95 protein-coding genes, 2 tRNA genes, 1 pseudogene and 1 riboswitch (1 of these 99 cut by a window edge) are annotated in these 112519 nt (G+C 70.8%); of the genes and pseudogenes, 38 read left to right on the top strand and 60 right to left on the bottom strand.

All coding sequences use genetic code 11. The features are described 5' to 3' along the window. The first annotated feature begins 175 nt into the window (after positions 1-175). Both ACFWPA_RS03835 and ACFWPA_RS03830 read left to right on the top strand, forming a co-directional pair. Positions 176-1219 carry an alpha/beta hydrolase gene (locus tag ACFWPA_RS03835; RefSeq protein ID WP_378505722.1) on the top strand — a complete coding sequence of 348 codons (1044 nt, stop codon included), beginning with the start codon at positions 176-178 and terminating at the stop codon, positions 1217-1219. Continuing rightward, on the top strand, positions 1216-2235 hold the full coding sequence (locus ACFWPA_RS03830; protein WP_378505721.1) for an alpha/beta hydrolase: 1020 nt from the start codon (positions 1216-1218) through the stop codon (positions 2233-2235). The genes ACFWPA_RS03835 and ACFWPA_RS03830 overlap by 4 nt, the downstream gene beginning before the upstream one ends. Here ACFWPA_RS03830 and ACFWPA_RS03825 read toward each other — a convergent pair. Genes ACFWPA_RS03825 through mca form a run of 3 tightly spaced genes read right to left on the bottom strand, consistent with a single transcriptional unit; the run spans position 2232 to position 5525 of the window. Then, positions 2232-4292 carry a thioredoxin domain-containing protein gene (locus ACFWPA_RS03825; RefSeq protein WP_378505720.1) on the bottom strand — a complete coding sequence of 687 codons (2061 nt, stop codon included), beginning with the start codon at positions 4290-4292 and terminating at the stop codon, positions 2232-2234. The genes ACFWPA_RS03830 and ACFWPA_RS03825 overlap by 4 nt on opposite strands. A gap of 10 nt (positions 4293-4302) precedes the next feature. After that, positions 4303-4617 carry a hypothetical protein gene (locus tag ACFWPA_RS03820; RefSeq protein WP_378505719.1) on the bottom strand — a complete coding sequence of 105 codons (315 nt, stop codon included), beginning with the start codon at positions 4615-4617 and terminating at the stop codon, positions 4303-4305. After that, entirely contained in the window at positions 4614-5525 is a 912-nt protein-coding gene (gene mca / locus ACFWPA_RS03815; protein WP_378505718.1) for a mycothiol conjugate amidase Mca, read from the bottom strand. The genes ACFWPA_RS03820 and mca overlap by 4 nt, the downstream gene beginning before the upstream one ends. Before the next feature lie 215 nt (positions 5526-5740). Here mca and ACFWPA_RS03810 point away from each other — a divergent pair, with 215 nt between their 5' ends. Further along, a complete protein-coding gene (locus ACFWPA_RS03810; RefSeq protein ID WP_378505717.1) occupies positions 5741-6166 on the top strand; it encodes a DUF4307 domain-containing protein in 426 nt (141 codons plus the stop codon). Between the two features lie 245 nt (positions 6167-6411). Beyond that, positions 6412-6906: a transcription elongation factor GreA gene (greA, locus tag ACFWPA_RS03805; RefSeq protein ID WP_378505716.1), complete on the top strand. Its 495-nt coding sequence runs from the start codon at positions 6412-6414 to the stop codon at positions 6904-6906. A 249-nt stretch (positions 6907-7155) separates the two neighbouring features. Here greA and ACFWPA_RS03800 read toward each other — a convergent pair whose 3' ends face one another. Further along, positions 7156-9210 (bottom strand): SEC-C metal-binding domain-containing protein, encoded by a 2055-nt coding sequence (locus tag ACFWPA_RS03800; protein ID WP_378505715.1) that lies wholly within the window; start codon positions 9208-9210, stop codon positions 7156-7158. A 130-nt stretch (positions 9211-9340) separates the two neighbouring features. Further along, positions 9341-9436: riboswitch (TPP riboswitch) on the top strand. Here ACFWPA_RS03800 and ACFWPA_RS03795 point away from each other — a divergent pair. The 4 genes from ACFWPA_RS03795 to ACFWPA_RS03780 all read left to right on the top strand — a co-directional run bounded on the left by ACFWPA_RS03795 (position 9424) and on the right by ACFWPA_RS03780 (position 12721). Continuing rightward, positions 9424-10128, top strand: coding sequence for a TenA family protein (locus ACFWPA_RS03795; RefSeq protein WP_378505714.1), 705 nt, complete (start codon positions 9424-9426; stop codon positions 10126-10128). (Overlaps the previous riboswitch by 13 nt.) A gap of 8 nt (positions 10129-10136) precedes the next feature. Beyond that, on the top strand, positions 10137-11147 hold the full coding sequence (locus ACFWPA_RS03790; RefSeq protein ID WP_378506034.1) for an ABC transporter substrate-binding protein: 1011 nt from the start codon (positions 10137-10139) through the stop codon (positions 11145-11147). Continuing rightward, positions 11125-11925, top strand: coding sequence for an ABC transporter permease (locus tag ACFWPA_RS03785; RefSeq protein WP_378569671.1), 801 nt, complete (start codon positions 11125-11127; stop codon positions 11923-11925). Before ACFWPA_RS03790 ends, ACFWPA_RS03785 begins: the two co-directional genes overlap by 23 nt. Then, complete coding sequence (locus ACFWPA_RS03780) at positions 11918-12721, top strand: ABC transporter ATP-binding protein (protein WP_378569670.1); 804 nt, start codon at positions 11918-11920, stop codon at positions 12719-12721. Before ACFWPA_RS03785 ends, ACFWPA_RS03780 begins: the two co-directional genes overlap by 8 nt. A gap of 7 nt (positions 12722-12728) precedes the next feature. On the opposite strand, the gene ACFWPA_RS03775 is transcribed toward ACFWPA_RS03780, so the two are convergent. The 9 genes from ACFWPA_RS03775 to ACFWPA_RS03735 all read right to left on the bottom strand — a co-directional run bounded on the left by ACFWPA_RS03775 (position 12729) and on the right by ACFWPA_RS03735 (position 24177). Next, positions 12729-13106, bottom strand: a complete 378-nt coding sequence (locus ACFWPA_RS03775; protein ID WP_378505711.1) for a type II toxin-antitoxin system death-on-curing family toxin — start codon at positions 13104-13106, stop codon at positions 12729-12731. Next, complete coding sequence (locus ACFWPA_RS03770) at positions 13103-13306, bottom strand: ribbon-helix-helix protein, CopG family (RefSeq protein WP_378569669.1); 204 nt, start codon at positions 13304-13306, stop codon at positions 13103-13105. The genes ACFWPA_RS03775 and ACFWPA_RS03770 overlap by 4 nt, the downstream gene beginning before the upstream one ends. A 37-nt stretch (positions 13307-13343) precedes the next feature. Beyond that, on the bottom strand, positions 13344-15845 hold the full coding sequence (locus ACFWPA_RS03765) for an SEC-C domain-containing protein (RefSeq protein WP_378569668.1): 2502 nt from the start codon (positions 15843-15845) through the stop codon (positions 13344-13346). Positions 15846-15882: 37 nt separating this feature from the next. Then, on the bottom strand, positions 15883-17760 hold the full coding sequence (locus tag ACFWPA_RS03760; RefSeq protein ID WP_378569667.1) for an SEC-C metal-binding domain-containing protein: 1878 nt from the start codon (positions 17758-17760) through the stop codon (positions 15883-15885). After that, positions 17757-18749, bottom strand: coding sequence for a histone-like nucleoid-structuring protein Lsr2 (locus ACFWPA_RS03755; RefSeq protein ID WP_378569666.1), 993 nt, complete (start codon positions 18747-18749; stop codon positions 17757-17759). Before ACFWPA_RS03755 ends, ACFWPA_RS03760 begins: the two co-directional genes overlap by 4 nt. A 74-nt stretch (positions 18750-18823) precedes the next feature. Beyond that, the gene (locus tag ACFWPA_RS03750; RefSeq protein WP_378569665.1) at positions 18824-20140 is read right to left on the bottom strand and encodes an NlpC/P60 family protein; all 1317 of its coding nucleotides are present in this window, start codon (positions 20138-20140) and stop codon (positions 18824-18826) included. A gap of 186 nt (positions 20141-20326) precedes the next feature. Continuing rightward, a complete protein-coding gene (gene ilvA, locus ACFWPA_RS03745) occupies positions 20327-21529 on the bottom strand; it encodes a threonine ammonia-lyase (RefSeq protein WP_378506033.1) in 1203 nt (400 codons plus the stop codon). A gap of 89 nt (positions 21530-21618) precedes the next feature. After that, on the bottom strand, positions 21619-22767 hold the full coding sequence (locus tag ACFWPA_RS03740; RefSeq protein ID WP_378505705.1) for a cystathionine gamma-synthase: 1149 nt from the start codon (positions 22765-22767) through the stop codon (positions 21619-21621). Between the two features lie 24 nt (positions 22768-22791). Next, complete coding sequence (locus ACFWPA_RS03735; protein ID WP_378505704.1) at positions 22792-24177, bottom strand: cystathionine beta-synthase; 1386 nt, start codon at positions 24175-24177, stop codon at positions 22792-22794. A 167-nt stretch (positions 24178-24344) separates the two neighbouring features. On the opposite strand from ACFWPA_RS03735, the gene ACFWPA_RS03730 reads away from it, so the two are divergent. Then, positions 24345-25562, top strand: coding sequence for an acetyl-CoA C-acetyltransferase (locus tag ACFWPA_RS03730; protein WP_378569664.1), 1218 nt, complete (start codon positions 24345-24347; stop codon positions 25560-25562). Positions 25563-25713: 151 nt separating this feature from the next. After that, positions 25714-26583 carry a hypothetical protein gene (locus tag ACFWPA_RS03725; RefSeq protein WP_378569663.1) on the top strand — a complete coding sequence of 290 codons (870 nt, stop codon included), beginning with the start codon at positions 25714-25716 and terminating at the stop codon, positions 26581-26583. Between the two features lie 57 nt (positions 26584-26640). On the opposite strand, the gene ACFWPA_RS03720 is transcribed toward ACFWPA_RS03725, so the two are convergent. The 6 genes from ACFWPA_RS03720 to ACFWPA_RS03695 form a co-directional block, all read right to left on the bottom strand. Continuing rightward, positions 26641-27003 (bottom strand): hypothetical protein, encoded by a 363-nt coding sequence (locus ACFWPA_RS03720; protein WP_378569662.1) that lies wholly within the window; start codon positions 27001-27003, stop codon positions 26641-26643. A gap of 93 nt (positions 27004-27096) precedes the next feature. Then, positions 27097-27942, bottom strand: a complete 846-nt coding sequence (locus tag ACFWPA_RS03715) for a Bax inhibitor-1/YccA family protein (RefSeq protein ID WP_378505700.1) — start codon at positions 27940-27942, stop codon at positions 27097-27099. Positions 27943-28083: 141 nt separating this feature from the next. Further along, on the bottom strand, positions 28084-29211 hold the full coding sequence (locus ACFWPA_RS03710; RefSeq protein ID WP_378505699.1) for a class I SAM-dependent methyltransferase: 1128 nt from the start codon (positions 29209-29211) through the stop codon (positions 28084-28086). A gap of 19 nt (positions 29212-29230) precedes the next feature. Next, positions 29231-29911, bottom strand: coding sequence for a nitroreductase (locus tag ACFWPA_RS03705; RefSeq protein ID WP_378505698.1), 681 nt, complete (start codon positions 29909-29911; stop codon positions 29231-29233). A gap of 45 nt (positions 29912-29956) precedes the next feature. After that, on the bottom strand, positions 29957-30736 hold the full coding sequence (locus tag ACFWPA_RS03700) for a M23 family metallopeptidase (protein WP_378505697.1): 780 nt from the start codon (positions 30734-30736) through the stop codon (positions 29957-29959). Positions 30737-30851: 115 nt separating this feature from the next. Continuing rightward, positions 30852-31526 (bottom strand): M23 family metallopeptidase, encoded by a 675-nt coding sequence (locus ACFWPA_RS03695; RefSeq protein ID WP_378505696.1) that lies wholly within the window; start codon positions 31524-31526, stop codon positions 30852-30854. 704 nt (positions 31527-32230) lie between these two features. Here ACFWPA_RS03695 and ACFWPA_RS03690 point away from each other — a divergent pair. Further along, positions 32231-33124 carry a tyrosine-type recombinase/integrase gene (locus tag ACFWPA_RS03690; protein WP_378569661.1) on the top strand — a complete coding sequence of 298 codons (894 nt, stop codon included), beginning with the start codon at positions 32231-32233 and terminating at the stop codon, positions 33122-33124. Here the strand turns inward: ACFWPA_RS03690 and ACFWPA_RS03685 are convergent, their stop codons facing one another. From ACFWPA_RS03685 to ACFWPA_RS03630, 12 genes are all read right to left on the bottom strand, one after another. Next, on the bottom strand, positions 33125-34318 hold the full coding sequence (locus ACFWPA_RS03685; RefSeq protein WP_378569660.1) for a hypothetical protein: 1194 nt from the start codon (positions 34316-34318) through the stop codon (positions 33125-33127). 118 nt (positions 34319-34436) lie between these two features. Then, positions 34437-34513, bottom strand: a tRNA-Leu gene (locus ACFWPA_RS03680). 26 nt (positions 34514-34539) lie between these two features. Continuing rightward, on the bottom strand, positions 34540-35484 hold the full coding sequence (locus ACFWPA_RS03675; protein WP_378505695.1) for an exopolyphosphatase: 945 nt from the start codon (positions 35482-35484) through the stop codon (positions 34540-34542). Next, entirely contained in the window at positions 35481-36062 is a 582-nt protein-coding gene (locus tag ACFWPA_RS03670; RefSeq protein WP_378505694.1) for a DUF501 domain-containing protein, read from the bottom strand. The genes ACFWPA_RS03675 and ACFWPA_RS03670 overlap by 4 nt, the downstream gene beginning before the upstream one ends. Then, positions 36059-36766: a septum formation initiator family protein gene (locus ACFWPA_RS03665; RefSeq protein WP_378505693.1), complete on the bottom strand. Its 708-nt coding sequence runs from the start codon at positions 36764-36766 to the stop codon at positions 36059-36061. The genes ACFWPA_RS03670 and ACFWPA_RS03665 overlap by 4 nt, the downstream gene beginning before the upstream one ends. 14 nt (positions 36767-36780) lie before the next feature. Further along, on the bottom strand, positions 36781-38067 hold the full coding sequence (gene eno, locus ACFWPA_RS03660) for a phosphopyruvate hydratase (RefSeq protein ID WP_378505692.1): 1287 nt from the start codon (positions 38065-38067) through the stop codon (positions 36781-36783). Positions 38068-38134: 67 nt separating this feature from the next. After that, complete coding sequence (locus ACFWPA_RS03655) at positions 38135-38854, bottom strand: lytic transglycosylase domain-containing protein (RefSeq protein WP_378569659.1); 720 nt, start codon at positions 38852-38854, stop codon at positions 38135-38137. Between the two features lie 11 nt (positions 38855-38865). Continuing rightward, positions 38866-39531 carry a MazG family protein gene (locus ACFWPA_RS03650; protein WP_378505690.1) on the bottom strand — a complete coding sequence of 222 codons (666 nt, stop codon included), beginning with the start codon at positions 39529-39531 and terminating at the stop codon, positions 38866-38868. Further along, positions 39528-43211, bottom strand: coding sequence for a transcription-repair coupling factor (gene mfd, locus ACFWPA_RS03645; RefSeq protein WP_378569658.1), 3684 nt, complete (start codon positions 43209-43211; stop codon positions 39528-39530). The genes ACFWPA_RS03650 and mfd overlap by 4 nt, the downstream gene beginning before the upstream one ends. 93 nt (positions 43212-43304) lie before the next feature. Beyond that, on the bottom strand, positions 43305-44540 hold the full coding sequence (locus tag ACFWPA_RS03640) for a Tat pathway signal protein (RefSeq protein WP_378505688.1): 1236 nt from the start codon (positions 44538-44540) through the stop codon (positions 43305-43307). Then, on the bottom strand, positions 44537-45844 hold the full coding sequence (locus tag ACFWPA_RS03635; RefSeq protein WP_378505687.1) for a lipase family protein: 1308 nt from the start codon (positions 45842-45844) through the stop codon (positions 44537-44539). Before ACFWPA_RS03635 ends, ACFWPA_RS03640 begins: the two co-directional genes overlap by 4 nt. Positions 45845-45897: 53 nt before the next feature. Beyond that, positions 45898-46488: a TetR/AcrR family transcriptional regulator gene (locus tag ACFWPA_RS03630; protein ID WP_378506032.1), complete on the bottom strand. Its 591-nt coding sequence runs from the start codon at positions 46486-46488 to the stop codon at positions 45898-45900. 208 nt (positions 46489-46696) lie between these two features. On the opposite strand from ACFWPA_RS03630, the gene ACFWPA_RS03625 reads away from it, so the two are divergent. The 6 genes from ACFWPA_RS03625 to ACFWPA_RS03600 all read left to right on the top strand — a co-directional run bounded on the left by ACFWPA_RS03625 (position 46697) and on the right by ACFWPA_RS03600 (position 51361). After that, a tRNA-Gln gene (locus tag ACFWPA_RS03625) sits at positions 46697-46767 on the top strand. Positions 46768-46838: 71 nt separating this feature from the next. After that, entirely contained in the window at positions 46839-48314 is a 1476-nt protein-coding gene (gene glmU, locus ACFWPA_RS03620) for a bifunctional UDP-N-acetylglucosamine diphosphorylase/glucosamine-1-phosphate N-acetyltransferase GlmU (RefSeq protein WP_378505686.1), read from the top strand. Next, positions 48311-49291 (top strand): ribose-phosphate diphosphokinase, encoded by a 981-nt coding sequence (locus ACFWPA_RS03615; RefSeq protein ID WP_378569657.1) that lies wholly within the window; start codon positions 48311-48313, stop codon positions 49289-49291. Before glmU ends, ACFWPA_RS03615 begins: the two co-directional genes overlap by 4 nt. A 69-nt stretch (positions 49292-49360) precedes the next feature. Further along, on the top strand, positions 49361-49987 hold the full coding sequence (locus ACFWPA_RS03610; protein WP_378569656.1) for a DUF2461 domain-containing protein: 627 nt from the start codon (positions 49361-49363) through the stop codon (positions 49985-49987). 173 nt (positions 49988-50160) lie between these two features. Then, positions 50161-50847, top strand: coding sequence for a hypothetical protein (locus ACFWPA_RS03605; protein WP_378505683.1), 687 nt, complete (start codon positions 50161-50163; stop codon positions 50845-50847). Positions 50848-50872: 25 nt separating this feature from the next. Then, positions 50873-51361, top strand: a complete 489-nt coding sequence (locus tag ACFWPA_RS03600; RefSeq protein ID WP_378506031.1) for a GNAT family N-acetyltransferase — start codon at positions 50873-50875, stop codon at positions 51359-51361. Between the two features lie 34 nt (positions 51362-51395). On the opposite strand, the gene ACFWPA_RS03595 is transcribed toward ACFWPA_RS03600, so the two are convergent. Then, on the bottom strand, positions 51396-51722 hold the full coding sequence (locus tag ACFWPA_RS03595) for a hypothetical protein (RefSeq protein ID WP_378569655.1): 327 nt from the start codon (positions 51720-51722) through the stop codon (positions 51396-51398). Positions 51723-52212: 490 nt separating this feature from the next. Here ACFWPA_RS03595 and ACFWPA_RS03590 point away from each other — a divergent pair, with 490 nt between their 5' ends. Further along, complete coding sequence (locus ACFWPA_RS03590; protein WP_378505681.1) at positions 52213-52347, top strand: hypothetical protein; 135 nt, start codon at positions 52213-52215, stop codon at positions 52345-52347. Between the two features lie 72 nt (positions 52348-52419). On the opposite strand, the gene egtD is transcribed toward ACFWPA_RS03590, so the two are convergent. Genes egtD through egtA form a run of 4 tightly spaced genes read right to left on the bottom strand, consistent with a single transcriptional unit; the run spans position 52420 to position 56689 of the window. Next, positions 52420-53397: an L-histidine N(alpha)-methyltransferase gene (gene egtD / locus ACFWPA_RS03585; RefSeq protein ID WP_378505680.1), complete on the bottom strand. Its 978-nt coding sequence runs from the start codon at positions 53395-53397 to the stop codon at positions 52420-52422. After that, positions 53394-54164, bottom strand: a complete 771-nt coding sequence (gene egtC, locus ACFWPA_RS03580; protein WP_378505679.1) for an ergothioneine biosynthesis protein EgtC — start codon at positions 54162-54164, stop codon at positions 53394-53396. The genes egtD and egtC overlap by 4 nt, the downstream gene beginning before the upstream one ends. After that, entirely contained in the window at positions 54157-55467 is a 1311-nt protein-coding gene (gene egtB, locus ACFWPA_RS03575) for an ergothioneine biosynthesis protein EgtB (protein ID WP_378569654.1), read from the bottom strand. Before egtB ends, egtC begins: the two co-directional genes overlap by 8 nt. Continuing rightward, a complete protein-coding gene (egtA, locus tag ACFWPA_RS03570) occupies positions 55460-56689 on the bottom strand; it encodes an ergothioneine biosynthesis glutamate--cysteine ligase EgtA (protein ID WP_378506030.1) in 1230 nt (409 codons plus the stop codon). The genes egtB and egtA overlap by 8 nt, the downstream gene beginning before the upstream one ends. Positions 56690-56847: 158 nt before the next feature. On the opposite strand from egtA, the gene ACFWPA_RS03565 reads away from it, so the two are divergent. Next, entirely contained in the window at positions 56848-58017 is a 1170-nt protein-coding gene (locus ACFWPA_RS03565) for an aminotransferase class V-fold PLP-dependent enzyme (protein ID WP_378505677.1), read from the top strand. Positions 58018-58042: 25 nt separating this feature from the next. Here the strand turns inward: ACFWPA_RS03565 and ACFWPA_RS03560 are convergent, their stop codons facing one another. Then, positions 58043-59866 (bottom strand): flavin-containing monooxygenase, encoded by a 1824-nt coding sequence (locus ACFWPA_RS03560; protein ID WP_378505676.1) that lies wholly within the window; start codon positions 59864-59866, stop codon positions 58043-58045. Positions 59867-60026: 160 nt separating this feature from the next. On the opposite strand from ACFWPA_RS03560, the gene ACFWPA_RS03555 reads away from it, so the two are divergent. The 5 genes from ACFWPA_RS03555 (at position 60027) to ACFWPA_RS03535 (ending at position 65692) form a co-directional block, all read left to right on the top strand. After that, on the top strand, positions 60027-61322 hold the full coding sequence (locus ACFWPA_RS03555; protein ID WP_378569653.1) for a GAF domain-containing protein: 1296 nt from the start codon (positions 60027-60029) through the stop codon (positions 61320-61322). Positions 61323-61498: 176 nt separating this feature from the next. Further along, on the top strand, positions 61499-62119 hold the full coding sequence (locus ACFWPA_RS03550; RefSeq protein WP_378505674.1) for a 50S ribosomal protein L25/general stress protein Ctc: 621 nt from the start codon (positions 61499-61501) through the stop codon (positions 62117-62119). A gap of 94 nt (positions 62120-62213) precedes the next feature. Further along, positions 62214-62792 (top strand): aminoacyl-tRNA hydrolase, encoded by a 579-nt coding sequence (gene pth / locus ACFWPA_RS03545; RefSeq protein ID WP_378505673.1) that lies wholly within the window; start codon positions 62214-62216, stop codon positions 62790-62792. A gap of 143 nt (positions 62793-62935) precedes the next feature. Then, positions 62936-64045: a flavin-containing monooxygenase gene (locus ACFWPA_RS03540; protein ID WP_378569652.1), complete on the top strand. Its 1110-nt coding sequence runs from the start codon at positions 62936-62938 to the stop codon at positions 64043-64045. Between the two features lie 18 nt (positions 64046-64063). Next, a complete protein-coding gene (locus tag ACFWPA_RS03535; protein ID WP_378505671.1) occupies positions 64064-65692 on the top strand; it encodes a LuxR C-terminal-related transcriptional regulator in 1629 nt (542 codons plus the stop codon). 4 nt (positions 65693-65696) lie between these two features. Here ACFWPA_RS03535 and ACFWPA_RS03530 read toward each other — a convergent pair whose 3' ends face one another. Further along, positions 65697-67331, bottom strand: a complete 1635-nt coding sequence (locus ACFWPA_RS03530; protein ID WP_378505670.1) for a fatty acyl-AMP ligase — start codon at positions 67329-67331, stop codon at positions 65697-65699. A 218-nt stretch (positions 67332-67549) separates the two neighbouring features. Between ACFWPA_RS03530 and ACFWPA_RS03525 the strand changes: the two genes are divergently transcribed. Together ACFWPA_RS03525 and pnuC are read left to right on the top strand one after the other, a co-directional pair. Continuing rightward, entirely contained in the window at positions 67550-69208 is a 1659-nt protein-coding gene (locus tag ACFWPA_RS03525) for a peptide chain release factor 3 (protein ID WP_378505669.1), read from the top strand. After that, positions 69208-69870: a nicotinamide riboside transporter PnuC gene (pnuC, locus tag ACFWPA_RS03520; protein WP_378505668.1), complete on the top strand. Its 663-nt coding sequence runs from the start codon at positions 69208-69210 to the stop codon at positions 69868-69870. The genes ACFWPA_RS03525 and pnuC overlap by 1 nt, the downstream gene beginning before the upstream one ends. A gap of 27 nt (positions 69871-69897) precedes the next feature. Here the strand turns inward: pnuC and ACFWPA_RS03515 are convergent, their stop codons facing one another. The 7 genes and pseudogenes from ACFWPA_RS03515 to ACFWPA_RS03485 all read right to left on the bottom strand — a co-directional run bounded on the left by ACFWPA_RS03515 (position 69898) and on the right by ACFWPA_RS03485 (position 76954). Then, positions 69898-70689: a hypothetical protein gene (locus ACFWPA_RS03515; protein ID WP_378505667.1), complete on the bottom strand. Its 792-nt coding sequence runs from the start codon at positions 70687-70689 to the stop codon at positions 69898-69900. Between the two features lie 275 nt (positions 70690-70964). Next, on the bottom strand, positions 70965-71819 hold the full coding sequence (locus ACFWPA_RS03510) for an SDR family oxidoreductase (protein WP_378569651.1): 855 nt from the start codon (positions 71817-71819) through the stop codon (positions 70965-70967). A 31-nt stretch (positions 71820-71850) separates the two neighbouring features. Then, positions 71851-72342 (bottom strand): nuclear transport factor 2 family protein, encoded by a 492-nt coding sequence (locus ACFWPA_RS03505; protein ID WP_378505665.1) that lies wholly within the window; start codon positions 72340-72342, stop codon positions 71851-71853. Positions 72343-72460: 118 nt separating this feature from the next. Beyond that, a complete protein-coding gene (locus ACFWPA_RS03500; RefSeq protein WP_378569650.1) occupies positions 72461-74239 on the bottom strand; it encodes an ABC-F family ATP-binding cassette domain-containing protein in 1779 nt (592 codons plus the stop codon). After that, positions 74239-75174 (bottom strand): 4-(cytidine 5'-diphospho)-2-C-methyl-D-erythritol kinase, encoded by a 936-nt coding sequence (locus ACFWPA_RS03495; protein WP_378505663.1) that lies wholly within the window; start codon positions 75172-75174, stop codon positions 74239-74241. Before ACFWPA_RS03495 ends, ACFWPA_RS03500 begins: the two co-directional genes overlap by 1 nt. Before the next feature lie 142 nt (positions 75175-75316). Further along, the gene (locus ACFWPA_RS03490; RefSeq protein ID WP_378505662.1) at positions 75317-75511 is read right to left on the bottom strand and encodes a hypothetical protein; all 195 of its coding nucleotides are present in this window, start codon (positions 75509-75511) and stop codon (positions 75317-75319) included. Positions 75512-75564: 53 nt separating this feature from the next. Then, positions 75565-76954: pseudogene (locus ACFWPA_RS03485) on the bottom strand (wax ester/triacylglycerol synthase family O-acyltransferase). Positions 76955-77665: 711 nt separating this feature from the next. On the opposite strand from ACFWPA_RS03485, the gene ACFWPA_RS03480 reads away from it, so the two are divergent. Beyond that, positions 77666-83152 carry a carboxyl transferase domain-containing protein gene (locus ACFWPA_RS03480; RefSeq protein ID WP_378505660.1) on the top strand — a complete coding sequence of 1829 codons (5487 nt, stop codon included), beginning with the start codon at positions 77666-77668 and terminating at the stop codon, positions 83150-83152. Positions 83153-83223: 71 nt separating this feature from the next. Here the strand turns inward: ACFWPA_RS03480 and ACFWPA_RS03475 are convergent, their stop codons facing one another. Both ACFWPA_RS03475 and ACFWPA_RS03470 read right to left on the bottom strand, forming a co-directional pair. Continuing rightward, entirely contained in the window at positions 83224-83367 is a 144-nt protein-coding gene (locus ACFWPA_RS03475; protein WP_378505659.1) for a hypothetical protein, read from the bottom strand. Then, positions 83364-84791, bottom strand: coding sequence for an MFS transporter (locus tag ACFWPA_RS03470; protein ID WP_378569649.1), 1428 nt, complete (start codon positions 84789-84791; stop codon positions 83364-83366). Before ACFWPA_RS03470 ends, ACFWPA_RS03475 begins: the two co-directional genes overlap by 4 nt. 181 nt (positions 84792-84972) lie before the next feature. On the opposite strand from ACFWPA_RS03470, the gene ACFWPA_RS03465 reads away from it, so the two are divergent. Genes ACFWPA_RS03465 through ACFWPA_RS03455 form a run of 3 tightly spaced genes read left to right on the top strand, consistent with a single transcriptional unit; the run spans position 84973 to position 88340 of the window. Further along, positions 84973-85179 carry a heavy-metal-associated domain-containing protein gene (locus ACFWPA_RS03465; protein WP_378569648.1) on the top strand — a complete coding sequence of 69 codons (207 nt, stop codon included), beginning with the start codon at positions 84973-84975 and terminating at the stop codon, positions 85177-85179. Next, positions 85176-86087 carry a hypothetical protein gene (locus ACFWPA_RS03460; protein WP_378569647.1) on the top strand — a complete coding sequence of 304 codons (912 nt, stop codon included), beginning with the start codon at positions 85176-85178 and terminating at the stop codon, positions 86085-86087. Before ACFWPA_RS03465 ends, ACFWPA_RS03460 begins: the two co-directional genes overlap by 4 nt. 24 nt (positions 86088-86111) lie before the next feature. Further along, on the top strand, positions 86112-88340 hold the full coding sequence (locus ACFWPA_RS03455) for a heavy metal translocating P-type ATPase (RefSeq protein ID WP_378569683.1): 2229 nt from the start codon (positions 86112-86114) through the stop codon (positions 88338-88340). Between the two features lie 79 nt (positions 88341-88419). Here the strand turns inward: ACFWPA_RS03455 and rsmA are convergent, their stop codons facing one another. Continuing rightward, a complete protein-coding gene (rsmA, locus tag ACFWPA_RS03450; protein WP_378569646.1) occupies positions 88420-89322 on the bottom strand; it encodes a 16S rRNA (adenine(1518)-N(6)/adenine(1519)-N(6))-dimethyltransferase RsmA in 903 nt (300 codons plus the stop codon). Positions 89323-89345: 23 nt separating this feature from the next. Then, a complete protein-coding gene (locus tag ACFWPA_RS03445; RefSeq protein ID WP_378569645.1) occupies positions 89346-90473 on the bottom strand; it encodes a transglycosylase family protein in 1128 nt (375 codons plus the stop codon). A 190-nt stretch (positions 90474-90663) separates the two neighbouring features. Here ACFWPA_RS03445 and ACFWPA_RS03440 point away from each other — a divergent pair, with 190 nt between their 5' ends. Next, entirely contained in the window at positions 90664-92115 is a 1452-nt protein-coding gene (locus ACFWPA_RS03440) for an amino acid ABC transporter substrate-binding protein/permease (protein WP_378569644.1), read from the top strand. Continuing rightward, positions 92112-92861, top strand: a complete 750-nt coding sequence (locus ACFWPA_RS03435) for an amino acid ABC transporter ATP-binding protein (RefSeq protein WP_378505652.1) — start codon at positions 92112-92114, stop codon at positions 92859-92861. The genes ACFWPA_RS03440 and ACFWPA_RS03435 overlap by 4 nt, the downstream gene beginning before the upstream one ends. A gap of 47 nt (positions 92862-92908) precedes the next feature. Here ACFWPA_RS03435 and ACFWPA_RS03430 read toward each other — a convergent pair whose 3' ends face one another. Further along, entirely contained in the window at positions 92909-93748 is an 840-nt protein-coding gene (locus ACFWPA_RS03430; protein WP_378505651.1) for a TatD family hydrolase, read from the bottom strand. 20 nt (positions 93749-93768) lie between these two features. Here ACFWPA_RS03430 and metG point away from each other — a divergent pair, with 20 nt between their 5' ends. The 3 genes from metG (at position 93769) to ACFWPA_RS03415 (ending at position 97843) form a co-directional block, all read left to right on the top strand. Continuing rightward, complete coding sequence (gene metG / locus ACFWPA_RS03425) at positions 93769-95325, top strand: methionine--tRNA ligase (protein ID WP_378505650.1); 1557 nt, start codon at positions 93769-93771, stop codon at positions 95323-95325. A 65-nt stretch (positions 95326-95390) separates the two neighbouring features. Then, positions 95391-96470, top strand: a complete 1080-nt coding sequence (locus ACFWPA_RS03420) for a DUF2786 domain-containing protein (protein WP_378505649.1) — start codon at positions 95391-95393, stop codon at positions 96468-96470. A gap of 59 nt (positions 96471-96529) precedes the next feature. Next, on the top strand, positions 96530-97843 hold the full coding sequence (locus tag ACFWPA_RS03415; RefSeq protein WP_378505648.1) for an aminodeoxychorismate synthase component I: 1314 nt from the start codon (positions 96530-96532) through the stop codon (positions 97841-97843). On the opposite strand, the gene ACFWPA_RS03410 is transcribed toward ACFWPA_RS03415, so the two are convergent. Continuing rightward, positions 97801-101853 (bottom strand): NACHT and WD repeat domain-containing protein, encoded by a 4053-nt coding sequence (locus ACFWPA_RS03410; protein ID WP_378505647.1) that lies wholly within the window; start codon positions 101851-101853, stop codon positions 97801-97803. The two genes, ACFWPA_RS03415 and ACFWPA_RS03410, sit on opposite strands and share 43 nt — an antisense overlap. A 399-nt stretch (positions 101854-102252) precedes the next feature. Next, positions 102253-103083 carry a 16S rRNA (cytidine(1402)-2'-O)-methyltransferase gene (gene rsmI, locus ACFWPA_RS03405; protein WP_378505646.1) on the bottom strand — a complete coding sequence of 277 codons (831 nt, stop codon included), beginning with the start codon at positions 103081-103083 and terminating at the stop codon, positions 102253-102255. A 23-nt stretch (positions 103084-103106) separates the two neighbouring features. Between rsmI and ACFWPA_RS03400 the strand changes: the two genes are divergently transcribed. Continuing rightward, positions 103107-104666, top strand: a complete 1560-nt coding sequence (locus ACFWPA_RS03400) for a dolichyl-phosphate-mannose--protein mannosyltransferase (protein ID WP_378505645.1) — start codon at positions 103107-103109, stop codon at positions 104664-104666. Positions 104667-104670: 4 nt separating this feature from the next. Here the strand turns inward: ACFWPA_RS03400 and ACFWPA_RS03395 are convergent, their stop codons facing one another. From ACFWPA_RS03395 to ACFWPA_RS03375, 5 genes are all read right to left on the bottom strand, one after another. Beyond that, positions 104671-106335 carry a BCCT family transporter gene (locus ACFWPA_RS03395; protein ID WP_378505644.1) on the bottom strand — a complete coding sequence of 555 codons (1665 nt, stop codon included), beginning with the start codon at positions 106333-106335 and terminating at the stop codon, positions 104671-104673. 67 nt (positions 106336-106402) lie between these two features. Continuing rightward, the gene (locus ACFWPA_RS03390) at positions 106403-106834 is read right to left on the bottom strand and encodes a DoxX family protein (RefSeq protein WP_378505643.1); all 432 of its coding nucleotides are present in this window, start codon (positions 106832-106834) and stop codon (positions 106403-106405) included. A 64-nt stretch (positions 106835-106898) separates the two neighbouring features. Continuing rightward, on the bottom strand, positions 106899-107291 hold the full coding sequence (locus ACFWPA_RS03385) for a DUF2784 domain-containing protein (protein WP_378505642.1): 393 nt from the start codon (positions 107289-107291) through the stop codon (positions 106899-106901). 40 nt (positions 107292-107331) lie between these two features. Further along, a complete protein-coding gene (locus tag ACFWPA_RS03380) occupies positions 107332-107691 on the bottom strand; it encodes a GntR family transcriptional regulator (protein WP_378505641.1) in 360 nt (119 codons plus the stop codon). Between the two features lie 36 nt (positions 107692-107727). Beyond that, the gene (locus ACFWPA_RS03375; RefSeq protein WP_378505640.1) at positions 107728-108165 is read right to left on the bottom strand and encodes a nuclear transport factor 2 family protein; all 438 of its coding nucleotides are present in this window, start codon (positions 108163-108165) and stop codon (positions 107728-107730) included. A 67-nt stretch (positions 108166-108232) separates the two neighbouring features. Between ACFWPA_RS03375 and arsC the strand changes: the two genes are divergently transcribed. Continuing rightward, positions 108233-108607, top strand: a complete 375-nt coding sequence (gene arsC, locus ACFWPA_RS03370) for an arsenate reductase (glutaredoxin) (protein ID WP_378505639.1) — start codon at positions 108233-108235, stop codon at positions 108605-108607. Here arsC and arcA read toward each other — a convergent pair. The 3 genes from arcA to ACFWPA_RS03355 form a co-directional block, all read right to left on the bottom strand. Then, on the bottom strand, positions 108604-109809 hold the full coding sequence (gene arcA, locus ACFWPA_RS03365; protein WP_378505638.1) for an arginine deiminase: 1206 nt from the start codon (positions 109807-109809) through the stop codon (positions 108604-108606). The genes arsC and arcA overlap by 4 nt on opposite strands. Positions 109810-109889: 80 nt before the next feature. After that, positions 109890-110513: a response regulator gene (locus ACFWPA_RS03360; RefSeq protein ID WP_378505637.1), complete on the bottom strand. Its 624-nt coding sequence runs from the start codon at positions 110511-110513 to the stop codon at positions 109890-109892. Continuing rightward, positions 110510-111703 carry a sensor histidine kinase gene (locus ACFWPA_RS03355; RefSeq protein ID WP_378505636.1) on the bottom strand — a complete coding sequence of 398 codons (1194 nt, stop codon included), beginning with the start codon at positions 111701-111703 and terminating at the stop codon, positions 110510-110512. Before ACFWPA_RS03355 ends, ACFWPA_RS03360 begins: the two co-directional genes overlap by 4 nt. Before the next feature lie 128 nt (positions 111704-111831). Between ACFWPA_RS03355 and ACFWPA_RS03350 the strand changes: the two genes are divergently transcribed. After that, on the top strand, positions 111832-112519 hold the 5' portion of the coding sequence (locus ACFWPA_RS03350; RefSeq protein WP_378505635.1) for an FtsX-like permease family protein. Its footprint extends 380 nt past the window's final position; the window shows 688 of its 1068 coding nt (coding positions 1-688); its start codon is at positions 111832-111834; the stop codon falls past the right edge of the window.

The raw sequence follows: 112519 nt of genomic DNA, 5'->3' as shown, positions 1-112519 counted from the left end.
TTATTTTTTTTTGTTGTTTTTTTTTTTTTTTTTGGGGGGTGGGGGGTGGGGGGGGGGGGGGCCCCCCCCGGGGGGGGGGGGGGGGCGGGGGGGGGGGGGGGGGGGGGGGGCGGGGGGGGCCCCCCCCACCCGCCTCACCCCCCATCCACGAACCGTGCCGCTGCAAGGATCGCCGTTGAGCCCCTCACCCCACCTGCGTCGCGCCTGCGGGCTCGCCCTCACCGTCGGCCTGCTCACCCTCGGCCCGCCGGTCGCCGCGGCCCAGACTCCTGATTCCCCTGCGGCCCGGCAGGATTCGCCGGACACCGCGCCCCGCAGCGACCGCTGGGAAGCGATCGACGTGTACTCGCCGTCGATGCAGCGCAACATTCCGCTCGAGATCCTGCGGCCCGCGGACACCGGCACCCCGGCACCGACGCTGTACCTGCTCAACGGGGCGGGTGGCGGCGAGGACGGCGCCACCTGGGAGGCCCAGACCGACGTCGCGGAGTTCTTCGCCGGCAGGCACGTCAACGTCGTCGTTCCGATGGAGGGCGCGTTCAGCTATTACACCGACTGGCGCCACCCCGACCCCGGGCTCGCGAAGAACAGCGGCAACAACGGCATCAACATGTGGACCACCTTCCTCACCGAGGAACTGCCGCCGGTGATCGACGAGCGGCTCGACACCACCGGCGCCAACGCGCTTGCCGGGCTGTCGATGGCGGGCACCTCGGTCCTCGACCTGGCGATCCAGGCCCCGGACCTGTATCGCGCCGTCGCCTCCTACAGCGGGTGCGCGATGACCAGCGAGGCGCCGGGCAGGCAGTTCGTCACGATGGTCGTCGGTGCGGGCACCGGGGACGCCGATAACATGTGGGGCCCGCCCGGCGACCCGGAGTGGGCCGAGCACGACCCGTACCTCAACGCGGACAAGCTGCCCGACATCCCGATCTACGTCGCCAGCGGCAACGGCCTTCCCGGGGCGCATGATTCGCTCGCGAACCCCCGGCTGAACGGGAATCCGATCACGCTCGGCAGCCAGCTCGTGGTCGGCGGCGTCATCGAGGCCGCGACCAACTACTGCACCTACCGGCTCGCCGAGCGCACCCGCGATCTGGGCCGGACGAACGTGCAGTACGACTTCCGCCCGAACGGCACGCACTCGTGGGGCTACTGGCAGGACGACCTGCATCGCTCGTGGCCGATGCTCGCGGACGCGCTCGGGGCGCCCCGGTGACCCGGCGGCCCGCCCGCCGCGCCCTGCTGGCGGCGTTGGCGGCGACCGTGGTCGGTGCGCCGATCGCGACCACCCAGACCGCGACCGCCCAGACCGTGGTCCCCGACTACGTTCCGGTCGCCGCCGACGCCTCGCCAGCGATCGCGTCCGTCACCGACCTCGGCGACCGGCTGCTGCTGCTGCAGGTCGACTCCCCCGCGATGGGCCGTCAGGTGCCGGTGAAGGTGCTGCTGCCCGCCGACGACAGCCGCCCGCGCGGCAGCTACCTGCTGCTCGACGGCAACTCCGGTCAGGTGACCGAGAACAACTGGCTCGACCCCGAGCGCGGCAACGCGCGGGAGTTCTTCGCGGACAAGAACATCAATGTGGTGCTCCCGGTCGGCGGGACCGGAACCAACTACACCGACTGGGAGCGCGAGCATCCCACGTTCGGCCGCACCCGATGGGCCACCTTCCTCGGCGAGGAACTGCCGCCGCTGCTCGACGCCCGGCTCGGCACCAACGGCAGGACGATGGTCGGCGGTATCTCGTCCGGCGCCACCGGCGCGGTGCTGCTCGCCGAGCAGTACCCGGACGTCTTCGACGGCGCGGTCGGCTACAGCGGCTGCTACCTGACCGAGGGTCCGGTCGGCAAGGCCGTCACCGATCTCGTGGTCATCAACGGCGGCGCCGACTCCGAGCTGATGTGGGGACCGCAGGGCGGGGCGACCTGGCGGGCGCACGACCCGATCGCGGGCGCCCCGGCGCTGGCGGGCAAGCCGGTGTACCTCTCGTCCGGGACCGGACTGCCCGGCCCGCACGACGATCCGGCCGACCCCGGCTTCGCCAGGACCGTGGTCGTCGGTGGGGCGCTCGAGGTGGGCGCGAACCTGTGCACCGATCAGCTGGCGCAGGCGTTGCGCACTGCGGGGGCGGACGTCACCCGCAGCGCCGCCCCGGTCGGCAACCACGCCTGGCCGTACTGGCGCGACGAGCTGGCCCGCTCCTGGCCGGTGATCGAGGCCGCAACCCGCTAGCGGGCCAGCGACTCCAGCAGGGTCTCGACCTCGACGACGGGCCGCTCGCACACGGCGCCGCGGCACACGTAGGCGGCGGCCCGCCCATCGACGAGGGGCCGATCGGCCAGCAGTGGAACGGAATCCGGCGCCGCCCCGACGACGACCGCACCGCCCGGCGCGTGCCTGCGCGCGACGCCGAGCAGCCCAGAGTCGCCGAGCAGCCCCGCGTCCGAGTTCGCGGCATCGTTCGGGCCGGCCCCGCCCGTGGTGGCGACGGCCACCTGCAGCGGCCCGCGCACCGCGGCCTCCGCGACCGCGAGCCAGTGCCCGGCCGAACGCGGGACGCGGTGGAGCAGCAGCGCGCCCCGGTCGAGGGTGGCCGCGGCCGCCGCGGCATACCGGTGCGCGTCCGCGGGCCCGGTCAGCACCGACGCGGTCAGCAGCGCCTCCGCCATCGACGACGCCCCGGACGGGGTCGCGCCGTCGACCGGGTCCCGGGGCCGGGCGATCAGGGTCTCGGCGTCGTCGGCGGTGTCGAACCAGCAGCCCGGCGCGTCCGGGTCCGCGAAGTGCCGCTGCGCCAGGTCGAGCAGGCGCATGGCGTTGGTGAGCCACACCGGGTCCCCGGTCGCCTGGTGCAGGGACAGCAGACCGGTCGCCAGCGCGGCGTGGTCGTCGAGCACCGCGGCCGCCGCCCCGACCACCCCGCCGAGGGACGCGCGGCGCAGCCTGCCCTCGACCAGGTGCGTGGCGAGCAGATCCCGGGCGCAGTCCGTTGCCGCGTCCACCCACTCCGGCCTGCCCAGCCCGGCCCCCGCCTCCGCGAGGGCGGTGATCGCGAGCCCATTCCACGCGGTGACCACCTTGTCGTCCCGGTGCGGCTGCGGCCGCGCGGACCTCGCCTCGAACAGGCTGCGGCGCACCGCATCCCAGCGATCCGGATCGTCGGGATCGGCGGGCAGCTGCAGCACCGAGGTGCCCGCCTCGAAGGTGCCCGCGGTGCCCACCGCGAGCAGGCCGGCCGCCCACACCCCGTCCTCGAACCCGAGGATGTCGATCAGCTGCTGCGGCGTCCACACATAGGTCGACCCCTCGACGCCATCGGTGTCGGCGTCCAGCGCGGACGCGAAGCTGCCGGAGTCGGTTCGCAGGTCGCGGAGCAGGAACTCCGCGGTCTGCTCGGCGACCCGCAGCGCCAGCGGCGACCCGGTGCGCCGCGCCAGGTGCGCGTACACCCGCAGCAGCTGGGCGTTGTCATAGAGCATCTTCTCGAAGTGCGGCACCACCCAGTCGGCGTCGACGGCGTAGCGGGCGAAGCCGCCGCCGAGCTGGTCGAAGATGCCGCCGCGGGCCATCGCCTCCGCGGTCCGGGTCACCGAGTCGAGCACCAGCGCCGAGCCGGTGCGTTCGTGGCCGCGGAGCAGGCCCTCCAGCAGCGCGGACGGGGGGAACTTCGGGGCCCCGCCGAAGCCGCCCCGCGCGACGTCCTCGTCGGCGCGGACCGCGGCCGCCGCCCGGTCGAGCAGCACCGCGTCCAGCACCGCGGCGCCCGCGGGCAGGGCGCCGCCCGCGCCGCGCAGCTCCGCGGTGATCGACGCGGACGCCCGCTGCACGTCGTCGCGGCGGGTGCGCCAGGTGTCGGCGATCGCCTCGAGCAGTTGGGTGAAGGACGGCATCCCGCCGCGCGGCGCGGGCGGGTAGTAGGTGCCGCAGTAGAACGGCTCCGCGTCCGGGGTGAGGAAGCAGGTCATCGGCCAGCCGCCCTGCCCGGTCATCGCGACGGTCGCGTTCATGTAGAGCGCGTCGAGGTCGGGGCGTTCCTCCCGGTCCACCTTGATGCACACGAAGTGCTCGTTCATCAGCTCCGCGGTCGCGGCGTCCTCGAACGATTCGTGCGCCATCACGTGGCACCAGTGGCAGGCCGCATACCCGATCGACAGCAGCACCGGGACGTCCCGCTCGCGGGCCCAGGCCAGCGCGTCGGGACCCCACTGCTGCCAGTGCACCGGGTTGTCGGCGTGCTGGCGCAGGTATGGGCTGGTCGCGTCGCCGAGGGCGTTTCGGGACCTCGTCACCCCGTGCGCCCTACTTCGGGGACGACGCGGGCGGTTCGGGCTCGTCCCCGGTGCGCGCGGCGCCGGGTGCGCCCGCCGCTGGCGCCGCAGCCGCCCCGCGGTCGGTGCCCTCGTCGGCCTCCTGGTCCGCCTCCGGATGCTCCGGCTCGAACGTCTCCGGCAGCTTCTTGAGCTGCTTGTTCATCGACCGGATCAGCAGCACGGTGCCGATCAGCAGCAGCACGATCAGCACCAGCCCGACCGGGGATGCCTTGCCGAACTCGGGGCCGGTCGGCGTCCCCTGGGTCTGCGCCAGCCACACGACCGACGCGCTTGCCAGATTCACTTCTTCTCCTCCTGGTCCGGCTGCCCCGACGACGCGACCCCGACGTGGTCGACGCCGGTGAACAGGTCGGTTTCCGGGATCGCGGTGGTCACCCGGGTCTTGGCGAGCTCGAACTCCTCGGTCGGCCAGATCTTCTGCTGGATGTCGAGCGGCACCGCGAAGAACGACCCGTTGGGGTCGATCTGGGTGGCGTGCGCGCGCAGCGCGTCGTCCCGCTGCGGGAAGTACTCGCCGCAGGTGATCTGCGTCGTCACCCGGGCCATCAGGTCACCCTGCTCGGTCTTCCACTTCTTCAGCCACTCCGCCATCGGGAACTCCTCGCCGCGGGCGTCGTACTCGTCCTGGAACAGCTGCAGACGCTTGCGGATGAATCCGTGCGAGTAGTACACCTTCTGCACCTCCCACGGCGCGCCAGCGTCCGGGAACCGGTCCGGGTCGGCGGCCGCCTCGTACGCGGCCATCGACACCTCGTGGCAGCGGATGTGGTCCGGGTGCGGATAGCCACCGTTCTCGTCGTAGGTGGTCATCACGTGCGGACGGAACTCGCGGACCACCCGGACCAGCGCCTCGGTCGACTCCTCCAACGGAACCAGCGCGAAGCAGCCGTCCGGCAGCGGCGGCTTCGGGTCGCCCTCCGGCAACCCGGAGTCGACGAACCCGAGCCAGGTCTGCCGGACGCCGAGGATCCGCGCGGCCTCCGCCATCTCCTCCTTGCGGACCTCACTGATCCGGTCCCGGACGCCGGGGACGTCCATCGCCGGGTTGAGAATGTCGCCGCGTTCGCCGCCGGTCAGCGTCACCACCAGCACTTCGTTGCCCTCGGCGGCGTAGCGGGCCATCGTCGCAGCACCCTTGCTCGACTCGTCGTCGGGGTGGGCGTGCACGGCCATGAGACGTAATCCGCTCACAGTCTTCCTTCACCTCAGCTTCGCCTGGAACTCGATCGGGCCTTCCGGACACCGTCCACCCGTCGCGTCGACCGCGCGGGCGGGGGCCCGGTGTCCTTCCCCTATAGTTCCACCCGACACCTCCAGCGTCACCGTGACCCTGTCCGGATCGGCCGACGGAGGGCGCCCCGCCGGGCACGCGCGCCTGCCCGGACCGATGCACGAGAGTCGAGCAGATGACCGAGACGATCCCCTCCGACCGCTATCCGATGCCGCAGGGCAGCGTCCGCGGATCCCGGATCACCGCGATCGTGCTGACCATCGGCGTCGTCCTGCTCGGCCTCGCCGTCGCCTGGCTCGGGTACAACAAGTTCGCCGCGAAGGACATCGCGTCCGAGATGGTGCAGTATTCGATCGTCGACGACTCGACGATGGCGATGAGCTTCACCGTCACCCGCGAGGAGCCGTCCGAGGCGGCGCTGTGCATCGTCCGCGTCCGGTCACGGGACGGTTCCGAGACCGGTCGGCGTGAGATCGTCGTGCAACCGTCCGAGCATGGCACCGTCCAGATTGACACCCAGGTCACGACCTCCCAGCCCCCCGGCGTCGCCGACATCTACGGCTGCGGATCGACCGTTCCGTCCTACCTGACCGCGGGCTGAGTCCCGCCGGGTCCGTCCCGGTCGTGCGGGTGGCGCTGCCTCGACCTTCGCCGGGAAAATCCCAGCTCGTGCTAAAATACGGTGATACACGGTTCCGGGCAGGAACCGTGTATTGCTGCATTTGCAGTGGTGCTGTATTTGCATCCGGATGCGCGTGCGACGCGGACTCCGATGCACGACCACCGGTATCGGTGGTCCGTCCAGGGGACCCGTCCCCGGGTTCCGACTACGAGGAGTGATCGAGCATGACCGAGACCCAGGTGACCTGGCTGACCCAGGAGTCCCACGACCGGCTCAAGAGCGAACTCGACCAGCTCATTGCCAACCGTCCGGTCATCGCGGCCGAGATCAACGAGCGACGCGAAGAGGGCGACCTCAAGGAGAACGGTGGCTACCACGCTGCGCGCGAGGAGCAGGGCCAGCAGGAGGCCCGCATCCGCCAGCTGCAGGAACTGCTGAACAGCGCGAAGGTCGGCGAGGCCCCCACCCAGTCCGGTGTCGCCCTGCCCGGCTCGGTCGTGAAGGTGTACTACGACGGTGACGAGTCCGACACCGAGACCTTCCTGATCGCGACCCGCGAAGAGGGTGCCCGCAACGACAAGCTCGAGGTCTACTCCCCCAGCTCCCCGCTCGGCGGCGCCCTGCTCGACGCGAAGGTCGGCGAGACCCGCGAGTACATCCTGCCCAACGGCAAGACGATGAAGGTCACCCTGGTCAGCGCCGAGCCGTACCACGGCTGAGCCCGACCGCACCCAAGTGAACCCCGGACCCGGCAGCGTGCCGGACCGGGGTTCACTTGTCTCGGCGCGAAGATGGGGCGAATGCGCGGTGGGGCAGTCACCCCCTGCTCGACTGCCCCACCGGCCACCGGAACCGCCGGGCGCCGGTCCCCTTCCCCCAGGGGCCGTGCTCATCGGCTCACAACGATTCAGACGCGGCAATGCCCGGATCGGTTCCACCCGGGGACAGACCGATCTGTCGCGCGACGATCAGCGCGCCATGAACGCCAGGCTGAGGACGTCGACCAGCTCGTCCGGCTCGGTCTCCGCGGACCCGCACATCTCCACCAGTTCGCCCCGGTACCGCGGGTCGATCGGTTCGATCCCCCCGAACGCGCGGACGGACTCCCCGGTCGGTAGCAGCCGCGCACAGACCAGCCCGCCGACCGCGAAGTGGTGGCCCGCCACCGCGTCCACCACCTCGATTGGCTCGCCGCCCGCCACGTCGCACAGGGTCAGCGACCGTCCCGGTGACACCGCGGTCACCTCGTACACGCCGCGGCTGCCGCCCAGCCACTGCCGGGCCAGCTCGAGTTCCTGCGCGGGCAGCACCTGCGCGCGCCGGGCAACGAACTGCTCGAGGACCCCGCCCTCGAACAGCGCGGCGTCGATGACCAGGCCACCCTCGAGGGCGGTGATGGTTGCGTCCTCGTCGTCGGTGTGCGCGGCCCGGATCTCGGCGAGCTCGTGCACCAGGTCGAACAGTTCCGGGGTCCGGGCGAACATCAGCGCCTTGGTGTACAGCCAGGAGGCGCGGGCGTCGGCGGTCAGGTCGGACCGGCCGAGGTGGCAGGCCTTGTACTTGCGGCCGGACCCGCACCAGCAGCGGTCGTTGCGCCCCAGCTCGCGGCGGTCGGCGGGCTGATACCGCGCCAACACCTCCTGCAGGGTGTCCGCGTCGCCGCCCTCGATGCGGGCCAGCAGCGACTGCGCGCGCGGCACGTCGCCCGCGTCGGCGGCGAGCAGGGCCAGATCGAACGCGGCCAGTGTCCAGTCCGGGTCGCGGTCCAGCGCCAGCTCGAACTGGGTGACCGCGACGAGGACGTCGCCGCACTGGTCGGCGGCCTTGCCCGCCAACCAGTGCGCGGCGGGGCGCACCCGGCGGGACGCGTGCTCGATCAGCGCCGACGCCACCGCGTGCAGCGCCTCGGCGCGGTCGTCCCCGAGGGTGGCGAGGTCGAACGCGACCGCCGCCGCCGACGGATCCGCGAGGCCACGGAAGACCCGCGGGTCCACGGTCACCCGGGCAGCGGCGACCTCGGACGGATCCTCGCCCCGCTCGACCGCGTCGGCGACCTCGTGGACGAGGTCGGTGAGGTCGACGACGGACCCCGCCTCGGCGACGTTCAGCCGATTCTCCCGAGCGATCGACTCGACGAGCGCGGTCCGGTGATGGGCGTCGAAGTCGAAACCGTTCGGCGCCAGATAGTTCCGTTCGCAGACGTGGCCCGCGGCGGCGAGCAGTTCGGTCAGCGGCGCCGTCGGCGCGGTAAACAGGTCGGGATGCTCGGCGACCAACTGCCAGACGACGGGGTCGGTGTGCACGGCGCCGTCGGCGATCACCTCCCGCAGGGCGTCGATGAGGTCGGGGGCGGGTGCGGTCCGGTCCACGCGGACCAGCCGCAGCCGACCGCCAGCCAGCCCGAGGCCGATCAGGTCGCCCGCGGTCGCCGCGTGCAGCAGGTCCGGGTCGAGCAGCAGCCGCTCGATCTCCGGGGCAGCGAACTCGGTGCGGCCGCGGGCAGCGAGAGCGGCGGCGTCCGCGGTCGGGGAGACCACGGCGACCTCGCATTCGCCTCCGCGGGAACGGGATCCGGCGAGCACGGAAAGCGCGGACAGGTCCGGGTCGATGTCGAGAACCCCGGACGCGACCTCCTCCGCGGACAGCCGATGCGTGAACACCCGGCCCTCGAGCAGCCCGTCGAGCGCGGCAACCCGGCCGTCGGCGAGCACCCCGACGGGCGAGTCGTCGAGGGCGCGGACCACCGCGGCCATTTCCGCGGTCGTGCCGAGCCCCCGCTCGACGAGCGCGGCAACCCAGTCGTCGGTGCTGAGCGGGCCGCGGCGGCGCAGTTCCGCGATCGCGTGCCCGGCGGCATCGAGTTCGGGCACATCAAGTTCGGGCGCATCGGGTTCCGGTACATCGAGTTCGCGAGGGTCGGGTTCGGGTGCGGGATCCGGACGCGCTTCGGTGCGGGGGTCGGCGGCGCGGCGACCCACGATCTCGAGGTGCCGGTCACCACGGGATTCGGTCGAGGCGATCACCCGGTGATCGTAGGCGACGCACCCCGCGGCGTCGCCGACCGGACGCGAACGGGCGGTTGTCGGGTGCGGCTCTCGGCCGACGGTCCGGCAACCGCCGGGCCGGCGCAGACCGACCTGCTACCGTCGACGGTGTTCTGACACGGGGTGCTCCGCGACTGCGGGGCTGAGATGAGACCCGAGAACCTGTCCAGGTAATGCTGACGAAGGGATGTCATGGCTGTGTTGACGCATGCCACCACCACGGACCGCTTCACCGACCACCTGTGGGACGAGACGAAGGCGCTGCGGGTCGCGATCGACGACCTCGAGTTCCTGCACCGACTCGGCGACGGCACGCTGCCGCTGGCGGTGTTCCGCACCTACATCGAGCAGGATTCGCTGTACCTGATCGGCTACGCGAAGGCGCTGGCGATCCTCGCGTCCAAGGCGCCGGACCCGCAGACCGCCGCGTTCTGGGCGAACTCGGCCGCCAGCGCGGCCGCCGTCGAGTCCGCGCTGCACGAGGACCTGCTGCACGTCCTTCCGCCGCGGGACGACGAGCCGGAACACTCGTCCGCCTGCCTGGGGTACGTGTCGTACCTGATCGCGGCCGCCGCGACCGAACCGTACGCGGTCGGCGCCGCCGCGGTGCTGCCGTGCTTCTGGATCTACGCCGAGGTCGGCCGGGACCTCGCGGCCCGCGCGGCGAAGGTGCTCGCCGCCGACCCCGGACACCCCTACGCGCAGTGGGTGTCCACCTACGACGCCCCCGAGTTCCAGGAGTCCGCCGCCGCGGCCCGCGCCCTCGTCGACGCCGCGGCCGCCGCCGCGACCGACGCCGACCGGGCCGCGATGGTCACCGCCTTCACCGTCGCGACCCGGTACGAGCTGATGTTCTGGGACACCGCGCTGCACCCGCAGTCCTGGCCGCTGTCGTGACGGGCCGCATGATCCGCGCGCTGACCGGGATCGTCGCCGCCGCACTGACGTCGACGCTCCTCGCGGCCTGCGGCAGCGATTCGGGGTCGGACGGGACGATCCGGTTCGCGCTGGACTGGACCCCGAACACCAACCACACCGGGCTGTACGTCGCGCAGCAGCGCGGCTACTTCGCGGACGCCGGCCTGGACGTCGAGATCCTGCCGTACACCAACACCGCCGTCGACACCGTGATCGACGCCGGGAACGCCGAATTCGGGATCAGCACCCATGATTCGTCGACGTTCTCCCGGGCGTCCGGCGCGCACACGGTGTCGGTGCTCGCCCCGCTGCAGCACTGGGCGACCGGGATCGGCGTCAAGGCCGACCGCGCGGACATCACCAGCCCGAAGGACCTGGACGGCACCACCTACGCCGGGTTCGGCGAGCCGGGCGAGAAGGAAACCCTGCAGCAGGTGATCCGAAACGATGGCGGCACCGGCGAGTTCACGTCCGTCACCCTCGGCACCTCCGCCTACGAGGCGGTCTACTCCGGCCAGGCCGACTTCACCGTCTCCTACCTCGCCTGGGAGGGCATCGAGGCCGAGCGCCGCGGGACCCCGATGAAGTACTTCCGCTACACCGACTTCGGGTTCCCGGACGCGTACGCGATCGTCGTCGACGGGAACGAGGACTGGCTCAGCGCCAACCCGGACGAGGCAGCGAGGTTCGTGCAGGCGCTGCAGCGCGGCTACCAGTTCGCCGCGGACCACCCGGACGAGGCGGCCCGGGACCTGATCGACGCCAACCCGGGTGCCTTCAACGACCCGCAGCTGGTGGTCGAGAGCCAGCGGATGCTGGCCGGGCAGTACATGAAGGACGCCGACGGGCGGGTCGGCACCCAGACGTTGGAGCAGTGGGCGGGGAACTCGAGTTTCCTGTACCGCAACGGCCTGCTCACCGGGCCGGACGGCGCGCCGCTGACCACCGAACCGGACTGGTCGACGTACTTCACCAATGACTACCTCGGCGCCCCGTAGCCCCACCGCACGCAGAAGCCCGTTGGCGTTGCCTGCGGTCGTGACGGTGGCCGTGCTCGTCGCCGTCTGGCAACTGTACGTCCAGGTCAGTGGGATCCGTCCGCAGCTGCTGCCGTCCCCGCTGCGGGTGGTCCGGCAGGGCTGGGCGCATCGGGATGAGATCGGGGTGCACGCCGCGGCGACCCTGCAGGTGACGCTGATCGGGTTCGCGGTGTCCCTGGTGCTGGCCTGGGCGCTGGCGATCGTGGTGGACTTCTCGCCGTGGCTGCGGCGCGCGTTCGTGCCGCTGTTCGTTGCCTCCCAGACCCTGCCGATCATCGCGATCGCCCCGCTGATGATCATCTGGTTCGGCTTCGGGCTGCTGCCGAAGGTGCTCGTCATCGCGCTGGTCACGTTCTTCCCGATGGCGATCGGCCTGATCGAGGGGTTCGCCGCGGCCGACCGGGAGGCGGGTGCGCTGCTGCGCAGCATGGGTGCGTCCCGGCGGCAGGTGTTCCGGTACGTGCGGCTGCCGTCGGCGCTGCCCTGGTTCTTCACCGCGCTGCGGATCGGGATCACCTACGCCGTCGTCGGTGCGGTGTTCGCCGAATACGTCGGCGCCAGCGAGGGACTCGGCATCTACATGAGCCTGCAGAAGAACTCCTTCCGCACCGACCTGGTGCTGGCGGCGGTGCTGGTGACCGCGCTGATCAGCATCACGCTGTACCTGCTGACGTTCGCCGCCGAACGCGTCGTCGCGCCGTGGGTCCGCGCCGAGGGTCGGGCGCGCCATGGGTGAGCGGCGCGGTGGCCGCCTGGTCGTCGACGGCCTCACCCGGTCGTTCCCGCAGCCCGGACGACGGCCCGACCGACAGGTCCTCGGCGGGGTGTCGTTCACCGCGGAGCCGGGCGAATTCGTCTCCGTGATCGGCCCGAGCGGCTGCGGCAAGAGCACCGTGTTCGCGATGCTGGCCGGGCTGGACTCCCCCGATGCGGGCAGCATCGACTTCGGCCCCGGCACCGCGCACTGCGCGTACATGCCGCAGCAGGACCTGCTGTTCCCGTGGCGCACCGTCCTCGACAACACGATCGTCGGCCTGCAGGTGCAGGGTGTGCCGACCGCGGAGGCGCGGCGCCGCGCCAGGGAGCTGTTCCCCACCTTCGGGCTCGCTGGCTTCGAGGACGCCCGGCCTGCGCAGCTGTCCGGCGGCATGCGGCAGCGGGCGGCGCTGCTGCGGACCGTCGTCCAGGATCGGGAACTGCTGCTGCTCGACGAGCCGTTCGGTGCGCTGGACTCGCTGACCCGCACCGAGATGCAGGCATGGCTGCAGCAGGTGTGGCAGCGGTACCGGTGGATGGTCCTGATGATCACCCACGACATCCGCGAGGCCGTCTACCTCTCCGACCGGGTGGTCGTGCTGTCCGCCCGGCCGGCGACGGTGCGGCGCGAGGTGCGCGTCGACCTGCCGCGGCCCCGCGACCTGTCGATCGTCACCGCACCCGAATTCGTCGCGCTGGAACAGGAACTGCTGGAGGTGCTGCACGAGGAGTCGCGGCGCGCGCTCGCCGAGCAGGAGTCCGCGCCGGGACGGTGACCCGGTGTCATCCGTCGAGGGCCGTGGTCCACCCGGTCAATGTGGCCGCAATCGTGTCGAGGTCAACGGCCCCGGTAGATGCGTCGATGACGAGGTCATAGGCGGAATCCTCGGGGGCGTCGAGATGCAGACCGTTCAGTGCGTAGAAGACGTAGGCGGCGACCCAGCACAGGCGCTTGTTGCCGTCGACGAGTGCGTGATTGCGCACGATCGACTGCACCAGCGCGGCGGCCTTGGTGTGCACGTCGGGATAGGCGTCGTCACCGAACACCGTCGAGGCCGGGCGGTGCGCGGCGGCGTCGAGGAGCCCGACGTCACGCACCAGGAGTCCGCCGAGTTCCTCGCAGATCGCCAGGAGGTCCTCGGTCGACAGGTATCGGGTCACTTCGACAGCCGGTCGAGCAGCGGGCCGTACTCGGCGACCGCGCCTCGCGCGGCCGTGCGCACCTCACTGTCCTGGGTGAGTCGAGCCGCCCGCTCGGCGATGGCGCGAATCACGGCTTCCTGTTTGCTGACGCCCTCTGACCGCGCCAGTTCGCTGAGCAGCTCGTCCTGCTCGGCCGTGAGTCGCAGCGTCATGCTCATGGAGCGATGATACCGCTCTGATACCACTCGACGGTCGTCACAACCCCAACGCCTCCCGCAGCCGCCGCACGCTCATCGCCCCGGGACGCTCCTCCTGCGGGAACGAGGCGAGCAAGCGGATTAGGTCGTCGCGGCGGGTCGGGTCGGTGGCCGCCTGCCGGGGTGTGACGCCGTCCAGCGCGGGAATCGCGTCGTCGAGCCACCGGGTCTCGTAGCCGCGGACAAACTCGTCGAGCATCGCCGCGGTCTCCGGATCGTCGGGGGCGGGCGGCAGCGCGGGCCGAGGACCGGCGACGAGATCGGCGGCCGGTGTCCGGGTGTCGTCGACGACGGTCATGCCCGGGTCGACGTCCTGCACCCGGTCGAGCAACTCCTCGAACCGTTCCTCGCTCATCGTCTCCACCGTCAACCGCCACGGCTCGACGGTGGTGTCGAGGGACAGGGTGCCGAGCACCCGGGTGCCATCCAGCCACGTCCAGCTGTCGCCGTCGGCGGCGCCGAACCGGCGGCTGAGCTTGCGACGCACCAACGTCGTGTCCGCGAGTTCGACCGTGGCACTGCAGGCCACCATCGCCGTGCCTTCCCCGGTCACGACCCGCACCGGCTCGAAGCGTTCGGACAGTAGCATCATCAGCTCGTCCGGATCGGTGTCCTCGCGCCCGACCAGGTCGATCGCGCGTCCGCGCTGCGCGAGGGTGATTGGCTCGATTCCCCCGAAAATCTGCATCCCGATTCCGGTCGACACCGCCCGGGCGACGATCAGGTGCCCGGTCTTCACCTGGGTGCTGCAGAGACGCTCCTCGACGTCGACACGGTCACCGGTGCGCAGGTCGCGCAGCGTCATTCCCTTCCCGACCCGCACCTCGTCGACCTCGTACACGGACCGGGGAGTAGCCAGCCACTGCTGCGCGAGGAGCAGCTCGTCGGCGGGGAGCAGTGCACCGCGGCGCCGCAGGAACTGTTCCAGCAGACCACCTTCGACGAGTCCGACGTCGACGACGAGGGGGTCGTGCATGGCCTCGAACAGTGCCGCTGGCTCGGCGGACCGTGTCCGACTCGACGCCAATCCGATCAGCAGCGCACCCCACTCCATCCCGAACGCGAACGCGACGGCCTTCTCGTACAACCAACGGGCCCGCAGGTCGAGCGGGAAGTCGGTCCTTCCGAGGTGACACACCTTGTACTTTCGTCCGGACCCGCACCAGCACTTGTCGTTTCGACCGAGCCCGGGATGCTCGACCGGCTCGAAGTCGTGGAGGAGGTCGTGCAGCGGATCGTCCAGCATCGCGTCCGTCCGGTGGATCATGGCGAGGGCTCGGACCGCGTCGCCACGGTCGGACGCCAGCTCGATCAGGTCCTCCAGCGCCGGACCCCACTCCGGATCAATCATGGTCGCGCGCTCGTAGTGCCGTTCGGCTTCAACGGAATCACCGCCGAATTCCGCTGCGCGACCGATGATCCAGTGCGCAGCGACCGCAGCCCGGCGGGGCCCCCGGTCCCGCAGGGCGATTCCCGCGCGGCGCAACGCCTCCGGCGACAAGCCCAGGTCGTGGATCGCGTCGTAGACCGCACTCGTCGCGACGGCCGGATCGACCAGTTCGGCGAGGGAATCCGCGAGGTCGGCAAGCACGCCCGCCGCATAATCGCCGCCGCTCGTCGCGTCCCGCTCACCCGCCCGGGCCAGGTCGAGGAACGCCGACACCCCCGGCGACGGATCGGTCGTGTTGGCGTCCCCGTCGATCCGGTCACCGTCCTCGCCGGACCCATCCAGACCAAACGCGCGCGCCAGGAGCCCCTCCGACGTCTGTCGGCGAGCGGCGGCGAAGTCGAAGCCCGCGACCGCGATGTAGTCGCCGTCCACGTCGTATCCCGTGGTGGCCAGTAGTTCCCCCAACGGTAGCGTCGGAGACCTGAACAGCGTCGGATGCGCGGATAGCAGCTGCCAGATAACGCTACCCAACTGGTCCATCCTCCCGTCCGGAACCACCGCGGCGAGCAGGGCGTCCAGGTCCGGTGGCGGAGCCGGATCCCCGTCCACAGATTGCAGTCGCGGCGCGCCGTCCACGATGGTGAGCGCGACGAGATCGCCGGGCTGGCACCCCGACAGCGCCTCCACCGGGACCAGCAGTCCCTCCTGGTCCCCGAACAGGTCCACATCGACACCCCGTGCGGCGAACAACGTGCGGTCGAACGGCGCAATCACGGTGCGGAAGTCGCTGTCCGCAGGGCCCCCGTCGAGGATCAACGTCATCGACGTCAGGTCCGGATTTGCGGCGAGGATCCCGGACGCGATCTCCGACTCGCTGAGCCGGTGCGTCAGGACCCGCCCCGCGAACAACGAATCGATCGCCACGTACCGCTCTCCCGGCAGGTATCCCACCGCCGCGTGATCGAGGTTGTAGATGTCGTCCCACAACTCATCCCAGTCACCGAGCCCCTCCTCTTCGAGAAGGTCGGCAAGCTCATCGACGGTCAACGGCCCGCTGGCGCGGAGCAGGTCGAGTACGGCGTCGGCAATGGGATCGGCCTGATCTGTCACCGGTCGATCGTAGCCAGGATCCAGACGGCCACACCGCTCAGATGTCCGCCAACCGGACGATCACATCCTCCGGTTCGACGGTGTCGGCGGACAGCACCGCGAGCAGGTCGTCGCGGCGGGACGCGGGCACCGGAACGGCGCCGCCGAGGATCTGGGTTCGCTCGCCCGTCGGCACCACCCGGGCGCACACGACGTCACCGACCGCCAGCGGCTGCGCGCACGTCACGTCGACCGATTCGCCGGTGCGCAGGTCCCGCAGGGTCGCCGCCGCACCGTCCGCGGCGACCACCTCGTGCACCGATCGCCGCGCCAGCAGCCAGCGGCCCGCGAGGTCGAGTTCGTCGGCGGGCAGCAGCATCCCGCGCCGCGCAACGAACAGCGCGAACAGGCCGCCCTCGAACAACGCGGCGTCGAGCACCAGCGGATCCTCGAACGCCCGCGCGGCCGCGTCCTCCCCATCCAGGCCGTCGGCGCGCAGGTCCGCGAGCGCGAACACCAGGTCGAACAGCGACGTCGACTGGGCGTAGAGGGCGGCCTTCTCGTACAGCCAGTGCGCGCGGTCGTCGAGGGTGGCGTCCGTCTTCCCGAGGTGGCACACCTTGTACTTGCGGCCCGATCCGCACCAGCACCGGTCGTTCCGGCCGAGTTCGGGATGGTCGGCGGGGGCGAAGCGCTGCAGCACCGCGTGTAGCCGCTCAGTGTCGCCGCCGTCGATGCGGCTGAGCAGCGACAGCCCCCGCTGCGCGTCCCCGCGGTCGGACGCGATCTGCGCGAGCTCGAACAGCGCGGGCGTCCACTCCTCGTTCATCGCGGCGGCGTCCTCGAAGTGGCGTTCCGCCTCACGGACGTCGCCGAGCGAGTCCGCGGCCATGCCCGCGAGCCAGTGCCCGGACGCCTTCACCCGCCGCGGCGCCCGGTCCGCGATCGCCAACGCCGCCGTGTACAGCGCGGGCATCTGGTCCTCCTCGAACCCGCCGACCACGTCCAGCGCTGCGCCGGCCGCCGCCGGGTCCTCCAGTCCGGCAAATGCTTCCGGATCAGACGCGACCCGCAGCGTGGCTGCGTCGAGGTCGAGGCCGTCGACGGTGACCTCGGCAACCAGGTCGACGAACGAGATCACCGCGTTCACCTCGTCGGGATGAAGGTCGTTCTCGCGGGCCACCATCGCGATATGCGACGCGAAATGGTGTGCGGCGAAATCGAATCCGTGCGCCGCAAGGTAGCTGCCCTCACGGTCGTAGCCCGCGGCATCGATCAGCTCGCCGAGCGGCACCGTCGGCCGAACGAAGAGGTCGGCGTCGTCGGCGAGCAGCTGCCAGACGACGGTCTCGAGGTTGTCCGCGTTGTCCTCCCCGATGACGCGGTCGAATGCCGCGCGCAGGTCGGCGGGCTCGAGGGCGCCGTCGACGGCCGACAGGTCGAGCGCGCCGCCGCGCACCCGCACCGCGAGCACGTCGCCGTCGGAGAACCCGCGCAGGGCATCGGTGCCGACGTGCAGGACCGCGCCGTCGGGCAGGTCCGCGTCCGCGACGCCGAGCGCGTCGAGTTCGTCGGCGTCGTAGTCGGGGAACAGCGCCCGCACCGGGCCGCCCTCGGCCGCGACCACCGACAGGACCAGCGGCGCAAGGTCGGGTTCGGCGTGCAGCAGGCCCGAGGCGATCTCCCGGTCGCCGACCCGATGCGTGAACACCCGACCCTCGAGCAGGGTGTCGATCAGGGCGCGGCGGCCGTCGACGAGGACCACGAGGCTGGGGTCGTCGAGCAGTTCGACCGTCTCCAGCAGCTCCGGCGCGGGTCCGTGCCCGGCGTCGGCCAACATCTCCGCCCAGTCCTCGGACGTCAACGGTCCGTGCGCGCGCAGCACCGCGAGGGCGGCGTCGACGGCGGGGGAACTCGGCTCTGGTTTCGCGATCACCCCTCGATCGTAGGCGCCCGCGACGGCCGGGACCGCGCGGCGAGGAAGTCGCGGGTGACGGCGGCGGGGATGCGTCCCTTGTCCGACACCGCGATCCCCTGTTCGCGCGCCCACCGCCGGATCTCGGCCGGGGTCGGCTCGGCGACGGGGACCGGCGCGCCGGGCGCGAACGTCTGCTCGACCCGGCTGGTGGCCGCCGACACCTCCAGCTCGGCGAGGCAGGCGCCGAGCCACCGGTACGTCCACTCCTGCGCCAACTTTCGGGTCTCGCAGAACGCGACCGGGACGGTCGGGAACCGCGCCTGCAGTTCGGCGAGTGCCTCCGCGGCCGCCGCACCCGGCGCGTGCTCGAGCGTGAACAGCCTGCTGTACCTGTCCTCGACGACGATCGCCGCCCGCGGCAGCGCCGACAGTTCCGCCGCCGCGTAGGTCAGCTTCCCGGACAGCAGGCTGGACGCCAGGTCCGCCAACGACTTCCGCTCCACCGCGGCGACCACCTCCCCGTCGAGCTCGACGGCGTAGTCACCGGCGGCGAGGCGGCGCCGCGTGGTCGCGGCCTGCTGGTGGCCGAACGAGTAGGCGTACTTCTCGCCGGTGTCGACGACGATGTCGAGGACCCTGCCGTGGGCGCGCGCGGTCGGGACCGTCACTGCGGGCCGGGCCTGCTTGGTGGTGCGCGGCGACTGCCAGAAGATCATCTCCCGCCCGCGGGCCCGGGTGAGCACCAGCTGCGACCGGTTCTCCCTTGCGCGGGTGAGCACCAGGTCGATCGCGGGTCCGCGGCGGGTGCAGGACCGCACCTGGTGCCGTTCGAGGATCTCGGCGTCCACCGGCCAGGCGTCGGCGCGGTGACAGTACACCTTCGACTCGCGCGGCCACGTCGACCGCGCCTTCACCACGATCCCGTTCGGACCAAGCGGAATTCGAACCAGGTACGGCAGCGTCGAGTCCGGGTCGGGATTCCGCGCGATCAGCAGGTCCTCGGGCACCCGCCCAGCATATGGAACTGTGCGCGAATTTCACCCCGGTCGGGGTGAAATTCGCGCACAGGCGCGCAGCGCAGCTAGACGATGCGGCGGGCCTTCATGCCGTCGAAGACCGGGCCGACCTTGACCACGTCGCCGGTCTGCGGGGCGTGCACCATCTGCCCGTTACCCATGTAGATGCCGACGTGGCCGGGGCCGCCGGACTGCCAGTTCCCGAACACCAGGTCGCCGGGGCGGGCGGCGTCCATCGGGATCTCGGTGCCGATGTTCCATTGCGTCTCCGAGGTCCGCGGCAGGGTGAGGGTGTCGCCGGTGGCCGAGTACATCGCGTACGACGTCAGGCCGGAGCAGTCGAAGCCGCCGCCGGAGGGGCCGTTGATGTTGCCGCCGCCCCACACGTACGGCAGGCCGAGGTACCGCAGCGCCGCCTCGACAACCCGGCCACCGATGGTGCCGTCGGACCCGCTGAGCGGGGCCAGGATCGCCGCGAACACCGGCTCCGATTCCCGGATCTTCTTCACGTACGGCTTGGTCTGATGCTCGTAGTCGTATGCGCCGCTGGGCATTCCACCCGCACGTCGGACCGCCCCGATGCCCGCGTTGTATCCGGCGAGGGTCAGGTCCAGGGTGTCCCCCTCGACGAGGCCCTGCCGCTTCCACTCGTCGATCTGCCCGTACATGCTGCACAGCATGTTTCCGGACGCCATCACCGGGTCCGCGACGCCGAGGATGTCGACGGTGCCGTCTCCATCGGCGTCCTTGCCCCACGTCTCCCAGGTGCCCGGCATGAACTGGCCGGGGCCGCGGGCGCCGGTGCGGGACACCGGGGCGGTCGGGCCGTACCGGAACCCGTTCTCCGCGTTGTACAGCGCGGCGAGGATCGGCGCGCTGATGCCGTCGCAGATCTCGCCCGCCTTGGTGAACCAGGGCACGAACACGGCGATCGACCCGATCGGTGCGATGTTGCCGCCGGGGAACGCCGCGTCGAGCGAGGACACCGCGCGGGACAGGTCGCCGCCGAACGGGACACTCGAGACGTCGGCGCCGCGCGCGTCCGCACGGGGCGCCTGCGGGGCGATAACGGGCGGCGGGGGCGGCGCGGGAGCCGGCTCGGGTTCCGGGGCGGGGGGCGGCGGCGGGAGGTACGGGTCGAGGGCGTCGACGGCCGCGGTGGACGCGTCCTCGACGGCCTGCCGCGCCTGCCCCTGCATCGGTGCGGGCAGCAACCCGATCACGTCGTCGACCTGTTGACTCGCCGTTGGCGAGGTGGCCTGGAACGACTCGATGGCGGCCGTCGCCTGCTCCTTGACCGGGGCGGGCAGGTCGGCACCCTGCACCAATCCGCCCAGTGCCGTGGCAACGGCCACAATGACCGCCGATGGATCAACCGGCATTCGCATCCTCCCTACGTCGACCGAGGTGCATCGGCACCGCGGCCGCCCCCTGATCTGTGACTCGCATCACCGTATGGTGCACGGTGTGAGATCCGGCGCATTTCGAGCGAACTCTTAGACAGCCTTCAGATTGTCCGGAACGTGCGGTACCGGATACCCGGAATCGGCCGTCCGCGCGCGCCACGCCTACTCCTGGACCCTCGCGGTGAAGCCGGCGGACCGGATGGCGGCGAGGACGCCGTCGCGGTGCTCGCGACCCCGGGTCTCCACGGTCAGCAGGACCTCCACCTCATCGAGGCCGAGGTCGCGGCCGGTCCGCGCGTGCACGACGTCGACCACGCTCGCCCCGGTGCCGCCGACCACCGACAGCAGGCCCGCGAGACCACCGGGCCGGTCCGGGATCCGCACCCGCATCGCCAGGTAGCGGCCCGCGGCGCGCAGTCCGTGAGTGATGACGTGGGTGAGCAGCAGCGGGTCGATGTTGCCGCCGGACAGGATCGCGCACACCGGCCCGTCCAGGCGCGGACCATCGCCGCCGAGCGCCGCGACCGCGGCCGCCCCCGCGGGTTCGACGATCAGTTTCGCGCGCTCCATGCACAGCAGCAGCGCGTGGGAGAGCGCGTCCTCGCTGACGGTGGCGACCTCGTCGACGTACTCCGTCACGTGCGCGAACGGGACCTGCCCCGGCAACCCGACCGCAATCCCGTCCGCCATTGTCGACATCGACTGCGCGGCAACGGGTTCGCCTGCAGCGATGGATGCGGGCCAGGCCGCCGCCTGGTCGGCCTGCACCCCGACGATGCGGACGTCGGGGCGGGCCGAGCGGATCGCGGCCGCGACCCCGGCGAGCAACCCACCGCCGCCGGTGGGAACCAGCACCGTTCCGACGTCGGGGAAGTCGTCGAGGATCTCGAGGCCGACGGTCGCCTGCCCGGCGACGACGTCGGGGTGGTCGAACGGGTGGATCGGCACCGCACCCGTCTCCGCGGCGAAGTCGAACGCGGCCGACAGCGCCTCGTCGACGGTGTCTCCGCGCAGGTGCACGGTGGCACCGTAGGCACGGGTGGCTGCGAGTTTCGGGAGCGACGCGCCGACGGGCATGAAAACGGTCGCGGCGACGCCCAGTTGCCGCGCCGCCCACGCCACCCCCTGCGCATGATTACCCGCGCTCGCCGCGACCACCCCGGCCGCGCGGTCCTCGTCGGTGAGGTTCACCATCCGGTTGTAGGCGCCGCGGGGTTTGAACGACCCGGTGTGCTGGAGGTTCTCGCACTTGAGCCGCACCGGCCTGCCGGTCCGCTCGGTCAGCACCCGAGAGTCCAGCAGCGGGGTCCGGCGGATCACCGGGGAGAGGGCACGCTCCGCCGCCGCGATCCGGGCCGGCGTCACGAGCTGCACGCCGTCAGCCTAAGGCGGCGGCGCCGCTCGTGCGCGGCGTGCGGATCCGGCGGACCCGCGCGCCGCGCGGACGGGAGGCGTCAGCCGAGCGCCTGCTCGATGTCGGCGAGCAGGTCGGAGGCGTCCTCGATACCGACGGACAGCCGCACCAGGTCGCCGGGAACCTCCAGTTCGGAGCCGGCGGTGGACGCGTGCGTCATCGCGCCGGGGTGTTCGATCAGCGACTCGACGCCGCCGAGCGACTCGGCGAGGGTGAAGATCGTCGTGCGGGAGCAGAAGTCGAGCGCGGCCTGCTGACCGCCCTTGAGCCGCACCGACACCATGCCGCCGAACCGGCGCATCTGCCGTGCCGCGACCGCGTGCCCCGGATGCGACGCCAGGCCCGGGTAGATCACCTTCTCCACCGCGGCATGCCCGGTGAGCAGGTCCACGATCTTCTCGGCGTTGTCGCTGTGCCGTTCCATTCGCAGCGCGAGGGTCTTGATGCCGCGCATCGTCAGGTAGGCGTCGAACGGTCCGGGCACCGCGCCAGCACCGTTCTGCAGGAACGCGAACTTGGTGTCGAGTTCCTCGTCGCTGGTCACCAACGCGCCGCCGACGACATCGGAATGCCCGCCCAGGTACTTCGTGGTCGAGTGCAGCACGACGTCCGCGCCGAGCGCGAGCGGCTGCTGCAGGTAGGGCGAGGCGAAGGTGTTGTCCACCACGATCTTCGCGCCCGCCTCGTGCGCGAGCGCGGACAGCGCCTCGATGTCGCCGATGTTCAGCAGCGGATTCGTCGGGGTCTCCACCCACACCAGCTTGGTGGTGGGGCGGATCGCCGCCCGGACGGCGTCGAGGTCGCCCATCGGCGCCGGGGTGTGCTCGATCCCCCACTCGGTGAACACCTTGTCGATCAGCCGGAACGTGCCGCCGTAGGCGTCGTTCGGGATCACCAGGTGGTCGCCGGGCCGCAGCACCGACCGCAGCAGGCAGTCGGTGGCGGCCATGCCGGACGAGAACGCCCGCCCGTGGCGTCCGCCCTCGATCGCGGCGAGGTTCGCCTCGAGCGGACGCCGGGTCGGGTTGCCGGTCCGCGCGTACTCGAAGCCGCCGCGCATGCCGCCGACGCCGTCCTGCGCGAACGTGGAGCTGGCGTAGATCGGCACGTTCACCGCACCGGTCTGCGGGTCCGGATCGAAGCCCGCGTGAATGGCCCTGGTGGAGAATCCCTGCTGCTGCTCGCTCATGGCGACAGCCTAGCGAGCCGGGCGTCAGGCGCCCGCGCTGAGGAAGCCGAGCAGGTCCTGCCGGGTGATGACGCCGACCGGCTTGCCGTCGTCGACGACCATCAGCGCGTCGGTGTCGCCGAGCGCCTTCGTCGCGGCGCTGACCGGCTCGCCGGAGCCGATCAGCGGGAACGCCGCGCTCATGTGCTTGGACACCGGGTCCGCGAGCTGCGCGCGGCCCTCGAACACCGCGGAGAGCAGTTCCCGCTCGGTGACGCTGCCCGCGACCTCGCCCGCCATCACCGGCGGCTCGGCCCCGACCACCGGCATCTGCGAGACGCCGTACTCGCGCAGGATCTCGATGGCGTCGCGCAGCGTCTCGGTCGGGTGGGTGTGCACCAGGTCGGGCAGCTCGCCCGACTTTCCGCGCAGCACATCCCCGACGGTCGGCTCCGCGGCCGTGCTGCCGTCGAGCGGGGTGCGGAGGAAGCCGTACGACGCCATCCACTTGTCGTTGAAGATCTTCGACAGGTACCCGCGGCCGCCGTCGGGCAGCAGCACCACGACCACCGCGTCCGGGTCCCGCTCGGCGACGCGCAGCGCCGCGACGACCGCCATGCCGCAGGATCCGCCGACCAGCAGGCCCTCCTCGCGGGCGAGGCGACGGGTCATGTCGAACGAGTCGGCGTCGGAGACGGCGATGATCTCGTCGGGGATGGACGGGTCGTAGGCGGTGGGCCAGAAGTCCTCGCCGACGCCCTCGACGAGGTAGGGCCTGCCGGTGCCGCCGGAGTACACCGAGCCCTCGGGGTCGGCGCCGATGACCTGCACCTTCCCGCCGGAGACCTCCTTGAGGTAGCGGCCGGTGCCGGTGATGGTGCCGCCCGTGCCGACGCCGGCGACGAAGTGGGTGATCTTGCCGTCGGTGTCGCGCCAGATCTCGGGGCCGGTGGTCTCGTAGTGGCTGTCCGGGCCGCCCGGGTTGGCGTACTGGTTCGGCTTCCAGGCGCCGGGGATCTCCTGCACCAGGCGGTCGGAGACGTTGTAGTAGCTGTCCGGGTGTTCCGGGGCGACCGCGGTCGGGCAGACCACGACCTCGGCGCCGTACGCCTTGAGCACGTTGCGCTTGTCCTCGCTGACCTTGTCCGGGCAGACGAACACGCACTTGTAGCCGCGCTGCTGCGCGACGAGCGCCAGGCCGATCCCGGTGTTGCCGGAGGTCGGTTCGACGATTGTGCCGCCCGGCTTCAGCTCCCCGGACGCCTCGGCCGCGTCGACCATCTTGACCGCGATCCGGTCCTTGGAGCTGCCGCCCGGGTTGAGGTACTCAATCTTCGCCGCCACCAGGCCGGAGCCGGGTGAGACCACCGAATTCAGCTTCACCAGGGGGGTGTTTCCGATGAGGTCAACGACGTGATCCGCGATGCGCATGACCCCATCGTCCCAGAGTGCGCGGTGTCGGCAACAGCTGGTCCTCGGCCCGCTGACCGGACTGTGTGACATGCGCCCGATCGGGGCAACGTAACGTCATTCCCACACACCCGAGTTCGGATTCACCTGTTCGGATTCACCGCTGCACAGAAACGCAAGGAGTACTCATGCCCGAGGCTGTCATTGTCTCCGCCGTGCGCTCGCCGATCGGCCGCGCCGGTAAGGGATCGCTGAAGGACGTCCGTCCCGACGATCTGGCCGCGCAGATGGTCGCCGCCGCGCTGGCGAAGGTCCCCGAGCTCGACCCCGCCGAGATCGACGACCTGCTCATGGGCTGCGGTCAGCCGGGCGGCCAGTCCGGCTTCAACATCGGCCGCGTCACCGCCGTGAACCTGGGCTACGACTTCCTGCCCGGTGTGACCGTCAACCGCTACTGCTCCTCGTCGCTGCAGACCACCCGGATGGCGATGCACGCGATCCGCGCCGGTGAGGGCGACGTGTTCATCTCCGCCGGCGTCGAGTCGGTGTCCAGCTTCACCACCGGCAACGCCGACGGCTGGCCGAACACCAAGAACCCGAAGTACGCCGAGGCGATGGAGCGCTCCGCCAAGGAGGCCGAGGGCGGCATCGCGTGGTCCGACCCGCGCGAGAAGGGTCTGCTGCCCGACGTCTACCTGGGCATGGGCCAGACCGCCGAGAACGTCGCGTCGCTGACCGGCATCTCCCGCGAGGACCAGGACCGCTGGGGCGTCCGCAGCCAGAACCGCGCGGAGGAGGCGATCAACCGCGGCTTCTTCGCCAATGAGATCACCCCGGTCACCCTCGCGGACGGCACCGTCGTCTCCACCGACGACGGCCCGCGCGCCGGCACCAGCTACGAGAAGATCAGCCAGCTCAAGCCGGTCTTTCGCCCCGATGGCACCGTCACCGCCGGCAACGCCTGCCCGCTCAACGACGGCGCGGCCGCGCTGGTCATCATGTCCGACACCAAGGCGAAGGCCCTTGGCCTGACCCCGCTCGCGCGCATCGTCTCCACCGCCGCGACCGGCCTGTCCCCCGAGATCATGGGCCTGGGCCCGATCGAGGCGGTCAAGAAGGCCCTCGGCTACGCCAAGATGGGTGTCTCCGACATCGACCTGTTCGAGATCAACGAGGCGTTCGCGGTCCAGGTGCTCGGCTCGGCCCGCGCCCTCGACCTGGACGAGGACAAGATCAACGTCTCCGGTGGCGCGATCGCCCTCGGCCACCCGTTCGGCATGACCGGTGCCCGGATCACCAACACCCTGCTCAACAACCTGCGTGAGCAGGACAAGACCTTCGGCGTCGAGACCATGTGCGTCGGCGGCGGCCAGGGCATGGCGATGGTGCTCGAGCGCCTGAGCTGATTTTCGTTCCGCCGAACGGGCGGTTACCGGGCGGGCCTCTCGGCCGATGCCCCGGTAACCGCCCGTTCGGTGTCTGTGGACAGGTTCTCGAGTTGTCCACAGCCGCGGCGCAGGGCTGTATGGCGGGTGCGGCGGACGGCACGGTGGGGCGATGGGGGTGTACGACTCACCGTTTCGCGGTTCGCGCGCGGTCGCGGCGCGGCAGCTGACCCAGCATCAGCTGCGCCACGACTGCACCCGCATCTACCGCGACGTCTACGTCGGCAACCGGGTGCCGGTCACCGCGGCGGTCCGCGCCCGCGCCGCCTGGCTGTTCGCCGGACCCAACTGCGTGCTGGCAGGGTTTTCGGCCGCCGCACTGCACGGCACCAAGTGGATCGACGACTGCACGCCAGCGGAGGTCGTCCGGCACGGGCACTGGAGAGCCCCTGCCGGGATGCGCTGCCACGACTACCGCCTGGACCCAGACGAGGTCACAGTGGTCGAGGGCGTGCCGGTCACCACCGCGGCTCGCACCGGGTTCGACCTCGGTCGGAGATTGCCTCGCATCGCCGCGACCACCGCGCTCGACGCGCTCTGCAACGCCACCGGCCTCGAACCCAAGCAGATCGCCGACGTCGCGGACCGGCACCCGGGTGCGCGGGGAGTGCGCAATCTTCGTCGACACCTCATCGACGTGGACGGGGGCGCTCAGTCGCCGCCGGAAACCCACACCCGGCTGGCCATGGTCGACGCGGGGCTGCCGCGGCCAGCAACGCAGATCCCCATCGCGGAGGACGACGGTTTCGTCTTCGCGCACTCCGATATCGGGTGGCCGCAGTGGCGCGTGCTGGTCGAGTACGACGGCGAGCACCACTGGACGGACCGCAGGCAGAGGGCCTGGGACATCGAGCGTCTGGCGCGGATCGAGGCGCTCGGCTGGACGGTGGTCCGCGTCGGCGCGGAACTGCTCTACAGGCGCCGCGCCGTGTTGGTGGAGCGGGTCACCGACGCCCTCCGCGGCGCCGGTGCGCCGGTGTAGCGCCGAACGGGCGGTTACCGGGACGGCCACTCGGCCGATACCCCAGCAACCGCCCGTTCAGTGCGGGCGCGCGTGTGCGTCGACGAGATTCTTGGCGTCGAGCAGGCCGAGGCCCGGATGCAGTTCACGTAGGGCCTTGACCGCGCGCACCGCCGACGGTGCCGAGGCCACCGCGTCCCGCACATCCTCGACGGGGACGGTGGCGGGGTCCACCCGCTCGGGTGCCGGTCCATTGCTACGCCCGCGCCAGATGACGACGGCAAAGGTCACCGATCCGACCAACGCGAACGCCCAAACCGCGAACGTGACCCAGTCCCACACCGACGCGTCGGACCGCACCCCCTGAACCGTGTCGGGCGCGGACAGGATCAGCCAGACGAACAGCAGCACCCAGTACCAGCGCTCCGCCTTCCGAGTCATGCCTCGATGATGCCTCCTGAGACACCGAACGGGCGGTTACCGGGACGGCCACTCGGCCGATGCCCCAGCAACCGCCCGTTCGGCGGGGTGCTGCTAGTCGTTGTTGAAGTAGCTCAGCAGTCGCAGGATCTCGACGTACAGCCACACCAGGGTGACGGTGAGGCCGAGGGCGACGCCCCACGCCGCCTTCTCCGGCGCCTGCGCGCGGATCAGCTGGTCGGCGGCGTCGAAGTCCAGCAGGAAGCTGAACGCGGCGATGCCGATGCAGACGAGGCTGAAGATGATCGCCATCGCGCCGCCGTCGCGCAGGCCCAGGCCGCCGTCCATGAAGAAGCTGGCGATCAGGTTGCCGAGCGAGAGCACCACGACACCGATCAGGGCGCCGACGATCATCCGGGTCAGCCGCGGGGTGACGCGGATGGCGCCGGTCTTGTAGACGACGAGCATGCCGAAGAACACGCCGAAGGTGCCGAGCACGGCCTGCGCGATCATCGTCGACGCGCTGACACCGGAGATCTGGAACGTCATCAGGAACGACAGTGCGCCGAGGAAGACGCCCTCGGCCGCCGCGTAGGCCAGCACGATCGCCGGGTTGTCCATCTTGTTGCCGAAGCTGGCGATCAGCACCAGTACCAGGCCGACGAGGCCGCCGACGATGACGAACGGCGCCGCCAGGTTGATGTTCTGGTTGACCAGCACGTAGGAGACGATCGCCGTGATGGTCAGCACGCCGAGCGTGATGCCGGTCTTGGTGACGACGTCGTCGATGGTCATGGCCCGCTGGGCGGGTCCGGTGGTGTAGGGCTCGGCCTGCGTGTACTGCGGCTGGCCGAACTGCTGGGTCATCTGCCCGGCGCCTGCCGCGGCAGAACCGAACGAGGCGTATCCGCCCTCCTGCTTCGGGAGGTTGCGGAACACCGGGTTGCTGGTGGTGCGCACCGTGCGTGTCCCTTCTTTCGATGGCCCGGATGGGCCGGTCGGGCCGGAATGACCCGACCTCACTACCTGGGTAACGACTAACGCCCGTCTGCGAGTTCCCCTCGGACGGACAATTCGGACTCTACCGTCCCGGACGCCGACTCATCGTGCCACCGACCGGGTAACGGTGAACTTGGGATTGCGTCCGATCTGTTCGGTTGGACCGACGGCGGACGCCAGCGCCGGGCGGTAGCCGAGGTGCGAGTTGAACACCGTCCACAGTTCCCCGCCGGGACGCAGGACCCGGGCGGCGGCCCGGAACATCGCCTGCGCGGCGCCGGTGTGCACGGCGGCACCGATATGGAACGGCGGATTGCACACGATCAGGTCGGCGGAGCGGGCGTCGAGGGTCGACATCGCGTCGTCACGCAGGCAGGTCACTCGCTCCCCCACCCCGTTGGCTGCGGCGGTCGCGGCGGCCGAGTCGACGGCCGCCGCGGACTGGTCGGTGGCGATGACCGCGAGCTCGGGCCGCAGCCGGGCGAGGCTGACCGCGAGGATCCCGGTGCCGCAGCCCAGATCGACGGCGGTCCGGGCAGTCGGGTCGGTGCGCGGCAGGACGTCGAGCAGGAACCGGGTGCCGAGGTCGAGCGTCGGCCCGGCGAAGGCGGCGCCGTGCGCGACGACGTCGAGACCCAACTCGGGAAGGTGTTCGCGCCGAGGGTAGCTCGCGGGGCCCGGGGTCGGTCCGGCGGCGACGAGGACACGAGACTTCTGCCGTCCGCGGGTCGCGTGCACCTCGGCGAAGGAGCCGGCCAGCACGTCGTTGAAGGTCCGGCCCATGTGCTTGTCGCGTCCGCCGCCGTAGACAACGACGGACGGATCCGCATACCGCGCAATGGTTTCGGCGATCTCGGCGAGCGCGGCCAGGCCACGCGGCAGTTGCAGAAGCACGACGGTCGCCCCCGCGAGCAGGTCCTCCCCCAGCCCGCACTGCCGGTAGCTGCCCGCCAGCCCGGCGCGCTCGGCGTTGCCCGCGAGGGCGAGCTCCCCGGTGAGCGGATCCTGATGCACCCGAACCTCGCTCGCACCGTAGCCGGCGACGGCGCCGAGGGTCAGCGCACCGTAGTGGTCCCCGATCACCGCAACCGTGCCCGACGCGGCCGCCGCGAGCGCGGCCGCGGCCTCGTCGAGGATCAGCCGGTCGGCGCCGTCAACGGCGTACAGGTTGGGCGCCTCGACGTCGGGGTGGCGACGCAGGGCGGCGAAGAGTTCCTCGGGGACCGGCACCCGACCAGTGTCTCAGGTGCTACGACACCCAGGTGACGACGGCGTCGAGGTCGGCGCGGCCGGTGCGGAACGCGTTCGCCGGATGCGTCAGGTCCGGATAGCCGAACGAGATGGCGCACAGCACGTTCCGGTCGTCGGGGATCTCGAAGAAGTCCCGCACGTAGGGTGCGCAGCCGGCGAGCGCCGCCTGCGGCACCGTCGCGACACCGAGGCTCTGCGCGGCGAGCAGGAAGGTGTTGACGTAGAGCCCGCAGTCGACGGCGGCGTAGGTGCCGAGGGCCGCGTCGGTGGTGACGATCGCGACGTGCGGGGCGCCGAAGAGGTCGAAGTTCCGCATCGTCTGGTCCGCGGAGGCCTGCCGGTCACCCGCGATACCCAGGCTCGAGTACAGCTGCAGCGCGCATTCCTTGCGGCGGTCCCGATACACGCCGTGGTAGCCGCTGGGGAACTCGATGTCGGGCGCCTGGCCCGCGACCCGCACCGCCTCGGCGAGCCCGCGGCGGAACCGGTCCGTCGCCTCACCGTCGGTGACGGCGACCTGCCACGGCTGGGTGTTGCACCACGACGGGGTGCGCTGGGCCATCGTGAGGATCTCGACGATCACGTCCTCGGGGACGGGATCGGGGAGGAACGCGCGGCAACTGTAGCGGGACGTGAGCAGTGCCGCGAGGGTGGCGGGCGCCACGGTGGTGTCGGTCACGAAATCGAATCCTCGACAGTCGAATTCCGGGCCTCGACGGCCCGGTCAGACGTTGCGGCCGTTGTTTCCCCAGGTCACCGAGACGCCGTTGTCGCGCAGCCAGCCCCCGGGGTCGACCTTATTGCCCTGCGGATCCCACACCTCGAAGTGCAGGTGCGGTCCGGTGGACTGGCCGCGGTTGCCGACGGTGGCGATCTGCTGGCCCGCGGCCACCTGCTGCCCGACCGCGACCTGGTAGTCGTTGATGTGTCCGTAGACGGTGATCGTGCGGTCGGCGTGCATCACCCGCACCCATAGCCCGAACCCGGATGCCTCGCCCGCGGAGATGACGGTGCCCGCCTCGGCGGCGAGGACCGGGGTTCCGATCGGGGCCGCGATGTCGAGGCCGCCGTGGTGCGCGCCCCAGCGGGATCCGAAGTCGGAGGTCAGCACCCCGTTGACCGGCTGAACGGCCCGCTTGGGCAGCGGGTTGGCCGAGCCGAAGTTCTGGTCCTGCGCCCACTGCTTCGCGGTCGCGAAGCCGGGGATGGCGTCCGCGGCGAAGTCGGGCACCTCGACGGTGGCGGGCACCTCGACGCCGACCGAGCGCAGGCCCGCGGTGACGTCGGCAGGGAGGGCGGGCATCTCGACCGTCGCGGCCGCCGCGGTCGCGCCGCCGAGCTGGGCACCGCCGACGAGGATCGCACCGGTCGCGGCGGCCACCGTCGCGGCCTTGACACCCGTTCCGTGACCTTGCGCGGGAACGCGGTGGCGACCCCGCACTGCATCGGGATCGACGGCGGCGAACGCCATCGTTCCCGGTCCTGAACTGCGATGATCTGCCACGGTCGGTACCCCATCCGTTTCTTTGGTCGGCGGCGAGCAGGTTCCTGCGCACCGTTTGTCCGCGTCCGAAGATAACAAGATGATCTCGGCCCCGTCCACCTTTACCGAAGCTTGATCAGGAACCCCAGGTGGGCACCACGCCGCGGTCTCCGAGCCACGCGTTCGGGTTCAGCCGGTTGCCCGCCGCGTCCCACGCCTCGAAGTGCAGGTGCGGCCCGGTGGACTGGCCACGGTTGCCGACGGTGGCGATCTGCTGGCCCGCGGACACCCGCTGGCCGACGTGCACAAGGTAGGTGTCGACGTGGCCGTACACGGTGACGGTGCCGTCGTCGTGCCGGACCCGCACCCACTGCCCGAAACCGGCCGCCGGGCCAGCGGAGATCACCTCACCGTCGGCGGCGGACTGCACCGGGGTGCCGATCGGGGCTGCGATGTCGAGGCCGCCGTGGTGGGTGCCCCAGCGGGCGCCGTACCCGGAGCTCAGCGATCCCGACACCGGCTGCACCGTGCGCGCCTTGAACGGGGCGGCGCTGCCCGGGTCGACCGATGCGAGCAGTCCGGCCGCCCAGTCCGCGGCCGGGCCTGCGGGGAGGTCGAGCACGGGAGCCTGCACGCCGGCGGGCAGCAGCCCGGCCGGGACCTCGAGCGGCTGCGCTGCCGCGGTGCCCGCCCCGAACTGGATGCCTGCGACGGCGATGGCGCCGGTCACGGCGGTGGCCGCTGCGAGAGTCAGGCGGCGGGTGAGCGGGTGAGAACGAGTAACCGTCCTGTGGGTGTTGGCCACAGTCATTTCCTTCACTGTCGTCGTGCCGCGGCGCGCGCATCCCCAAGCGCAACCGCGATCCCCCGGAACGCAGATGAAGGTAACGAAGTCATCTCGACACGTCGATCGTGATCAAATGTTTATCAAACTTTGATCTTGATGAGCCCTCGAGCCGAAACGCCCTGCTCAGCAGGTTTGCGAGTTTCTTACGCCGTAGCGTGACGTCACCCACACGTGGGCCGTTTCGCTGCGGATTCTGGCATGTACAGGGCACGAAAATGCCCCCGGTTCGCACCCGAAGATCGGGGCGCTGCCGGGGGCCGACGGTCGCCGAAACGACCGATGCCCGCCCCACCGACGGGTGGGACGGACATCGCGAGCGTGTACTAGGAGCCGAGGGCGTCCTTGACCAGGTTGGTCAGAACCTGCGAGAGAACGCCGACGAGGATGGTTTCCGCACTGCCCATGATTGCTCCTTTGATGCATGTTCGTACTGTCGGCGCCGACGCTACGGGACGGAAGCGTCGGAGATGCCGGTTTCAACTGAACAATCGTCCAACCAGTCGACGCCGACGCGGTGCCCCCGGCCGGGCTAGTCGATTGCCAGCATCACCCCGAGGGACTGCGAGGAGTTCCTGACGGGCCTGGTCGGGCAGAAGTCGCGGCAGAACGGCGGCCAACCGATCACCCCTGCCACGGTGAAGCACGCGTGGGGGACATTCGGTCGGGTGATGCGGTACGCGATGCAGCACGACGCGCTGACCTCCAACCCGTGCGACCGCGTGGACTTCGACGGCAAGTGCGCCACCGGCGACCGCGAGAAGTTCCAGCACCACCCGCTGACCGCGCACCAGGTGGCCCAGCTGAGCACGGCCATCACAGGGAGCGTCGGCGAGCTACCCGCCTATCCGGTGTACGCGCTGATGGTCGAGTTCCTGGCGTACAGCGGACTCCGGGCGAGCGAGAACGCCGGACTGGAAGTGCAGGACCTGGACTTCACCACCCGCCCCGGCCAGCCCACGCGGTGCGTCGTGAACGTCCGCCGCACAAAGGACCGCAAGGGCGGCGAGTGGCTCGTCAGCACGCCGAAGTCGCGGAAGTCGCGCCGGGCCGTGCCGGTGCAGCCGTGGCTGGCCGAGCGGATGCACGCCTACCTTGCCGACCACCCCCGCGCCGACGAGCCCACCGCTCCCCTGTGGCCGACGAGGAAGAACGGCGGCGACTACCGCGCGCACGGCCAGCGATACGCGGTGCCGCTGGAATGGTCGCGGCCGCTGACGATGGGCACCTTCTACGACACCATCATGAAGCCTGCGTTGAAGGCGATCGGCCTTCCTGCAAGCCGCCCAGCGACCACCACCGCCCCGGCCCAGCAAGGCGTGCGCCTGCACGATCTGCGCCATACCTTCGCGGTGATGCAACTCATGGCGGGCGTCCACTTCATGCAGGTGTCGCGCTGGCTCGGGCACTCCACCTTCGTGCTCACCCTGGACACCTACGGCGACTGGATCCCCGAGGAAGAAGGCGGGGCTGGCAACAACCTCCCCCAGCCCGAGGCCGTCGCAGCGCCCACGCCCACCCCAGAACCCGAGCAGTCGAACGTCATCCAGCTATTCGGTCGGTGATCACAATGGGTCAGCGAAGTACGAAACGCTGTACCCGTATTTATCGATCCGGGACCACTTGGCATGAGCATCCGCAACCCGCTGGCGTGCATCTATGGAAACGCATGGTTCGCTCTGAATCCATTTGGAATCCAACGCATCTGCCGTACTTACGATGTGGCCCCAGGAGTCTCGCAGATGCCCAATCAAGTCGCCGAGAACACTTGCCTCAGCAACGGCACTGCGTTCACCGGACGCAATGAGAGTCCCGAGCGGCGTCGGATGCCCGCCCATTTCGCAGTGCCCCGAATAGTCCTTCTGCCGATAGTCGTTGTCGGCGTTCCGATAGATCTTGGAGGGCTTCCACGTCCGTTCACGCTCGTCCCGATCCGAATTAAGCCAACCCGGAATCGTGCTGGGGTCGTGACCAAACTTCCACAGAACGAACTCCGTCTCCACCAACTGGCGCAACAGGGCGTATGCAGGGTAGTGGTTGTTGACGCCGACTAGCTGGACGACACCGTAGCCAAGCGCCGCAGCCGTGACCGCGATTCTACTTAGCCCCTCGTAGCAGTCACGTCCAACGATTTCGTTCCGCTCGTGCAAGTCGACGCCTCGGTTGTGGATCGGGACCGCAGCGCCATTGTTGATCTCCTTGACGAGAGCAAGCGCGGTGTCAAGCCGCGACTGGCGCATCTCGGAGTCCTCCGCGTACTTGGCCGACTGCAACTCGACACCGTCCTTGTCTGATAGCTGAACGCCTTCACCCTGTTCCTGCAGTTGCCTACGGAGCCGAGCAACTACCGCATTCGGATGCTCACCGAGGTGGTCTGCGAGAGCCTTCGCAGCTCCAGCCGCGATCTCTTGTGCACCGACGGCAACAACGCGAGGACCCACCTCGATCGGCTCGGGATGCTCACCAGAAATTACGGTTGCGATAAGGGCGCTAGCAAGGCGCGAATACTCGCTGAGTTCAGGTTTAGTCAATGCCCTGGCACGTTGGAGCGCGACTCCGATTTCTACGTCCAGTGCCGCCCTGAGCTGTCTAGCCAGAATGATCGCGACGTTCACGAGCGGATCTGCCATCGCCTCGGCCTCGGCCTCGGAGTATCTGCCCGCTGAGATCGCCGAATCGAGGGATTCCCCCTCGCCCCGCAGATGCCCAGTGAGCAGGCGAACCCCTCGATGAGCATCGGCCAGTTGCTGCCTGTTCACGGCAGCGATCTTGTCACGAGGCCCCGACATGAAATGCCCGTTGGGTAGCACGGGGGTGGTGCGGCGAGCTGGTCAACCACCCTCGAACTACCCGACACCGCTTCTACCTGCGGTGTCCTGGTGCCCCCAGTCGGACTCGAACCGACACTTTGCGGATTTTAAGTCCGCTGCCTCTGCCAATTGGGCTACGGGGGCGGGCGCCGGTGACGACTGTAGTGCGGTCAGAGGATCGAGAGCGCGATCCCGTCCAGGATGTCGTGCTCGCTGACGATCAGTTCGGTGATGCCCGCGCGGCGGGCGAGTTCCTCGCCGAGAACGTCCGCGACGATCGCGCCGCCGCCGATCACGTCGACGCGGCCGGGGTGGATGGTGGCGATCGCGGCCCGCTGCTCGTGGGTCCGGTGCAGCAGTGCCGCGTTCACCTCATGCAACCGGTCCAGCGACATCCGCGACAGGTGCACCCGCTCGGCGTCGTAGTGCGGCAGGTCCAGCGACACCGCGGCCAGCGTGGTCATGGTGCCCGCGACCCCCACCCAGGTGCGCGCCCGCTCGACGGGCACACGGGCGAAGGCCTCGCCGATCTTCACGGCGGCGAACTCCCGGGCCGCGGCGATCTGGTCGGCGGTCGGCGGGTCGTCGTGCAGGCAGCGTTCGGTCAGGCGGACGCACCCGATATCGGTGGAGTGCGCCGCGTGCACCCCGTCCGCGTCGCCGAGCACGACCTCGGTGGATCCGCCCCCCAGGTCGACGACGACGAACGGCCCCGCGGCCGCGTCGAGTTCGCCGACCGCACCGGCGAACGACAGCCGGGCCTCCTCGTCGCCGGTGATCACCTCGGCCTCGGATCCGGGGAGGACGGCGCCGAGCACCTCCCGCGTCAGCGCGAAGAAGTCCTCGCGGTTCGCGGCGTCGCGGGTAGCGGACGTCGCGACCATCCGGACCCTCGACGCCCCGGTCTCGCCGATCATGCCCGCGTACTCCTCGAGCGCGGCGCGGGTGCGCTCGAGCGCCTCGGGGGTGAACCGGCCGGTGGCGTCGACGCCCTGGCCGAGCCGATTGACGCGCATCTCCCGGACGACGTCGGTGAGCCGGCCGTGCTCGTCGGCGTCCGCGACGAGCAGGCGGATCGAGTTGGTTCCGCAATCGATCGCGGCGACCCGCGTCATTCGGTATCCCCGGTGTTATCCCCTGTCGCCTCCGGCGTGATGTTCCCTGCCGCCTCCGGTGCGACGTACCGCGGCCAGTCCGCGGGAATGGCGGTGCCCCGCAACCCGGCGTCGGCGGCGAGGGCAACGGACTCGTCGCCGAACGGGTTCAGGCCAGGGCCCTTCGCCAGCGCATGCGCCATCAGCACGTGCAGGCACTTCACCCGATCCGGCATGCCTCCGCCGGTGAAATCCGTTCCGAGCGAATCGATCTGGTTTCGCTCCGCGAGGTACGAGTCGTGCGCACGCCGGTAGCCTGCCGCCAATTCCGGGTCGCGGGCGAGCCGCTCGGTCATCTCCCTCATCACCCCGGCCGATTCCTGGCGGCTGGCCTCCGCGGTCAGCCGCGGGTCGGTGAGGTAGTAGAGGGTGGGGAACGGGGTTCCGTCGGGCAGTCGCGGCGCGGTCTTGACGACGCCGGGGGTGCCGTCGGGTGCGCGGTACGCGATCGCGAGCACGCCGCGCGGCTCGCGACCGAGCTGCGCGGCGACGACATCCAGATCCGCCTTGGGCACGTTGTTCTCGGCAGGCTCGGTCACCCGGTGGGCCCTCCTTGATCCTGGGGAATGGTCATCGACCCGGCGCCGTCCTGGCTCGACGCGGGCGGTGCCGGCGGCGGCGCAGGAGGCGGCGTCGGGGTGGGTTGCGGTTCGACGATCGGACGCCACAGGTCGGTGTACCAGGGGTCGCCGTCGTGCTTGGGTTTGGTGAGATCCTCGACCGGCGGGGCGGTCGCGCCGGGCAGCTGCACCTGATACGGGGTCTCCCCCGGCATCACGTACTGCAACCGCTCACGGGCCTGCGCCCGCACATACGCCGGATCGTCGGCCTGCGCGCTGTCCCGGGTCAACTGGTCGACGTCCGCCTCAAGCTGTCTGCGTTGCTCGGCGACCTGCTCGGCCTCGCTGCGCTGCCCGAGGTAGGTGCGCAGCGGCACCGCGACGGTCAGCGCCACCACGCAGATCACCATCGCGAGGATCACCGCGCGGGCGGTGGACAGCCCCAGCACGGTCCGCTCGGGCTGCGGTGCGGTCGGGCGGCGGCGGGAACGCGCTCCGCCGACCGGCTTCTCGGTCGGCGACGGCGGCGTCGACTGGCCCGCCGCTCCGGTGGAGCCGGGCGCGGCAGGTCCGCTCGGCCGGGTCCGCGACGTCGAGCGTCGCGTCCCGTCCCCGTCGCGTTGACGACGGGGCTCACGGCCACCCGGGCTGCCGCCCGGTCGGGACCTGCCGCGCTGGCTCATGGTCGGTCAGCCGGTCAGGAGCCGAACGAGAACCGCGGGAACGCGAGCTCGCCTGCGTACCGGGCGGCGTCGCCGAGCGACTCCTCGATGCGCAGCAGCTGGTTGTACTTGGCGACCCGCTCGGAACGGGCCGGGGCACCGGTCTTGATCTGGCCGCTGCCGACGGCGACGGCGAGGTCGGCGATGGTGGTGTCCTCGGTCTCGCCGGACCGGTGGCTCATCATCGTCTTGTAGCCGTTGCGGTGCGCGAGGTCCACGGCGTCGAGGGTCTCGGTCAGCGTGCCGATCTGGTTGACCTTGACCAGCAGCGCGTTGGCCGCACCCTTCACGATGCCGTCCTCGAGACGCTCCGGGTTGGTGACGAACAGGTCGTCGCCGACGAGCTGGACCTTGTCCCCGATGGCCTCGGTGAGGGCGACCCAGCCCTCCCAGTCGTCCTCGCTGAGCGGGTCCTCGATCGAGACGAGGGGGTACTGGCCGAGCAGCTCGGCGTAGAAGGCGCCCATCTCGGCGGCCGTCCGGTTCTGGCCCTCGAACTTGTACCCGGTGCCGTCGGTGTAGAACTCGGTGGCTGCGACATCGAGCGCGAGCGCCACGTCGGTGCCCAGCTTGAGTCCGGTCTTGTCGACGGCCTCGCTGATCAGGTCGAGGGCGGCCTTGGTGCCCGCGACGTCGGGCGCGAAGCCGCCCTCGTCGCCGAGGCCGGTGGACAGGCCCTTGGCCTTGAGAACCGACTTGAGCGAGTGGTACACCTCGGTGCCCCAACGCAGCGACTCCTTGAAGGTGGCCGCCCCGACCGGCGCGACCATGAACTCCTGGACGTCGACGCCGGTGTCGGCGTGCGCGCCGCCGTTGAGGATGTTCATCATCGGCACCGGCAGGATGTGGGCGTTCGGGCCGCCGACGTAGCGGTACAGCTCGAGTCCCGAGGACTCGGCCGCGGCCCGCGCCACCGCGAGGGACGCACCGAGCAGGGCGTTGGCGCCGAGCCGCGACTTGTCGGGGGTGCCGTCCTCGTCGAGGAGGGCCTGGTCGACGGCGCGCTGCTCGCTGGCGTCGATGCCGATGATCGCGGGTGCGATGTCGCCGAGAACGGCCTCGACGGCCTTCTGGACACCCTTGCCGTTGTAGCGGTCGCCACCGTCGCGCAGTTCGACGGCCTCGTGCTCACCGGTCGACGCGCCGGACGGCACGGCGGCGCGGGCGAAGGTGCCGTCGTCGAGCAGCACCTCGACCTCGACCGTGGGGTTGCCTCGGGAATCGAGGATCTCGCGGGCTCCGACCTGCTCGATGATGGCCACGAATGGTTCTCCTAATAACGGCGTAGACGATGTCGGTACATAGTGCCAGGTCTGAGCCTAGGGCATGTCACGGCGCACTCCTGACCGCGTAAGTGTTGGCCCGGTCCCGCACATCGAGCAGGTACTGGCCGGACAGGTTGTACGCCATCAGCGCCTGCCGCCAGCCCGCCTCGCCGGTGAGGTCTCCGCCGCGGGCACACAGGTAGCGGCCCGCGGTGAGGGCCGCGTCGTCGATGTTGTCGGGGTCGACGACGCCGTCACCGTTCGCGTCGACACCCCAACGCACCCAGGTCTCCGGGATGAACTGCAACGGACCCATCGCCCGGTCGTGGACCGGGTCGCCGTCCATGACGCCGCCGTCGGTGTCGGGGATCTCGGCGACCCCGGGCCCACCGTCCAGGGGGATCCCGCGGATCGCGGGCGCGACGGTCCCGTCGGCGGCGACCCGCGCGCCACGGTGGGTGCCGTGCCTGCTCTCCACGCCCGCAATACCCGCGATCGTGGTCCAGGCGATGCCGCAGTCGGGGCGGGACCGGGCCATCACCGCTGCCGCGTACCCGTACGCCTCGAGGGCGGTGGCGGACACCCCGGTCTCCTCGGACAGTGCGGCCGCCCAGCCGGCGAGCTGGTCCGCGGTGCGCCCCGGCCCGTCGACGTCGATCGGCGGCAACGCCGCGCCGGGCAGCGGCGGGATGTTCTGCGGGATCGGCGGATCCTGTGCGCAGCCGCCGAGCAGGACGGCGACCGCGAGCGCGACACCGCCGACGGCAGCCGCTCGGGGCGGCACCGGTCGGCGCGTCACCACAGCGCGGACCAGGTGTCCGGCGTGAGCGCCCCCGGCACCGACCCCGACTCCCTGGCCGCCCGTTCCGTCGCCCGGACCCGCTCGGCGAACCCGAGCACCGCCCTGCGCAGGGCGTCCTCGGCGTTCTCCCCGGCGACGATCCGCACCACCCGAATGTCCTCGGGTATCAGGTCGGCGGGCAGCCCGGCCCGGGTGGCCCGGTCGATCACCTTCTCCGCCAACGCGAGTGCGGGCTGGGCCATCGCGATGCCGTCCAGGCAGGACGCCCGCGCCTTCTCCGCGGCCTTCGCGACCTCCCACGCGCGTTCCTGCTCGGCGACGTCGACGGGGCCGGTGTGCCCGTTGGTCAGGTGCGGGCTACGCCCCGACAGCTTCGCGACCAGGCCGCGGGCAACGTCGTCGACGGTGAACGGATCGGTGGCCGATTCCTGCGCGATCCGCGCGTGGAAGAGCACCTGCAGCAACAGGTCTCCGAGTTCCTCCCGCAATCCGACCGGGTCGCCCGCGTCGATCGCGTCGAGCAGCTCGTAGGTTTCCTCCAGCAGGTACCGGCGCAGCGAATCGTGCGTCTGGGTGACCTCCCAGCCGCCGAAGGACCAGAGCCGGTCCATCACCTCGGCGGCCTCGACCAGGCCGTCGCCCGGCCTGCCACCGGTCACGCCGACGCCCCGACCGGGACCGACACGTCGACGGCGCCGGCGGCCCGCCCGTCCATCGCGAGCAGGAAGTCGGCGATGTACTGCAGCAGCTGCACGTCCCGCACCCGATCCGACCCGACACCGCCGGTGCGCGGCAGCGGCATCTGCACCAGGCCGGTGGTGGCCCGGTATTGGGCGGCGGAGTACAGCCGCTTGAGCCGCAGCTGCTTGGAATCGGGCAGCTGCATCGGCGAGATCTTGAGCTGGGTTCCGGTGACGGCGACCTCCTCGATCCCGTACTCGCGGCACAGCAGGCGCAGCTTCGCGACCGACACCAGCCTGCCGACCTCCTCGGGCAGCGGCCCGTAGCGGTCGACGAGCTCGTCGATGACGGCGGTGATCTCGTCGTCGTTGCCGGCAGCGGCGAGCTTGCGGTACGCCTCGAGCCGCAGCCGGTCGCTGGTCACGTAGTCGGGTGGGATGTGCGCGTCGACCGGCAGGTCGATCCGCACCTCCTTCGGCGCCTCGTCGGTGGTGATCGGCTTGCCGTCCGCGACGGCGCGGTAGGCCTCGACCGCCTCCCCGACCAGGCGCACATACAGGTCGAAGCCGACCCCGGCGACGTGCCCGGACTGCTCGGCGCCCAACACGTTTCCGGCGCCGCGGATCTCGAGGTCCTTCATCGCGACGGCCATGCCCGCACCGAGGTCGGAGTTCTGCGAGATGGTGGCGAGCCGGTCGTAGGCGGTCTCGGTGAGCGGCTTCTCCGGCGGGTACAGGAAATAGGCGTAGCCGCGCTCCCTGCTGCGCCCGACGCGGCCGCGCAGCTGGTGCAGCTGGGACAGCCCGAGCGAGTCGGCGCGTTCCACGATGAGGGTGTTGGCGTTGGAAATGTCGAGCCCGGTCTCGATGATCGTGGTGCACACCAGGACATCGAACTCGCGCTCCCAGAAGCCCTGCACGGTCTTCTCCAGGGTCTCCTCGTTCATCTGGCCGTGCGCGACCACCACCCGCGCCTCCGGCACCAGCTCGCGGATCCGCTTGGCGGCCTTGTCGATCGAACTCACCCGGTTGTGCACGTAGAACACCTGGCCGTCGCGGAGCAGCTCGCGGCGGATCGCGGCGGCGACCTGCTTGTCGGCATACGCGCCGACGTAGGTGAGGATCGGGTGCCGCTCCTCGGGCGGGGTGAGGATCGTCGACATCTCCCGGATCCCGGCCATGCTCATCTCCAGGGTGCGCGGGATCGGCGTCGCCGACATGGTGAGCACGTCGACGTGGGTGCGCAGCGCCTTGATGTGTTCCTTGTGTTCGACGCCGAACCGCTGTTCCTCGTCGACGATCACCAGCCCCAGGTCCTTCCAGCGCACCCCGGTCTGCAGCAGCCGGTGGGTGCCGACGACGACGTCGACCTCGCCGTCGGCGAGCTGCGCGATGATCTCCTTGGACTCCCCCGCGTCGGTGAACCGGGACAGGCCGCGCACCTTCACCGGGAAGTTCGCCATCCGTTCGGCGAAGGTCTGCAGATGCTGCTGCGCGAGCAGGGTCGTCGGTACCAGCACCGCGACCTGCTTGCCGTCCTGCACGGCCTTGAACGCGGCGCGCACGGCGACCTCGGTCTTGCCGTAGCCGACGTCACCGATGACCACCCGGTCCATCGGGACCGGCTTCTCCATGTCGGCCTTGACCTCGTCGATGACGGTCAACTGGTCGTGGGTTTCGGTGAACGCGAACGCGTCCTCCATCTCCTTCTGCCACGGGGTGTCCGGGCCGAACGCGTGCCCCGGCGCCGCCTGCCGCGCCGCGTACAGCTGCACCAGCTCGCCCGCGATCTCCCGGACCGCCTTGCGGGCCTTGCGTTTCGTGTTCTGCCAGTCGGATCCGCCGAGCTTGGACAGCGCGGGCAGCTCGCCGCCGACGTACCGCGAGAGCTGGTCGAGCGACTCCATCGGGACGAACAGCCGGTCGCCGGGGTGGCCGCGTTTGCTCGCCGCGTACTCGATCACCAGGTACTCGCGGCGGGCGCCGCCGACGGTGCGTTCGACCATCTCCACGAACCTGCCGATGCCGTGCTGGTCGTGGACGACCATGTCGCCCGCGGTCAGCGCCAGCGGGTCGACCTGGTTGCGGCGCTTGGGCGGCAGCTTCCTTCCGTCGCCGGCCGCGGCGACCCGGTTGCCGGTCAGGTCCGATTCGGAGACCAACACCAGACCGGCAGGCTCCGCTCCGGCGGGAAGGATCAGGCCGTTCTGCAGGGTGGCGCACAGCACCGACACCTGGCCGCGGGGCGGTTCGCCGCCGGGCGCGAGGTGAGCGGCGGGCACCTCCGCGTCCCCGAGTCGTTCCAGCGCGCGCTGCGCGGTGCCTGCCCCGGCGACCACGATCGCGGCCCGGCCACCGGTGCTGACGTGCGCCCGGAGCATCACGAACAGCTCGGCAAGCAGATCGTCGGAGCCGCGCACCTCCGGCGCCGCCTGCACGTCGAGGACCAGTTCGTCGGCACTGCCGGAGGCGAGCGGGCTGACCGTCCACCACGGTCTCCCCTGCGCGGTCGCGCTCGCATGCACCTGCCGCAGCGTCCGGTACGCCGACGCAGCAAGGGCGGCCCCTGACACCCCGACCCCGGAGGTGTCGAGCGTGGAGGTGTCCAGCGGTGCGGCCGCCCCGATCGACGCCGCGGTCCAGGACGCCTCGAGGAACTCCTGCCCGGTGCGGACCAGATCTGTTGCGCGGGTACGGATTTTCTCCGGATCGCAGAGCAGGACGTGGGTGCCCTCGGGCAATGCCTCGGTCAGCAGCACCAGCTCCCCGTTTTGCAGCACCGGCAGCAGCGCCTCCATGCCGTCGACGGGGATACCCGCGGACAGCTTGTCGAGCATCTCGACCAGTGCCGCGTCGGCCTGGTTGTCGCGTGCCAGGGCGGCCGCGCGGTCGCGGACCGTCTCGGTGAGCAGCAACTCGCGGCACGGCGGCGCGATCAGGGCGGCGACCTCGAGGTCCGGCAGGGACCGCTGGTCGGCCACCGAGAACGGCCGAAGCTCGGTCACCTCATCCCCCCAGAACTCCACCCGCACAGGATGATCCGCGGTCGGAGAGAAAATATCGAGGATGCCGCCACGGACCGCGAACTCGCCGCGCTTGCCGACCATGTCGACGCGGGTGTACGCCATCTCGACGAGCCGCGCGATCAGCTCGTCGAACGGGCTCTCGCTGCCGACCCGCAGGGTGACCGGTGCGATCTCGCCGAGGCCGGGTGCCATCGGCTGCACCAGCGAGCGGACGGTGGTGACGACCACCTTCAGCGGCGGCCCGTAGTCGGCGTTGTCCGGGTGCGCGAGCCTGCGCAGCACCTCGAGTCGACGTCCGACGGTGTCGGCACCCGGGGACAGCCGCTCGTGCGGCAGGGTCTCCCAGGACGGGAACTGCGCGACCGCGTCCCCGAGGATCTCCCGCAGCTCCGTGGTGAGATCGTCGGCTTCGCGTCCGGTGGCGGTGACGAGCAGCAGCTGACCGTGCTCGGCGATCGCGGACGCGAGGAAGGGCCGAACCGGGTTCGGCGCGACCAGCGCGAGCTCGGCGCGCCCGAGGGCATCCCGAACCGGGCCGAACGCGGCCCCGGCGAGCGCGACCCGGGCGATGCCCGCGAGCGGAAGATGCGGCTGCCCGGATTCCGGGCCCGCGGTGGACAGCGTCGATGGCATGTGGATGTGACCGCCCCTGGATCGCCGAACGAGGACCGGCCGCCGTGCCCGACGGCCCCGACCGATTCTAGGCCGGGCGCCCTGGCCCGGAGATCAGCGGTAGTGGACCTGCGTCGTCCGTGCCATCGAGGTGAGCATCTGCGGGAGCCGCATCAGCGCCCGCTGCTGCAGGATCTGCTGCTCCATCGGCGCGCTGAGGGTGTCGCGCCACAGCTGCGGCCGGTCCTCCTTGAGCGCCCGGTACTTCGGCAGCATCTGCTCGGTGATGTACGCCCAGCGGGCGTCCCGCTCGGACCAGTTGAATGCGGGCAGCGGGGTCTGCAGCCGCCACTGCGGTCCGGTGACCGGGCGGCCGGTGACGTCGCCCGCGGTCAGGGTCAGCGGGGCTGCCTCCCGCGGCGGGACCACCCCGGGGATCGCGGGATCGGCCGCGACGGTGGACAGGTAGGTCAGTGCCCGCCCGACCGGGCCGCGGTACGCGCGGGCGCGGTCCCACTGATCGCCGATCGACTGGTACTGCTCCCGGTACAGCAGCCGCTTGTTGCCCTCGACCACCAGGTCCGGGTCGCCGGTGGCGATGTCCCGCCACGCGCCGTACGCGTTCTCGTCGATCAGGCCGGCGTCGCGGTACTCGTCGATCGCGGTCATGCCTGCCGCGAGGTACGCCTCGTGCTGCGGGATCAGGTCCATGAAGATGTGCTTGCTCATCGCGATGACCTGCACCTGGAAGTGCGCGATGTCGTCGGCGGTGATGGTGCGGCCCACCTCGAACAGGGCCTGCAGGTCCTCGGGGAGGGTCGCCTTCGCGGGCGCGGCAGCGTCGTCGAGCGGCCGGACGATCGCGGCGACCGCGTCGGTGACGCCCCGCACACCGAGGACCACCCGGCCGAGGTCGACGTCCATGATCCCGGCCGCGAACGACGGCCCGGCCATGCCGCCCTGCCCGGTCCACAGGAAGTCCGCGTTCTCGAGTTGGAGTCGCTCGTAGTACCGGAAGGTGTTCGCCAGGTTCTGTTCGTTGGCGGCAAGGCCTCGGTTCGGGTCCCAGTTCGTCAGGTCCAGGCCCGCCTTGACGGTGGCGGTGGTCAGCCAGAACTGTTGCAGCAGTGCCGCGTACCGGGTCGGGTCGACGCCCGCCGCGCGGGCCCGGTCGAGCGCGGCACCGAGGACGGCAGGGTCGGTCGGTAGGTCCGGGGCGACGCCGCCGTTGCCTTCGGCGTCCGCGTTGGACAGCGGAACGTCGAGGTACGCGAGATCGTCGGCGAGGGCGACCGTAGGCGTCAGCAGCGCCGCGACGGCCACCAGCACCGTCGCGATCGCCGCCCTCACCGCCGCGCCTCCGCGAAGCGGCCGACGAACCAGTCCACGTTCTGCATGCCGAGCAGTTCGGTGCCGACCCGGTACGGGTTGGTGAGGATGTCGAACACGCCGCACACGCTCGGGTCGACGGTGACCTCGGTTCCGCCTGCCCGGTACGCGGCGACCAGGTTCTCGACGTCCGAGTACGGGACGAGGAAGTCGTCGCGGCAGGAGGTCATCAGCACCGGCGCCGCCGGCGCCCGCTGACCCATCCGGTTCTCGGCGTATGCCCTGGCGAAGACCGGGTTGTCCGCGGGACGGCCGTTCTCGTACAGCGCGCCGAGCGGAAGGAACGGCATGTACAGGTAGTTCTGCTGGCAGGTGTTGTTGAAGGCGTCGGCGACGAGCCTGCCGAGCGGGGTCAGTTCCCGGTCGAGGTCGATCTCCGGGTAGGTGGCGGCGTAGCTCAGCGAGTTCGCGAACACGAATCCGGCGCCGATGCCGCCGTCGGCGCTCCGCTCGAAGGTGGCGCTGTCGATGACCATCGCCTGCAGCACGGTGCCGACGACGTTCAGTTCCGGCGCGTAGCTGGCCTGCTTCTCGGCGGCGAACCCGGCGGCGACGCCGCCCCCCGCGATCCCGTACAGCCCGATCGGGGTGTCGGCGGCGAGGCCCGCGTCGGGCAGCGCAAGCGCGGCGCGCAGGCCGTCCAGGGTTGCGGCGCCCGCGAAGTTGCCGACCGCGAACCCGTTGGGTGCGGTGTCCCCGTCGTTGGCGGTGTCGCTCATCATCACGGCCCAGCCGTGCCCGAACATCTGCGCCACCGGGCCGAGCGCGGAGAACAGGGACGGGTCGCCCTGGTTGCCGCCCGTCCACTGGGTGCTCGGCATGCAGTTCGGGCCGAGGCTGTCGTTCGCCTCCGCGTATCCGACGAGCTTGCGTTCGCCGGCGGGGGTGCCGTCCTGCGGAATCATCAGGATGCCGGTGCTGACGGTCGGCGACCCGTCGAAGGCGGTGGTGACGTACATCAGCTGCCACGCCGACACGTGGCCGGGCTGCACACCGTAGACCTGGACCGTCGCGGGCCGGGCCCGCAGCAGGGTTCCCGGTGCGGCGTCACCGACCGGCGGGGCGTCGTACCAGGGGTCGTCGCTGGCCAGCCGCGGGTACCACTGCTGCGGCGGCGCGATGCCGCCGTCGGCGAGGGTGCTCAGCACGAACGGGTTGAACACCTTGTCGAGCGGCACCGGCTCGGACGCCGCCGAGGTGCCCGCCGAGACGACGAGGAGCGCGGCAGCGAGGGCGGTGCCGAGGAGTCCGGTCCTGGTGATCATGGCTGCTGTGTCGAACCGCTACACCTATTCGTTACAAACCGGTCGGTTCCCGTTCACTTCCCGAGCTGCGGATCCGCCTCCAGGTTCGTCAGGCCGTTCCAGCACAGGTTCACCAGGTGCGCGGCAACGGTCTCCTTCGGCGGTGTCCGCTCGTCGAGCCACCACGTCGCGGTCGTCGCGACCATGCCGACCAGGGCCTGCGCGTACAGCGTCGCCAACTCCGGATCGAACCCGCGACGGGAGAAGTCGCCTGCGAGAAGATGCCCGACCCGGGTGACGGCCTCGTTCAGCAGGCTCGAATAGGTGCCCTCCTCCGCCGACACCGGGGAATCCCGCACCAGGATCCGGAACCCCTCGGTGCGCTCCTCGACGTAGGTGAGCAGCGCCAGTGCCGCCCGCTCGACCCGCACCCGCGACCGGTTCTGCTCGAGGGAGCGGGTCACCATGTCCAGCAGCACCGACATCTCGCGGTCGACGACGACCGCGTAGAGCCCTTCCTTGCCACCGAAATGCTCGTAGACGACCGGCTTCGAGACGTTCGCGCGGGCGGAGATCTCCTCTATCGACGCGGCCTCGTAGCCGCGCTCGGCGAACACACTGCGGCCGATCTCGATCAGCTGCTCGCGGCGCTGCGTCCCGGTCATCCGGGTCCGGGGCGGCTTGTCGGCTGGGGGCTGCTTGTCGGCCGGGGCCTGCGGTGGTCGCGACATGGTGCCAGCGTATCGGCCCACCGCATCCGAACCGGCGAGGCGGTTAGCACCGACACGGGTGCTCATGCGAGGATCTAGGGCGCACAGCGGACCGCCGAAGCCGGGGTTTCGACCCCTGGATGTTCTGCGAATCCGCAGGCAATCCGCCGTAGTGTAATGGCAGCACCTCTGATTTTGGTTCAGATAGTTCAGGTTCGAGTCCTGGCGGCGGAGCACCTCACAGACACACACGACGCAGAACCAGCACATGTCGATTCGGGCACACTGTCGATACGAGGAGCTTCATGTCAACCGAGACCGCCGTGATCGTCCTAGCCGCCGGAGCGGGGACACGGATGCGGTCCAAGACCCCGAAGGTGCTGCACACCCTCGCGGGGCGTTCGATGCTCGCGCATTCGCTGCACGCGGCGGCGGAACTGAAGCCGACCCACCTCGTCGTTGTCGTCGGGCATGAGCGGGAGGCGGTCGGGGCGGCCGTCGCGGACACCGCCACCGCCCTCGGCATCGAGATCGCGACCGCGGTGCAGGAGCAGCAGAACGGCACCGGCCACGCGGTCCAGTGCGGTCTCGCCGCGGTGCCCGCGGACTTCACCGGCACCGTCGTCGTCACCTCCGCGGACGTTCCCCTGCTCGACGGGCACACCCTGCGGGGGCTGCTCGACGAGCATCACGCCGAGCCGACACCGGCGGGCGCGACCGTTCTGACGTTCGTCCCCGCCGACCCCAACGGGTACGGCCGGATCGTGCGCGACGCCGCAGGCGCGGTGCTGGAGATCGTTGAGCACGCGGACGCGACCCCCGACCAGATCGCGATCACCGAGGTCAATTCCGGCGTGTACGCGTTCGACGCGCAGGTGCTGCGGGACGCCGTTGCGCGCCTGGATCCGAGCAACGCGCAGCGTGAGTTCTACCTCACCGATGCGCTGCGGATCGCCCGCGAGCTCGGCAGGGATGTGTACGCCGCGCAGCTCGACGACCCGGGCAAGGTCGCAGGCGCCAACGACCGCGTGCAGCTGGCCGCGTTGGCCCGCGACCTGAACCGCCGCATCCTCGATGCTCACATGCGGGCCGGGGTGACCGTCGTCGACCCGGCGAGCACGTGGATCGACGTCGACGTGATCATCGAGCGCGACGCCACCATCCGGCCCGGCGTGCAGTTGCACGGCCGGACCGTGATCGGCGAGGACGCGGTGATCGGGCCGGACAGCACGCTCACCGACGTCACCGTCGGGGCGGGGGCCTCGGTGGTCCGCACCCACGGTGAGCGGGCGGTGATCGGCGCCAGCGCCACCGTCGGGCCGTTCACCTTCCTCCGTCCGGGCACCGTGCTCGGCGCCGCGGGCAAGCTCGGGGCGTTCGTCGAGGTCAAGAACTCCGACATCGGCGACCACACCAAGGTGCCGCACCTGACGTACGTCGGGGACGCGAGCATCGGGTCGCACAGCAACATCGGGGCGTCGAGCGTCTTCGTCAATTACGACGGGGTCACCAAGACCCGTACCGTGGTGGGGTCGCACGTGCGGACCGGGTCGGACACCATGTTCGTCGCACCGGTACGGGTAGGCGACGGCGCATACACCGGCGCAGGCACCGTCCTGCGTGAGGACGTGCCGCCGGGGGCGCTGGCCGTCTCCGGAGGCAAGCAACGCAATATCGAGGGTTGGGTCGAACGCAATCGTCCCGGCACGGCGGCCGCGGAGGCGGCGGCCACCGCACAGCAGCACAACGATGACACGAACAAGGACGGCGAAGAGCAGTGACCGCGAATTGGATCGACAACCAGAAGAACCTGATGCTCTTCTCCGGTCGCGCGCATCCCGAACTGGCGGAGCAGGTGGCGAAGGAACTGGACATCCAGGTCACCCCGCAGACGGCGACGGACTTCGCCAACGGCGAGATCTTCGTCCGGTTCGAGGAGTCGGTGCGCGGATCCGACGCGTTCGTGCTGCAGAGTCACCCGGCGCCGCTGAACCAGTGGGTGATGGAGCAGTTGATCATGATCGACGCGCTCAAGCGGGGCTCCGCGAAGCGCATCACCGCGATCCTGCCGTTCTACCCGTACGCCCGCCAGGACAAGAAGCACCGCGGCCGTGAGCCGATCTCCGCGCGCCTGATCGCGGACATGCTCAAGACCGCGGGCGCGGACCGGATCATCACCGTCGATCTGCACACCGATCAGATCCAGGGCTTCTTCGACGGACCCGTCGACCACATGCACGCGCTCGGCCAGCTCGCCGGCTATGTGCGGGAGAACTACGGCACCGAGAACACCTGCGTGGTCTCCCCCGACGCGGGCCGCGTCAAGGTCGCCGAGAAGTGGGCCGACGCCCTCGACGGCGCACCGCTGGCGTTCGTGCACAAGACCCGCGACCCGCTGGTCCCGAACCAGGTCAAGTCCAATCGCGTCGTCGGCGACGTGAAGGGCATGACCTGCGTCCTGATCGACGACATGATCGACACCGGCGGCACCATCGCGGGTGCGGTGAAGGTGCTCAAGGACTCCGGAGCGGGCGACGTGATCATCGCGACCACGCACGGCGTCTTCTCCGACCCGGCGGCCGAGCGCCTGGCGACCTGCGGCGCGAAGGAGGTCATCGCGACCAACACGCTGCCGATCCCGGAGTCCAAGCGCTTCCCGACGCTGACGGTGCTGTCCATCGCCCCGCTGCTCGCGCGCACCATCAAGGAGGTCTTCGAGAACGGCTCGGTGACCTCGCTGTTCAACGGCATCGCGTAGGCGTTCGGCGCCCGTGCCCGCGTCCGGCGGCTGAGCCCCGGCACGCGCGCACGGGCGTAGCCTTTTCGTGTGTTCACCGGATTCCCCGTCGCGGCACTCGACTTCTACGAGGACCTCGAGTCCGATAACAGCAAGCGCTTCTGGACCGCGCACCGGTCGGTCTACGACGCGTCGGTGCGGGCTCCGATGCTCGCATTGCTCGAGGAGTTGGAACCGGACTTCGGTTCCGGCAAGGTGTTTCGGCCGTACCGCGACGTGCGGTTCGCGCGGGACAAGTCGCCGTACAAGACCCATCAGGGCGGGTACATCGAAGCCTGCCCCGGCACCGGCTTCTACGTGCAGATCGATGCCCGCGGCCTGTTCGTGGCAGGCGGGTACTGGGCGCACACCCCGGACCGGCTGGCCCGCTACCGCACCGCCGTCGACGCCGACCTGCGCGGCGACCAGCTGGTGACGATCACCGCCGACCTCGAGGCCGCCGGATTCGAGATCGGCGGCGACCGACTCAAGACCGCCCCGCGCGGCTACCGCGCGGACCATCCGCGGATCGAGCTGCTGCGGCACCGCACGCTCACCGCGGGCCTGCTGTTCACCTCACCCGACTGGATCGACAGTCCCCGGACGCTGCGTGAGGTTCGCGAGGCCTGGGGCGCGATGCGGCCCCTCGTCGACTGGCTCGGCGACGTTCTCGACTGACCGCCACCCCGCGACGACGTGACGCAAACCTCTTGCGCGACAACTACTGCCAGCGCACGGACGCCCGCTCCACGCAAGCGAACATGAGATTGATCACGACCGGGGGAAGAACGCCAGGTGCAATGCCGAGCCGGTGTGAAGGGTCCCGATCGTCTGCTTTATTGTCATGCGTCGTGATTGACGCGCAGACTCTCGACGCTCCGGCCGAAACCACAACGATGATGTCGGCCAGACGCGAACCTCGACGAGCCTGGGTTCCCGGAGCCTGCGTCTGGTGCGGTGACGACGAGTCGGTCGACATGTATCGCAACGAGCCGCGCTGCGGCACGTGCCGCGAGAAGGAAGAGATCATCGAGGGCGCACGCCGGTTCCTCGGGATGTACGGCCTGCGCCCCCTCGGCGGCACCCTGCAGTCCGACGACGAGGAAGAGCGCGAGTGGCGGGTCACCGCCCGTGACGCCCGCCAGGTGCTGAACCAGATCAAGCTCGCCACCCCGCCGGATCCGGCGTTGGTCCGCAAGGCGTTGCGCCCCCGCGCCGCCGCCGTCGTCGCCGAGTCCCCCGCTGCCGCAGCGCGACCCGCCCCCTCCGGCACCGCGACGGCCCCCCGCGCCGCGCGCCCGGCGGCCACGCCTGCTGCCGCGCCGGTCCGCTCCGACGCCGTGGACCTCGAGGAGATCCAGACCCGCGCCCTTGCGCTGCTGGACCAGATGACTCAGGTCGACGCGCAGCTGGCCCAGGTGGCCGAGCAGTCCGGGCTCGCGGCCCGCGCCCGGCGCAGCGATCTGGAGAAGCAGAAGGCCACGATCATGCGCACCCTCGGCGCGCTGGAGAAGGCGCGACTGAGCGCGCAACGCTGACAGCGGGCACGATGATCCGGTGACCATCGAGATCCGCGACGCCAGCGCCGCCGACCTGCCCGGGATCCTCGAGATCCACAACGAGGCGGTCCGCAACACCACCGCGATCTGGGACGAGGAGACCGTCGACGTCGCCGACCGGCGGGCCTGGCTCGAGGATCGACGCGCCAACGGGTTCCCGGTGATCGTCGCGGTGTCCGGCGGACGCGTCGCCGGCTATGCCTCCTATGGGGTGTGGCGCGCCAAGAGCGGCTACCGGCACACGGTCGAGAACTCGGTGTACGTGCACCCCGACCATCACCGCAGGGGTGTCGCGTCCGCGCTGATGACCGAACTCGTCTCCCGGGCCCGCGCCGGGCAGGTCCACGTGATGGTGGCCAGCATCGAGGCGGGCAACACCGTCTCGATCGCCCTGCACGAGCGGTTCGGATTCACGGTGGTCGGCGTGATGCCCGAGGTCGGGATCAAGTTCGGCCGGTGGCTCGACATGACCTACCTGCAGTTGATCCTGTAGGTCACCGCCCGCGACCGGCGGGGCTGCCTGCCGGTCAGGCCGGTGCGGGCAAGGCGGGGCTCAGCCACATCGGCTCCCCCGGCAGCTCGCACTCCTCCGGCGCGGGCAGCGGGACGAGTTCCGGCTCGCCCTCCTCCAGCCCGCACGCACGCTCCAACTCCCGCTGTTCGCGGCGCTCCTCCATGCGGTCGCGCCGATCCTGATCGTCGTCCCGGTCCGTTACGTCCGCCGACCGCGGGGCGGCCGACACCGTCGTCGCGTCCGGGCCTGCTGGCGGCGTGGCCCCCTGCAGCGGAGTCGCCAGGCCGATCGCCGCCGCGGTGATCGATCCCAGGAGCCAGGCCGTCGTTGCCATTGTCATGGTGGTGCCGTCCCTCCAGCGGGAGGCCGCGGCGCGTAGCGGTGATCGAGGTCCGCATCGCCGACGCGTCGCCCGGCCATCCGGCGGGCTGTCGTCATGTGCGTACTGGCGACAACCTCTCCGTACCGCGCGTTATTCCCGTCACACGACACCGGTGGACGGGATCGAAACGCAGCGGAAGGCACGCCGACCCGCCGCCGACGACCCTTCAGTCCCGCTGAGCGGGATGAATCTCCGGGACGCCCGCGGGCCGGACGGCCCGCGCACGGCCCCGAACGGACGCGCCAAACCCGCAGGTGACGCCTCAGGTGAATCCGTCAAACGGGGCAAAGCAGACACATTTCCTTCGCCACCCTCACATCATGCCCCGGTGAGAGTTATCCGGATATTCATCTGCATGGTTATCACCGTGCCCAAACCGTGATACCAATTACCCGGCGCTGGCCGATGAGACCTGCGTCACCAACCCCCACATCACAGGAGAAATCACATGGGATCGACCGCTGAAGACCTCAAGCTCGCTGGCGACCTGCAGAAGGTCATCGGTGGCGTCGGCGGCGTCATCGTCGGCCTCGGCGCCGTTGTCGGCCTTGGCATCGCGCTGACCTCCTTCAGCGCAGCCTGATCCGTGGTCTGAGTCCCCGAGCCGGATCCGTCGAAGGCCCCCTCAGCGACGACGGATCCGGCCTCGGTGCAATCAGACCCGATCGGCGAGGACGAGCGCGAAGCGCTCCCGGGGATCGGTCCACACCCGATCACCCGCGAAGCCCGCCACGTCGAGTTCCTTGCGGATGCCGTCGACGTGCAGCTTCGCCGAGATCTCCGTCCGCATCTGCTCCCCCTCCGTGAAGCTCACGTCCAGGTCGAGCGCCGGAATCCGCACCCGCATCGGGGCGAGCGCCTCCACCCGCATCTCGATCCACTCGTTGCGTGAATCCCACAGCGCCACATGACGAAACCGGTCCGGATCGAAGTCCGCACCCAGCCGGTCATTGAGCACCGCCAGCACGTTCAGGTTGAACCGTGCCGTCACCCCCGCCGCATCGTCGTAGGCCGGAACCATCACCGCCGGGTCGGTCGCCAATCCGACCCCGAGCAGCAGCTGCTCGCCCTCGTCGAGCACGCCCGCCACCGAGGCGAGGAACTCGGCACGCTCGTCCGGAACAAGGTTGCCCAGCGTCCCCCCGAGGAACGCGATCATCCGTTTGCCGTCCCGCGCCCGCGGCAGGGTGTTCAGGGTGTCGGTGAAGTCGCTGACCACCCCCCGGACCGCCAGCGACGGGAAGTCACGCGCCAGCTCGTGCACCGACGACTCCAGCGCCGCCACCGAGAAGTCCTGCGGGACATACTGCTCCAGGGTTCCGTGGTCGGTGAGCGCGGCCAACAACAGCCGGGTCTTCTCCGACGACCCCGCCCCCAATTCCACCAGCACCTCTGCCGAGGCGGCCGCCGCGATGTCCGCGGCGCTGACCCGCAGCAGTTCCCGCTCGGTCCGCGTCGGGTAGTACTCCGGCAACCGGGTGATCTCCTCGAACAGTTCGCTGCCATGCGCATCGTAGAACCACTTGGGTGGCAGCCACTTCGGTGTCGCCGTCAACCCGATCTGCGCGTCGGTTCGCAGGTTCGCCTCCACCTGCTCCGGCACCAGGTGCACCTCGATCGTCGGCTCGATCATGCCCGTCCCGCCCCTTCCCACTCCGGTATCGCCAGATCGGTGATCTCCAGGTGCCCCGGACGCGCCTGCACCGCGTGCCCGTCCGGCACCGCAACCCAGCCGTCGCGGTCATCGGTCGGTTCCGACGCCACCACCGCGCTTGACTCGTCCACCCGCACGGACAGGGCATGATCGACGGCCGTCGCCCACACCCCGGTACCATCGCTGAGCAGCAGATTCAGCCGCGAGCGCGGCGCCGCCGCCACGACCTCCACGACCAGCTCGCGCAGCGCGTCCGCGGGCGACGACACCGCGAGGCGGCGCCGCAGCAGGGTCCACAGCAACGCCGAATCCGTCAACGCGGGCATCGTCAGCAACTCCACCGCGGGCAGCCACTCCGCGATCGCCGCGACGGACCCCGGCCACCCGGCTATCCGCCCGTTGTGGCTGAATACCCACCGTTCGTGGAGGAACGGGGCGCACGCCTCCCGCGACAGCGGCATCCCCTCGGTGGCCGACCGGACCGCACCGACGACCGCGGACGACCGCACCTGCGCGAGCACCCCGACAACCGCGGGATCCGACCAGATCGGGCTCGCGTTGTGGTACGCCACCGCGGGGGCGGCGCCGTCCGGCCACCACGCCGCGCCGAATCCGTCGGCGTTGACCGTGCCGCCGCCCCGCATGTCGGTCGGCGCCCAGGACTGCCGGAGCAGGCTGTGGGTGCCGCCGGTGATCACCTCGGCCACCGACCTCGGCGGGCCGACATACGCCAGATGCCTACACATCGCGCGCACACCGGAAGCCGGCGAAGATCTGCCTGCGGATCGGGTGGTCCCAGTTCCGGAAGGTGCTCCGGCACACCACCGGGTCGGTGCCGAACGACCCACCCCGCAGCACCCGGTAGTCGCCGCCGAAGAAGACCTCCGAGTATTCCCGATACGGGAACGCCGCGAATCCCGGATAGGGGCGGAAGTCCGAACTCGTCCACTCCCATACGTCGCCGATCAGCTGGTGCACGCCGGACGGGGACGCCCCGCCGGGGTAGGCACCGACCTCCGCCGGCTCAAGGTGCCGCTGCCCGAGATTCGCATGCTCCGCGGTGGGTTCGGCATCGCCCCAGGGGAATCGGCGGGATCGTCCCGTCGCCGGGTCCCACCGGGCGGCGAACTCCCACTCCGCCTCCGTTGGCAGTCGACCCCCCGCCCACCGCGCGAAGGCCTGCGCCTCGAAGTAGCAAACGTGCGTCACCGGCTGCCGCGGGTTCACCGGGGTCATCACCCCGAACACCCGACGCCACCAGGTGCCGGAGGTGTCCCGTTCCCAGAACTGCGGCGCCTCGAGCGACTCGTCCGACCGGTGCGCCCAGCCCCGAGTGCTCCACAGCTCGGGGCGGTCGTAGCCGCCGTCGGCGATGAATTCCAGGTAGCGGGCGTTGGTCACCGGAGCCGCGTCGATCACGAAGGGCGGCAGCGAGACCCGGTGCGCGGGCCGTTCGTTGTCCAGCGCCCAGGGATGGGTGGAGGTGCCCAGTTCGAACTCGCCGCCGGGGAGCGTCACCTCTCCGGCGACGTCCACAACCGCGCCGGGGGCGGGGGCCGCCGTCAGCACCGGGGTGCCGCTGCGCAACTGGTGGGTGGCGAGCATCGTCTCGTCGTGCTGCTGTTCGTGCTGGGCGATCATCGCGAACGCGAACCCGTCCCGCTCCAGGCGTCGGCCCGCCAGCGGTGAGCGGTCCAGAACGTCCCACGTCATCTCCCGCACCTGCCCGACGTAGCCGCGTGCCTCACCCGGATCCAGCAGCGGCAGTGACGGTCTCGCGGAGCGCGCGTGCTGGAACGCGTCGTAGAGGTCGTCGATGTCACGGCGCAGCGGAGCACGCCCGCCGACGTCCCGAACTAGCCACAGTTCCTCCTGGTTGCCGATGTGCGCGAGATCCCACACCAGCGGGGACATCAGCGGGGAGTGCTGCGCGAACAGGTCCCGATCGTCGACACACTCGGTCAGCGCTCGACTGCGGTCGCGGGCCCGGGCCAGGTGCCCGGCGAGCGTCGCCCTGATCCGCTCGGGTGTCGCCGTCTCGTCATGCATCGGCGACCGCCTCGGCGACCGAGCGACCGCGACGACATCGGCGGGCCGCTGCGGCGAGGTCCCCGGCACAGGACTCCGCTCCTTCCGCGGCGAGGTCGAGGAGATCCGCTGCCACGGAACGAATCTCCCGATCCCGGAGGCCGAACTCGGCGGCATCCCGCCAGCGTCCGACGGTCCCCGACGCCAGCACCGTCGCCGCCGCGACCGTCCGCGGATCGCCGAGCAGGGCACCGAGCGCCGCGATCGGCACCCGCCACAGGCCGCCGGGCTGAGCGTCGAGATACCGCACCTCGACGTGTCCGCCCGCGCGCACCGGAGGGAACAGGGTGGTCAGGTGGTAGTCCAGGTCGTCGCGATCGGGTCGCCGCCCGATCTCCGCGTCGAGTTCCCCGTCGAGCCACGCCGCGAAGCTGGCGTCCCGGTCGAGCGACCAGTCGTCACCGCGGCCGCCGCACCCGTTTCGCACGCACAGCAGTGGGGCGTCGAGCGCCCACCGCGCGTAGCCCGCGATCGGCTCTGCCATCGGGGGTGGGGAGGTGCGGCCGTGGTCGAGCTCGAACCAGGTCCGCATCCGCTGCGACGCCCACTCGCCGTCGGGAGCCCCCCGCAGCCTGGGGGAACACGCGAACGCGGCGAGCAACGCCGGCCCCATCGCGTGCAGTGCCGTCCAGCGGGCCGCCACGTCCGCCGGATCCGCGCCGGCATCGACGCTGATCTGGGTGGCGGTGGTGTTGCACATCATCAGTCGACCGAACGGACCGATCCGGTCGAAACGTCGTTGCATCGCAGAATATCTGGGGGCGGGAAGGATCCGCTGGGCACGCCGCTCCACGTCCGCCGCCGCATCATGCATCGCGATCCCGGACCGGTCGAGCAGTCCGCGCAGGTGCGCGGTGTCCGAGGCGAGGGCCTCGCACAGCTCCGCCACCGACGGCAGTGGGGGGCTGGAGAGTTCGATCTGGCCGCCCGGCTCGAGGGTGACGCGGCTACCCGCGGGCAGCGGATCCGCAGGCGAGCGGGCATCGACGGTGGTCGGGGCGTGCGATCCGAGCGCGGCCCGGAAGTCGGCGAGGGCAGGGCGGTGGCCGTCGGGTGATCGGGTCAGCCATTCCAGTTCGGCCCCGATCAGGCGCGGCGGGCCGAGTTTGAAGCAGACGCCACCGACATAGGCCTCCGCGGCGGCCCTGGTGGTGAGCCGACCGGGTCCCGTGTGGGTCGCCATGGTCATCGCCTGCTCCGATCATCGGACGGCACTCGTGCGGCAGTACGGATCGCAGAACGTGACCGACACTAGACCGGTTCCGCCGTCCGTGTCACCCGCGCCACCCGGAACGCGCGGGTAGCGTCGATGCCAGCCGGCGACCAGCGTGGGAGGACCCGATGCTCGATCAGGACCGCGTCCGTACCGACACCCCTGGCTGTCTGGATCGGGTGTTCCTCGACAGTGCGGGGTCGTCGCTGCCCCCGACCCCGGTGCTCGAGGAAACGGTCGCGCACCTGCGGCGCGAGGCGGAGATCGGAGGTTACCTGGCCGCCGCCGAACGCGCCGACGACCTCGCCGAGGTCAAGCTCGCGCTGGCCCGGCTGCTCGGGGCGCAGCCGTCCGACCTCGCGCTGGTCGAGAGCGCAACCCGGGCCTGGTCCGACTTCTTCTACGCGGTCCCGCTGACGGCGGGCGACCGGATCCTGATCACCGAGGTCGAGTACGCGAGCAACGCGATCGCCGCGTTGCAGCGGGCCCGCGCGTCGGGGGCAAGCGTCGAGGTGGTGCCGTCCACCCCGGCAGGCGACGTCGACCTGGACGCGCTGCATCGGATGCTGGACGAGCGGGTGCGGATCGTCTCCCTGGTGCACGCCCCGACCAACGGCGGACTGCTCAATCCCGTCAGGGAGGTCGTCGATCTCGCGCACGCGGTCGGCGCCCTGGTGCTGCTCGACGCCTGCCAGTCCGTCGGCCAGATCCCGGTCGACGTCGGCGTCCTCGGGGTCGACGCGTTGTCCGCCACCGGGAGGAAGTGGTTGCGGGGCCCGCGGGGCACCGGGTTCCTGTACCTGCGACCCGAACTGGCCCGGACGATGGAGCCTGCCGCGCTCGACCTGCACGGCGCGCAGTGGGCGGAGGCGTCCGGCTACCGGCTCGCCCCGGACGCGTCCCGGTTCGAATTCTGGGAGTGCTCGGTCGCCGGGCGTCTCGGGCTCGGCGCGGCGGTGCGGTACCTGCTCGCCCTCGGCGTCGACGAGGTCGCGGCCGCGGTGTCGGCGCGGGCCGAGTTCGCCCGCACCGAGCTCGCCTCGCTCCCCGGGGTGACCGTCCGCGACCTCGGCGGCCATCGCAGCGGCATCGTCTCGTTCACCGTCGACGGCGTCGATCCGGCCACCGCACGGGAGATGCTGGCGGAGAAGAACATCACGGTGACCGTCAGCGGTCGGGGCTCGACCTACGTGGACATGACCCGACGTGGACTCGACGGTGTCCTGCGCGCGTCGCCGCACTACTTCAACACCTTCGAGGACCTCGAACGCCTGGTCGCGGCCGTCGCGGGGCTGTAGCCACCCGCGACGGCCGCGCCCCGCCTCAGCTGAGGTGATGCACCTCCGCCAGCCCGTACACGGGGGTGGGGATGCCCTCGTACCGGGCCTTGAGTTGCAGCGCCAGGTACAGCGAGTAGTGCCGCGACTGGTGCAGGTTGCCGCCGTGGAACCACAGCGCCTCCTGCCGGGTCGGCTTCCACATGTTGCGCTGCTCGCCCTCCCACGGACCCGGATCCTTCGTGGTGTCCGACCCGAGACCCCAGCACTTGCCGACCCGGTCGGCGACCTCCTGCCCCATCAGGTCCGCGGCCCAGCCGTTCATCGAGCCGTAGCCGGTCGCGTAGACCACCACGTCGGCCTCGAGTTCGGTGCCGTCCTCAAGGATCACCGACGTCTCGGTGAGCTCCCGGACGTTGCCGTGTGCCAGCGCGATGTCGCCGTTCGCAACGAGTTCGGCGGCGCCGACGTCGATGTAGTAGCCGGACCCGCGCCGCAGGTACTTCATGAACAGCCCGGAACCGTCGTCGCCGAAGTCATGGTCGAAGCCGACCGCCTCGAGCCGATCGTAGAAGTCCCTGTCCCGCTCGCGGATCGCCTGGTAGATCGGAATCTGAAACTCGTGCATGATCCGGTACGGGAGCGACGCGAACGTCAGATCCGCCTTGTGCGTGGTCATTCCGGCGGCGAGGGCTCGTTCCGAGTACAGGTCACCGAGGCCGAGGTCCATCAGCGAATCCGACTTGACGATGTGCGTCGAGGACCGCTGCACCATCGTCACCTCCGCGCCGTGCTCCCACAGCGCCCCGCAGATGTCGTGGGCGGAGTTGTTTGCACCGATCACGACGGCCTTCTTGCCCGCGTAGGCGTCCGGACCGGGATGCGCGCTGGAGTGGTGCTGGTCGCCCCGGAACTTGTCCATCCCGGGGAAGGTCGGCACGTTCGCCTTGCCCGACATCCCGGTCGCGAGCACCAACTGCTTGGGCCGCAACGTGATCGGTTCACCGTCGCGTTCCACCTCGACCGTCCAGGTGCCCGTCTTCTCGTCGTAGGACGCGGACGTGCACGTGGTCTTCGACCAGTACGGCACCTCCATCACCTTCGTGTACATCTCCAGCCAGTCACCGATCTTGTCCTTCGGCGCGAACACCGGCCAGTTGTCGGGGAACGGCAGGTACGGGAGGTGGTCGTACCAGACCGGGTCGTGCAGGCACAGCGACTTGTAGCGGCCCCGCCACTGGTCGCCGGGCCGGTCGTGCTTGTCGAGCACCAGCGTCGGAACCCCGAGCTGACGCATCCGCGCCCCCAACGCGATGCCGCCCTGCCCGCCGCCGACGATCACCACGTACGGCTGCGCCGTGTATCCGAGCTCGCGGTCCTCGATCTCCCGCTGCTCCGCCCAGGTGACCCGGTCCCGGTCGGCGCCGTGCGCTGCCCCCTTCGGCCTGCGCGCGCCCTGACCCTCCTCGTGCCCCTTCAGCTCCTGCAGGGTGGTCAGCAGCGTCCACGCGAGATCGTCGCGCAGGCGCAGGTGTCCCTCCCCGCGGCCGGTGGCGGTCTCAAATGCGATCCAGGCGGTGACCACCCCGTCCGCCTCGGTCGGCTCCTCGAGGACGCGGAAGCCGGACGGATCGGTGTCGTCGAGCCGGTCCCGCAGCATCGCCGCGACGCCCTCGCGCCCCTCGACCGTCTTGAGGTTCCAGGTGAACGAGACGAGGTCGCGCCAGAAGCTGTCGGTGGCGAACAGGCCTGCCGCGGCCGCCACGTTCCTGGCCGCGAGCGCGGTCTCGAACGCTGCCAGCCAGGCGTCGACGCGCTCCCGCGGGGTGCCGGTGCCGGGTGTGGTGACCGGATCGAGTGTCTGGGTCATGACGCCATCCTTCCGTTGGTGCTGTGATGCAGAGCACACTCTCGAACGCGACGGCGGACAAGCGTTGCAGCGCGTTGCAGCACCGGCGCGGGGCATGTGACACCCGACACAGGGCGGGCATATGCTCGCGGAACCACCAACGAAGGCGGAGGTCGTGGGGATGGTCGGCGCACCCGGATTCGGCGCGATCACGCCGGGGACGGACCTGTCCCGGCACGCGCGCGACCTGGTCCGCATGCACGACGCCGTGATCGGAGGCGGCCGCCCCGCACTGCGGCCGCGCGCGGTGGTGCAGCGGTCGTGGCGTCGGGTCCTCGAATCCGGGCTCGCACCGGACGGCGGCAACACCCGCACGCTGCTCCCCCTCGACGAGATCGAAAACCGCAGGCGCCGGTCCGCGCTGGCCGAGGTGATCGCCGACCTCAACCGGGTGATCGCCGCGGTCGCCGAGGCGTCGCACATGCTGATGGTGGTGGCCGACGCCGACGGCATCATTTTGTGGCGGTCCGGCTCGGCCAGGGTCCGCGGTCGGGCCGACGCGCTCGGCTTCCTGGAGGGCGCCGAATGGACGGAACGAACGGTCGGCACCAATGCGATCGGCACCGCCCTCACGGAAGGCGCACCGGTGCAACTGTTCTCCGGTGAGCACTTCGAGCAGACGCAGCACCCCTGGTACTGCACCGCCGCCCCGATTCACGACCCTCGCACCGGCGACCTGCTCGGCGTCGTCGACGTCAGCGGCCCGGCCCTGACCCTGCACCCGGCGGTCACCGCGCTCGTCGAGACCGCGGTGCGGCTCGCGGAGGCGCAGCTGTGGCGGCATCACGAGGCGCGGCTCGACCGGCTGCGCGCCGTTGCGGCGCCCGCGCTGGCGTCGACGTCGGGGCCGGTGCTGCTGGTCGACGATAACGGCTGGGTCGCGCACTGCGCCGGGGTCGCGGCGACCAAGCGGATCCCGGCTCCCAGCGCGGACCGCACCCTGACCGTCCCCGGGCTCGGCGTCTGCACGCCCGAACGCGTCGGCGACGGCTGGCTGGTGCGGCAGGCCGGCCCGGACACCCGCATCACGATGGAACTGGACCTGTCCGGCCCGCCGGTCGTCGTCGTGACCGGCGACGACGCCACCTGGCGGGCCCCGCTGTCGGGCAGGCACGCGGAGATCCTGCTGCTCCTGCACCACAGCGGCCGCGACGGCCTGTCCGTTGCCGACCTCAGCACCGGCCTCTACGGGGACCCCGACCACGCCGTTGCGGTGCGCGCCGAGATCTCCCGGCTGCGCCGCGTCCTCGGCTCCGTCGTCGACGGTCGGCCCTACCGTCTCGCGGGGTCGGTGCAGTTCACGGTCGCCCTCGGCGACGTCGACCGCCTCGCCGACAGCACCTTCCTCCGACGGTCCACCAGCCCCGGGGTGCGGGCACTTGCCCGGCAGTGGCGGCCGCCCCGCCCCGTCGGGTAAGCTGTCTCGCGTTGTCTCGGCGAGGGTGAACCCGCTTACGCAGGCTCACCGTGATCGACGCGGCCATGGCTGATTCCCAACGAGCACCTGCTCCGGGGCCGTGCGCGTCCGTCGCCCCCCGTTCGAGATGACATCCGACTTGCAAACACTGATGTGATCCGTAGGAGCCGATTCCCATGTCGACAGATGTCAACAACCTCAAGGCCGCCGTCCGCACCGAGTTCGGCAAGGGTGCCGCCCGTCGCGCCCGCCGCGACGGCAACGTGCCCGCCGTGCTGTACGGCCACGGCACCGACCCGCAGCACCTGAGCGTGAACGCCCGCGAGTTCGCCGCGATCCTGCGCGCGCACGGCACCAACGCGGTCGTCACCCTGGACATCGAGGGCACCGAGCAGCTCGCGCTGACCAAGTCGGTCGTCGTCCACCCGATCCGCCGCCACATCGAGCACGCCGATCTGCTGGTCGTGAAGAAGGGCGAGAAGGTCACCGTCGAGGTGCCCGTCGTCCTCACCGGTGAGGCCGCCTCCGGCACCCTGGTCACCCAGGACGTCACCACCATCAAGCTCGAGGTCGAGGCCCTGCACATCCCCGAGCAGGTCGAGATCTCCATCGAGGGCGCCGAGGCAGGCACCCAGGTCCTGGCTGGCGGCGTCGAGCTGCCCACCGGCGCCACCCTCGCCGACGACGCCGAGCTGCTGCTCGTGAACATCGTCGAGGCCCCGTCCGCCGAGTCCCTCGAGGGCGCGGGCGAAGAGGCCGCCGCCGAGGCAGCCGAGGGCGAAGCCGCAGAGGCCTGATCCACCCGCTCGGACCACATCAGTTGACGTCGACGACGCGTCGCCCGCACCGGGCGGCGCGTCGTCGCGCATTCGAAGGACAGGACCGTCAGCGTTGAGCGACTCGACCGACACCGCCCTCGTCGTCGGGCTGGGTAACCCCGGACCCCAGTACGAGAAGACCCGGCACAACATCGGATTCATGGTCGTCGACACCCTCGCCGCCAGGGAACGGTCCCGGTTCAGCGCGCACAAGAAGTCCGGATCCGACGCCGTCACCGTCCGGCTCGCCGGCCGTCAGGTGATTCTCGCGAAGCCGCGCTCCTACATGAACCTGTCCGGGAAGCCGGTCGCCGCACTCGCCCGGTTCTTCTCCGTCGCACCGGCGAATCTCGTCGTGGTGCACGACGAACTCGACCTCGACTACGGCACGCTGCGGCTCAAGCTCGGCGGCGGCGAGGGCGGCCACAACGGGCTGCGCTCGATCTCGCAGGCCCTCGGCACCAAGGACTACCTGCGCACCCGGGTCGGCATCGGCCGACCGCCGGGCCGGATGGACCCCGCCGACTACGTGCTCAAGCCGTTCTCCTCGGTCGAGCGGAAGGAACTGGACCTGGTCCGCGAGGAGGCGGCCGACGCGGTGGAGTTGCTGCTTCGCGTCGGCCTCGAAACGGCACAGAACCAGCTGCACTAGGCGCCCCGCGCCCGTGAGTCCTTCTGGCCCCCCTGTGGGCCGAAAGTACTCACGGAGGTGGGGCGGCAGATGGGTGATTCGCCCGACGCGCGCAGCGGCCCCCACTTCCTAGCGTGGAGTGTCCACCGACACGGGAGGACACCATGACCGCGCAGCACATCGAGACGCTCATCGTCGGGGCCGGACAGGCTGGCCTGGCCACCGGCTACCACCTGCAGCGGCGGGGCCGGGACTGCCTGATCGTGGATCGGCAGGACCGGATCGGCGACAACTGGCGCCAGCACTACGACTCACTTCGGCTCTACACGCCCGCGAAGTACGACGGCCTGCCCGGGCTGCCGTTCCCCGCGGAGGATCGCTGGCACTACCCGGGCAAGGACGAGGTCGCCGACTACCTCGAACGCTACGCCCTGCACTGGGACCTTCCGGTGCGGCTGAGCACCGCCGTGAACCGGCTCACCTCCCGACCCGGCGGCGGGTTCGCCGCCTCGCTCGACGGCGACACCATCACCTGCGACAACATCGTCGTCGCGACCGGCACCTTCGGCCGCACCGCCCACGTCCCCGACGTGGCCGCCGAGCTGTCCCCGGACATCCGGCAACTGCACTCGAGCGACTACCGGCGCCCCGGCCAACTGCTCCCCGGCCCGGCGCTGGTGGTCGGCGCGTCGCATTCCGGCACCGACATCGCCTACGAACTGGCCGGCACGCGTGCGACTACCCTGGCTGGACGGGACTGCGGTCAGATCCCGTTGCCGTGGGATTCGCGCCGGATCCGGCTCGCGCTCCCGGTCCTGGTGTTCGCGTGGCGGCACCTGCTCACCCGGCGGACCCCGCTCGGCCGCAAGGAGATGACCGCGATCCGCTTACACGGCGGACCGATGCTCCGGGTCAAGCGCGCGGACCTGGCCCGCGTCGGCGTGCGCCGGACCACCGCCCGGGTGTCCGGGTCCGTCGACGGCCGGCCCGCACTCGAGGACGGAAGCGTCCTCGACGTCCGGAACATCGTGTGGTGCACCGGGTTCCGTCAGGTGTTCGACTGGATCGAGCCGCCGGTGATCGGCGACGACGGCTGGCCGCGCGAGTATCGGGGCGAGGCGGCGGACGTACCGGGGCTGTACTTCTGCGGGCTCAGCTTCCAGTACGCGTTCAGTTCCATGGTGTTTCCCGGCGTCGGACGGGACGCCGACTACGTCGCGCGCAGGATCGCCGACCGCACCGGCATCCGCCGGCCTGTTCAGCAGGCTGCCTGATCGCCGTATCCTCGACACGTGGGCGTGGTCGAACGCCTGGTGCGGGCGCGGGAATCCTACGAACGCCGAGAATGGGTCGCGGCGTACGAAGCGCTGAGCGATGCCGCTGTCGCCACCGCCCTCGACGGAGACGACTTCGCCCGGCTGGCAGCGGCAGCGCACCTGACGGGCCGGAAGAACGACTGCGTCGCCGCCTGGCAGCGCGCCTGCCAACTGCGTCTCGAGTCCGGCGACCGGACCGGGGCCGCTGGCTGCGCGGTCCAGCTCGCAATGCTGCTGCTGACCACCGGGGAGGTGGCGGTCGGCAACGGCTGGGTCGAGCGGGCGCAGCGACTGCTGGCCGAGGTGCCCGGCGACGTCGTGGAGCGCGGATACCTGCAGATCGCGCTGATGTACCGCAGCCTGTCCGCCAGCGACTTCGCCAACGCGGCCGCCCGCGCCGACGACATCGTCGCGCACGGCCGACGGTTCGAGGACCCCGACCTGATCGCGATGGGCCTGTCCGCGCGCGGTCGCCTAGCCCTGTACGCGGGGGCGGTGCCCGAGGGCGTCGCCCTGCTCGACGAGGCGATGGTCGCGATCTCCGGCGGCGAGGTGTCGACCGTCTTCGCCGGTTACGTCTACTGCACGGTCATCGAGGGCTGCCAGGAGATCGCCGACATCGGCCGGATGTCCGAATGGACGATGGCGCTGACCACCTGGTGCGAACGTCAGCCCGGCCTGATCGCTTTCGCCGGGCAGTGCGCGGTGCACCGCGGGCAGATCATGCGCTGGCGCGGCGCCTTCGATGCTGCCCTCGAGGAGTTCGACGTGGCCGTGCGCCGCTACCTGGCGGCCGACACCCCGGTCGCCGCCGGACTGGCGACCGCCGAACGCGCGGACGTGCTGCGGTTGCGTGGCGACTACGACGCGGCCGCCGCCGCGTACGCGCAGGCAGTCGAGTACGGGCACGAGCCGCAGCCCGGCATGGCGCTGCTGTGGCTCGCCCGCGGCCGCACCGCCGCGGCCCTCGGCGCGGCCCGGCGGCTGCTCGCCGAACGCGCCGACCCCGTGCACCGCTGCTCGGTGCTGCCCGCCGCGGTCGAGATCCTGCTCGCCGCCGGCGAGATCGACGAGGCGTCGGTATGCGCCGCGGAGCTGTCCGCGACGGCCGAACGCTTCGGGGTCGACGCGGTGCGCGCGGCCGCGAACGCGGCGGCGGGGCGGGTCGCCGCAGCCCGATCGGAGCCGGCCACCGCGATTGCCCATCTCCGCCGGGCGGCGCGCGGCTGGCACGACCTCGGGTCCCGGTACGAGGCGGCACGCTGCCGGGTCCGGATCGGCTGCGCGCTGCGCGACCTCGGCGACGAGACCTCCGCGATCACCGAATTCGAATCCGCCAGAAGGTGTTTCCACACCATCGGCGCCGCCCCCGCCGAGCACGAGGTGGACATGCTGCTGCGACCGGCCACACCCGGCGGGCTCACCGCTCGCGAACTGGAGGTGCTGCGGCTCGTCGCCGCCGGCCGAACCAACCCGGCGATCGCCGCCGAGCTGGTGCTCAGCGAGAAGACGGTGGCACGGCACCTGTCGAACATCTTCGGCAAGCTGAACGTCACCTCCCGGACCGCTGCGGCGGCGTTCGCGTTCGCGCATCACCTGACCTGATCGGTCATCCACGCAGCAGGGCGGCCGAATGGGAGCGGCGCAGCTTGCCGGAGGACGTCTTCGGGATGCTGCCCGGCCCGAGCACCGCGACCGTGCGGGGCCGCACCCCGATCTCGGTGACGACGGCGTGCACCACCTCGTGCTCGATGCGTCGCACCTCCGCCGGGTCGTCGATCGCGTTGGTCTCGACGGCGACGGCGAACGACTCACGCCGGTTCCCTGCGTCGAGCCGCACCGCGACCGCGTTGCCGGGGCGCACGCCGCGGACCGTCAGCGCGGCCCGTTCGATGTCGGTGGGATAGACGTTGCGGCCGCCCATGATGATGACGTCCTTGACCCGGCCGCACACCACGACGAGACCGTCCTCGGTGAAGTACCCGACGTCACCGGTGCTGAGCCAGCCGTCCGCGTCCTGCGCGGGACGCGGGCCGTCGACGGTGAGGTAGCCGGGTGTGACGGACCGGCCGCGGACCTCGATCACCCCGACGTTCCGTGCGGGCAGGTCCCTGCGCTCCTCGTCCACGACGCGCCCCTCGAGGTCGGACACCACCTTGCCGAGGGTGACCATTCTGCGTGCGTTGTGCCGCGTCGATGGGACGGCGCTGCGCATCGCGTCAAGCAGGTCGGGATCGACGAGGTCGAGGACCATCCCCCGCCCCGGCGACGGCAACGACACCGCGAGCGTCACCTCCGCCATCCCGTAGGTCGGGGCCAGCGCCGCCGGGTCCAGACCGAACCGCTCGCCCGCCGCGGCGAGGGCAAGCATGGTGTCCGCGTCCACCGGTTCGGCCCCGTTGAGCAGGCAGCGCATTGACGACAGGTCGTACGCCCCGTCGGGCGCCTGCTCCAGCCGCCGCGCGAGCAATGAATACGCGAAATTCGGTGCTGCGCTCACCGTTCCGCGGTATCGACCGATCAGGTCCGCCCACAGCAGCGGGGCGTGCAGGAAGTCGAGCGGGGTGACGACGACAACCTCGGCGCCCATCTGCATCGGCAGGGTGAGGAAGCCGACCATGCCCATGTCGTGGAAGAGGGGCAGCCAGCTGATCATCACATCGTTCTCGACGTCGACCTTGAGCCGGTTCACCATGGCGCACGCGTTCGCGTAGAAGTTCGCGTGCGTGATCCGCACCGCCTTCGGCGATCCGGTGGATCCGGATGTCAACTGCTGCAACGCCACATCGGATTCGTGCGCGTCGAGTGCGTCGACCGGATGTCCGGCGAGCAGCCGGTCGACGGGGAGGACGGTGATTCCGCGGGCCGCGAGGACGGGCGCGGCCGCGTCGAACGGGGCACCGAGCACCACCGCGTGCGCACCGATCATCGTCACCACGAGCTCGGTGTCCCGTGCCCACACCTCGAGGTCGGTGCGGGGGGTCGGCTGGTGCAGCATCGTGACCGCCGCGCGGCGCATCCAGATCGCCTGGCATACCGGGGCGATGTCGGCGGGCAGCCCGGCAAGGACGGCGACCGCGTCGCCCGGTCCGACGCCCGCCGCGCCGAGGCCGCCCGCCACCCGTCGAGCGCGGAGGTGGATCCGACCCCAGGTCTGCCGCACCGGGGCATCGGGTTCACCGGTGACCAGCCCTCGACTGCTGGTCACGGAGGTTTCGTACATCTCGTCGGTGAATCTGCTCATCGCGCACTCCCCACCGGGTCCCCACACGCACAACCCTCGATCGCCGCTGTTGTGTTATACGTCACACGGGCCGTGGTGTTACACCCAAAGCATGCGCCCGGGTTCGGTGATGCGTGTCGGAACGGACGATCCCGCTGCGGGTAACCTGGAGAACCGGCGTATCGCCACTGCCCGCACGCCCGACGAGCAGACCCCAGTCCGTAGTGAGGAAGATTTCGGTGACCGAGCCCGCGTCGACGACCGCCGCCCCCGACAAGTCCGTCAAGGCGCTCGCCGCGGAGGCCGGGCGCAGGCGCACCTTCGCGGTCATCTCCCACCCCGACGCGGGCAAGTCGACGCTCACCGAGGCGCTCGCCCTACACGCGAAGATGATCGCCGAGGCGGGTGCCGTGCACGGCAAGGCGGGCCGCAAGTCGACGGTGTCCGACTGGATGGAAATGGAGAAGGCGCGCGGCATCTCCGTCAGCTCCACCGCGCTGCAGTTCAACTACAAGTCCCCCGAGACCGACCCGGACGAGGAACCGAACGTCGTCAACCTGGTCGACACCCCCGGCCACTCCGACTTCTCCGAGGACACCTACCGGGTGCTCACCGCCGTCGACGCCGCGGTCATGCTGATCGACGCCGCGAAGGGTCTCGAGCCGCAGACCCTCAAGCTGTTCCAGGTGTGCCGGCACCGCGGCATCCCGGTCGTCACCGTGATCAACAAGTGGGACCGGCCCGGCCAGTCTCCGCTGGAACTGCTCGACGAGATCCAGGACCGGATCGGCCTGACCCCGACTCCGCTGTACTGGCCGGTGGGCATCGCGGGCGACTTCCGCGGCCTGCTGCGCCGCGGGGCGGACGGCGCCCCCCGCGAGTATGTTCGCTTCACCCGCACCGCTGGCGGCGCGAAGATCGCGCCCGAGGAGATCCTCGATGCCGACCTCGCCGCCGACCGGGACGGCGAGGCGTGGGCGACCGCGGTCGAGGAGAGCGAGCTGCTGTCCGCGTCCGGGCAGGACCACGACCAGGAGATGTTCCTCGCCGGCCAGACCTCGCCGGTGATCTTCGCGTCCGCGATGCTGAACTTCGGCGTCCGGCAGATCCTCGACACCCTCGTCGCGCTTGCCCCGTCGCCGGGGGCCCGCGACGACATCGCCGGGGCCCCGCGCGAGGTGACCGACCCGTTCAGCGCTGTCGTGTTCAAGGTGCAGGCGGGCATGGATACCGCCCACCGGGACCGGCTCGCGTTCATGCGCGTCGTGTCCGGGGTCTTCGAACGCGGCATGGTCGTCACCCACGCGCAGACCGGCAAGCCGTTCGCCACCAAGTACGCGCAGACCGTGTTCGGTCGGGAACGGTCCACCGTCGACAGCGCCTACCCCGGCGACGTCGTCGGCCTCGTCAACGCGACCGCGCTCGCCCCCGGCAACACCCTGTTTACCGAGACCAAGGTGGAGTTCCCGCCGATCCCGTCGTTCGCCCCGGAGCACTTCTCGACGCTGCGGGCGGAGAGCGCGAGCAAGTACAAGCAGTTCCGGCGGGCCGTGGAACAACTCGACTCCGAGGGTGTGGTGCAGATCCTGCGCAACGACATCCGCGGCGACGCGTCGCCGGTGATGGCGGCCGTCGGGCCGATGCAGTTCGAGGTCGTCGCGGCCCGGATGAAGGCCGAGTTCAACGTCGAGGCGCGGATGGAGGGGTTGCCCTACCAGCTGGCGCGGCGCACCGACGCCGAGTCCGCCGTCGAACTCGGCCGGCAGCGGGGCGTCGAGGTGTTCACCCGTTCCGACGGCGTCATGCTCGCCCTGGTCAGCGACAAGTGGCGGCTGCAGTACATCCAGAAGGAGCACCCCGACCTGACCCTCGAGCCGCTCGTCGCCACCGCCGACTAGTGAACCCGCTCGTCGCGCTGTTCGACGCCCAACTGCACCTCGGCGGCGCGACCATCCTGTGGCGCGAGATCATCGGCAACGGGTTCGGCATCGCGTCCGCGATCGGCGGCATGAAGCGGGTGCTGTGGGCGTGGCCGATCGGCATCGCGGGCAACGCGCTGCTGTTCACGGTGTTCATGGGTGCGCTCTTCCACACCCCGCAGGAGCTGAACCTGTACGGGCAGGCCGGACGGCAGCTGATGTTCATCTCGGTCAGCGTCTACGGCTGGGCGCGATGGCTGCGGTCCCGGCACGAGTCCGGGCAGGCGGTGCTGCCGCACTGGGCGCCGCGCCGCGACCGGGTGCTGCTGGTCGCGGCGATGGTGCTCGGCACGGCGGTGTGTGCGCAGATCTTCGAGCGGATCGGCTCGTACGGGCCGTGGCCGGAGGCCTGGATCTTCACCGGGTCGCTGCTCGCCACCTACGGGATGGCCCGCGGCTGGACCGAGTTCTGGCTGATCTGGATCGCGGTCGACGCCGTTGGTGTTCCGCAGTTGTTCCTGGCCGGCTACTACCCGTCGGCGGTGCTGTACCTCGTCTACGGCGCGTTCGTGGTGTGGGGATTCGCGGTGTGGCTGAGGATTCAGCGGCGCCACCCCGACCGGTGTGGGCCCCAGCCATGACGGTGGGGCCCACACCCGCGGCTGCGGTCAGTTGCTCCCGCTGCTGCCGTCGCTACCGGAACTGAAGCCCGACAGGGTCTCGAAATCCCAGGTCGTGCATCCGAACCGGATCTTGTCCACGAACTGCGTGCTTGCCGCCGCCCCGGAGCCCACCTGGACCCCGTAGTTGGTGATCTGGGCCTCGGGGTTGGCATCCTTGATGGTCTGGAGCGAGACCGGGGTACGTCCACTCGTCCCCGCAATATCGCGGGTGCTCCACCACTGACCGTCCTCGAGGTTCGAGTAGCTCTTCCACTGCCCGGCCGCGGGATTGCCACCGTTGTAGCGCGGCTCCCAGACGAGCGAGGTGAATCCCACGTCGTGGCCGTCGCCGCCGGAGTCGGTGCGCTCGGCACCGATCACCCGCAGCTGGTAGGACGGCCCGACATTACCGTCGAGGAACATATCCATGCCCAGACCCTCGGCCTGCACAAGTGCAGTGTGGGTGGGGTGCAGGAAGGCGACCACGTCCGAGGGTCCGTCGACCCCGACGTCGAGCGAGCCCGCGCCGGTCCCGCCCGAAACACCCTCGGGGTTCTCGGCGAACTGCGGTGCCCTCGAGCTGTCGGGATGCCAACCCCACTGCAGGAAGGGATACACCGTGGTCGTTCCGCAGAACAGGCTGCCGGTCGAGTTTCCGGTCCAGCTGCTTCCCTCGGCGCTGCCCCCGAGACTGCCCATGTCCAGGGATTGCGCTGCCGCCGGGGGCGCCGCGGCGACGAGCCCTGCCGCCGCGAATGCGGCCGCGGCCCCACCGATCCAAGTGTTCCACTTCGCCATGCGTCCTCCAACGTCTTCGCTCGGGAAGGCACACGCCTCCGCGAGGCTTTCGTGGTTGCGGATTCGTGACTTGTAGGCGCCTACGGTGGTGAAACGTAACACGACCGATCGGCCTGCGCCGGGTACGCGGCACGCCGAGACCAATCCGTCACCCCGCGAATGTGCCACGACTGGAATGACTTTCGCCAGGCCAGGTGAATGTCGACAGTTCACCATCGGACACCGTCGAGACTCGATTCGGGTGGGCGGCGGCGTGTCCCGGCGGATCTACCGGCTCAGATCCCGGTGCGGCGCACCAGCGCGTCGGCGATGCTCGGCGACACCGAGCCGACGAGCCGGAGCAGTTCGGCGTAGCCCGGCATCACTTCGACCGGCCGGGTGCGGACGGCGTCGACCAGCCAGGAGGCCGCCTGGTCGGCGGTGAGCGCTGGCATCGCGTCGTAGTCCGCGGTCGGGGCGATCATCGGGGTCCGGATGAGCGGGAAGTGCACCGTCGTGACCGCGACCCCGCGGCCGGCGACCTCCGCGCCGAGGTCCCGACCGAAGGCGGCGATCGCGGCCTTCGACGCGTGGTAGGCCGCGAACTTCGGCATCACGCCACCGGGCACGCCCCACGTCGCGACGTTCACGACGTGCCCCCGCCCCCGGTCGAGCATCCCCGGCAGCAGGGCCAGCGTCAGCCGCACCGGACCGAAGTAGTTGAGCGCCATCGTGCGTTCGTAGTCGTGGACCCGGTCCACCGTCTCGGAGACGGGCCGCCGAATGGAGCGGCCCGCGTTGTTCACCAGCACGTCCAGCGGCCCGTGCTCGGCGTCGACCCGCGCCGCCAGGTCGGCGATCGCATCCGGGTCGGTGAGGTCGCACGGGATGCTGTGTGCGGCCCCGCCTGCGGCCCGAATCCGGTCCCGCACCACCGCCAGGTCGTCGGCGCCGCGCGCCACCAGGATCACCTCGGCCCCGCGGTCGGCGAAGGCCGTCGCCGCGGCCTCGCCGACACCGGAGGACCCGCCGGTGAGCAGGATCCGGGTTCCGCGGATCGGGTGGCCGCGGCCCGGCAGCACCGCGGAGGTGAGGGTGCGCAGCGACGGGAGCGGTTGCAGGGCAGCGCGGGTGACGATCTCGGAAATCATCCGTCGAGTGTGCATCGCCGCGCCGCGCCGGTCACGACGGCGATTCGGCTTCGGCCTGCGGGGTGATCGCCATTGCCCAGCGGTTCGAGGTCAACTGCAGGCTCGGCATGTCGGCAAGCGAGATCACCAGTTCGTAGGTTCGTTCATACCCGGTGTGCGCGATCCGCCACTCGCCGGACTCGTCGCGGGCATAGCGGTCGTGATAGAAGGCCGCACCGCGCAACAGCATTCCGTCCTCCGGGATGATCACCGTGTCCGCGAGCACCCACGTTCCGGCCGCGGAGTCGCCGGTGATGTCGATCTCCGGTTGCCCGCACAGATGCTCGGTCAGCACGTGTGGTCCGAGCGTGATCTCCATGAACGAGCACAACGCATCCCGGTCCTCGAACCGGAGGTGCTCACCGTAGGTGGCGGTGGCGTCGGGGAGCAGCGTCTCCCGAAACAGCTCCCAGTCCTTCGTGTCCAGCGCCCGCGTGTAGCGATGCTTGAGTTTCGTAATCTCCGCGAGTGCCTCGAGATCCATCACGCGCGCCTTTCACGACGGGACCATGAACGCCAGGACCGACCCGCCCGTCAGCCTAGTCGTCTTCCCGCCCGCTGGCGCACCGAACACGTCCGCCGTCATTCACCCGGTGGAGTCGTCAGTCGAGATCCGCGGCCAACTCCATCCAGCGTTCCTCCGCGGATTCCTTCTCCGCCACCACCGCGCGCAGCTCCGCGTCCAGCTTCTGCAGTTCTCCCGGATCGGTGGCGGCCGCCGCCAGCGAGGCGTGCAGCGTTGCCTCCCGATCGGACAGCTTCGCGACCTGCCGTTCGATCCGGCTCAACTCCTTGCGCGCGGCCCGGTCGGCCGCGCCGTCCCGCACCGAACTCGTGGTTGGCGCACTGACCGGCGCCGGACCCGGCGCGGCCGCCCGGTCAACGGCTGCCCTGCGGCGCAGGTATTCCTCGATGCCGCCGGGCAGGTTGGTCAGCCTGCCGTCGCCGAACAGCGCCCAGGTGGAGTCGCAGATCCGCTCGATCAGGTACCGGTCGTGGGAGATCACCACGAGGGTGCCCGCCCAGCCGTCGAGGATGTCCTCGAGCTGCTGCAGGGTGTCGATGTCGAGGTCGTTGGTCGGCTCGTCGAGCAGCAGCACGTTGGGTTCGCCCATCAGCACCCGGGTCAGCTGCAGGCGGCGACGCTCGCCACCGGACAGGTCCCCGACCGGGGTGCGCTGCCGTGCCGGGGTGAAACCGAGCCGCTCGGCCAGCTGACCGGCGGACATGTCCTTGTCCCCCAGCGTGATCCGCTCGGCAACGTCCTTCACGGCGTCGAGCACCCGCATGTCGGTGGGCAGGTCGTCGAGTTCCTGCCGCAGCCAGCCGATCGCGACGGTCTGGCCCTGGATGCGCCGACCCGCCGCCGGCTCCAGCTCACCGGCCAGGTTGCGCAGCAGCGTGGTCTTGCCGGACCCGTTGACCCCGACCAGACCGACCCGCTCACCCGGCGCGAGCCGCCAGGTCAGGTCGTGCACGAGTTCCCGGCCGTCCGGGGTCGTCAGCCGGGTGTCCTCAAGTTCGATGACGACGCGGCCGAGCCTGCGTTTGGCGAACGACGCCAGCGCGACCGTGTCCCGCGGCGGCGGCACATTCGCGATCAACGCCTCCGCCGCCTCGACCCGGTACCGGGGCTTGGACGTCCGTGCCTGCGGGCCGCGGCGCAGCCACGCAAGTTCCTTGCGGGCCAGGTTCTGCCTGCGCTCCTCGGCGGCGTCGGCCTGCCTGGCCCGTTCGGCGCGCGCGAAGATCCAGTCGTTGTAGCCGCCGTCGTAGCTCTCGACCTTGCCGCCGACGACCTCCCAGGTCCGGGTGGCGACGGTGTCGAGGAACCAGCGGTCGTGGGTGACGACGACCAGTGCGCTGCGCCGGGACAGCAGGTGCTCCGCCAGCCACTGCACACCCTCGACGTCGAGATGGTTGGTCGGCTCGTCGAGCACCAGCAGGTCCAGGTCCTGCACCAGCGCCGCGGCCAGCGCGACCCGACGCCGCTCCCCGCCCGACAACCCCTCCACGCCCCGGTCCAGTCCCACCGCGTCGATGCCGATGCCCGCGAGGATGGACCGGATCCGTGCGTCACCCGCCCACTCGTGCTCGGCCATCCCCAGCGGCGCCAGCACCACGTCGGCGACGGTCGCGCCCGCCGGGAGGACACCGCGCTGGGTCACGACCGCCATCCGCAGATCCCCGACCCGACTGACCCGGCCGGAGTCGGGTTCCTCGAGACCGGCGAGCACCTCGAGCATCGTGGTCTTGCCGCCGCCGTTGAGGCCGACGACACCGATTCGTTCGCCCTCCTCGACGCCGAGCGAGACCGAGTCGAGCAGGGGCTTGATGCCGAACGACTTCGACACCTGCTCCAGGTTGATCAGATTCGCCATCAGTGTTCCGTTTCCCGCTCGTCGTCGATGATGCGTGCGCCGGGCACCGGCCCGTGCGCGACCCGGACCGTGCGGCACACGCCTGCCCCCGCCAGTTCGGCACCGACCGCGACCGCGGAGTCCGCGTCGGCGCAGAGGAAGGCGCAGGTGGGGCCCGAGCCGGACACGATGCCCGCCAGCGCGCCCGCGGTGGTCCCCGCGCGCAACGTGCGTCGCAGCTCCGGCTTGAGGGACAGGGCGGCGGGCTGCAGGTCGTTCCCGAGCAGCGGGGCGAGCTGGCCCGGATCCCCCGCGGCGAGCGCCTGAATCAGGTCCTCGGCACCGCCGATCCGCGGCGGGGCGCCCACCGCGCGCAGCCGATCGAGTTCGGCGAACACCGCAGGCGTGCTCAACCCGCCCTTTGCCAGCGCGAGCACCCAGTGAAAACTGTTGCGCGACAGCACCGGAAGCAGCTCTTCGCCCCGGCCGGTCCCGAGCGCGGTCAACCCGTGCAGCGTGAACGGGACGTCGCTGCCGAGTTCCGCGCCGAGCACGAGCAACTCGTCGCGATCGAGGCCGAGCCGCCACAGTTCGTTCAGCCCGACCAGCGTCGCCGCCGCGTCGGCGCTTCCGCCGGCCATCCCGCCCGCAACCGGAATCCCCTTGACAATCGTGATCGCGACCTCCGGGGACCGCCCCGCCCGCCGGGCGAGCAGTTCGGCGGCCCGCCACACCAGGTTGCTGCGATCGGTCGGCACCGCCGCCGCGTCCTCGCCCCGCACCCGGACCGACAGGGTCTCGCTCTCGGTGAGCACGACGTCATCCCCGAGCGACAGCGCCTGGAACACCGAGGTCAGGTCGTGATAGCCGTCCTCGCGCAGGTCACCGACTCCCAGGTGGAGGTTCACCTTCGACGGCGCACGGACGGTCACCGGGCGCGGAACTACGGACAGCACGGGGACCCAGCCTAGTGGAGGCCACCCGGGCCCAGCACCGGACCGGGCACGGCCGCTGGACATCGGCCGCGCCGCGGGCGACCTGCCGGGATCACTGCCACACCGAAGTCACCTGTGCTGCCGCGAATCTCGTCGATCCGGCTCAGATCATGACACCGGCGAGGCCGACCCCCGCGACGGTTCCTCCCGCGATCAGCAGCGCCAGCGGCGCCGACCCGGTCATCACCGCGGCTGGCGTCGCGGCCACCGCCGCGGAGGTGAGCGCGATGACCGTGGACGATCGCATGCGGGTGTCACCGCGGCGGGGGCGGTGCCTGCCGTGTGCGCTGTGGTCCATGTCGGAACTCCTTCCTGCCGAGGTCGCGGACCCGCCGGCATGGACGCAGGTGGTCACAGGCCCACCACCCGTTCGAGTTCGGCGAGTTCGGTGTCGAGGTGGTCGAGCAGCGGCGCCAAGGCCGGAACGGTGCGCCTGCACCCGGTGAGGCCGAACGCGATCTCGCTGTCGGTGCTGGTGCAGGTGATGTTGAGGGCCTGCCCGTCCACCGGGATGGACAGCGGGTACAGCGCGGTCATCCGGGCGCCGTTCCAGTACAGCGGGGCGCGCGGACCCGGCACGTTGGAGATCATCACGTTCGCCGGGCGGATCGGACTGTGGCGGCCCAGCACGATCCCCAGCGCCAGCGGCGCGACCCCCAGCGCACTCATCGCCCGGATCTGGGTGGCGCTCCGGGACCGCATCGCGTCCTTGCCGTCGGCCATCGCCGCCCGGACGACACCGAGCCGCTCCTCGGGATCGGCGAGATGGGTGCCGAGATTGCAGGTGAGCATGCCGATCTCGTTGCCCTCGCCGCCCCGGTGCTGCTCGTTGCGCAGCGACACCGGCACCATCGCGTGCAGCGGTTCGGCGGGCAGCGCGTCGATGTCGGCGAGGAAGGTCCGCAGGGCACCCGCGCACATCGCCAGCACCACGTCGTTGATCGTCGCGTCCGCGCACTTGGCCACCAGCCGCAGCCGTTCCAGCGGCCACGACCGGGCCGCGAACCGCCGGGCACCGCCGATCGGCACGTTGAGCAGCGACGACGGCGCGGCAAGTGCCAGGGTTCCGCCGCGCCCGTGCACCGCCCGATCGACCGTGTCGACGAGCGCGGGCACCAACCCCATCGCCTCACCGATCGCCGCCCGGGCCGCCCGCGCCGCCGCGCCAGCGAGGTCGGCCGCGCCCTCCGCCGCCGCGGCCGGAACCAGCTCCAGCCTCGGCGCTGCCGGCTCCCATGGCGCGGGCATGTCCCTGGCGTCCTGATCCTCGCTGAGGGCCGACCGCAGCAAGCGCATCGCCGCGACACCGTCGGCAAGGGCGTGATGGATCTTCGTGTACACGGCGAACCGTCCGTCCGCGAGGCCCTCGATCAGGTGCATCTCCCACAGCGGCCGATCCCGGTCGAGCAGGCTCGCGTGCAGGCGCGACACCAGCGTCATCAGCTCGGCGACACCACCGGGCTGGGGTAGCGCATCGTGCCGGACGTGATGCGCCAGGTCGATCTGCTCCTCGGTCTCCCAGCCCCACTGCCCGAGGGTGGTCAGGGATCGACGCGGGCGAGACCGCAGCCGCGGCGAGACCCAGTCACGCTCCAGTGCGGCGTCGAGCATGTCCCGGACGTCGCGGGCACTGCCGCCTTCGGGCGGCTCGAACAGGACCAGTCCGCCGACGTGCATCGGATGCTCCCGGGATTCGCCGAGCAGGAACATCGAGTCGGTGGGGGGCCATCGGCAGGAGCATGGTCAACCAATCAGGTCCGGTGTGGTGATGTACGTCACCTCGGGTCACAAACAAATGTGATAATGGTCACGGTTCGATCATGATGCTGTTTTTCTACAGCATCGAGCGCTAGGTCACCACCTGGGCGAACGTTCAGAATGCTCCGTGTCGTCGATCCGCGCACCGAACGCCCGCGTCGACGGAAGCCGCACGGGCGCCCGGCGCGGCGCTCACCTGCGGCGACACCAGGTGCGGCGCCGACCGCGCTACTCCGGGTCACAGAAAGCCCACGCTGTGGGATCGCGGCGCGTGGCGGATCGCTACTGACGAGTACGCGCAAAGCTACTCGAAAGTAGCCATTCGGGAACGCCGACCCCACCCGATCTGTATGCGAATACCGTTGCGGCAAAACGATGTTGAGTGACCCGTAACGACATGACAGCGCCACCGAAATAATGCATGCTGGCTTATCGGTAGCGCCGTTCACGCACCGGAGGAAGCACCGGAATCCCACCGGTCGACCGTCGACCGCGACGACCTCCGCCCGCTCGGTGTGCCGGTGATCCAGCGGCCGTCCGTCCCGTCACGGGCAGTCGAGCGTCCCGCGCTCAAGCCCCGAGGTTCGTCGCCATGAGGTTTGTCGCGGTCGCGGCCTGTCCGCATCGGGTGCCCGTGCACGCGCGTGGACGACAACTGTGAACAAACGAGGTACGAGGAACGGTGGCCAACCAGATGTTCAGACGAATTGCAGTCGTCAACCGGGGGGAAGCGGCGGTACGCCTGATCCGTGCGGTCCGGGAGATCAATGCGGAGAATGCCTCGGCGTCCGGTGACGCGGCCATCACCGTCATCGCACTGCACACCGACGCCGAGCGGCGCGCGATGTTCGTCCGGCAGGCCGACGAGGGCGTCACCCTGCGCCCCTCCACCACCGCGGCCACCCCGTACCTCGACCATGCCGAACTTGAGCGCGCCCTGGTCGAGGCCCGCGCCGACGCCGTCTGGGTCGGCTGGGGCTTCGTCGCCGAGGACCCGGCGTTCGCCGAGGTCTGCGCCCGGCTCGGGATCACGTTCATCGGCCCGTCCGCCGAGGCGATGCGCCTGCTCGGCGACAAGGTGGAGGCGAAGCTGCTCGCCGAGAAGGTCGGCGTCCCGGTCGCCCCGTGGTCCGGCGGCCCCGTCGAGACCCGCGCCGACGCCCGCAGGCACGCCCAGGCCATCGGCTACCCGCTGATCATCAAGGCCCGCTCCGGCGGCGGCGGCCGCGGCATCCGCAAGGTGTACGCCGAGGAGGAGCTCGAGCTCGCCCTCGAACGCACCCAGGGCGAGGCCGAACGGTCGTTCGGCGACCCGGTCGTCTTCATCGAACGGCTGGTCACCGAGGCCCGCCACGTCGAGGTCCAGGTGATCGCCGACGCGCACGGCAACGTCTGGGCGCCCGGCGTCCGGGACTGCTCCATCCAGCGCAAGAACCAGAAGGTCATCGAGGAATCCGCGTCCCCGCTGCTGACCGCCGAGCAGTCCGCCCAGCTCCGGACGGTGTCCGCGGAGCTGGTCAAGGCCGCCGGCTACTGCGGCGCCGCCACCGTCGAGTACCTCTACCAGCCCTCCCAGCAGGTGTTCACCTTCCTCGAGGTCAACACCCGCCTGCAGGTCGAGCACCCGATCACCGAATTCACCACCGGACTCGACCTGGTCAAGCTGCAGATCCAGGTCGCATCCGGCCGCCCGCTGGTCGGCGAGTGCCCCACCGAGTTCGGTCACGCGGTCGAGGCCCGGCTCAACGCCGAGGACGCCGACAACGGGTTCGCTCCCGCACCGGGCACCGTCCGGCTGCTGAAGTTCCCGCTCGGCTCCGGGCTGCGTGTCGACACCGGCATCGCGCAGGGCGACGTCATCCCGCCCGACTACGACTCGATGGTCGCCAAGGTCATCGCCTGGGGCCGGGACCGCGCCGAGGCCTTCGCCCGGCTGCGCACCGCGCTGCGCGAGACCACGGTGGTCCTCGACGGCGGCACCACCACCAAGTCGTTCCTGCTCGACCTGCTCGACCGCGAGGAGGTCGTCACCGCCTCCGCCGACACCGGCTGGCTCGACCGCACCGGCACGGGCACCGCGAACGGCCCGACGCCCGCCGCCGCGATCGCGCTGCTCGCCACCGCCATCGGCGTTTACGACGCCGAGGAGGCCCGCGAGCGCAGCGCCTTCCTCACCTCCGCCCGCGGCGGACGGCCCCGCACCAAGAACACCCTCGGACGCGGCGTCGAGCTGAGCTACCAGGGCCAGGCGTACCAGTTCGAGGTCGGCCAGGTCGGCCCGCACCGCTACCGCGTCGACGGCGACAGCGGTGCGGTCGAGGTCGAGGTGGACCGGCTCGGCGAGTACGAGCGGCGTCTCGTCGTCGGCGGGCGGCGCCACCACGTCGTCTCCGTCACCGGCCCCGCCCACCACCTCGTCGAGGTCGACGGCATCAGCCACCAGATCAGCCAGGACGAGGCGGGCGTCGTCCGGGCGCCCTCGCCCGCGGTCGTTGTCGCGCTGCCCGTCGCCGTCGGTGACGAGGTCGAGGCAGGCGACACCCTCGTCGTGCTTGAGGCGATGAAGATGGAGACCGCGATCCGGGCGCCGTACGCCGGCACCGTCCGCGAGGTCCTCGCCACCGTGAACGCCCAGGTCGACGCCGGTGCGGCGCTGCTGCGGGTGGATCAGGTCGCGGAGGAGACCGTCACCACCGCCGCCCCGCGGGTCGAGTTCGCTGCCCCCGCCGCGCGGGACCGGGACGACCTCACCGAGGCGCTGGCACGGCTCGACGCGCTCACCGCGACGATCACCGGTTTCGACGTCGACGACACCCGCGCCGCGACGCTGCGCGGCGAGTACGAGGCGCTGCGCGACCGGCTGCCGGAATCCGACCCCACCCTGGTGCGGGCCGAGCTCGCGCTGCTGACCACGTTCGCCGACCTGTGTGAGCTGTCGCGGAACCGCCCGACCGACGGCGACGACACCGACGAGCGGGTGCACTCCCCGCGCGAGCACTTCCACTCGTTCCTGCACTCGCTGGACGTCGAGCTCGAGGGCCTGCCGGAGTCGTTCCGCGCCAAGCTGTCCCGCTCGCTGCGCCACTACGACGTCACCGAACTGGATCGGACCCCCGAACTCGAGGAGGCGGTGCACCGGCTGTTCGTCGCGCTGCAGCGCCTCGAGGCGCAGGTCCCCGCCGTCGCCGGGCTGCTCTCGCACTGGCTTCGGGACTGCCCCGTCGGCGGCGACCTGACCGGTGAGCTCGAGGAGGTCCTGGACCGGCTGATCGTCGCAACCCAGCTGCGCTACCCGCTGATCGGGGACATGGCCCGGAGCCTGCACTTCCGGATCTTCGACGAGCCGGTGGTCCGCCGGGCCCGCGAGCAGATCTACGACGGCGTCCGCGGCAGCCTGCAGTACCTCGCGGAGCAACCCGGCGCCACCGACCGCGCGGCCCGCATCGACGCGATGGTCGACACCCCGGAGCCGCTGGTCGGCCTGCTCGCCGAGCCGTGGTCGGCGCCCGCTGACCTGCTCGAGGTGGTCACCCGGCAGTACTACAAGATCCGCGGGCTGTCCGACGTCAAGGCCGCCGACGGGCACGGACTGCCCTGTGTCACCGGCACCTTCGAACTCTCCGGTGAGCAGCTGCACCTGGTGTCGGTGACCGCGGACCGCGCGCGGCTGACCGAGGCGCTCGGTGCGGTCGACGCCGCCGCGGGCCCCGCGCCGGTCAACCTGGTCGCCGACCTGTACCTGACCTGGCGGGACGCCCCGGCGGACGACGACGCCCTCGCCGAGGAGTTGCGGTCGCTGCTGCTGGCACACAATCCGTCCGCGCCGTGGCGCCGGGTCACCGTCACCGTCACCGTTCCCGGTGCGATGACCACCCAGCGTCAGGTCACCTTCCGCCCCGCGGAAGCGGGCGGACTGGACGAGGACCGCATCATCCGCGGGATGCACCCGCTGACCGCGCAGCGCCTGGACATGTGGCGGCTGAAGAACTTCAACGGCACCCGGCTGCCCGCGCCCGCGGACACCTACCTGTATCACCTTGCTGCCAAGGACAACCCGTCCGATGAGCGGCTGATCGCGATGGCTCAGGTTCGGGACCTGACGTTGCAGTTCGACGAGACGGGCACGATCGAGGCCGCGCCCGCGATCGAGCGTGCCGTCGCGTCCTGCCTTGCCGGCATCCGCAACGCGCAGGCGGGTCGCGGCCGCAACCGCCTCGACAACAATCGGGTCGTGCTCTACGTGTGGCCGCGCCTCGACGTCGCCGCCGACCGCCTCGCCGCGATCGCCAAGCACGTCGCGCCGCTGACCGTCGGCGCGGGCATCGAGCAGATCACCATGTTCTGCCGGTTGCAGGAGTCGCCGACCGCGACACCGCGTCAGGTCGCGGTCCGGTTCTCCTACCGGTCCGGCGCGGGCCTGCAGGTCGCGGTCACCGAGCCGCCGACGCAGCCCCTCCAGCCGCTCGACGAGTACACCCAGAAGGTCCAGCGGTCCAAGTCCCGAGGCACCGTCTACCCGTACGAACTGATCCCGGCCCTTGCCGCCGGTGGCAGCTTCGTCGAGTACGACCTCGACGGCACCGGCGCCCTGGTTCCGGTCGACCGGCCCTACGGCCGCAACACCGCGGGCCTCATCGTCGGCCTGGTCACCACCCCGACCGAGCGCTACCCCGACGGCATGACCCGCGTCGCGCTGTTCGGCGACCCGACCAAGGCCCTCGGCACCGTCGCCGAGGCCGAGTGCTCGCGCGTCGTCGCCGCGATCGACCTCGCCGAATCCCTTGGCGCACCGGTGGAATGGTTTGCGCTTTCGTCCGGTGCGACCATCTCGATGCAGTCCGGCACCGAGAACATGGACTGGGTCTCGCGCGGGCTGCGCCGGATCATCACGTTCACCCAGAACGGCGGCGAGATCAACGTCATCGTCGCGGGCATCAACGTCGGCGCCCAGCCGTACTGGAACGCCGAGGCCACCATGCTCATGCACACCAAGGGCATCCTGGTGATGACGCCGGAGTCGGCGATGGTGCTCACCGGCAAGCAGTCGCTGGACTACTCCGGTGGCGTCTCCGCCGAGGACAACTTCGGCATCGGCGGCTACGACCGGGTGATGGGACCGAATGGCCAGGCCCAGTACTGGGCACCGGATCTCACCGCCGCGATCGGCGTCCTGTTCGCGCACTACGAGCACGCGTATCTCGGTGCCGGGGAACGGTTCCCGCGCAAGGCCGAGTCGACCGACCCGGTCGACCGGGATGTGCGCTCCTTCCCGCACGTGCACCCGTCGAGCGAGTTCACCACGGTCGGCGAGATCTTCTCCGCCGAGACCAACCCGGACCGCAAGAAGCCGTTCGACATCCGCACGGTGATGCGCGCCGTCGTCGACCAGGACCACGCCGTGCTTGAGCGGTGGGCCGACATGGCCGACGCGGACACCTCCGTGGTGTTCGACGCACACCTCGGCGGCAACGCCGTCACCGTGGTCGGCATCGAGTCTCGGGCCATCGCCCGCAAGGGCTTCCTCCCGACCGACGGCCCGGACCAGTGGACGTCGGGCACCCTGTTCCCGCGGTCGTCGAAGAAGACGGCCCGCGCGATCAACGCGGCGTCCGGAAACCGCCCGGTCGTGGTGCTGGCCAACCTGTCCGGCTTCGACGGCTCCCCGGAGTCGCTGCGCAACCTGCAGCTCGAGTACGGCGCCGAGATTGGCCGCGCGATCGTCAACTTCGACGGCCCGATCGTGTTCGTTGTGGTCTCGCGCTACCACGGCGGCGCGTTCGTGGTGTTCTCCGGCGCGTTGAACGAGAACATGGAGGTGCTCGCGGTCGAGGGCTCGTTCGCGTCGGTCCTCGGTGGCGCCCCTGCCGCGGCGGTCGTGTTCACCCGTGAGGTCAATGCCCGCACCGCGGCCGACCCGGCGGTGCAGGGCCTCGAGGCGCGGCTCGCCGCCACCGACGACGACGCGGCGCGCGCCCAGCTGCGGGTGGATCTGGCGGCCGAGCGGGCCGCGGTCCGCAGCGCCAAGCTGGGTGAGGTGGCCGCGGAGTTCGAGGCCATCCACAACATCGAGCGGGCCAAGGAGGTCGGTTCGGTGCACGACATCGTCCCCGCCGCCGACCTGCGTCCGCGGCTCGTCGCCGCGGTCGAGCGCGGCATGGGCAGGGTGCTGAACGCGCAGTAGCACCACCGCCCGCACACCCGAACGGCGTCACCGGATCGAATTCCGGTGACGCCGTTCGTGTGCAGCGTGCACTATCGGGTCGGCCGCTCGCCGGTGTCGAGGTGACCCTCGCGGCTCGGGCGGAGCCACTCGCGGGCCGCCGTCAGCAGGCATCCGCCGAGGCAGCGCAGCGCCGCTCGCAGTCGCCGGTCCGCGAGCAACTCGCCCGGCCTCATCGGACCGACACCGGCTCGGCCTCGGTCCGGACCGGCCGCAGGGTGAGCGCGGCGAGGACCGCGCCAGCGACGGCGATCAGCGCGGCGGTGACGAACGCGGCCGAGAAGCCGTCGGTCAACGCGACCAGATCGCCGACCCGGGCCGCGCCTGCCCCCGCCGCCGCGGCGGTGGCGACCGCGAGACCCAACGCGGAGCCCAGCTGGTAGCTGGTGTTGACGATGCCCGAGGCAAGTCCCCCCTCCTCCGGGCGGGCACTGGAAATGGCGGTGCCGAGCGACGGGATGAACGCCAGCGCCATCCCGAGCGCCGACAGCAGCGACGCGGGCAGCACGTCCACCCAGAAGTTGCCGTCCGGGCGCACCAGCGACAGCCAGCCCAGCCCGGCGGCGAGGAGCAGCAACCCGACCACCACGAGGGGCTTGGGGCCGAACCGCCCAATCAGCCGGGGTGCGAGCACGATCATGCCGATCATGATCAGCGCGGTCATCGGGATCAGCGCGGCGCCGCTCGGGAAGGCGGAGAGCCCGAGCACCTGCTGCAGGTAGAGGTTCAGAAAGAACCACATCGGGATCCACGCCGCGCCGAGCAGGAACTGGGCGATGTTGGCCGCACCCAGGTTCGGGGTCCGGAAGATCGCCAGGCGCACCAGCGGGTCGCGCCGGGACGCCTGGAGCGCGAGGAACCCGGCAAGGGCCACCGCGGCGACGAGCAGGCTGCCCCAGGTTCCTGCCGAGGTCCAGCCTGCCTCCGGTGCCCGCACGATCCCGAACACCGCGGCACCGATGCCGACCGTGACGGTGAGCGCGCCGAGCAGGTCGACGCCTCCGGTGGCGGCGCCGCGGCCACCCGGCAGCAGCGCCGGCGCGGCAATCAGCGCGAGGACCGCGACCGGGATATTGACGAAGAACACCCACGGCCACGAGGCGTACTCGGTCAGCAGACCGCCGAGGAAGACGCCCGCCGTCCCGCCGGCCGGGGCCGCGGCGCCGTAGACGGCGAGGGCCCGGGTCAGCTCGCGCGGCGTCGCCCCGAACAGCATCATCAGCAGCGTCAACGCCGACGGGGCGATCAGCGCCGCGCCCGCCCCCTGAACCGCCCGACCGGCGAGCTCGACCGGGACGTTCGCGGCGACGCCGGCGAGCACGGAGCCGACCAGCAGGATCAGCCAGCCGAGCCCGAACATCCGGCGGGCGCCGAACAGGTCCGACAGCCTGCCGCCGAGCAGGAGCAGTCCGCCGAACACCACGACGTAGGCGTTGAACACCCAGGTGAGGTTCTGCTGCGTGAATCCCAGGTCCTCCCCCATCTGTGGCAGTGCGACGCCGATGATCGACGTGTCCATGATGACCATGAACTGCGCGAGAGCAATCAGCGCGAGTGCCAACCACTTTCGTGATCGCACCCGCTCTTCTGTCCGAGTCATTTCCGATCCCTCCGTCTGTCGGTGCGCGACCGCTCATCGATCACGCCCCCTCGTATATACCCCCCATGGGTATATGACGCAATCCTCAAACCGGGTTGCGCGATATGCCCACTGGGGGTATGTTTCCTCTCGTTGGAGCAATACCCCCACTGGGTATCTGAACGAGCCGAAGGAGAACATCATGGAGACCTCGAACTACACCGTCACCGGCATGACCTGCGGGCACTGCGCAAGCTCGGTCCGCGAGGAGGTCGGCTCGATCGAGGGCGTCACCGCCGTCCAGGTCGACGTCCCCACCGGGCTGGTCACCGTCACCTCCGCCGTCCCCGTCGACGCCGCCACGGTCCGTGCCGCCGTCGAAGAGGCTGGCTACGCCGTGGCGTCATGAACACCGCCACCAAGCTGGCCGCCTACACCGGGGGGCTCGCCGCGATCTTCGCGGCGGCCCTCGGTGTCGGGGCGGCCGTGGGGAGCCCGATCGACATGCCAACCGCCACCCACGGCGACACCCACCTCGAGACGCCGAACGCCGCACCGGAGACCCCCGGCGGCCTCCAGGTGTCCGAGCAGGGATACACCCTGTCCGAGATCACCACCGGACCGGATGCGCTGAGCTTCCGGATCACCGGCCCCACCGGCGAACCGGTCACCGCGTTCACCGAGGAGCACGAGAAGAAGCTCCACCTGATCGTCGTGCGGTCCGACACCACCGGGTACCGGCACGTCCACCCGACGATGTCCGACGACGGCACCTGGACCGTCGACTGGGCCTGGCCGTCCGGCGGCAGCTACCGCGTCTTCGCGGATTTCCGGCCCACCGACGGGCCCGCGCTGACCCTGGGGCGGACCGTCGACGTGGCGGGCGACACCGCCCCGGCGCCGACCCTCGCGCCCAACCGCATCGCCGAGGTCGACGGCTACCGGGTCGAACTGACCGGTGAACTCGACACCGGGGGCGGCCCGCTGACCCTGAACGTCAGTCGTGACGGGGTCCCGGTGACCGATCTACAGCCCTACCTCGGCGCCTTCGGGCACCTGGTCGCGCTGCGCACCGGCGACCTCGCCTACCTGCACGTCCATCCGCAGGGCGCACCGGGCGACGGCGTCACCGCGCCCGGACCCGAGATCGTGTTCCACGCACAGGCGCCGAGCCAGGGCACCTACCGGCTGTTCCTGGACTTCCGGCACCAGAACACCGTCCGCACCGCCGAATTCACCGTGACCGCCGACCAGCCGGGCACCCCGGACGCCCACCCAACTCCCGCCCCGGCCGGCAGCACCGGCCACGGACACTGACCCGACACCCGGAGAGGAGTCATGATGAACCCCGTCGCACCCGCGCCGACCGAGGGACAGGTTGAGCTACTGATCGGTGGCATGACCTGCGCCTCCTGCGCCAATCGCATCGAACGCAAGCTCAACAAACTCGACGGGGTGACCGCCACCGTCAACTACGCCACCGAGAAGGCGCGCGTGGCGATCAGCGGAGACGTGCTCCCCGCCGACCTAGTGACCGCCGTCGAGGAGGCCGGGTACACCGCCACCCTCCCCAAAGAGGACGTGGAACCCGCTGCCGTCGACGACGACCCGACGTCGGGCCTGCGCCTGCGCCTGCTGGTCTCGCTGGTTCTGAGCGTGCCGGTGATCGCGATGGCGATGATCCCGGCACTGCAGTTCCCCAACTGGCAGTGGCTCTCGCTCACCCTCGCCGCCCCGGTCGTGGTGTGGGGCGCGTTGCCGTTCCACCGGGCGGCATGGACGAACCTGCGGCACGGCACCGCCACGATGGACACCCTGGTGTCGATGGGCACCCTCGCCGCACTCGGCTGGTCGGTGTACGCACTGTTCTGGGGCACCGCCGGGGTCGCGGGCATGACGCACCCGTTCGAGTTCACCATCGCCCGCACCGACGGCACCGGGAACATCTACCTCGAGGCGGCGGCGGGCGTCACCACGTTCATCCTGGCCGGCCGCTACTTCGAGGCCAGGGCCAAGCGCCGCTCCGGGGCGGCGCTGCGGGCGCTGCTCGAGATGGGCGCCAAGGAGGTCTCCGTCCTGCGCGACGGTGTCGAACAGCGGATCGCGGTCGACCAACTCGCGGCGGACGACCTGTTCGTCGTCCGCCCCGGCGAGAAGATTGCCACCGACGGTGAGGTCACCTCCGGTTCGTCCGCCGTCGACGCGTCGATGCTGACCGGCGAGTCCGTTCCGGTCGAGGTCGGACCCGGCGACACCGTCGTCGGCGCCACCGTCAACGTCGGCGGGCGGATCGTGGTGCGCGCCACCAGGATCGGAGCAGACACCCAGCTCGCACAGATGGCGAAGCTGGTCGAGGACGCGCAGACCGGCAAGGCCAAGGCCCAGCGGCTCGCGGACCGGATCTCCGGCATCTTCGTTCCCGTGGTCATCGCACTCGCCGTCGCGACCCTCGGATTCTGGCTTGGCACCGGCGGTTCCGTCGCCGCGGCCTTCACCGCGGCGGTCGCGGTCCTGATCATCGCCTGCCCCTGCGCACTCGGCCTGGCCACCCCGACCGCACTGATGGTCGGCACCGGCCGCGGCGCGCAGCTCGGCATCCTGATCAAGGGACCCGAGGTGCTCGAGTCGACCCGGCGGATCGACACGATCGTCCTGGACAAGACCGGCACCGTGACCACCGGAACCATGACCCTGCTCGATGTGGTTGCGGCGGAGGGTGAGCTCGCCGATGAGGTGCTGCGGCTCGCCGGCTCGCTCGAGGCGGGTTCCGAGCATCCGATCGCGAGGGCGATCGCGGGCGCGGCGGCCGCGGCGGGACCGGTTCCCGAGGCGGAGGAGTTCGCGAATGTCGAGGGCCTCGGCGTGCAGGGTGTCGTTGCCGGCCACGCGGTGATCGTCGGCAGGCCCCGCCTGCTGGCGGACTGGGCGCAGCCCCTGACGGACGATCTCGAATCCGCCCTGCGCACAGCCGAATCCGCCGGACGCACCGCGGTCGCGGTGGGCTGGGACGGCAAGGCCCGCGGCGTCCTCGTGGTCGCGGATGCGGTGAAGCCGACGTCGGCGGAGGCCGTAGCGCAGCTGAAGGCACTCGGCCTGACCCCGATCATGCTGACCGGCGACAACGCCGCGGCCGCCCGCACCGTCGCCGACCAGGTCGGCATCGACGAGGTGATCGCCGAGGTGCTGCCGCAGGACAAGGTGGAGACCGTGGCGCGGTTGCAAGCGGAGGGGAAGGTGGTGGCCATGGTCGGTGACGGCGTCAACGACGCGGCCGCCCTCGCCAAGGCCGACCTCGGGCTGTCCATGGGCACCGGCACCGACGTCGCGATCGAGGCCAGTGACCTGACCCTGGTTCGCGGCGATCTGCGGGCCGCGGCCGACGCGATCCGGCTGTCCCGCAAGACCCTCCGCACGATCAAGGGCAACCTGTTCTGGGCGTTCGCCTACAACGTGGCCGCCCTGCCGCTGGCCGCGGCAGGCCTGCTCAACCCGATGCTCGCCGGCGCCGCAATGGCGTTCTCCAGCGTGTTCGTGGTGAGCAACAGCCTGCGATTGCGCCGCTTCCGCTAGCCCCTCCTCCCCGAATGGCCCATTGATTCAGCCGGGACTGAATCGATGGGCCATTCGGGAAATGCGGCGGGAGGTGCGGCTATCCGGCAGCGAGGCGAACGAAGGCGGACGCGTCAAGGACCTCGCCCCGTGCGGTGGGGTCGATGCCCGCGGCGACGAGTCGACGTTCCGCCTCGGCGGGTGATCCTGCCCAGCTGGCCAGTGCCGCACGCAGGGTCTTGCGGCGCTGCGCGAACGCGGCGTCGACGACGGCGAAGACCCGCTTGCGGTGCTCCTCGTCCATCGGCCACGGCGCTTCCTCGTACCGGTCGATGCGGACCAGGCCGGACTCGATCTTCGGCTCCGGCCAGAACACCTGACGCCCAACGGAGCCAGCCCGGCGCACCCGACCGAAGAAGCAGGCCTTGACGCTCGGCACCCCGTAGATCTTGTTGCCTGGCCGCGCGGCGAGCCGGTCCGCCACCTCCGCCTGCACCATCACCAGCGCGGTCCGGAGCGACGGAAACTCGGCGAACAGGTGCAGCAGCACCGGCACCGCCACGTTGTACGGCAGGTTCGCGACCAGCGCGGTCGGCTCGGCGGGGACCTGGGCGGGCAACACCCGCATGGCGTCCTCGAGGACCACGGTCAACCGGTCCGTCAGCTCGGGGGCTCGCTCGGCGACGGTCGCGGGCAGCCGGGCCGCCAGCTTCGGGTCGATCTCAACGGCGACGACCCGCTCCACGACGTCGAGCAATGCCAGGGTCAGCGAGCCGAGCCCCGGCCCCACCTCGAGCACCACGTCGTTGCGGGTGACACCGGAGACCGCGACGATCTTGCGGACGGTGTTGCCGTCGTGCACGAAATTCTGGCCGAGCTGCTTGGTGGGCCGGATGTCGAACTCGGCAGCCAGCGCCCGCACCTCGGCGGGTCCGAGCAGGGCCGCCAACCCCCGCGGAGCGGATTCGGGCAGGTCGGAAGCGGTGGCAGGTTCGTCGGACACCCGATGAATCTAACGCAGCGGGGTCAGCGAAGGCCGAGTCGGCTCGTGCACGAGGGCCACGCGCCCCAGCCCTGCGTCGCCTGCGTCTTCGACGCGATCGCGATCTGTTCCTCGCGGGTCGCGAGATCGGCCCGCGGGGCGTACTTCAGTCCGCCCTGCCGTTCCCAGGTGTTCTGGTCGAACTGCACACCGCCGTAGTAGCCGTTGCCGGTGTTGATGTTCCAGTTGCCGGTCGCCTCACACTGCGCGAGCGCGTCCCAGGTGGCGCCGTTCGCCACCGGCGGGACCTCGGTGCCGGGTTTGGCTCCGACCCGGACCACCTTCGGTTGCGCCGCGGTGATGACGTTCTCGGAAAGTTCCTCGCGGCCGGATTCCACCCCGTTGACGGTGGTCACCGCGACGGTCACGTCCCGCAGGCCCGGCGCGCCCGGGCTCTCCTGCACGGTGCGACTCATGTTCATCGTCGGATCCTCCACCCGCTGCTCCGGGGGCGCGACCGGCTGGGTCTCGGTCCGGTTCTCGGTGCGGATCCGGGTGACCTTCACCTGAAGTCCCTCGGTGACCGGGGCGTCCGCGGCCGGTTCGACCGTGTCCTGCTGCTCGAGCGGCACCCCCTGCGCGGCGAGCAGGTCGCCGACGGTCGGCGCGGCGAGTCGGAGGTCGGCGGGAGCGGCAGCCCCGTCGAGCAGCCGGACCGCCTTCGGGCTGGTCACCTCGAGGTCGGCCCCCTCGAGCGGCAGGCGCTGGGAACGGGAGGCGGACACGTGCACGTCACCGGCGAGGCGTTCCCTGGACAGGGCCTCGTCGACGGTCAGTGCGGTCGTCCACAGGGTTCGCGGCGCGCCGTCCACGGTCAGGGTCAGCTCACGCGCGCGGCGCAGCACGACCGTGTCCCCGTCGGAGACGGCGGCGTCCGGTGCCGGTGCGACGACGTCGCGGTCCCCGACCCGGTAGCCCGCGGCGTCGAGGACCGAGCCGACGTCGGTGGACATCGTGCTCACCGCGACCGTCTCGCCATCGACGTCGACCATGACGGTCTTGTGGCGGCTTACCGCCAGTGCGCCACCGGCGATGAGGGTGAGAAGAAGGGCTCCGACGACGAGACGCAGCAGTCGCGAGTTCGCCCGGTTAATTCGAGTGAGAGGTGACACGAGAAGTCCTGAGCTGTCGGTTACCGGGACGTGATCCCGGACTTAAGCGATCACGGTACGGTAACGAAGGCGCGGCGCTCCGGCAACCGCACGGGGAACAACCAGCGAAAATGGGACCGACCTCACCCCGGACCCCGACACGCCGCGTGCGGAACACCGGCACGCGCCCGTGGCGAGGATGCTGACTCGAATGAGCACCAGATACCGCGCGCGATCCGTCGCCGCCGCCGCCCTGATCGGTGCGCTCGCCCTGCTCGCCGGAGTCCTCGGCGCGGGCACCGCCGCCGCCCAGCCCGACCGGACCTACGTCATCGCGACCGACGTCACGTTCGCCCCGTTCGAATTCCAGAACGCGCAGGGCAACTTCGTCGGCATCGACATGGACCTGCTCGCCGCGATCGCCGCCGATCAGGGCTTCGAGTACGAGATCAAGCCGCTCGGCTTCAACGCCGCAGTGCAGGCCCTGCAGTCGAGGCAGGTGGACGGCGTCATTGCGGGCATGTCCATCACCGACGAACGCACACTCGTCTTCGACTTCTCCGACCCGTACTTCGAGTCCGGTGTCCAGCTGGCCGTCGCGAAGGACAACGACTCCATCGAGTCGTTCGAGGATCTGCGCGGGCAACGTGTTGCGATCAAGACCGGCACCGAGGGCGCCCTGTTCGCGGAATCGATCCGGGACCAGTACGGCTTCACCACCGTGACCTTCGACGACTCGGCCAGCATGTACGACGACGTCAGGACCGGGAACTCGGTCGCCGTGTTCGACGACTACCCGGTGCTGTTGTACGGCATCGCGCAGGGCAACGGGCTGCGGGCCGTCGGCGACAAGCAGGCGGGCAACTCGTACGGGTTCGCGGTGTCGAAGGGACAGAACGCCGAACTGCTGACCAAGTTCAACGCCGGACTGGCGAACCTGCGCGCCAACGGGCAGTACGACGAGATCATCGACCGGTATCTCGGCGAGGGAGCCCAGCAGGCGCAGGGCGGCAACACCTTCTTCTCCCTCCTCAAGGACAGCTTCCCGCTGCTGATGAAGGGCCTGTGGCTGACGATCGTGCTGACCGTGGTGTCGCTCGCGATCGCGCTGCTGCTCGGCCTGGTCTTCGGATTCCTTCGGGTCTCGACCAGCCGGATCCTGCGGGGCATCGGCGTCGTCTACGTCGACATCTTCCGCGGCACCCCCCTGCTGGTGCAGGCCTTCTTCATCTACTTCGGCATCCCCGCCGCGCTCGGCTTCACGATGCCTGCGATGACCGCGGGCATCATCACCCTCAGCCTCAACGCGGGCGCCTACATCACCGAGATCATCCGCGGCGGCATCCAGTCCGTCGACCGCGGTCAGATGGAGGCCGCCCGCAGTCTCGGCATGGGCTATCTGCCGTCGATGCGCAAGGTGGTGCTGCCACAGGCCTTCCGGACGATGATGCCGTCGTTCGTGAACCAGGCCGTCATCACGCTGAAGGACACCTCGATCCTGTCCGTGATCGGCATCGCCGAACTGACCCAGACCGGCAAGATCATCATTGCCAGGAACTTCGAGTCGTTCAACATGTGGCTGATCGTCGGCATCTTCTACTTTGTCATCATCATGGCGCTGACCAAGCTGTCCGGCCGGCTCGAGAGGAAGGTCAACGCGTGAGCGAGCCCGTCACCACCGAGAGCAAGATCCGGGTCACCGGGCTGAAGAAGTCCTACGGCGACAACGAGGTACTCAAGGGCATCGACGTCGAGATAGCTCCCGGCGAAGTGGTGTGCGTCATCGGCCCGTCCGGGTCCGGAAAGAGCACCTTCCTGCGCTGCCTGAACCGGCTCGAGGACATCACCGGCGGCACGGTTGTGGTCGACGGCGTCGACCTCACCGCCAAGAAGGTCGACATCGACGGGATTCGCCAGCGCATCGGAATGGTCTTCCAGCATTTCAACCTGTTCCCGCACATGACCGCCCTCGAGAACGTCATGCTCGCGCCGGTCCAGACGAAGAAGGCCACCAAGGGCGAGGCCCGGGAAGCCGGGATTCGACTCCTCGCCCAGGTCGGACTCGCGGAGAAGCAGGACGCCAAGCCCGCGAACCTGTCCGGCGGCCAGAAGCAGCGGGTCGCGATCGCCAGGGCGTTGGCGATGAACCCCGACGTCATGCTGTTCGACGAGGCGACCAGCGCCCTCGACCCGGAGATGGTCGGCGAGGTGCTGCAGGTGCTGCGGGACCTCGCCGCTGGCGGCATGACGATGGTGGTCGTCACCCACGAGATGGGCTTCGCCAGGGAGGTGTCCGACCGCGTCATTTTCATGGCCGACGGCTATCTCGTCGAGGAAGGCACCCCCGAGGAGGTCTTCGGCAACCCGCAGCAGCCGCGCACCCAGGACTTCCTCCGCAAGGTCCTGTAAATGCGCTTCGCGCCTGTGCGTGATTTTCACCCCGATTGGGGTGAAAATCACGCACGGTCGCGAAGTGCGTAGACGCGTTCGGCGGTGGCGGTCGCGGCGGCGGCGAGCTCGAACGGGTCCTGACCGCGGGTCGCCGCCAGGGATCGCACGGTGTACGGCAGGCAGTACGGCTCGTTGGGGGCGCCGCGGAACGGGTGCGGGGTCAGGAACGGGGCATCGGTCTCGACGAGCAACTGGTCGTCCGGGACGAGCTTCGCGGCCTCGTGCAGTTCGCGGGCGTTGCGGAAGCTGACGGTGCCGGAGAAGCTGAGCACGTACCCGGCCTCGACGCAGGCCAGCGCCATCGTCGCGTCCGACGAGAAGCAGTGGAAGATCACGGTGTCCGGTGCGCCCTCGTCGAGCAGGACGGTCAGGAGGTCGTGGTCGGCCTCGCGGTTGTGGATCATCAGCGGCTTGCGCAGCCGCTTGGCGAGGTCGATGTGCCAGCGGAAGCCCTCGACCTGCTCCTCGACCGTCGCGCACCCGTCGAGTTTCCCGGGCCAGTAGTAGTCGAGGCCGGTCTCCCCGACCGCGACCGTCCTCGGGTCGGCGGCGAGCCGCTCGATCTCGGCTTTGGTGGCGTCGTCGAGCACGTTCGCTCGGGTGGGATGGATCGCGACCGCGGCGTACACCCGGCGGTCCCAGCCCGCGGCGTCGACGGCGAACCGGGCGGCGGCCAGGTCGTCCGCCACCGTCACGACCCTGCCGACCCCGACCTTTTCCGCGCGGTCGACGATCTCGGCGACCGACGCGGCATCGGTGGCGCCGCACGCGTCGAGGTGGGTGTGGGCGTCGATCAGCGGCGCGAGGGGCTCGGGCAGATCCGGGGCCGGACGATCCTTGGGCACACCGATACGATAGGCGCACCATGACTGCACCTAGCCGGCCCCCGTTCTACATCACCACCGCGATCGCGTATCCCAACGGCGCCCCGCACATCGGGCACGCGTACGAGTACATCGCGACGGACGCGCTCGCCCGCTTCAAGCGGCTCGACGGTTTCGACGTCTTCTTCATGACGGGCACCGACGAGCACGGGCTGAAGATGCAGCAGACGGCAGCCAAGGAGGGCATCGACGTCCGCGACCTCGCGGCGCGCAACTCCGACGTGTTCCAGTCCATGGACAAGGTCCTGAACGTCTCCTACGACCGGTTCATCCGGACCACCGACGCCGACCACACCGCGGCGAGTCAGGCCATCTGGGAGCGGATGGTCGCGGCCGGTGACATCTACCTCGACACCTACGCCGGGTGGTACTCGGTGCGCGACGAGGCGTACTACACCGAGGGCGAGACGACCCTGTTGGAGGACGGCAGCCGGATCTCCACCGACACCGGAACCCCGGTGGTGTGGACCGAGGAGTCCACCTACTTCTTCAAGTTGTCCGCCTACCAGGACCGGCTGCTCGCCCTCTACGAGGCGCACCCCGAGTTCATCGCGCCGGCGACCCGCCGCAACGAGATCGTCAGCTTCGTCTCCGGCGGACTGAAGGACCTGTCGGTGTCGCGGACCACGTTCGACTGGGGCGTTCCGGTGCCGGGCGACCCCGACCACGTGATGTACGTGTGGGTGGACGCGCTGACGAACTACCTGACCGGTGCCGGGTTCCCCGATACCGACGCCGAGTCGTTCGGCAGGTACTGGCCGGCGAACCTGCACATCATCGGCAAGGACATCAGCCGGTTCCATACCGTGTACTGGCCCGCGTTCCTGATGTCCGCGGGCATCGACCTACCGCAGCGGGTGTTCGTGCACGGCTTCCTGTACAACAAGGGCGAGAAGATGTCGAAGTCGCTCGGCAACGTCGTCGACCCGCTCGGCCTGGTCGAGGAGTACGGACTCGACGCCGTCCGCTACTTCCTGCTGCGGGAGATCTCGTTCGGCCAGGACGGCAGCTACAGCCACGAGGCGATCGTCACCCGCATGAACGCGGACCTGTCCAACGAACTGGGCAACCTCGCGCAGCGGTCGCTGTCGATGGTGGCGAAGAACTGCGACGGCCAGGTCCCGACGCCGGGCGAGTTCACCGACGCCGACACCGCCCTCCTCGCCAAGGCCGATGCGCTGCTCGACAAGGTGCGCGCGGAGTTCGACGTGCAGGCCATCCACCTCGGCATCGAGGAGATCTGGCACGTCCTCGCCGAGACCAACCGCTACTTCAGCGCGCAGGAACCGTGGGTGCTGCGCAAGACCGACCCGGCGCGCATGGCGACGGTGCTGTACGTGACGATCGAGGTGGTGCGCATCGTCGGCATCCTGGTGCAGCCGGTGATGCCCGACGCCGCGGACAAGATCCTCACCGTGCTCGGCCAGGGGCCCGAGAATCGCCAGTTCACGGACCTGGGGACGCGGATCGCCGCCGGCACCGACCTGCCCGCTCCGGCGGCGGTGTTCCCCCGGTACGTCGAGGCCACCGACGCCTGACCCCCCGAAACACCCCGTGACCTGCGGCGGGGAAACGTGTCGTACCCCCGATGCACACTGCACCCATGGGGATGAATCGAACAGGCATTCGAGCCGAGGGGTGTGGGGCGGAGCAGGCCCTGCGCCACGCATACGAGAACGGGTGGCAGCCGGGTGACGTCCTGCACGTCGCCCGGCGTGGCCTCGCCGGGGTCGAGGTCGCGCCGATTGCGCTGCTGATCCTCGGGGAGGCCAATCGCAGCGGTGCCTGGGCTCGGGCACCGCTGCACTGGGCGGACCAGCTCAGGGCGCTCGCCGACGGCTATCCGCGCCGGGTCGACGAGCCGCCGCTGACACCGGGCGGCCTGCGGCTGCTGCAGCACCTGCAGCCGCTGCGGCGACTGTGCCCACCGCCGTCGCTGTGGCCAGACGTCCGGTCGACCCACCCCGGAACCCCCGCCGACACCGCGGACGTCAAGATGCTGAACCGGATTCGCGGGCTGCTCGCCAAGGCCGAGAGCACCGAGTTCACCGAGGAGGCCGAGACCCTCACCGCCAAGGCTCAGGAACTGATGACCCGGCACTCCGTCACCGCGACTCTTCTCACCGCGGACTCCTCCGCTGGCCGGGACGTCACCGTCCACGCCCGGCGCATCCACGTGGACCGGCCCTACAGCAAGCAGAAGGGTCTGCTGCTGACCACGGTCGGCGAGGCCAACCACGTCCGCACCCTCTTCAACGCGGTCGACGACATCGCGACCGTGATCGGCACACCGGCGGACCTCGAGCAGGTCGACCTGCTGTTCACCTCGCTCCTGGTCCAGGCCACCCGTGCGATGCGGGCCGAGCAGGCGCGCGGCGCGAGCGCGGCGCCGTTCCGTCGCGCCTTCCTCTACGGCTTCGCGGTCCGGATCGGGCAGCGCCTGACCGAGGCGGAGAAGGCGGCCACCGCGCAGGCCGTGATCGACGCCCGGGCACAGTTCGGTGATCTGCTGCCGATCCTGGCCCGCCGGTCCGACGCCGTGCAGGCCGAGGTGGACCGCCTGTTCGGGCCGAAGCTGCGGTCCTGGGGATTCAGCGTCAGCGACCTCGACGGGGTCGCGGCTGGCCGATCCGCGGCGGACGCCGCGCACCTCGCCCCGCCACGGCGGGCGGTCACCGGGTGAGCGGCCGCCCGCGCCTGCCGGTGTGTCGGGGTCGGGAACCCTCGTGACACCCTTTCCGCATGCGGATCGAACGGTTGGGCACCGGCGGGGAACCGGCGGCGGTGCTGCGGGCGCTCGCGTCGCAGGCCGCCGCGACGGGCGCGCCCGGGCCGGCCGCGCTGATCGGCGACTGGTTCGGGTCCGGGGCGGTGCTGGTCCCGAGTGTCACGACCCGGCCGGTCGCGCCGCGGCGGGCGTTCGCGCTGACGCGTCCCCCCGCCGCGCCGATCACCACGCCGACGACCGCCGGGCGCGGCGACACCCCGCTGATCGGCGGCGGATGGATCGGGTACCGCGGCTACCCCGACACGCCCGACAGCGGCCGGACCGCCGCCCTGCCGGAGGCCGCCGGGGGCTGGACGGACTGTGTCCTGCGGCTCGACGCGGACGGCTGCTGGTGGTACGAGTCGCTCACCGGCCGCCCCTGCCCACCGGCATGGTCGACCGCCGTCACCCGACCGCGAACCCGGCCGCGGCCCTGGCATCTCGACTGGACGGCACCCGACCGGGACGCACACCGCTCCGGCGTGCTCGCGTGCCTCGATGCGATCGCCGCGGGCGAGGTGTACCAGGCATGTGTGTGCGCCAGGTACACCGGCACGATGGACGGCGAGTCCCTGGACTTCTTCGCCGACGCGACCGAGGCGACCCGCCCGGCGCGGGCCGCCTACCTCCAGGGGTCGTGGGGGGCCGCCGCGTCGCTGTCGCCGGAACTGTTCCTCGCCAGGAACGGCGACCGGGTGACGTCGAGCCCGATCAAGGGGACGCTCCCGATCGACACCGACCCGCGGCGGCTGCGCGCGTCGGTCAAGGACGTCGCCGAGAACGTGATGATCGTGGACCTGGTGCGCAACGACCTGGGCCACCTCGCCGTCCCCGGCACGGTCACCGTCACCGACCTGCTCGGCGTGCACCCCGCGCCCGGCGTGTGGCACCTGGTATCCACGGTCGCCGCCACCGTCCCGTCCGGCACAACGACGGCCGACCTGTTCGACGCCGCCTTCCCGCCCGCGTCGGTGACGGGATGCCCGAAACACCGTGCCCGACAGCTACTCTCCGCGTGGGAGCCGTACCCGCGCGGACTGTACTGCGGCACCGTCGGGTTCGCGTCCCCGCTGGCGGGCACCGAACTGAACGTCGCGATCCGGACGGTCGAGTTCGCCCCCGACGGCCGCGCGGAACTCGGGGTCGGCGGCGGCATCACGATCGACTCCGACCCCGACGCGGAGTGGCAGGAATGCCTCGACAAGGCGTCCAGCATCGTGACCCTCCGGCCTGCCGGGATCCCGCGCTATCCGGAGCACTCCCCCCGCGCCGACCTGGACAGCTCGTAGTCGGTCTCCTGGTCCGCCGTCAGCGGCGACGACGACGCGCAGATCCGGTCGATGATCGCGGCGACATCCAGCCGCCACGCCCGCAGCACGCCGTCGCCGTCCGCGGCCACCACCGTGTCCGACCCCGGCAGGAAGGCGACCTGCCATCGACCCGACCCGTCCGTGGCGATCGGTCCGCCCACCTCGCGCATGTGATCGCGGTCCGCGACGTCCCACAGTCGAACGGTGCCGTCATCGCTGCCCGACACCACGTGCCTGCCGTCCGAACCGAACGACACCGAGTAGACGGTGCCGCTGTGCCCGCGCAGCGCGGGTTGCCGCACCGTCAGCGAACCGTCCTCCGCGCGGTCCCACATCACCACCGTCTGGTCGTCGCTTCCAGTCGCCATCGCCGACCCGTCGGGCGCGAACGACACCGCGTTGATCCCCGCCCCGCCGCCGCCGTCGTCGACGTGCTGCGGCACCGGCCGGGCCGGATCGTCGACCCGCCACGCGAACACCCCCCCATCGGCGTCGGCGGCAACCAGGGTGGACCCGTCCGGGCTGAACGCCGCGGTGCGCACGAGGTTGCTTGGGCCGTCGAGCCGGTCCCCCCACGGAATCGGGTGCGCCGGATCGGTGAGATTCCACAGCTGCACGCTGGTGTCGTCGTCGCCGGTGGCCAGCGTCCGGTTGTCCGGGCTGAACGCCAACTCCCAGGTGAACCTGGTCCGGATCGTGATCGGTTCGCCGAGCGGGCGGGGCCGGGCGGGGTCGGCGACGTCCCAGACCTGCACCTGACCGCCGGTCGTCGGCGCGGTCGCCATCAGCGTCCCGTCCGGCGACAGTGCAACCATGTGGGCCCCGCCGAACGGCCGCGGCAGGTGCACCGACCCGACCACCCCGGCACGACCGTCCCCGTCGACCCGCCACATCCGGACCACCGAGTCGTAGCCGCCGGTCGCCATCAGCGACCCATCCCTGCTGATCGACGGCAGCGTCAACGCCGCCTCCGACACCGACAGCGCGGAGCGGGGCAGTGTCCACACCCGCAGGTTCGAGTCCTGCCCGCCGGTCACGACGGTCGACCCGTCCGGCGACACCGCCAGCGCGGGCACCCCGCCCCCGTTGCCGGTCAGGGCCGGCTTCACCTCGCTCATCGTGCCGCGCCCGGTCGCGACCGCCCACCGCTTGACGGTCCCGTCCCAGGACGCGCTGACCAGCGTCGCACCGTCCGCGGCGAAGGCGATCGTCCAGATCGCCCCGGTGTGCGCGTGCACCGGGGCACCGACCTCCCGGACGGCGCGCACGTCGGTGGTGTCGAACAACCGGATGACCCCGTCATCGCTGCTGGCGGCGAGGGTGCGCCCGTCAGGCGCGAACGCCACCGAATGCACCACGTCCCCGAAGTCCGCCTGCACCGGCGGCAGCGGCGTCGGCGCCGACCGGTTGCTCATGTCCCACAGCCTGACGCTGCGGTCGTCGCTGGACGTCGCCATCACCGCCGAGTCCGCGCGGAACGAGATGGTCCGCACGCCCGCCGGGTGGGCGGCCAGCGTCGTCGCCGGATACGGTCCCGGCGCGGGCGGCGAGGTCAGCACGGTCGAGGTATCGAACAGGGTGACGGTGCCGTCGTCGTTGGGTGCAGCCAGGGTGCGCCCGTCCGGGCTGAACCGGATGTTGTGCACCGCCTTCGTCCCGGCGCGCGCCCCCTCGAGGAGCGGTCGGGGTGCGGCCGGGTCGGTGACATCCCACGCGGACACGGTGCCGTCCCCGGCGCCCGCGGCCAGCACCCGCCCCGTCGGCGCGAAGGACACCGACGCGATGTACTTCTCGGATCCGGTCAGCAGCACACCGACGGGGTGCGGGGCCGCGGGGTCCCGCATGTCCCACAGCCGCACCGTCCGGTCGTCGCTGGCGGACGCCATCATCGACCCGTCCGGGGAGATCGCGACGCCGTACACGGGCCCGGTGTGACCGTCGAGCGCCCGCCCGATCGGCGTCGATTCGCTCGCGATCAGCCGCGAGTAGGCGGTGTCGCTGCCCGGGCGCATCTGCCAGGCGGCGAGCGAGAGCCGCGCCGCGGTGGTCGGGTCGGTGCTGCGCAGCGAGTCGGCCAGCGCCACCACCTGACGGAACTGGGCCGCGCTGCGCTCCGACTCGGCGCGGTTCTTCGCCGACCACGCCATCGACACCGCGACAAGGGCCACCACCGTCGACAGCACCAGCGCAGCCATCACCGCCCGCGCGATCCAGGTGCTGCGCCGCACGTTCCGCGTCGACGTGGACAGGAACTCGGTGGCGACGGGGGTCAGGGTGGCGGGGACCCGGTCACCGTCACGACCGGGGTCCGGATAGCCTTCCGCCGCGATCCGCGGCGCATCGTATTCGCGGACGATGTCCAGCCTGCCCCGCTGGTAGAGGAGGCTGCTGTCGCGACCGGACTCCTCCCACCGGGACGCGTCCTCCTCGATCTGCTGGCGCACCGCCGAGTACGACCGGTCCTCCTGGATCCAGGTCTTGAGCCGCGGCCAGGCGTCGATCACCGCGTCGTGGATCAGTTCGACGCTGTCCGCGTCCGCGACGAGCACCCGGGCCCCGATGAACCGGTCGACGACCTGCCTGGCCGGGTCCGCGGCCCCGCCTGCGAACGCAAGCAGCTGCGGCAGCGTCCGCCGGATCTTGACGTCGGCCCCGGTCTGCGTCACGTACACCAGGTGCACCATGATCGCCCTGGCCAGCAGGCGTTCGCGCTCGTCGAGGCCCTCCCAGGTGCGTTCCGCGGTGGCCGCGACCGACCCGCGGACCCCGCCCGTCGCCCGATAGGCGGCGACGGTGAGCTGTCCGCCGCGCCGCCGCTCCCACATCGAATCGAGCAGGTGCGAGAGCAGCGGCAGCACGGTGCCACCGCCGTCGGTGGACGTCAGCACCCCGAGGTCGTGCAGGATCAGGTCCACCAGCCCGGCCTCGAGCTTCAGCCCGATCAGCTGCGCAGGCCGGGTGATGACCTCCACCATGTCGGCCCGCGACAGCGGCGACACCGCCCGGCTGCGGCGTTCGAGCGCATCCGCGAGCACCGGATGGGTCAGTGCCCGCGCGTAGAAGTCGGACCGCATCGTCGCGATGATCAGGGGGGCGGCGTCGGCCGTCTCGTCGGGGCCGAGGGAGAAGGCGGCCAGGTCCAGCAGCCGCAGAAACGGATCCCTGGCCCGGGGGTCGCGGCACTGGGTGAACAGTTCCTCGATCTGGTCGACGACGATCACCAGCTGGGCGGCCCCAAGCCGGTCCGCGGCGGAGCGCATCGCGAGCCGGACCGCGGCCGCGTCCGCGGCGGGCGGCAGGGCACCGAGCTCGGGCACCGCTGCGGCGAGCGCCCCGAGCGGATCGGGTCCCGGGGTGAGGACGATCGCGACGCCCGCGGCGGTGCCGGCGTCGGGGCTCCCCGACGCTTCGCCGAGCAGCGCGGGAACGAGGCCGGCCTGCACGAGGGAGGACTTCCCGACCCCGGACGCGCCGGTGACGATCGTCATGCCCCGCCCCTGGGCGGCGGTCACCACGTCGATCAGCCGCTGCAGGCTCTCGGTCCGGCCGAAGAACAGCCGGGCATCCTCCGCCCGATAGGGCTCGAGACCGCGATACGGGCGCACCCCGGCCAGCGGTGGCGTGGCGTCGGCCCGGTCCGACTCGGCCCGGTTGCGGGTCGCGGCGCCGCCGTCGCGGGCGCCCTGCCACCACGACTGCCACTGTTTGAGGGAGTACAGGCCGGGGGTCGGGGGGTTGCCGTGCATCGACTGCGCGGTCCGGATCAGGACGACGAGGACCGGTCGCACCGCGTCGAAACTCGCGGGCACCCGTTTGCCGGAGCGCCAGTCGCTCAGCCGTTGGATCGACACCTGCTTGTCCGCGCCGATGGCCCGACCGAGCGCACCCGCCTCCGAGACGACGGTCTTGAGCGGCGGTCCGCCAGCGGTCGCGAACAGCAGCCGCAACTGGTCGGCAAAATGCAGCCTGGCATCGGGCCCTTCCGGCATCCGGTCCGTCCACCTTCCGGTTCCCACCCGCGGAAAATCCGCTGCGGAATAGTTCCTCATAGCGTGTGAACAGGGAGAATACCGGAATCCTCGGGCAGACCAATTGGTCGGGTGCGGTCGGGGCGGCACAGTGGTGTCCGGTGCAGGTGGGGTCCTGCACCACGTAGCGGCGCCGGCGGGGACTGACGATTCTCGAGGGGTAGTTCCCGCCGGGCACGCTGCACCTGGGCACGCCGAACACGCAGAATCCTAGGAGTCGACCATGAGCCGAATCGCCGTCAAGATCGCCGCGATGTTCCCGCCGACCCTGGCGGCCGCGCTCGTCATCGCCGCATCGGTGGGGCTGATCGTGGTGCTCGCGGGCATGCCGAGCTGAGCGCCGACGCCCGACCGGCCGCGTCAGTCCTTGCGCGCGGCGAGCACCGCCTCATAGATCTCCCGCTTCGACACACCGTTCGTGGCGACCACCGCGCATGCGTCCTTCAGCCGGGCACCATCCGCGACAAGCCGCTCGACCTCGCCGACGAGATCCTCCGGCCGGGCCGCGACCGGGGTTGCCCCCTCCAGCACGACCGTGATCTCCCCCCGCGCTCCCTCGACCGCCCACGCCGCGAGCTCGGCGAGGGTGCCGCGGCGCACCTCCTCGTAGGTCTTCGTCAGTTCCCGGCACACCGCGGCCCGGCGCTGCCCACCGAGCACCTCGACGGCGTCGGCGAGGCAGTCCGCGAGCCGGTGCGGCGCCTCGAAGAACACGCAGGCCCGGGATTCGGCGCGCAGGGTCTCCAGCCAGGACCGGCGCGGCCCCTGCTTCCTCGGCGGGAACCCGTCGAAACAGAACCGCTCGACCGGCAGCCCCGACAACGCCAGCGCGGTCGTCACCGCGGACGGGCCGGGCAGGCAGGTGACCGGCAGGTCCCGCGCCACACACGCCGCAACGAGCCGGTAGCCGGGGTCGCTGACCGACGGCATGCCCGCGTCGGTGACCAGCAGCACCGTCCGCCCCGCCGCGACGTCCTCGACGAGCGCGGGCAGTCGGGTCGTCTCCACCTGGTCGTAGAAGCTGACGACCTTCCCGGTGATCGTCACCCCCAACGCCGACGCGAGGTGCCGGGTGCGGCGGGTGTCCTCGGCGGCGACCACGTCCGCGGTCGCGAGGGCGTCGCGCAGCCGCTCCGAGGCGTCACGCACCTCTCCCATCGGCGTGGCAGCGAGGACCAGACAACCGTTCATGCCCGACAGCCTACGATCGTCCGGTGACCCAGTTGACCGACGCGCGTTCGACGCCCCGCGTCGACCACCCCGTCCTGGTCGGCCCGGGTCCCGCGGCGCCCGTCCCCGATCCGGGTCCGACCGACCGGCTGCGCGGCTGGGTGGTCACCCTGTTCCTGACCGCGGTCGCCGCGATCACCCGCTTCACGATGCTCGGCTATCCGACGGATGCGGGGACCCCGGTCTTCGACGAGAAGCACTACGCGCCGCAGGGCTGGCAGGCGCTCACCGGCGGCGGACTGGAGGACAACCCCGGCTACGGGCTGGTGGTGCACCCCCCGGTCGGGAAGCAGCTGATCGCGCTCGGCGAGGCGATCTTCGGCTACAACGGCTGGGGCTGGCGCTTCGCCGCGGCGGTCGCGGGCACCGTGCTGGTCCTGCTGGTGATCCGCATCGTGCGGCGGATGACGCGGTCCACGCTGGTCGGCGCGATCGCGGGCATCCTGCTGATCGCGGACGGTGTCACGTTCGTCTCGTCCCGGATCGGGATGCTCGACATCTTCATGGCGGTGTTCGTCGTCGCCGCGTTCGGGTGCCTGATCGTCGACCGCGACCAGGTGCGGGGCCGGATGGCGGTGGTATTCGCGGAGGGCCGGATCGCGCACTCCGAGTTCGGCCCGCGGCTCGGGGTGCGGTGGTGGCGGTTCGGGGCGGGCGTCCTGCTCGGCCTGGCGTGCGGAACGAAGTGGTCCGGGATCTACTTCATCGCGTTCTTCGGGCTGATGTGCGTGGCGTTTGACGTCGCGGCCCGGCGCTACCACGGGGTGCGGCGACCGTGGGTTGGCGCCGCGGTGCGCGACATCGGGCCCGGCCTGTATGCGCTGGTGCTCGTCCCGATCGGGGTGTACCTGGCGTCCTACTGGGCGTGGTTCACGTCCGAGACGGGGGTGGACCGGCATGCGGTCGGCGACCAGCTCGGGTACGGCGGCACCTTCTCCTTCGTGCCCTCCGCGCTGCGGTCGCTGTGGTACTACAGCGGCAACGTGCTCGAGTTCCATTCCGGACTGACGAACTCCGCGGGCAACCACCACCCGTGGGAGTCGAAGCCGTGGACGTGGCCGATGGGCCTGCGGCCGATGCTGTACTACTTCGCCGAGGGCGACCAGGTGTCCGGCTGCGGCGCGGAGAGCTGCGTTAAGGCGGTGATGCTGATCGGCACGCCTGCGATGTGGTGGCTGGCGCTGCCGATGCTCGGGTGGGCGCTGTGGCGCACGGTGGTCGGACGGGACTGGCGGTACGCGGCGGTCCTCGTCGGCTACGGCGCCGGGCTGCTGCCCTGGTTCGTGACGATGGACCGGCAGATGTACTTCTTCTACGCGGTCGCGCTGGCGCCGTTCCTGGTGATGGGTCTGGCGTTGGTGTGCGGCGAGGTGATCGGGTCCGCGCGGCAGGCGGCCGAACGGCGCGGCGTCGGCCTGCTCGCGGTGGCCCTGTACCTGGGGCTGGTGGTGGCGAACTTCGTCTGGCTCTGGCCGATCCTGACGGCCCTGCCGATCACCCCGGAGATGTGGCAGCAGCAGCTGTGGCTGCCGAGCTGGCGCTGACCCGTCAGGGGGGTGTCGCCGACCCGGTGTCGCCGGCCCGGCGGTGCCGGTGCGGCAGCTGGCCGTGCAGGGGCAGCTTCCGCCGCTGATGCGGCCGCAGGATCATCGGGTCGTGCCGCAGGTCCCGGTACAGCGACACGCACAGCCCGATCATCACGACCACGAACGGGGCGGCCGCGATGATCGTCATGGTCTGCAGGCCGTCGAGGGCGTCCTCGCCACCGGTCCAGAGCATCAACGCCGCGACACCGCCGGTGAGCATGCCCCAGAACACCACCACCCAGCGGCTCGGTGCCAGGTTCCCGCGCTGTGAGAGGGTCCCCATCACCATCGAGGCGGCGTCCGCTCCGGAGACGAAGAAGATCGCGACCAGGATCATCACCAGCACCGTCGACACCCCGAACAGGGGCAGGTGTTCGAGCATTCCGAACAGCTGCGACTCGGACGTGCCGCGGGTCGCGAGCTCGATGCCGTCGCGCTGCTCACCGATCCCGGCACCGCCCATCACGCTGAACCACAGCAGGCTGACGACGCTGGGGACCACGATCACACCGACGACGAACTCCCGGATCGTGCGGCCGCGGCTGATCCGGGCCAGGAACATCCCGACGAACGGGGTCCAGGAGATCCACCACGCCCAGTAGAAGATCGTCCACGACGAGAGCCATTCGGCGGTGGCGGGGTTGCTCGACGCCGCGGTGCGGGCGGACATCTCGGCGAGCTGGCTCGCGTAGGCGCCGATCGTGGTGGGGATCAGGTTCAGGATCAGCACGGTCGGCCCGAGGACGAAGACGAACACGGCAAGGGCGAGGGCCAGCACCATGTTGGTGTTCGACAGCCATTGGATTCCGCGCGACACCCCGGACACGGCGGACGCGACGAACGCCAGCGTCAGGATCGCGACGATCGAGACCAGCAGCAGCACCCCCGCCTTCTCCAACCAGCCGACCACCTCGAGGCCCGAGCCGATCTGCAGTGCCCCAAGACCGAGGGACGCGGCGGTGCCGAACATCGTCGCGAAGATGGCGAGGATGTCGATGACCTTGCCGATCGGCCCCTCCGCGCGGCGGCCGAGGAGCGCGACAAAGGCCGAGCTGAACAGCTGCTTGCGGCCGCGCCGATAGGTGCCGTATGCGAGGGCGAGGCCGACGACCGCGTAGGTCGACCACGGGTGCAGGCTCCAGTGGAACATCGTGGTCGCCATCGCCGTTCCGACCCGGCTCTGCCCCTCGGTGCCGGGTGGGGGCGTGACGAAGTGCGCGAGCGGCTCGGCGACGCCGAAGAACATCAGCCCGATACCCATCCCCGCGCTGAACATCATCGCGATCCAGCTGACGGTGCTGAACTCGGGCTTCTCGCCGTCCTTGCCGAGCGGGATCCGGCCGTATCTGCTGATCGCGAGCCACAGGGCGAACAGCACGAACCCGCTCGCGGCGAGGATGAACAGCCATCCGATGTTCGTGACCAGCCAGTCGAGGACCGTCCCGGTGACCGAGGCGAGCCCATCGGGGTCGACGAGTCCCCAGATCAGGATGACGGCGGCGGCGGCAGCGGCGACACCGAATACGACGCGGTCGGTGCGCGGCGCCCCGCCGCCCGACGGGGCGAGCGGGCCAGCAGCCGGGCGCTCGGAGGCGTCATCCTCGGACAGTTCGGTTCTCCCCACCATGCCCTAACGTTGCGTGCCCTCCCGGGCAAAAGCAAACTTCGGCGACGGGCGGCGCGTCCCCGGCGCGCTACGCGGTGACGGTCCGTGCGCCTCCGCGTCCCCCGATCAGGGCGTCGACGCTGAACCGGCCCGCCCCGGTTGCGGCGATCAGCAGCGAGGCGACGCCGAGCGCGAGGACCAGTTCGTAGCCACCCTCGGACACGAAGATGCCCTTGTCGACGTGCGCGATGAAGAACGCGCCGACCATGTCGAGGAACAGCAGGAGGCCGGCGATCGGGGTGGCGATTCCGGCGATCAGGGCGAACCCGCCGACGAGTTCGACCGTCGCGGCGATGACCGCGGACACGTTGTGCACCGGCGCCCCCATCTGCTCGAACGACGACTGCACCCCGCTGATGCCATAGGTGAAGAACTTCTGCCAGCCGTGGGCGACGAAGATCACGCCGATGCCGACGCGGGCGATGAGCAGGGCAATGTCGCGGAGTGCGCTGGATTTCATGTCGCGGTCCTTTTCGGTGTGCGGCGCGGGTTCCCGCCTCGGGAACTCATTCACTGTGACATGGTTAGGTTGAAGCGTCAACCATCCGGGGGTGGCGGTGTGCCGATGCTCGGGCCTGACGCGGATACCCGATCCACGAGAGCAGCACCACAGCGACGACGAGCAGCCGAACCAGGTTCTCGGCGTCGACCGGGTAGAGCACACCGGTGATGTAGTGCGCGATGAAGCCGGACGACGGCAACGGCGACCCGCCCTCCGCAACCCGCGCCCAGTTCTGCACCGCGGTCAGCGGACAGTCGTACCCGACCAGCACGGACCCGGCACCCCACAGCACGGCGGCCCCGTGCACCGCGATCGTCCGCGGCCAGCGCCACGCCAGGAAGCCACCGAACACCAGATACCCGAGGAACGCGAAGTGTCCGACCATCGCGAGCACCTCGACGACGCGGTAGACCATGGCCACCTCCGTTGGCGCGCCCTCCTCCGAGCGTAGGCCCTCACGCGCCGCGGATCGCGGCCTCAACCAGGGATCGGGCAACGCCGTCGGACAACCCGAGGCTCCGGACGGTTGCCACGTACTCGGTTGCCGCGCGGGCCGCGACACCCCGCGACGCGTCGCCGGTCGCCGCGACGAACGACCCGAGCCGCCCGCGGGTCTCGATCGCACCCATCGCCTCGAGTTCCCGATACGCCTTGGCGACCGTGTTCGCGGCCAGCCCCAACTGCTCCGCCAGCGCCCGCACCGTCGGCAGCTTCGTGCCCGCGATCAGCCCGCCGTCCCGCACCTGCTCGAGGATCTGCAACTTCACCTGTTCGAACGGGGCGGTCGCCGCAGCCGGATCGATGTCGATGCGCATCTCGCGAGGCTAGCCCGTGGACGCCGCCCGCGCGGGCTACCCGGAGAACGCCTCCTCGGCGCGATCGAACCACGCCGCCTCCTCCACGAGCCGGACGCTGCGCCAGCCGTCCGGCGTGCGCACCAACTCGTGGTGGTACCAGCCGCCGCAGAAGAACTGCTTGCCCGGCGCAACGATCAGCGGGTTGTAGAACATCGCGCTGACCGACGCCGTGCCGCCATCCGGGTCGAAGCCGCGAATATCCATGTTGGTGACGTAGTGCTGGGTGCGACTGAACAGCGCGAGCATCGGCTCGAGTTGCTCGATCACCGCCTCCCGATCGCCGGCAGGCCCGCCCGAGGTGCTGTAGTCGATGCGGGCATCCGCGGCAAACACCGTGCGGTACAGGTCCCAGTCCCTGGCGTCGACGGCGCGGGCGTACCGGGTCAGCAGGTCGGTGGCCTCGATCCAGAGGTGCAGGTACGCGGAGTCCATCGGGTCATGGAACCCCACCCGGGCCGCCGCCGTCCGCGATTTCGGTGATGCGGGCACACTATGGGGCATGGCAACGACTTCCGCAGGCAGCACTCCGGCGCACACCGCGACGATCTACCACAACCAGCGCTGCAGCACCTCCCGCAAGGTGCTCGCGCTGATCGAGGAGGCGGGCATCACGCCGACCGTCGTCAAGTACCTGGAGACGCCGCCGTCCCGGGACGGGCTGCGCAAGCTCCTCGACGACGCGGGCCTCAAGCCGAGCGAGGCAATCCGGAGGAAGGAGGCCATCTACAAGGACCTCGGACTGGCCGACGCGAGCGAGGACGAACTGCTCGACGCGATGGTGGAAAATCCGATCCTGATCGAGCGACCCCTGGTCGTCACCGACCGCGGGACGGTCCTCGCCCGGCCGGTCGAGAAGGTCACCACCATCCTCTAGTCGCGGCTGATCGGGCAGGACATGCACCGGGGTCCGCCGCGGCCGGACCCGAGTTCGGAGCCTGCGATGCGCAGGACCTCGATGCCCGACGCCTCGAGCCGCGCGTTCGTCTCCACGTTGCGCTCGTAGGCGACGACGACGCCCGGCGCGAGCGCGAGCGTGTTGTTCCCGTCATCCCACTGCTCCCGCTCGGCGGTGACGTGGTCGAGGCCGGTGTCGATGACGCGGAGCTTGTCGATGCCCATCGCGGCGGCGGCGGCGTCCAGGAACGGTTCCGCACCTCGAATGGACACCCCGGTCTCCTCACTGCGCAGGGTGAACGCGGAGAGGGTGTGCGCGACCGCCGGATACATCACGACGGCGTCGACGTCGACCATCGTGCACACCGTGTCGAGGTGCATCGACGCGCGCCGCTGCTCGATCGGCACCACCAGGACCGTGTGCGCGAGCCCGTCCTCGAAGACGCTGCGCGCCAGTGCTTCCGCGCCTGCCGGGGTGGTCCGCTCCCCCACCCCGACCGCGACCACCCCCGGAGCGAGCAGCAGCACGTCACCGCCCTCGACGGGCGCGGTGTGCGACTCGTAGGCGCGGCGCACCCCCAGGAACCGCGGATGGTGTGCGTAGATCAGGTCGGTCAGCGACGCCTCCCGCACCCGGGCGGGGAGGGCGAGCGAGGTGATCGCGACCCGGTCCCCGATCCAGAACGACGAGTCGCGGGTGAACAGCAGGTTCGGCAGCGGCTCGATGACGAAGTCGCCGCCGTGATGCATCCGCCGCACCAGCGACGGCCCGCCCGGACCGATCGGCAACTCGTCGAAGGTCATCCCCGCGGTCAGCACCGTCGCGAGGGTGTCCGGCGCGACGGTCCGCAGGTACCCCGAAAGCTCCTGCGCCAGTGTGTGTCCGAGTCGTCTCGGGTCGACTGCCGCCGCGATGCCCTGGATGCGTGCGGCGCCACTGACGGTCAGCGTCTCGGTCAACACCTCCGAGAGCAGCAACACGTCCACCCCACGCGAGCGCAGCAGGTCGGCGAACGCGTCGTGCTCGTCCTTGGCCCGGTCCACCCATGGCAGCCCGTCAAAGAGAAGCTGGTCGCTGTTGCGCGGTGTCAGCCGTTTGAGCTCGTCTCCCGGCCGGTGAAGCAGCACGGTGCGCAGCCGCCCCACCTCCGAATCGACCCGCGGGGGCTGGCTCTCGTTCATGATCCGACAGTAGTACCGACCGCGGCGGGCCGCGCAGGGCATACCGCGGCAAGCCGCGCAGGGCGTAGCGCGGCGGGGGCTCAGCTGATCAGCCCACGTTCCCTCGCCACCGCGACGGCCGCGGTGCGGCTGTCCACTTCCAGTTTCGAGAAGACGTGCACCAGATGCGATTTCACGGTGGCCTCGGTGACGAACAGGTCCTTGGCGATGGCCCGGTTGGAGAGGCCCCTGGCGACGAGGGCGAGGATCTCCGTCTCCCGACTGCTCAGGTCCACCCGCGGGTCGCGAATCCTCCGGTAGAGCCGTTGTGCCACAGCGGGGTTGAGGACGGTGTCGCCGCGTGCCGCGGACCGGATCGCATCGACGAGCACCTGCGGGTCGCTGTCCTTGAGCAGGTAGCCCGACGCGCCTGCCTCCACGGCCCGCAGGATGTCGGTGTCGGTGTCGTAGGTGGTGAGCACCACGACACGCGGCGGACCCGGTTCCGCGACGATCGCCGCGGTCGCCTGCGCGCCGTCCATGCCCTCGCCGAGCCGCAGGTCCATCAGCACGACGTCGGGTCGCTGCGCGCGGACCAGGTCGAGCGCGTCCTCCCCCGAGGACGCCTCCCCGACGACGTCGAGCCCGTCGTGCGATCCGATCAGGGCACGCAGCCCCGCCCGGACGACCGGGTGGTCGTCGACCAGCACGATTCTCAGGGTCATGATGGCACCGGAAGCGTCGCGGCAAGGGCCGTTCCGTCCCCGACGGCGGACTCGACGACGAGTGATCCGCCGAGCGAGTCGAGTCGTTCCCGCATCGCGCGCAGGCCGAACGAGGTCGGCGCTGGCGCCGCGTCCGGGTCGAACCCGACCCCATCGTCGACGATGTCGAGACGCACCTCGTCGGGGGTGTAGGCGATGGTCACCCGCACCTGCTGTGCCCGGGAGTGCAACCGGACGTTGGCCAGCGCGCTCTGCGCAACGCGCAGCAGCGCGACGTCGTATTCCATCGGCAGTCCTGCCTGTTCTCCGTCGACGACGAGGCCCGCGTCGATTCCGGTGTGGTCGCGCAGTTGGCCGACGAGCCTGCCGAGCGCGGAGGCCAGCGAGGCGTCCTCGAGGGCGGACGGCGTCAGCGCCCCCACCACCCGGCGCGCCTCGGCGAGGTTGTCCTGCGCGGTGTCGGCGATTCGGGCGAGCGCCGCGACCGGATCGGACGCCCGTTCCCCGGCCCTGGCCAGCAGCACGATCGACGAGAATCCCTGGGCGAGGGTGTCGTGGATGTCGCGGGCCAGCCGCTCACGCTCGGCGACCGCCCCGGCTTCCCGCTGCACCAGGGCGAGTTCGTCTTGGGCGCTGAGTAATTCGTGATGGGAGCGGGCGAGTTCGTCGTAGAGTCGGCGGCGCTGCTGCGCGTCTTGGACGAGCTGCTGGTAGACCACCGCCATCCCGGCGGCGGCCGCGGCACCGAAGACCGGCCCGAGGATCGAGGCGACCGTGTTCGAGGTGCCGTGCCACAGCGTCGCGGCGACCGCGACGGCGGTGATCGCGACCGTGGACGCCAGCGCCGCCGCGGTGGACAGCAGGTGGAAGCACAGGAAGAACAGCGGAAACGCCACCCAGACGAAGTTGCCGTCGAGCGCGGAGAGTCCCAGCCAGCCGAGGACGAGGACGCCGAGCCACAGCCGACCATATCCGGGGCGGCCGGTGGCGGCGGACCGCCCCGCGAACCAGACGCCTGCGAGGTACCAGCCGAATAGGAGCGCGGCGAGGGCGACCGCAGCGGCGGGGTTCGCGTCACCGGTCAGGGCGCGGGCCACGCCGACCGCGAGCAGCAGCACGAACAGCACGTGGGCGCCGAGGGTCATCACCCGCAACACCGGCATCGGGCCGCGGTCGTGAGGGAGCTGCATTTCGTCCACGCTAACACCGCCGGCGGCCGTCGACCTGCCGCGGCGCAGTCATTCCAACTTTCGATTGACCACCACACCCAACCGTCGCGCGATGCGAGCGCACCCGTTCCCGGGCGAGGCTGGATGTCATGTTCATCGGTATTCGTGATCTCCGTTTCGCCAAGGGCCGCTTCACTCTGATGAGTGTGGTCCTGTTCCTGATCGCGCTGATGGTGGTGATGCTGTCGGGTCTGACGGCCGGGCTGGGCAACCAGTCGATCGCGGCGGTCCGGGGCATCGGGGCGGACCGGTTCGCGTTCGGGGTGCCCGCGCAGGGCCAAGACCTGTCGTTCTCCGAATCCCGGGTGGACGGCGCCCAGCGGGACGCGCTCGCGGCGCGTGCCGGGGTGGAGGAGGCCGCGCTGATCGGTATCGCACCGGTGCGGTTGACGGTGGACGGGCGGGACGTCGGCGCGAGCGCGTTCGGCGTGGACGGCGCCTCGTTCGCCGCCCCGGTGCCGCTCGCCGCAGGGGAGGTCGCGGTGGACACCGAGCTGGCCGAGGACAACGGCTGGGCGGTCGGGCAGCGGGTCGACGCGGGCGGCCGAACCGTGACGGTTGCCGCTCTCGTCGACGACTCGTTCTACAACCACCAGCCGGTGGTGTGGTTCGACCGCGCGGACTGGCTGGCGCTGCCGACCGCGGCGGGCAGCGACGGCACCGTCGTCGCGCTGCGCACCTCCCCCGGCTTCGACGCCACCGCGGCGGGCGCCGCGACCGGCACCGCGATCACCGACGTGGACGACGCGGTGAACGCCATCGGCGGGTACAGCTCCG

Origin of the sequence: Rhodococcus sp. NPDC058505, from assembly GCF_042720095.1 — a bacterium.
Classification (GTDB): domain Bacteria; phylum Actinomycetota; class Actinomycetes; order Mycobacteriales; family Mycobacteriaceae; genus Rhodococcus_G.
The sequence above is the reverse complement of the archived record's forward strand: the minus strand, read 5'-3'. Positions and strand labels throughout refer to the sequence as shown.

What these genes read in the sequence shown, in the direction of transcription:
- egtC (WP_378505679.1), bottom strand. Translation starts at nt 54,164, where the DNA reads ATGTGTAGGCATCTGGCGTATGTCGGCCCGCCGAGGTCGGTGGCCGAG.
- ACFWPA_RS03480 (WP_378505660.1), top strand. Translation starts at nt 77,666, where the DNA reads ATGTTCAGACGAATTGCAGTCGTCAACCGGGGGGAAGCGGCGGTACGC.
- egtA (WP_378506030.1), bottom strand. Translation starts at nt 56,689, where the DNA reads ATGGCGACCCACACGGGACCCGGTCGGCTCACCACCAGGGCCGCCGCG.
- ACFWPA_RS03725 (WP_378569663.1), top strand. Translation starts at nt 25,714, where the DNA reads ATGGGGGTGTACGACTCACCGTTTCGCGGTTCGCGCGCGGTCGCGGCG.
- ACFWPA_RS03675 (WP_378505695.1), bottom strand. Translation starts at nt 35,484, where the DNA reads ATGACGCGGGTCGCCGCGATCGATTGCGGAACCAACTCGATCCGCCTG.
- egtD (WP_378505680.1), bottom strand. Translation starts at nt 53,397, where the DNA reads ATGATCGAGCCGACGATCGAGGTGCACCTGGTGCCGGAGCAGGTGGAG.
- ACFWPA_RS03415 (WP_378505648.1), top strand. Translation starts at nt 96,530, where the DNA reads ATGCGGATCGAACGGTTGGGCACCGGCGGGGAACCGGCGGCGGTGCTG.
- ACFWPA_RS03470 (WP_378569649.1), bottom strand. Translation starts at nt 84,791, where the DNA reads ATGACTCGGACAGAAGAGCGGGTGCGATCACGAAAGTGGTTGGCACTC.
- ACFWPA_RS03420 (WP_378505649.1), top strand. Translation starts at nt 95,391, where the DNA reads ATGGGGATGAATCGAACAGGCATTCGAGCCGAGGGGTGTGGGGCGGAG.
- ACFWPA_RS03500 (WP_378569650.1), bottom strand. Translation starts at nt 74,239, where the DNA reads ATGGCGAATCTGATCAACCTGGAGCAGGTGTCGAAGTCGTTCGGCATC.
- ACFWPA_RS03695 (WP_378505696.1), bottom strand. Translation starts at nt 31,526, where the DNA reads ATGACTGTGGCCAACACCCACAGGACGGTTACTCGTTCTCACCCGCTC.
- ACFWPA_RS03465 (WP_378569648.1), top strand. Translation starts at nt 84,973, where the DNA reads ATGGAGACCTCGAACTACACCGTCACCGGCATGACCTGCGGGCACTGC.
- ACFWPA_RS03555 (WP_378569653.1), top strand. Translation starts at nt 60,027, where the DNA reads ATGGTCGGCGCACCCGGATTCGGCGCGATCACGCCGGGGACGGACCTG.
- ACFWPA_RS03690 (WP_378569661.1), top strand. Translation starts at nt 32,231, where the DNA reads ATGCGGTACGCGATGCAGCACGACGCGCTGACCTCCAACCCGTGCGAC.
- ACFWPA_RS03595 (WP_378569655.1), bottom strand. Translation starts at nt 51,722, where the DNA reads ATGACAATGGCAACGACGGCCTGGCTCCTGGGATCGATCACCGCGGCG.
- ACFWPA_RS03635 (WP_378505687.1), bottom strand. Translation starts at nt 45,844, where the DNA reads ATGATCACCAGGACCGGACTCCTCGGCACCGCCCTCGCTGCCGCGCTC.
- ACFWPA_RS03565 (WP_378505677.1), top strand. Translation starts at nt 56,848, where the DNA reads ATGCTCGATCAGGACCGCGTCCGTACCGACACCCCTGGCTGTCTGGAT.
- ACFWPA_RS03380 (WP_378505641.1), bottom strand. Translation starts at nt 107,691, where the DNA reads ATGCGCATCGACATCGATCCGGCTGCGGCGACCGCCCCGTTCGAACAG.
- ACFWPA_RS03385 (WP_378505642.1), bottom strand. Translation starts at nt 107,291, where the DNA reads ATGGTCTACCGCGTCGTCGAGGTGCTCGCGATGGTCGGACACTTCGCG.
- rsmI (WP_378505646.1), bottom strand. Translation starts at nt 103,083, where the DNA reads ATGAACGGTTGTCTGGTCCTCGCTGCCACGCCGATGGGAGAGGTGCGT.
- ACFWPA_RS03750 (WP_378569665.1), bottom strand. Translation starts at nt 20,140, where the DNA reads ATGCCGGTTGATCCATCGGCGGTCATTGTGGCCGTTGCCACGGCACTG.
- ACFWPA_RS03505 (WP_378505665.1), bottom strand. Translation starts at nt 72,342, where the DNA reads ATGGATCTCGAGGCACTCGCGGAGATTACGAAACTCAAGCATCGCTAC.
- ACFWPA_RS03355 (WP_378505636.1), bottom strand. Translation starts at nt 111,703, where the DNA reads ATGCAGCTCCCTCACGACCGCGGCCCGATGCCGGTGTTGCGGGTGATG.
- ACFWPA_RS03785 (WP_378569671.1), top strand. Translation starts at nt 11,125, where the DNA reads ATGACTACCTCGGCGCCCCGTAGCCCCACCGCACGCAGAAGCCCGTTG.
- ACFWPA_RS03770 (WP_378569669.1), bottom strand. Translation starts at nt 13,306, where the DNA reads ATGAGCATGACGCTGCGACTCACGGCCGAGCAGGACGAGCTGCTCAGC.
- arcA (WP_378505638.1), bottom strand. Translation starts at nt 109,809, where the DNA reads ATGAACGAGAGCCAGCCCCCGCGGGTCGATTCGGAGGTGGGGCGGCTG.
- ACFWPA_RS03795 (WP_378505714.1), top strand. Translation starts at nt 9,424, where the DNA reads ATGGCTGTGTTGACGCATGCCACCACCACGGACCGCTTCACCGACCAC.
- ACFWPA_RS03665 (WP_378505693.1), bottom strand. Translation starts at nt 36,766, where the DNA reads ATGAGCCAGCGCGGCAGGTCCCGACCGGGCGGCAGCCCGGGTGGCCGT.
- greA (WP_378505716.1), top strand. Translation starts at nt 6,412, where the DNA reads ATGACCGAGACCCAGGTGACCTGGCTGACCCAGGAGTCCCACGACCGG.
- ACFWPA_RS03360 (WP_378505637.1), bottom strand. Translation starts at nt 110,513, where the DNA reads ATGACCCTGAGAATCGTGCTGGTCGACGACCACCCGGTCGTCCGGGCG.
- ACFWPA_RS03490 (WP_378505662.1), bottom strand. Translation starts at nt 75,511, where the DNA reads ATGGACCACAGCGCACACGGCAGGCACCGCCCCCGCCGCGGTGACACC.
- arsC (WP_378505639.1), top strand. Translation starts at nt 108,233, where the DNA reads ATGGCAACGACTTCCGCAGGCAGCACTCCGGCGCACACCGCGACGATC.
- ACFWPA_RS03375 (WP_378505640.1), bottom strand. Translation starts at nt 108,165, where the DNA reads ATGGACTCCGCGTACCTGCACCTCTGGATCGAGGCCACCGACCTGCTG.
- ACFWPA_RS03740 (WP_378505705.1), bottom strand. Translation starts at nt 22,767, where the DNA reads ATGAGCGAGCAGCAGCAGGGATTCTCCACCAGGGCCATTCACGCGGGC.
- ACFWPA_RS03440 (WP_378569644.1), top strand. Translation starts at nt 90,664, where the DNA reads ATGAGCACCAGATACCGCGCGCGATCCGTCGCCGCCGCCGCCCTGATC.
- ACFWPA_RS03460 (WP_378569647.1), top strand. Translation starts at nt 85,176, where the DNA reads ATGAACACCGCCACCAAGCTGGCCGCCTACACCGGGGGGCTCGCCGCG.
- glmU (WP_378505686.1), top strand. Translation starts at nt 46,839, where the DNA reads ATGTCAACCGAGACCGCCGTGATCGTCCTAGCCGCCGGAGCGGGGACA.
- ACFWPA_RS03410 (WP_378505647.1), bottom strand. Translation starts at nt 101,853, where the DNA reads ATGCCGGAAGGGCCCGATGCCAGGCTGCATTTTGCCGACCAGTTGCGG.
- ACFWPA_RS03735 (WP_378505704.1), bottom strand. Translation starts at nt 24,177, where the DNA reads ATGCGCATCGCGGATCACGTCGTTGACCTCATCGGAAACACCCCCCTG.
- ACFWPA_RS03540 (WP_378569652.1), top strand. Translation starts at nt 62,936, where the DNA reads ATGACCGCGCAGCACATCGAGACGCTCATCGTCGGGGCCGGACAGGCT.
- ACFWPA_RS03515 (WP_378505667.1), bottom strand. Translation starts at nt 70,689, where the DNA reads ATGGCGAAGTGGAACACTTGGATCGGTGGGGCCGCGGCCGCATTCGCG.
- ACFWPA_RS03780 (WP_378569670.1), top strand. Translation starts at nt 11,918, where the DNA reads ATGGGTGAGCGGCGCGGTGGCCGCCTGGTCGTCGACGGCCTCACCCGG.
- ACFWPA_RS03790 (WP_378506034.1), top strand. Translation starts at nt 10,137, where the DNA reads ATGATCCGCGCGCTGACCGGGATCGTCGCCGCCGCACTGACGTCGACG.
- ACFWPA_RS03810 (WP_378505717.1), top strand. Translation starts at nt 5,741, where the DNA reads ATGACCGAGACGATCCCCTCCGACCGCTATCCGATGCCGCAGGGCAGC.
- ACFWPA_RS03590 (WP_378505681.1), top strand. Translation starts at nt 52,213, where the DNA reads ATGGGATCGACCGCTGAAGACCTCAAGCTCGCTGGCGACCTGCAGAAG.
- ACFWPA_RS03395 (WP_378505644.1), bottom strand. Translation starts at nt 106,335, where the DNA reads ATGGTGGGGAGAACCGAACTGTCCGAGGATGACGCCTCCGAGCGCCCG.
- ACFWPA_RS03510 (WP_378569651.1), bottom strand. Translation starts at nt 71,819, where the DNA reads ATGATTTCCGAGATCGTCACCCGCGCTGCCCTGCAACCGCTCCCGTCG.
- ACFWPA_RS03550 (WP_378505674.1), top strand. Translation starts at nt 61,499, where the DNA reads ATGTCGACAGATGTCAACAACCTCAAGGCCGCCGTCCGCACCGAGTTC.
- ACFWPA_RS03530 (WP_378505670.1), bottom strand. Translation starts at nt 67,331, where the DNA reads ATGAGCAGATTCACCGACGAGATGTACGAAACCTCCGTGACCAGCAGT.
- ACFWPA_RS03630 (WP_378506032.1), bottom strand. Translation starts at nt 46,488, where the DNA reads ATGACCGGGACGCAGCGCCGCGAGCAGCTGATCGAGATCGGCCGCAGT.
- ACFWPA_RS03455 (WP_378569683.1), top strand. Translation starts at nt 86,112, where the DNA reads ATGAACCCCGTCGCACCCGCGCCGACCGAGGGACAGGTTGAGCTACTG.
- ACFWPA_RS03720 (WP_378569662.1), bottom strand. Translation starts at nt 27,003, where the DNA reads ATGACTCGGAAGGCGGAGCGCTGGTACTGGGTGCTGCTGTTCGTCTGG.
- metG (WP_378505650.1), top strand. Translation starts at nt 93,769, where the DNA reads ATGACTGCACCTAGCCGGCCCCCGTTCTACATCACCACCGCGATCGCG.
- egtB (WP_378569654.1), bottom strand. Translation starts at nt 55,467, where the DNA reads ATGCATGACGAGACGGCGACACCCGAGCGGATCAGGGCGACGCTCGCC.
- ACFWPA_RS03730 (WP_378569664.1), top strand. Translation starts at nt 24,345, where the DNA reads ATGCCCGAGGCTGTCATTGTCTCCGCCGTGCGCTCGCCGATCGGCCGC.
- ACFWPA_RS03475 (WP_378505659.1), bottom strand. Translation starts at nt 83,367, where the DNA reads ATGAGGCCGGGCGAGTTGCTCGCGGACCGGCGACTGCGAGCGGCGCTG.
- ACFWPA_RS03390 (WP_378505643.1), bottom strand. Translation starts at nt 106,834, where the DNA reads ATGAAATCCAGCGCACTCCGCGACATTGCCCTGCTCATCGCCCGCGTC.
- ACFWPA_RS03560 (WP_378505676.1), bottom strand. Translation starts at nt 59,866, where the DNA reads ATGACCCAGACACTCGATCCGGTCACCACACCCGGCACCGGCACCCCG.
- mfd (WP_378569658.1), bottom strand. Translation starts at nt 43,211, where the DNA reads ATGCCATCGACGCTGTCCACCGCGGGCCCGGAATCCGGGCAGCCGCAT.